We start from the raw sequence: 113,099 nt of genomic DNA on the forward strand, positions 1-113,099 counted from the left end.
CCGGGTGGGCGACGTGATCGTCGCGACGATCAAGGACGCCACTCCGCACGGGAATGTGAAGAAGGGCGAGGTGGTCCGCGCGGTCGTCGTGCGAACGGCCAAGGAGAGCCGCCGGCGCGACGGCAGCTACATCCGCTTCGATGAGAACGCGGCGGTGATCATCAACGACGCCGGAGAACCGACCGCGACGCGGATCTTCGGACCGGTCGCGCGCGAACTCCGCGAAAAGAAGTTCATGAAGATCGTGTCGCTCGCCCCCGAAGTGATCTGACGTCGAGGATCTGAACCGAAGATGACAAAGAAGAAACTGAACATGAGAACCGGGGATACGGTTCGGGTGATCGCGGGCAACTATGTCGGCGCTCAGGGCCAGATTCTCCGCACGATCCCGTCACGGGGACTCGTCGTGGTGCAGGACGTGAACGTGCGCAAGCACCACAAGCGTCCCGTAGCCAACGCGAAGGGCGGAATCACCGAAGGCGGCATCGTCACCTACGAAGAGCCCATCAGCGCTTCGAACGTGATGCTCGTGTGTCCCCAATGCGACGAGCCGGCGCGGGTGCGCCGACGGCGCGATGCGGACGGCACGATCGAGCGGATCTGCAAGCGCTGTGACAACCCCATCCCGACTGCGGGCTAGAAGATGAGTTCGGAAAACGGAAAGCCACGGCTGCGGAAGCACTACGAGGACACGGTCCGGGCAAAGCTCGCCGACGCGTTCGGCTTCACGAACCCGCACCAGATCCCGAGACTCGAGAAGATCGTGATCAACGCGGGGCTCGGCGAGGGGAAGGACAATCCCAGGCTGATCGAGTCGGCTTCGAACGAGATCGCCGTGATCAGCGGCCAGCGACCTGTCGTTACGCGGGCGCGGAACTCGATCTCGAACTTCGGTCTGCGCGAAGGCATGCCGATCGGGACGATGGTCACGCTTCGCAACACGCGCATGTACGAGTTCCTCGACCGGTTCATCAGCACGGCCGTGCCCCGCATTCGGGACTTCCGGGGCTTCCGGAGCCGGGCGTTCGATGGACGCGGAAATTACACGGTGGGGATCCGGGAGCAGATGGTCTTCGCCGAAGTCGACTACGACGAAATCGTGAAGATCCACGGTCTCAACATCACGTTTGTCACGACGACCAACCGGGACGATGAGGCGCTCGTCCTGCTTCGCGAGATGGGGATGCCGTTTCGCGATGAGGTCCCGGTCGTCATCTGAGCGGGAAAGGCTGAATGGCAAAGACGGCATTGATTCAGAAGGCGAACCGGAAGCCGAAGTTCAGTTCGCGCACGGTGCGACGCTGCAATCGCTGCGGCCGACCCCGCGCCTACATGAGGAAGTTCGGTCTGTGCAGGATCTGCTTCCGTGAGCAGGCGCTCCGCGGAGAGATCCCGGGCGTTCGGAAAGCGAGTTGGTGAGATGAGCATGACCGACCCGATCGCGGACATGCTGACGCGCATCCGCAACGCCGGCCGTGCCGGGCACAGGCGCGTCGACATCCCGCTCTCGAAGATAAAGATCGAGATCGCCAGGATCCTGGCGGAGAACCACTTCGTTCGCGGCTACAAGGTGCTGGACGACAATCGGCACGGCCGCCTGCGCGTTTATCTGAAGTACACGTCGGACGACCGGCCTGTGATTCGGCTGCTCGAACGCGTGTCGAAACCAGGGCTCAGGAAGTACGTCGACGCGAACTCGATCCCGAAGGTGCGCGCCGGGATGGGGATCGCGATCATGTCGACCTCGAGCGGATTGATGACGGACCGCGACGCCCGCCGGCACCACGTCGGCGGGGAAGTCATCGCGAGAATCTACTAGCGGGACTATCCGGCGCCGTTGCCGGGAGCCACCCCGCGTAGGGAGCAGATAGCGTGTCGAGAATCGGAAAGCTGCCAATCCCCGTGCCGGACGGCGTCGAGGTGAGGATCAATGGTGCGCATGTGAAGGTGAAGGGTCCAAGGGGCGACCTCGAGCGGTCGTTCGACCCCGATATGGACATCGCGCAGTCCGAGGGCGTCGTGTCCGTCAAGCGTGCCTCGGATGAGGCACGGCAGCGGGCGCTACACGGGCTTACGCGATCCCTGATCGCCAACATGGTCATCGGCGTTTCGCAGGGGTACGAGAAACGCCTGGAGATCCACGGCGTCGGATATCGGGCGGAACAGAAGGGCGACAGCGTCGTGTTCAGCGTCGGATACAGCCACACGGTCACGGTCGAACCGCCCGAGGGCATCACGTTGGGCGTCGAGTCGCCGACGCTGATAAAGGTCGTGGGGAACGACAAGGAGAAGGTCGGGCAGATGGCGGCGGAGATCCGCGCGATCCGCCCCCCCGAGCCGTACAAGGGGAAGGGCATCCGCTACGTGGGTGAGCATGTGCGGCGCAAGGCGGGCAAGGCGACGGCCACGGCCTGATCCGCGACGAAACAGAGAGAAGACGATGGATACAAGGGGTCGGACGAAACAGAGGCATCGACTGCGGATACGTCGGCACGCCCGGATCAAGAAGAAGATCCGGGGGACGGCGGAGCGGCCGCGCCTCGTCGTGTTCCGAAGCCTCCGACATCTCGAGGGTCAACTCGTCGACGACGATCGTGGCGTTACGTTGCTCGGCGTCTCGACTCTTACCGGTCCGGACGGCGACGCGGGCGCGCGCTCGGGCAAGGTCGCCGAAGCGTACCTTGCGGGCAGGATGCTTGCGGAAAGGGCGGTCGCGGCCGATGTGGGCGTCATCGTGTTCGACCGCGGCGGATATCCCTACCACGGCCGCGTGCGTGCGTTCGCCGAGGGTGCCCGCGACGGCGGTCTCCGCTTCTAACGAGAGGGCTTCATGGCAAGAGGGAGAAAACGGCGCGACGACGGTGACAACTTCAAGGAGAATGTCATCTTCATCAATCGCGTCTCGAAGGTCGTTAAGGGCGGCCGCCGCTTTTCGTTCACCGCGCTTGTCGCGGTCGGCGATGGGCAGGGTCGGGTCGGAATGGCTCTCGGCAAGGCGAACGAAGTCGCCGAGGCGATTCGCAAGGGATTCGAACAGGCGCGTCAGGCCATGGTCGTCGTACCGATCGTGAACGGGACCATTCCTCACGAGATCCTCGGGCGCCACGGCGCGGGCCGCGTCCTGCTGAAGCCCGCCGGGCCGGGAACCGGCGTCATCGCCGGCGGCCCCGTGCGAGCGGTGCTGGAGTGCGCCGGCGTACAGGACATCCTCACGAAGAGCCTGGGTACGAACAATCCTCTCAATATCGTCCGCGCGACGATGAGCGGACTGCAGGATCTGGTCACGCCGGAACAGGTGGCGGCGGAGCGAGGCGTGGATGTCGCTACGATTCGGGAGGCCATGCGTGGCTGAGCAACTCAAGATCCGCCAGGTGAAGAGCGGCCTCGGCGCCCAGCGCAGGCAGCGCGCTACGCTGCGTGCTCTCGGCCTCAAGCACCATCAGGATGAAGTCGTACAGCCGGACAACGGCGCGATACGCGGGATGATCCACGCCGTGGCGCATCTCGTCGAAGTAGAGGAGGTCGGTAAGGATGGCTGAACGCGAGCGCATCGGGCTCGACAATCTCTCTCCGCCGCCCGGATCGAAGTCGTCCGCGAAGCGCCGCGGCCGCGGTCACGGATCGGGCTCGGGGAAGACATCGGGTCGCGGGCACAAGGGCCAGAAGTCGCGGAGCGGCGCGTCCATTCCGGCGTGGTTCGAGGGTGGTCAGATGCCCCTCTACCGGCGGACGCCCAAGCGGGGCTTCAAGCCGCATCGGCGGACCGAGTGGCACATCGTGAATCTCTCGGACCTGGACCGCGTGGAGGGAAGCGGAATCGATCCCCGGACGCTGCGCGCGAGCGGTGTCATCCGGGGCACGGACCGCCCGGTGAAGATCCTTGGACGCGGGGACGTCGGGCGGGCAGTCGACGTGCGCGCGCATGCTTTCAGTGCCTCCGCCCGCGAAAAGATCGAGGCGGCCGGCGGTACCGCCCGGGTGATCGAGTAAGGGATGGCGAACGGCCAGAACGCGGCGGCTGCCGCGGCGAACATCTTCAAGGTGCCGGAGCTGAAGGCGAAGATCCTCTTCACCCTGCTCTGTCTCGCCCTGTACCGGCTCGGCTCCCACATCACGACGCCGGGTGTGAACGTGGTGGCCCTGCAGGCCCTCGCCGGACAGTTCCAGGGCACGATATTCGGCATCTACGACCTCTTCGTGGGGGGTGGGCTGCAGCGCGCGACCGTCTTCGCGCTCGGCATCATGCCCTACATCTCGGCGAGCATCCTCTTCCAGCTCCTCGCCGCCGTCATGCCCGCGATCGAGAAGCTGCAGAAGGAGGGCGAGGAAGGACGCCGCAAGCTCACGCAGTGGACCCGGTATACCACCGTCGTGTTGTGCATCGGGCAGTCCTACACGTACGCGCTGTTCCTGGAGGCACAACCGGGCGCGGTCCTCGATCCCGGTTTGAGTTTCCGCCTCCTGACGGTGCTGATGCTGACGACCGGGGGCGTGTTCGTGATGTGGCTCGGCGAGCAGATCACCGAGCGCGGGGTCGGCAACGGCATGTCCCTGCTCATCTTCTTCTCGATTCTGCAGGGCTTCCCGGGAGCAGTCCTCAACACCTTCGAACTGTACCAGGCCGGCGGCATCTCGCTCATCAAGCTCGCCGCCCTCGCGGCGACTCTGGTGGCCGTCATGGCCGCGGTGGTCGCGTTGACGATGGCCCAGCGCAAGATCCCGGTGCAGATCCCGCGGAAGGTCGTGGGCCGAGGGCGCATCCGGGAAGGGCAACGATCGTTCATCCCGTTGCGGATCAACTCCGCCGGCGTGATGCCGATCATCTTCGCGCAGTCGATCATCATCATTCCGGGTACTCTCGCCGCGTTCATGGGGAACCCCGGACCGGGCAGCTCCGGCGCCCGGCGTTTCATCTACGAGATGAGTCAGGCGCTGCAGGTGGGGACGACCTGGTACTACGTGCTGTACGTCGTCCTCATCGTCTACTTCACCTACTTCTACACCTCGATTATCTTCAACCCGGCGGATCTGGCGGAGAACCTCAAGCGCCAGGGCGGGTTCATCCCCGGCGTCAAGCCCGGTGCGAAGACGGCGGACTATATCGATCACGTGCTGACGCGCATCACGCTTCCCGGGTCGGTCTACCTCGCGCTGATCGCCGTACTGCCCTACCTGATCTTTTCGATCTTCGATCTTCAGACCTTCTTCTTCGGCGGCACCTCACTGCTCATCGTGGTGGGCGTCGCGCTCGATACGATGCAGCAGTTGCAGCAACACCTCCTGCTGCGACAGTACGAGGGATTCATGAAGAAGGGGCGGGTCAAGTATCGCGGCAGACAGCGCTACATGTGATGGGTGTGCGGCTGATCATCATGGGTCCTCCCGGAGTCGGGAAGGGCACCCAGGGCGAGCTTCTGGCTGAGCGGTTCGGCGTTCCACGCCTCTCTACCGGTGACATGATCCGGGCCGCCCTCAAGGCCGGGACGCCACTCGGCGAGCGGGTTCGCGTCTACTACGAAGCGGGCGAACTCGTGCCGGATGAGGTGGTGCTCGGACTCATCGCCGAGGCGTTCGACGGTCCGCAAGCGAGCGGAGGGTTTGTGCTCGACGGATTCCCGCGCACGGTGCCGCAGGCCGATGGGCTCGGCGAATTGCTGGTCGGCCGGGGCATCGAACTCGACGCGGTGCTTTCCCTCGAGGCGCCGGAAGAGGAACTCGTCGCCCGCATTTCCGGACGGCGGGTGTGCGGAGCATGCGGCCACGTGACGCATGTGCGGGTTGCGGGAGAAGACGCCGCCTGCCCGGACTGCGGAGCTTCTCTCGTGCAGCGTTCGGACGATCGAGCCGAGACGGTTCGCAATCGGCTCGCAGTCTACCGCGCCCAGACCGAACCTCTGCTCGCCTACTACGCGCAGTCCGAGACGGGATTGACCGCGGTGGATGGCACCGGGACGCTGGAGGCGGTGCGGGATCGTCTGCTCGAGACGCTACGCCTGGCGGAGATGGTCGGTTGATCCGGCTGAAGTCGCCCGCGCAGATCGAGGCCATCGCGGCGGCAGGGGCCATCGTCGCGGGGGTTCTCGAGATGGCTGCGGAGCAGGCCATCCCCGGACGGACAACCGGCGAACTGGACGGCATGGCGGAGGCCATGATCCGCGACAACCCCGGTGCGACGCCCGCCTTCAAGGGACTGTACGGGTTTCCGTCCACGCTGTGCACGAGCATCAACGAGGAGGTCGTGCATGGCATTCCGTCGTCGCGACGCGAGTTGAAGTCGGGCGACATCGTGAGCGTGGACGTCGGCGTCAAGCTCGACGGCCTGTTCGCGGACGCGGCAGTTACGATTCCCGTGGGAGAGGTGGCGCCGGAGACGGAACGCCTCCTGGGTGTGACCCGCACGGCGCTCGATGTGGGCATCGAGGCGGCGCGCCCCGAGGCGCAGCTCGGAGATCTCGGGTGGGCGGTACAGACGCACGTCGAGGCCGAGGGCTTCAGCGTCATTCGGGAGCTCGTCGGACACGGCGTCGGAGAAGCGCCTCACGAGGAACCGCAGGTTCCGAACTACGGCGTGCGCAATCGCGGATTCCGGATGCAGCCGGGGCTCGTCATCGCCATCGAGCCGATGGTGAACGCAGGCGGGCCGGAGATCCGGACGCTCGACGATGAATGGACCGTGGTGACTGCGGACGGACGGCTCTCGGCGCATTTCGAGCACACCGTGGCGGTGACGTCGGAGGGCCCGCGCGTGTTGACGCGTGTCGCGAGTCCGGCGCGAGCAGCAGGGGAGGCCTGAGTTGGCGAAGGAAGAACCGATCCAGATGACGGGGGAGGTCGCCGAGGCGCTTCCCAACGCGATGTTCCGCGTGGAGTTGGAGAACGGGCATCAGATCGTGTGCCACGTCTCCGGCAAGATTCGCATGAACTACATCCGCATCCTGCCGGGAGACCGGGTCGCGGTCGAGCTTTCGCCCTACGATCTGACGAGGGGACGGATTACGTACCGGTACAAGTGAACCGGCGGGGAATCGCCGGTGATGGCGATCGAGTTTGTTCGGAGCGGTTCAAGCTGGTATTTTAAAAGGCTGCCATCGAACCGCCAAAGGGGACGGAACAATGAAGGTTCGTTCGAGCGTCAGGCGAATTTGCGAACACTGCAAGGTCATCCGCAGGCGCGGCGTCGTCCGGGTGATCTGCAGTCGAGATCCGAAGCACAAGCAGCGCCAGGGATAGGCAGGGATACATGGCACGCATAGCCGGAGTCGATCTCCCGCGGAACAAGCGGATCGAGGTGGGCCTCACGTACATCTTCGGAATCGGCCACTCGACGGCACGCAACATCCTGGCCGAGACGGGCGTGGATGGGGACGTACGCGTTTATCAGCTGTCGGATGACGACGTCAACAAGCTGCGCCGGGTCATCGAGAGCCACTACAAGGTCGAGGGTTCGCTGCGCACCGAGACCTCGATGAACGTGAAGCGATTGATGGACATCGGATGCTATCGCGGGATGCGGCACAGGCGGAATCTGCCCGTGCGCGGCCAGCGAACACACACGAACGCCCGGACCCGCAAGGGGCCGCGGCGCGCCGTGGCCGGGAAGAAGAAGGCGCCCCGGAAGTAGGCGCGGCAATCACGTCGGTCCAAACAGAGGACGCGTAGGGAATGGCGAAGCGGGTAAGAAAGAAGAAGCGCCAGGTCGACGCCGAGGGCGTCGCCCACATCAAGGCGACCTTCAACAATACGATCATCACGATCACGACGCTGACGGGCGACACCGTCGCCTGGGCCAGTGCCGGCAAGGCGGGATTCAAGGGTTCCAAGAAGTCCACGCCCTTCGCCGCCACGATCGCGGCCGAGACGGTGGGACGCGAGGCCGCCGGCATGGGAATGCGGCGGGTTCACGTGGAGGTCCAGGGCCCCGGATCGGGCCGCGAGTCGGCGATTCAGGCGCTGCAGGCGGCCGGACTCGCGATCCGCTCGATCAAGGACGTGACGCCGATTCCGCACAACGGGTGCCGTCCGCCCAAGAAGCGGAGGGTATAGATGGCTCGCTATACGGGACCTGTTTGCCGGTTGTGCCGTCGCGAAGGGGAGAAGCTCTTTCTCAAGGGCAAGCGCTGCTTCACGGAGAAGTGCGCGATCGAGCGCCGTGCCTTCCCGCCGGGTGAGCATGGTGGTGGCCGGCGTCGCCGTCGCCAGTCCGAATACGCCGTACAGTTGCGCGAGAAGCAGAAGGTGAAGCGGATCTACGGACTCGCGGAGAAGCAGTTCCGCTCTCTCTTCACGAAGGCTTCACGCGTTCCCGGCGTTACCGGCGAGAACCTGCTCGTCGCGCTCGAGAGCCGACTCGACAATATCGTCTACCGCCTCGGCTTCGCGCCCTCGAGGAAGGCGGCGCGGCAACTCATCCGGCACCGCCACGTGCGGATCGAAGGGGCCACTGTCGACGTGCCGAGCTATTCCGTGGGACCCGGTGCGGAAGTGTCCGTAGCGCCGCGGGCCAGGAAGTTGCCGGTCGTGATCGAGGCGATCGAGGATCGCCGGTCACGCGATCAGCTGTCGTGGCTGAGCGTCGACTATGATGCGGCGAGCGGACGCATGCTCGAGCGTCCATCGCGGTCCGATATACCACTCGCCGTCGAAGAACAGTTGATCGTAGAACTCTACAGCAAGTAGAACCCGCGCGGCCCGGGGGCCCCGTTGCACCCGGCCTGCGGAGTCGCTGAGCGAAAACAGGGAGTGAAGTGCATATGACGGTGTCCGTAGATCTGGCCGGTCTCGTGCTTCCGGAAGCGATGGAGGAACTGAAGCGATCCTCCGGTGGGGCGCACGCATCGTTTCTCCTCCAGCCGCTGGAGCGCGGGTTCGGTCACACGATCGGCAACTCGATCCGGCGGATCATGTTGTCATCGCTGCCCGGCGTAGCGGTGTGGGCCTTCCGGGCGGACGGTGTTCAGCATGAGCACCAGACGGTCGACGGTGTCGCGGAGGACGTGCATCAGATCATTCAGAACCTGAAGCGCCTGGTTCTGGTGATGGACGAGGACGAGGACGAGGCGAAGCTCTCGCTGACGGCGCACAAAGCCGGTCCGGTAACGGCGAAGGAGATCGTAAAGCACCCGTCGGTACAGGTCGTGAACCCCGACCTCGTACTCTTCACGCTGCAGGAGGACCTGCCCAAGAGCCGGCCTCTCAGCGTCGACATGTGGGTGAATCGCGGTCGCGGCTTCGTCATGGCGGAGCAGCACGCGGCTCCGGAGGAGACCGAGGCGCAGCGTGACTTCCCGGTCGGTACAATCCGGATCGACGCCGTGTACAATCCCGTGACACGCGCGAATTTCAATGTGCGGGAGACCCGCGTCGGGCAACGCACGGACTTCGACCGTCTCGAGGTGGACGTAGAAACCAACGGGGCCCTGAATCCGGCGGAGGCGGTTTCGCAGGCTGCGGAGATTGCCCGGCTGCACCTGTCGTACTTCAGTCAGATGGGGACTGTGCCCACGCTCCCGGAGGCCACCGAGGCGGTCGAGGAAGAAGGGGGCGGGGAGCCGCTCGACTCGGGGCTCGTGGAACTGCTCGAACAGTCGCTTGACGAATTCAGCGAGATCTCGGCTCGTTCAAGGAATACGCTCGAGCGGCAGGACATCACGACCCTGGGCGACATCGTCACGCGATCCCGGGATGAGATCCTGCGCCTGGAGAATTTCGGCGAGAAATCTCTGGAGGAACTCGCTGAGGTCCTCGGTCAGCACGGACTTCGGTTCGGCATGTCGTTCGTACGGGATGAAGACGGTAACCTCTACCTGCGGGACGAGCTGGCGGAAAACGGGGCTCGGAGCGACGATGAGACATAGAAAGAAGGGGCGGGAACTCAGCCGGACGCGCAGCCATCGGAAGGCGATGCTGCGTAACATGGCGACGAGTCTCATCCTGCACGAGCGAATCCGGACAACCGAGGCGAAGGCGAAGGAGTTGCGGCCGTTCGCCGAAAAGCTCATCACTTTGGCAAAGAGAGGCGATCTGCACAGCAGGCAACTGGCCAGGCGACAGATCGCGGACCGCGCGGCACTGCGCAAGCTCTTCGACAAGATCGGCCCGCGGTTCGAACATCGTCCGGGCGGATACACGAGGATTCTGAAGTTGGGCGCACGGAAGGGCGACGGAGCGGAGTTGGCGCTCATCGAATTCACCGATCGCGAGGCGTGAGGGAACCGGGAGAAGAGACATGTCCAACAAAGGTGAAGGTGGGCTCGGCGTCATCCTGAGCATCGTCGCGCTGGCGGCCATCGGAGGTTTCATGTACTGGCTGAACCTCCAGTCCCAGGATATCGAACAGGCGCGGGCGGACGCCGAAGCGGCCGAGGTCGAGGCGGCCCGCGACCTGGACGCCTCCGACCTCCTGTCCGATCCGGCGGCCGCGATCAGCCGTTACGTCGTGATTGCAGGTATCCGCGTCGCGACCAGGCTAGGGGAGGGTGTCATTGCCCTCCAGCTTACGGACGAAGTTGCCTATCCCGTGCTGCTCGAGTCGGATCCGATCCAGATCCTCAGGATGACCGAGACGACGATCTACGGCGGTGACAGCGTCTTCGTGCGGGGGCAGGTCTACACATTCAACGATTCGATCGCAGGCGTGTGGATCGAGTCCGGAGCGGTACTGGAGACGATGGGCGAACTTATCCCATCGTCCCCGACCTTCCTTCTGGCCGACTCCGTGTTCGTGCACTGAGCGGGGTACAGAGCGAATCATGGCGAATTTCTGTTACGTATGCGGCAAGGGACCCGGCGTCGGGAACCACGTCAGCAACGCGAACAACAAGCGCAAGCGGCGCTTCATGCCGAACCTCCAGCGCGTGAGAATCGTGGAGGATTCGGGTCGTCGTCGTGTACGAGTCTGCACGCGGTGCATCAAGGCGGGGAAAGTCGTCAAGGCGTCCTGAGGACGCGTCCCGGCGACGTTTCGGCCGCTGACCGGCGACCGGCCGCGGGCGTTCCCGCGGCCGGTCGTCTCGCATCGGCGGCCCGGTGATTCCCCCCCCGCTCGCGGGCCAGCATGTCCTGGTCACGCGGCCGGCCGCCCAGGCCGAGCGCTTCCGCACCCTGTTGGCAGCCGCGGGGGCCACCGTGACGACGGCGCCCACCATCCGCTTGACTCCCCCATCCGACCCGCAAGCGCTGGAGCGGGCGGCCGCGCATCCGGCCGACTACGACTGGATCGTGTTCACGAGCGTCAATGCGGTCCGTCACCTGGCCGAAGCGGCGCGAAGGGCGGACTCGGTGAGTGCGCTGACCGCGGCCCGGCTCGCGGCCGTGGGCCCCTCGACGGCCGACGCAGTGCGGGCCCTCGGAGTGGCCGAGTGCCTCGTGCCGCCGGTCTATCGCGGCGAAGCTCTCGCCGATGAGATCGTGGCGGCGACGGACAGGGGAAGGATCCCGGACGCACGGATCCTCCTCGTGCAGGCTGAAGGAGCGCGGCCGGTGTTGAGAGAGCGGCTGGTCGCGGCCGGGGCGGAGGTCGACGTTGCCCCGGCCTACGGCGTCGAGATCAACCACGACGTGCGGGACACCCTGCGGGAGTTCATCGAGCTGGGTCGCGGAGATTGGCTGACGTTCACGGCCTCGTCCGCCGCGCGTGCCTTCGTGCGACTCGTGGGCGCACAGACCGGCGGTGCTCTCGTGGCCGCCATCAGCCCCGTGACCGCGTCTACGCTCTCGAGGCTCGGTCTGCCGGTGCACGTCGTGGCGGCGACACACTCGATGCCGGGACTCGTGGGCGCCCTGGTGGCGGCCGCCGCGCGCCCCGGCCGTTTGGCCGGGACTCACGGCCAGGTCTGACGTGTCGTTTCCCGCCTCGCGGCCACGCCGTCTGCGTCGCACCGCCTCGCTGCGCGAGTTGGTGCGGGAGACCCGGGTTGAAGCGTCGGACCTCATCTACCCGATGTTCATCGATGACCGGGGACCGGCGCGCCAGCCGATCGCCTCCATGCCCGGAATCGACCGCCTCAGCGTCGAGGCGGCCATCGACGAGGCGCGAGCGGCGTTCGATGAGGGGATACGCGCCGTCCTGCTGTTCGGCCTGCCCGCGAGCAAGGACGACCGCGGTTCGCGCGCGGACCGGCCGGACGGCGTGATCCAGCGCTCGCTGCGGGCGCTTCGCGGGGCGCTCCCGGATCTGGTCCTGATCACCGACGTCTGCCTGTGCGAATATACGGACCACGGCCACTGCGGGATCCTCGACGGCGACCGCGTCGCGAACGATCCGACGCTGGAGCGGCTCGCCGCCCAGGCCGTGAGTCACGGGACTGCGGGGGCGGATATCGTCGCCCCGTCGGACATGATGGACGGTCGGGTCGGAGTGATTCGCACCGCGCTCGACGAAGCGCGCCTCGAGGACGTCGCCATCCTGTCGTACGCCGCGAAATACGCGAGCGCCTTCTATGGGCCCTTCCGTGACGCGGCGGATTCCGCCCCCGCGTTCGGGGATCGGCGCGGGTATCAGATGGATGTGCGGAACGCGGACGAGGCGATCCGCGAGGTACGTTTGGACATTGCCGAAGGCGCGGATCTGGTCATGGTGAAACCGGCGCTGCCGAATCTCGACATCCTCAGGCGGGTCAAGGACGAGTTCCGGATGCCCACCGCCGCGTATCAGGTGAGTGGGGAATACGCGATGATCGAGGCCGCCGGCGCGCAGGGTTGGCTCGACGCGGAAGCGGCCAGTCTCGAAGCGGTGCGCACCATCCGGCGGGCTGGAGCGGACCTGGTCGTGACCTACGCCGCGCGGCGCCTCGCGCGTGCCCTGTGAAGGTCCTCGTGACAGGTGGCGACGGGTTCATCGGGCAGCATCTGGTCGAGCTTCTTCTCGGCCGCGGCTACGAGGTGACGGCAACGATGCTCGGGGAAGCCCCCGCGCAGGGGACCCTTTCGCCGGCCGCACGCGCGGCGGCCGAATGGAAGCGACTGGATGTGCGAGACGCCGACGCGGTGGCTTCGGTCGTGGATGCCACCCGGCCGTGTCGCATCTTCCACCTCGCCGGCTTCTCGTCGGGAGCCGAGGCGAGCACGCGGTCCCGCGACGCCCTCGCGGTGAACGGCGCGGGCACGCTGAGCCTCGTCGAAGCCGCCGCGCGGGCCCCGGCGGACGTGCAGGCCGTGGTCGTGGCGGGTTCCGCCGACGCGTACGGCCGCGGGGGCGATGGACCGTTGGGAGAGCGCACGCCCCTTCGGCCGGTAAGCGTGTACGGCGCCACAAAGGCTGCCCAGGACGTTCTCGCCCGGGGAGCCGGCGCGGCCCTCGGGGTACGCGTCGTCGTTGCGCGGATCTTCCCGCTCGCCGGCCCCGGACAGGGCCCCGCGTTCGTGCTGCCGAGCTTCTGCCGCCGCGCCCTTGCGATTCGGCAAGGGACCGCCGAGCCGCGCCTCGCCGTGGGCAATCTGGATGTCGCGCGCGACTTCACGGACGTTCGCGACGGCGTCCGGGCGCTGGCGGACATCGCCGGCCTCGACGGGACGCCCCACATGGCCTACAACGTGTGCTCCGGGGTCGCGACGAAGATCCGCCGCCTGCTCGAGTGGGTGCTCGAGAGGGCGGAGATCCAGCCCGAGGTCGTCCGCGATCCGGCCCTGTTACGGACCGGAGAACCTGAAATCGTAGTCGGAGACCCCGCGCGGCTGCGGGCGGCCACCGGGTGGCGCGCGGAGCGCGATCTGCGGGCCTGCGCATGCGCCACCATGGACTGGTTCGCGCGGTCGGGCGCCGCCTGAAGCCGGAGCAGCGGCCCCTCCCCCTGAAACTGAAGAAAGAAGAACCCATGGAAGCTACCGTGATCGGCACCGGATATGTGGGACTCGTGGTGGGCACGTGTCTGGCCGGTGCCGGGAACCGCGTAACTTGCGCGGATGTCGACGAAACGAAAATCCGGCGTCTGAACGCAGGGGATGTGCCGATCTACGAGCCCGGCATCGAGCGCCTGATCTCGGAAAACCTCGCCGCCGGCCGGCTTCGATTCACGACGGACGCGGCAGAGGGGATCCGGACGGCAGACGTCATCTTCGTGGCCGTAGGTACGCCGCCCGGCGAGGACGGGCTGGCGGACCTCGACTACGTGCGGAACGCGGCGCGCGTGATCGGAGACAATCTTCGTCCCGACACCGTCGTCGTGATGAAGAGCACCGTACCCGTTGGGACGTGCGAGAGAGTGCGGGCCGAGATCGCCCGGCGGACCGACGTCCCCTTCCACATGTGCGCCAACCCGGAGTTTCTCAAGGAAGGGGACGCCGTGGGTGATTTCCTGTACCCCGACCGGGTCGTCTGCGGCGTCGACTCGGAGCACGCCCGCCAGTGCATGGAGGGACTGTACGAGCCCTTCATCCGCTCCGGGAACCCACTGATCTTTATGGACATCGCCTCGGCGGAGCTGACCAAATACGCGGCGAACGCGATGCTGGCCGCCCGTATCGGCCTGATGAACCAGTTCGCCGAACTCTGCGAGCACACCGGAGCCGACATCGAACGGGTCCGCCGTGGCGTGGGTTCGGATCCTCGCATCGGGTCGGCCTTCCTCTACGCCGGCACCGGGTACGGCGGTAGTTGCCTCCCCAAGGACGTGTGGGCGATCATCCGCTCCGCCGAAAAGCAGGGGGTCGACCTCGGCATTCTGCGGTCGGTGGCCGAGGCGAACGATCGCCAGACCACGGTCCTCGTCCGAAAAATCGTGCGACGCTTCGGCGACGATCTGACGGGCCTGCGCTTCGCGCTCTGGGGGCTCGCGTTCAAGCCGCGCACGGATGACATGCGCGCGGCGCCCTCCCGGGCGATTGCGGAGGCGCTGCGTGAACGGGGCGCGGCGGTCGTCGCGCACGACCCCGCCGCCATGGAACAGGCGCGCGAGTTCTATCTGGGAGATGCGGTGGAATATGCCGCGAACGAGTACGAGGCGCTCGACGGGGCTGACGCGCTCGTCGTCGTGACGGAATGGCTCCAGTATCGGCGTCCCGACTGGTCCGAGGTCGCCAAACGCATGCCCCGCCCCATCGTGTTCGACGGGCGCAACGTGTTCGACCCGGACCGCATGGCGTCGCGGGGGTACGAGCACTACCCGATCGGCCGAAGGCAGGTCGGTCCGGATGAGATCCCATGAGGCTCGTAGTCACCGGCGCCGCCGGCTTCCTCGGTTCGCACCTCACCGACCGCCTCCTCGCCGAGGGGCACGGGGTTGTCGGCATCGACAGCCTCATCACGGGAACCCGCCGGAATCTGGCTCATCTCCGGGAGGAGTCGAGGTTCACGTTTCTGGAGCAGGACGTATCGGAGCCCATCGAGATCGAGGGCGAGGTCGACGGGGTTCTCCACTTCGCCTCGCCGGCCAGCCCGGTCGACTATCTTCGCTTCCCGATCCAGACCCTGGAAGCCGGGGCCCTGGGCACGCGCAACGCCCTGGGTCTGGCCCGGGCACGCGGCGCCCGGTTGCTGCTCGCATCCACATCGGAGGTCTACGGCGACCCGCTCGTACATCCTCAGTCCGAGTCGTACTGGGGCAACGTGAACCCGATCGGTCCGCGCTCCGTGTACGACGAGGCGAAGCGCTTCGCCGAGGCCATCACCATGGCCTACCACCGCGAGTTCGGCGTGGACACGCGCATCGTGCGCATCTTCAACACCTACGGTCCGCGGATGCGCCCGGACGATGGCCGCGTGGTCTCGAATTTCATCGTCCAGGCACTGCGCGGAGAACCGCTCACCGTCTACGGAGACGGCTCACAGTCTCGGAGTTTCTGTTTTGTGTCCGATCTCGTGGAGGGGATCTGGCGTCTCTTCAACGCCGACATCCACGAGCCGGTGAACCTGGGCAATCCCGGCGAGTACACCATCAGGGAGTTGTCCGATCTCGTGCTGGCGGCTACCGGTTCCGCGTCCGCGGTCGAGGAGCGTCCGCTGCCCACCGACGACCCGAGAGTACGCTGTCCGGACATCTCGCAGGCCGCCGCGCGGCTGGACTGGGCTCCCCGGATTCCGCTCGAGGACGGTCTGAGGCGGACGGTGGAGTACTTTCGGGAGAACCGCCCGTCCGCCCGTCCGGGGGCAGCGCCGGGATGATCGCGCAGGGGGGAGGCATGGAGGAGATGGGGTCGGCCCGGGTCTCCGTGGTCATGCCCGTATACAACGAGGAGGCGACACTCGAGGCCATCGTCCGGCGGGTCAAGGAGGTCGCCCCGGACGTGGAACTAGTCGCCGTCGACGACGGCTCGGCCGACGCGTCCGCGTCGATCCTGGACCGGCTGAGCGCGGAAGGGCTCGTGGACAGGGTCTTCATTCACGAGCGGAACCGGGGGAAGGGCGCCGCCCTCTCGACCGGGTTTCGGGGCGTGAGCGGCGACATCGTCATCATCCAGGATGCCGATCTCGAGTACGATCCCGCCGACTACTCGCGCCTCCTGGAGCCGATCCTCGCCGGCCAGGCCGATGTCGTCTACGGGTCACGCTTCATGGGCGGACAGCCGCACCGGGTGCTCTATTACTGGCACTACATGGGGAACCAGTGGCTGACTCGGCTGTCGAACATGGTGACGAACCTCAACCTGACGGACATGGAGACGTGCTATAAGTGCTTCCGCCGGGAAGTGATCGAGCAGCTCACGATCGAGGAGCGGGCCTTCGGCGTGGAGCCGGAAGTCACGGCGAAGATCGCCATGGGCGGCTGGCGCGTGTACGAGGTGGGGATCTCGTACGCCGGACGGACGTATGCGGAGGGCAAGAAAATCGGGTGGCGCGATGGCCTCTCCGCGCTGCGCTGTATCTTTCTTTACGGCGTCGTGCGGCGCTGGACGCGCAAGGGCGTAAAGCACGTTACGCGCGAGGCAACGCGCACCGCCGGTGGCGACGTCGAAAGCGGGGAGAGTTGATACGGGCTGACAAGGGGGGACGAAGGCTGGCAGTGGCACCCATGATGACCGTCCGAGAGTGGATCGTTCGGGGGATCGCCGGGATTCTGGCGGCGGTCGCGCTGGCGGCGTGCGAGGATCCGGTGGACCGGTCCATCGTGCGGGGGGATCGATACCTGGCGGTCGGGGACACGGACAAGGCGATCGCCGAGTACCTCCTCGCGCGGCGCGTCAGCGGCGACACGGACAACCTCCTCCTCCGGCTCGGACATGCCTACGCCGCGAGGGGCGATGTCGACGAGGCGCTCACCGTGTACGAGACGCTCACCGAGCGCGAACCCGGGCTGCGGCACCAGGCGGCGGCCTCGCTCGCCGGACTCGCGTGGTCCGCGCGGGAACGCGGCGCGACCGAGAACATGTCGCGCGCGCTGCAACCCCTCGTCGACTGGGGACTGGGCTATCTTCCCGCCGATCTGCAGCGCTCGCTGGCCGCCTACCACGCGGCCGAGGGTGACCACACCCGCGCCCTCTCGCTGCGCCTCGCGCTCCTCGCCGGGGACGGGGATCCGGATCCGGCGGTGCTGTACGATGTCGGTCTCGCCTATGAGCAGCTCGGCGCGTGCACTCGCGCGCTACCCTTCTATCGCGACTTTCTCGAGGCGATGGAGGACAGCCGCTCGAGCCTCGAGGACGCCCGTTACCACTACGGGAACTGCCTCTATGTGTCCGCCGATGAAGACCGGGCGGAGGGCCGTCCCGCCGCCGCCCTCGAGAAGCTTAGCGAAATGGTCGAACTCGGCGTACCCCGGACGCACATGGTCGAGGCGCACTTCCTCGTCGGCGAACTCCATCTCGCGCTCGGCGAGACCGACGAGGCGCTGGCCAACTACGCCCGCGTGCTGGAATTGAACCCGACGCGGACACACGCTCTGGTCCGGCGTGCGGAGGAGCGGATCCGCCAGATCCGTTTCGGCTTCGAATGAGGCTCCCGGCGCCGTCGCCGCTTCGTGCGGCGCTACGGGTGGCGATCTCCGCGACGGTCCTCACGCTCGCGGCCTGTGCGGGTTCCGGGCCTCCGAGCGATCTCGAGCCAGCGGATCTCTTCCAGTGGGCGCAGGATCGGTTCGACGCGGAGGAATACCGCAATGCGGCCCAGGGCTTCCTCGCGTTCATGCTCCGCGATCCTCTGAATCCCCTCGTCGACAGCGCCCAGTATCTCGCGGCCGAGGGCCAACTCCGGGCGGGGAACGAACTCGATGCGGTGGAGGAGTTCCGGCGCATGGCCACGAACCGGCCCAACAGTCCCCTCGCGGACGAGGCGCAGTTCGGGCTGTGCCGGGCGTACCTTGCGGCCTCGCCCGGGGTCACCCTGTCTCAGGAGTTCACCCGGCGGGCCCTCGAGGAGTGCGAGCGGTTGCTGCAGTTCTTCCCCACGACGCCCCTGCGAGAGCAGGCCGAGAGTCTCATGGCCGATGCGCGGGCCAAGCTCGCCGAGAAGAGCTACGAGATCGGGAAGTACTACCAGGATCGCCTGCGACTGCCGGAGGCCGCGATCGTCTACTTCGAAAAAGCGCTGGCCGAGGAGCCGACCGAGCAGTTCCTGCCGGACCTCCTGTGGCGATTGTATCGCGGTTACCGCCGCGTGGGGTTCGAAACCGAGGCCGGTACCATACGGGAGCGGCTGCTGTCGGAGTTTCCCGACTCGGAGGAAGCCGGGTTGCTGGTGGCGGAAGAAGGCCCCGTGGCGGAGGACGGTCCGGTGGCGGGGGAAAACCCGGCGGGGAATGTACCCCCCACCCGCTGAAGTCCCGGCGCGCGGTCGCCGGACGGGCATCTTCGGCGGAAGCTTCGATCCCCCGCACCTGGGTCATGTCTCCGTGGCGCGGGATCTCATCGGCGCGTTGCACCTCGACCGGCTGCTCGTGATTCCGGCCGGCGATCCGCCGCACCGCGAGGTGATGCTGCCGGCGGAGGTTCGTCTCGACCTCACGCGCCGCGCCTTCGCGGACGCGCCCGGGATCGAGGTCAGTTCCATGGAAGTCGAACGCCTCGGTCCCTCCTACACGGTGGACACGCTGGAAGCCCTCGCGCGACACTTTCCCGCGGATCGACGCGTCCTCGTGATGGGGGCGGACCAGTTCGCGCAGATCCACCGCTGGGAACGCTGGCGGCGGCTCGCCGAGCTGGCCCGCATCGCGGTAATGCCACGGGGAGGCCGAGAGCCCTCACCCTCCCCGGAATCGATGCCGATCGAGTATGTTGTCGTGCACGTCACGCGAGTGGATATCTCGGCGAGCCGGATCCGGCGGCGCCTCGAGCAGGGGCGTTCGGTCCACCTCCTCGTTCCGGAAACCATCCGACACGATGTCGAGCGCGCCTGGGCCGGACGCCGGGCGCGCCACGCAGCCCAGTGAGCCCCCGATGTTGAAGAACGTCGTAACGCAGGTCTTCGGAACGCGCTTCGCGCGCGAGATGAAGCGCATGCGGCCCATCATCGAACAGATCAAGGAACACGAGTCGCGGCTCGCCGAAGCCTCGGAAGAGGAACTCAGGGCACAGACCGCGAAGTTCCGGGCGGTCATCGCGGAGCGGACCGCCGAGGTCGAGGAGGCGGTGGAGGCGCTGCGGGAGAAGCGCCGTTTCACCGAGAACCCGGCTCGACGGGCCGACCTGACCGAGCGCATCGCGACGACGGAAGGAGACCTCAACGAGGCCCTGCAGGCCGTCCTCGACGAGATTCTGCCCGAGGCGTTCGCGACCGTACGGGAAGCCTGCCGACGCGTCCTCGGGGCGACGATCGAGGTCACGGGGAACGAGATGATGTGGGACATGGTCCCCTACGATGTGCAGCTCATCGGGGGGATCGTGCTCCACCAGGGGAAGATTGCCGAGATGGCGACGGGCGAGGGCAAGACGCTCGTGGCCACGATGCCGCTGTATCTTAATTCCCTCCCGGGCCGGGGTGCCCACCTCGTCACCGTCAACGACTATCTCGCCCGGCGCGACGCGCAGTGGATGGGCACCGTCTACAACTACCTCGGACTCACCGTGGGCGTGCTCGAGGACACGGAGCCGGGGAGCGCGGAACGACGGGCCGCCTATCAGGCCGACATCACCTACGGGACGAACAACGAGTTCGGGTTCGACTACCTGCGCGACAACATGGTGATCGAACTCAAGCACCGCGTGCAGCGCGGGCATGCGTACGCGATCATCGACGAAGTCGACTCGGTGCTCATCGACGAGGCCCGCACCCCGCTCATCATCTCAGGACCCGCGGGCCGCGACGAGCGTGACGTGTACCAGAAGCACAACGCGCAGGTGGCCGGGATCGCCCGCAAGCAGACGCGAATCGTCAACCGGCTCGTGGCCGAGGGCACGAAGATGCTCGAAGAGGCCGAGGCAGAGGAGGATTCGGAGCAGCGCTGGGAAGCGGGTCTGAAGCTGCTCGCCGCGCAACGCGGCGGGCCGAAGAACAAGCGGCTGCTCAAGCTGAAGACGCGCTCCGGCGTGAAACAGCTCATCCAGCGCACCGAGGCCGACCTCATGCGGGAGAAGCGGCTCCCCGAGATCGACGAGATGCTCCTCTTTTCGATGGACGAGAAGGGACAGACGATCCAGATCTCCGAGCAGGGTCTCGACGTTCTCTCGCCCGACGACCCCGAGATGTTCGTCGTTCCGGACATCTCCGAGGATGTCCAGCACGTGGCGGACGACGACGCGCTGAACACGGACGAGAAACGCGCCGAGATCGAACGGCTCGAGCGCGAGTATGCGGAGAAGTCGGAGAAGATCCACGTCATCCACCAACTCGTGAAAGCGTACTCCCTGTACGAGAAAGACGTGGAGTATGTGGTGGAGAACGGTGATGTCCTGATCGTCGACGAACACACCGGCCGCAAGATGCACGGAAGGCGCTGGTCGGACGGACTCCACCAGGCGGTCGAGGCGAAGGAGAGGGTCAAGGTGCGGGGCGAGACGCAGACGCTCGCCACGATCACGATCCAGAACTACTTCCGCATGTACGACAAACTGTCCGGGATGACGGGAACCGCCGAGACGGAGGAGGGCGAGTTCCACGCCATCTACAGCCTCGAGGTCGTGGTCATTCCGACCAACCGGCCGGTCCGGCGCCTGGATCACGACGACGTCATCTTTCAGACGAAGAAGGAGAAGTACGCCGCCCTCATCGACGAGATCGAACGGATCAACGGGGAGGGGCTTCCGATCCTCGTCGGGACGACGAGCGTGGAAGTGTCGGAGGTCATCGCCCGCATGCTCAAGCGGCGGGGCCTCGCCCACGAGGTGCTGAACGCCAAGCAACACGCGCGGGAAGCGGAGATCGTGCGCAACGCGGGGCAGCCGGGCGCGATCACGATCGCGACGAACATGGCCGGGCGCGGCACCGACATCAAACTCGCCTCCCCGTGTGTGCAGTGCGATGTGTGCGGGATCCGCTCCGAGACCCCGGCGTTCGGCCGCACCGACGAGGAACCGGACCTGTCGCGCGCCGAGATCAAGGAGCGCGGATGCGAGGAAGAGCCGCCCTGCGGACTCCAGATCCTTGGCACTGAGCGCCACCAGTCGCGCCGCATCGACCGCCAGCTCCGTGGCCGCTCCGGACGCCAGGGGGATCCCGGGGCCAGCCTCTTCTTCCTGTCGCTCGAAGACGACCTGATGCGGCTCTTCATGCACGAGCGCGTGGCGAAGGTCATGGATCGCCTGGGCGTGCAGGAGGCCGAAGTCATCAGCCACCCGTGGATCACGAAGTCCGTCGAGCGCGCGCAGAAGCGGGTCGAGACGCAGAACTTCGATGCTCGCAAGCGACTGCTGGATTACGACGACGTGATGAACCAGCAGCGGGAGGTCGTCTACGACCTGCGACTCTATGCGCTCGAGGGCGGCGAAGACCTCAAGGGCGAGACATGGGAGATGGTCGAGGAGGCGATCCGCGAGGAGATGGACGCCTATGTGCCCGAGGAGAGTTCGCACGACCGGTGGAACCTGTCGGGGCTGCGCGAGCATCTCCTGATCGAGTACTTCCTGCACAACGAGTTCCTCCCCAGGGTCGGGGCGGACGGAGAGGGAACGCCCGAGACGGGGAAGGACGCGAGCGCCGATAACTGGGCGGGGACCGACGAGCTGCACGAGGCCGTGGTCGAGAGTGCCCACGAGCAGTTCCGCGCCAAGCTCGAGAGCTTCGGGGACCTGTGGGAGCAGGTCCTGCGCTTCATCGTGCTGTCGGTGCTGGATGAGAAGTGGAAGGACCACCTCTACGATCTCGACCATCTGCGCTCCTCGATCCAGTTCCGGTCGTGGGGACAGAAGGATCCGCTGGTCGAGTACAAGAAGGATGCGTACGAGATGTTCGTGAGTCTGATCACGGACATCCGGAAGACGGTGGCCAATCGCTTTTTCCGCGCGCGGGTCGAGATGCGGCCTCCGGGTCGACCGCCGGCGCCGCAGATCACCGGCATGAGCGGTCCCGTGGAGCCGGGCGGCGGCGCCGCGGGCGGGGTGGCCGCCGGCCGGGGAGCGGGGCCTGCTCCGCGCGGCGCGTCCGGCGAGCCCGCAGCGGCCGAACCGGCGTTCTCGGCCACCGGCGTCGCGGCCTCCGCCGCGGTGAGGGATCTGACCCCCGATGACACCGCGGCCCGTGCAGCCCTCCGCGCCGGCCAGGAGCGCCGGCAGACGAGCGCTCCGGCGACGGCCACGAAGACCCCCGGCCGGAACGAGCCGTGTCACTGCGGCAGCGGCCGGAAGTACAAGAAGTGCCACGGCCGCCCCGGCTGAGACCGCTGACAGCGAGGCGGACCGTGCTACCGGCCGCGCGTCGTCGCGCCATGCCCATCGCCGCCGCGGTCCTCGCGCTCGGCTGCGGCGGAGAAGGGGAGCCCGCGGACGCGGCCTCCACCCGGGCCCGCGCGGCTGCCGCCGCGGAAGCGGCCGATTCCGCCTCGGATCCCGATCTGTCGGCCGTGTATGCGGCCGATGCCGTCGACGTGGCCCTGCTGGAATACGCAATCGGCATGCCGTCCCGGCTGCCGGCCGGCCCCACGGTGCTCCGCCTCAGCAACCAGGGCTTCGAGATGCACAACCTCAAGCTCGTGGACCCGGCGAGCGGAGAGGTGCTCTGGGAGACGGAGACGGATGTGAATACCGGGGAGGTTCGCCTCGTCGAACTCGACCTTTCTCCCGGGAGCTACACCGTGGTGTGCGATGTCGCCGGCCACGACAGCCGCGGGATGCTGATGACTCTCACCGTGGAGGCATCCGCGGCTCCCTGACCGCGCCCGGCCATCCCCTGGTACGGGCTGCCAACCCGAAGGAGCGACCGGTTTGTACCTGAGATACGTACCCCCAATGGGGATCTACGAGACCCTGTTACGCCTTCCTGGGGGCGTTCGGCACCTACATGGGCGAGCCCGGCACGAACCCGTGGAGCCAGGGGTTCCCACGGACGGCCGCCCTGCCGGACGGCCCGGAACTTCCCTCGACCGTGACGGTGACCTCCGAGCACCGCAAGTATCCCAAGGCGTGGGGGCTACCCGCGCTGAGGGAAGCGATCGCGGCCTACTACCGGCAGTCGTACAACGTCGAGATCACGGCGGAGAACGTGATGGTGTTCGCGGGCGGGCGTCCCGCAATCGTGGCGCTTCTCCTCTTCCTCGAACCCGATATCGAGGTCCGCCTGGCGTCGACGGAATACACTCCGTACTACGACGTCCTCGAGCGGCTGCGCCGCCCCTACCACCTCGTGCCCAGCGGCGTGGACAACGGGTTCCGGCCCCCGGTCTCGGCCTACACGGCTCCGCGAGACGGGCGTACCCTGATGCTGCTCAGCAACCCGTGCAATCCGACCGGAGTGACCCGGACCGGAGAGGAACTCGGGGCGCTGGTGGCGGCGAGCCAGGAGGACGGCCTGGGGCTCCTCGTCGATGAGGCCTACGAGCTTCTGCACGACGAGCCGGTGAGCGCCCTCGCGCACGTCGACGACATCGAGCGCGGCAACCTGTTCGTCGTCGGCGCCGCCACGAAGGGCCTGCAGGCGCCCGGGATCCGCATCGGGTGGGCCGTGGCGGCGAAGCGGCACATCGAAGTGCTCTCGAATTTCTCCTCGTTCGGCATGGGCGGCGTGTCCCATCCGTCGCAGTGCTACGCGGTCGAACTCCTGGACCCCGAGCGCATGCTCCACGTCCGGCAGGCCGTCCCCGCCTTCTATGCCATGCAGCGCGAGCGTTACGGCCGGGCGTTCGAGGATCTCGGCCTCGAACTCTTCTCGGGCGACGGCGGCTTCTACCACTGGTGCCGGCTCCCGAACGGCTGGACCGCCCAGCAGCTGAACGAGCGCCTCTTCACGCGCGGGGCCGCGATCCTCAAGGGGACCGACTGCGACATGGAGCGGCTCGGCGACGACTCGCCGCTGTCGGGCTTCTTCCGCTTCTCCTTCGGCCCCCTCGCCCCGGAATCCTTCGAGGCGGACATCGCCCTCCTTGGCGAGACGCTGCGCGAGATGCGATCCTGAGAGCGCAGCGGCACACCCTGCCTGCGCGGCGAGAGCTCGCGGGTCCCGCGTGGTCCCGCGACCGGAACCAGGAGGACGTTCGATGGCAATGACGCGACGTGAATTCGCGGGGACTTCGCTCGCGGCGGCGGGGGCGGCGACGCTCCCGGCCGTGGGAGCCGCGGGATGCGCGGGGGAGACCCGACCCTCGACGGATTCGGAAAGCACAGCCGGCGACGGTGCGGCCCGCCCCGGGCGGCTGCTCATCCTGGGGGGCACCGGCTTCATCGGCCCTCACATGGTGCGCCACGCCCTCGCGCGGGGACACGAGGTGACCCTCTTCAACCGGGGGCGCACGAACCCTGATCTCTTTCCCGGCGTCGAGACCCTCATCGGGGACCGCGACGGGGCGCTCGACGCGCTACGGGGAAAGGAATGGGACTACGTCGTCGACAACAGCGGCTACGTCCCGCGTCTGGTGCGCGACTCGGGCACCCTCCTGCGCGATGCCGTCGGCCGGTATCTGTTCACCTCCACCGGCTCCGTGTACGACTTCGACCAGGACGAACTGCCGGAGGATGCCCGGCTGCTCGAGGTGACCGATCCCGAGAGCGAAGACGTGGGACAGTACTACGGAGAACTGAAGGTGATGTGCGAGGAGGCGGTGCAGGAGATCTACGGCGACCGCGGCACGGTCACCCGCCTGCACGTCGTCGCGGGTCCCGGAGATCCCACCGACCGCTTCACGTACTGGCCCGTCCGGATCCATCACGGCGGCGAGGTGATTGCGCCGGGCGAGGCGGACAACCCGGTGCAGTTCATCGACGTGCGGGACCTGGCCGAGTTCTGCATGCACCTGCTGGAGGAAGACACCGGCGGCATCTTCAACGTGGCCGGGCCGACGCTCGACGAGACGCGGATGGACGAGTTCCTGTACGGGATCCGCGCGGTCACCACGTCGCGGGTGTCGTTCACGTGGGTGGACGAGGACTTCCTCGCGAACCGCGAGCCGCCCGCGCGCTTCCCCCTCTGGTACTCGGTGAACGGCGGCGCGAGGGCGCTGGCGCGCGTCAGGTCGCACCGGGGCGTCGAGGCGGGCCTGCGCTTTCGCCCGCTCGCGGTCACGGCGCGGGAAACCCTCGACTGGTTCCTGAGCGAATCCGAGGAACGCCGCGCCGAGCTTCAGTTGAACCTCGACCGTGATGCGCAGATCCTGGCGGACTGGAAAGGCCGATAAATGCGAGCGGGGAATTCGATGGCAATGACGGGAGCGGGACGGCCAACGAGCGTCGATCAGTCGGACCGGATCGTCCCCATCAACCTGCGCCAGAGTGGGCGGACACCGGTCGAGATGCTCATCTCGACCCGGATCCGGAAATCGCCGTACTGGCACCTCTCGCACGAGGCGGGCTGCTGGAGGGCGACCGTCTACAACCGCATCTACCACCCCCGTGGCTACGCGCGGCCCGAGGAGGGAGGCGCGGCGGTCGAACACGAGGCGCTCACGCACCGTGTCACGATGTGGAACGTCGCCGTGGAGCGGCAGGTCCGCGTCAGGGGACCGGATGCGGAGGCGTTCACCGACTACGTGATCACGCGCGACGCGACCCTCATCGAACCGATGCGCGCGAGGTACGTCATCCTCTGCAACGAGCGGGGAGGCATCCTCAACGACCCGGTGCTTCTGCGGCTCTCCGAGGACGAGTTCTGGTTCTCGCTCGCCGACTCCGACCTCCTGTTCTGGCTGCAAGGGGTGAACGTCGGTCTCGGGATGCGGGTGGAGATCGACGAGATCGACGTCTGTCCGCTGCAGATCCAGGGGCCGAGGTCGCTCGATCTCATGGTCGATCTCGTGGGGGAGGCCGTCCGGGACATGCCCTACTACGGGCTCATGGAAGCGGAGATCGCCGGCTGTTCCGTCGTGATCTCACAGACCGGATTCTCGGGGGAGAAGGGCTACGAGATCTACCTGCGGGACGCGACCCTGCACGCGGAGGCGCTGTGGCGGGCGGTGCTGGACGCGGGGGAGGCGCACGGGCTCATGGTCACGGCCCCCGGCCATCAGCGCCGCATCCAGGCCGGAATCATGTCGTGGGGACAGGATATTGATCACGAGACGAGCCCGTTCCAGTGCAACCTCGCCTACCAGGTGCCGCGCGAGAAACCGGGCGACTACATCGGGCGGGCGGCGCTGGAAGGTCAGCGGGCCGAGATCGAGGCGGGCCGGTCTCCGTTCGCCCTCGTGATGGCGGGGATGAAGCTGGGCGGCCGGCCGATCGACGACTACGCGCCCGACTTCTGGCTCGTGTCGCGCGCAGACGGCGGGGATCCGGTGGGTTACATCACCTCACCGTGGCATGCCCCGGAACTGGGCAGCAACATCGCGCTCGGATACGTGCCCCCCGCGGACGCCACCATCGGGACGGAACTCGCGGTGTGGCTCCCGGACGAGTACGCGAGCGAGCCGGGCAAGCCCGATTCCGCCCGCGTATGCGAGGTCCCGTTCAGGCCCTCCGCGAACCCGAGCACTCGCGAGGTAGCCCGGGCCCAGGGGCGCGACACCGCCCGCTAGCCCGTGTCCCTCGCGACAGGGCAGCGCCGGGATCGCGTGGGGCGCGTCAGGCTCGCGTAGGGATCGCCTCAGGACCTCATGCGGGCGCCGGTCGGGTCGAAGAGCGCGGTATCGGCCGCCACGGTAACCGGGAAGGCCTCGTTCATGTAGAGGACCCGGAGCCGCGTTCCGGGGGCGGCGAATCCTGGCGGCAGGTACGCCATGAGAAGGTACTTCCCGACGGACGGGCCCATCCCCGCCGACGTGACGCGGGACTCCCTTCCATGGACGTCGACGATGCGCTCCCCATCCGGCCCCAGAAGCGGCTCGTTGCCTCCGGTCGGGAAGCGCGCGAGCCCGGAGGCGTCGGCGTGGTCGTCCATGGTAAGGGTGCGGAGCACCGCATCGGGGCCCGCATCCCGAGCCTTCAGGTACGCGGTTCGGCCGATGAAGTCCGCCCGCTTCACGCGGGGCCGCGCCAGGCCCGCCTCCACCGGCGAGTACTCCGAAGTGAGTTCGGCCCCCATCAAGGCATAGCCCTTCTCCATGCGGCCCGTCGTGCCGTACACGCCACCGCCCACCGGCCGCAGGTCAAAGGCCCGGCCCGCCTCCCACACGGCGTCCCACACCCGCGGCGCGAGGTCGCCCTCCGCGTAGATCTCCCACCCGCTCTCCCCCACATACGAGATCCGGCACATTGTGAAGGGGATCCCGCCCACCGTGACATCGCGCACAGTGGCGTAGGGGAAAGCGGACGGCGAGAGCTTCGCACCGGAGATCGTCGTCAGCAGCGCCTCCGCCCGGGGCCCCCAAACGCCGAGCGTGGAGACCTGCGCCGACCGATCCTCGAATTGGACGGAGCCATCCTCCGGCAGGTGTTTGCGGAACCAGGCCGCGTCCCGCGCGCCGTCGAAGGCGCCGGTCACAACGCGGAAACGGTCCGCCGCCAGCCGCTGGATCGTCAGGTCGGCCCGAAAGCCCCCGTCCGGCGTCAGCAGCGGGGTGTAGATGGACGTGCCGGGGGGGCGGTCGCAGGCGTTGGCCGCCATCCTCTCCAGGTACGCGAGCGCCCCGGGGCCCGTCACATCGAAGATCTGGAACGCGCCCAGATCGACGACACCGACCTTCTCGCGCAGGTGCAGGTGCTCGGCCTCGATGATGGGAGACCACCAGCGGCGGTCCCACTCGTGCGGCCGGTCCGGGACGCCGTATCGGGCGACGAGGTCGGCGTTCGACGCGTACCACTGCGGGCGCTCCCATCCGCGGGCCTCGTAGTACTCGGCTCCGAGCGCCTCGGTGCGCGCGTGGAGCGCCGAGCGGAGTGCGCCGCGGCGGGACGCCCACTGCTCGCGCGGATTCACGATCCCGTATGTCTTGTTGAAGTGCTCGCGTGCCCGGGCCCGCACGTGCGAGCCGGACCGCTCGTGCGGCTGGAAGCGGGTCACATCGGACTCGTGCGGGTCGCACAGGCGGGGGTGGCCGTGCGTGATCCACTCGGCCATGAGGCGCGCCGCCCCGGGACCTTCCTTGATCCAGACCGCCGCCGCCGACCACAGGTTGCCGACCTCGGCGGTCTCCCCCAGCACCGGGTGCGCGTCGGGGGTGAGGGAGAGGAGGCCGTTGATCGCGTATCCCCTCCCGGTCCCCTCGAACAACGGTCCCATGATCTCGCGCGCCTGCGCCAGTTGTGGCGCGAAGTCGTCCTCCGTGAACGGCATCTCGGTGGGGGAGCGTTCCGACGCCTCGCGCGAAGGGATATCCCCGGGACGCACGAGGATGGGGCGGTGCGCGTAGGATCCGACCTCCATCGCGTCGTACTTCTGGCGCTCGTACATGAACGTGTCCATGTCGCGCACGATGGGGTAGCCGATCTCGTTGCCGGTCGCGCTCAGGAGGTCGATGGGGCCGAAGTCCGCCATCTGGTGGACGGCCGGCGTGAGCGGAATCGAGGCACCGGCCATTGCCGCGATGAGAGGGCTCCACACGCCGCACGCGATGACCGCGTGCTCGACCTCGATGCGGCCGCGCGCGGTGAGGACGGCCCGCAGACGGGGACGCCCAGAGGGCCGGGAGGCGACCTCGAATCCGGTGACCTCGGTGTTGTCCAAGACCGTGAGCGCGCCGCGGGACAGGGCCCGCTCGCGCATGAGGGTCCCCGCTCGCACCGAGTCGACGACCGAGACGGAAGACATCCAGAAGCCGCCCAGTATGACGTCGGGGTTCACGAACGGGATCCGCTCGGCCACCTCCCCCGGCGCGAGCAGTTCGGCGTTGATGCCCCACGCGCGCGCCGAAGTCATGCGGCGCCGCAGTTCCTCCATGCGGGCCTCGGTGCGGGCGACCTCGGCGCCGCCGCACGTCGTTCGCACGCCGAGCGCCTCGTACTGACGCAGGCTCTCCAGCGTCAGCATCGCGACCTCGCGGTTGTGGTCGGTGGGGAAGATGAAGTTGGAGGCGTGGCCGGTGGAGCCGCCGGGGTCGGGGAGCGGTCCCTTCTCGATGAGGACGAGGTCGTCCCAGCCCCGCCGCGCGAGATGCTCGACGAGGCAGCTGCCGACGATGCCGCCCCCGATGACGGCGATGCTCGCCGCGGCCGGCTGTGGCGCGCGTTCGGTCAAGGTCCCGGATCCTCGCACATGCCGGACGCCTCGCGCGGCGCCGGCGGCGGGCCGCCGCGTGACGGCCCGCCGTTCCCTCTTCTCAGCGCCGTGGCGGGATGCGGATCGGGTCGCCCAGATCCGGCATCACGCCCAGGTCGCCCAGCAGCGCTTCGAGCGCCGGCATGCGTCCGGTCAGGAGCGCGTTGATGCTCTCAACGACTGGCGGCAGCGCCTCCCAGGCCGCATCGATCCGGTACAGCTGATCCGCCGTGGGCTCGCCGGACCACCCTTCCATCTGCCCGATTCCGGTGCCTCCGGCGGCCTCGCCCAGGTCGTCGCCGATCTCCTCCAGTTCGCCGGAAATCTCCTCGGCCATGGCCTCGATCCGCTCGCGGTCCGCGTCGTCCATCTCCGCGTCGTCCACCAGCGCCCGGATCTCGTCCAGCCGGCCGTCCATGGCGCCGATCCGCTGCCGGGCGTCGCGCACCGGACCGGCGAGCGCGTGGGCTCGCATCATCGCGTCCTGTCGCGCGACGAGCGCCGCCCGACTGGCCTCGCGCCGCGGGTCGAGGCGTACGCCCACCTCGGTCTCCTGGCTCTCGCCACCGATCGTGAGGCGCACCGTGTAGGTGCCCGGCAACACGCGCGGCCCCGCGCCCGCGGCCGGTCCACGCGAGAAGCCGCCGCCCCCGCCGTCAGCCGCAAAGGCGGGATCCACGCGAAAGTCCCACAGCACCTCGTTGAGACCCGCGCTGCCGTCAGCGTCCATCGTGCGCACGACGTCGCCGCCATCGAGGATCTCGAGGCTCGCCCCGTCCGAGTCGACCCCGTCGCCCAGGTAGTAGCGGAGCGGAATCCCGGCCGGCGGGTTGGGGGCGATGAATGTTGCCGGATGGAAGGGCCAATCCATGCCCATCGACCACATCGTGCCGCGCCGCGCCCCGAACAGCTGGAAGTCGGTGGCGAACACGTCAGCGGACATCTCCTCGAGCGGGGTGATGTCGTCGAGGATCCAGATGCTGCGCCCGTGCGTCCCCACGACGAGGTCGTTCTCCCGCGGGTGGATGGCGATGTCGTCCACCGGGACGATCGGGAGGTTGTTCACCATGCGCGCCCACGACTCGCCCCGATCGATCGACATGTAGACGCCGATCTCGTTCCCGAGGAAGAGGAGGTTCGCGTTCCGCGGGTGCTCCCGGATCACGTTCACCGACCACCCGTCGGGGAGGCCGGCCGTGATCTGCCGCCAGCTCGAGCCGTGGTCCTCGCTCACGTAGGCGTAGGGCGCGTAGTCGTCATTGCGGTGGCCGTCGAACGTCACGTAGACGCGTCCGTCGACCCCGTGCGACGTCTCGAGACGGCTCACGTAGGTGCGCGGAGGGACGCCGGGGACCTGGTCGATGACGTTGGTCCACGTGGCCCCGCCGTCGAGCGTCACCTGAAGGTTCCCGTCATCGGTTCCCACGTAGAGCGCGTCGGACGAGTGCTTCGATTCGGCGAACGCGGTGATGTTGCCGTAGGAGGCGATGCCGTCGTTGTCCGACAGCGTTTCGTCCGTCACCACGCGTCCCATGATCTCAAGCGTGTCGCGGTCGATCTGCTTCGTGAGGTCGGGGCTCGCCTCCTCCCAGTTCAACCCCCGGTCCCGCGACCGGAAGAGGTGGTTCCCGCCCAGGTAGATCGTCGCCCGGTCGTGGCGCGAGATCGCGAACGGCGAGTCCCAGTTGAAGCGGTAGCGGCGCGGCTCGTCGTCCTCGGCTTCATCTCCCGTCGGGCGCGGGAAAGGCCGGATCGACTGTCCCTCGCGCGTGGCCACATCGATGCGCGCCATGTTTCCGCCCTGCGACTCCGAGAACATGATGTTCGGGTCCTCGGGATCGGAGTGGTTGTGGAACCCGTCCCCGAACCACATGTGCGTCCATTCGCGGTTGCGCACGCCCCATGTGGACTGCGTCCGGTGCGGAGCGCACCAGTTCCCGTTGTCCTGCAGCCCGCCGCACACGTTGTACGGGTCGCTCATGTCGACATCGATCTCGTAGAACTGGCCGATCGCCATGTTCCGGATGGAACGCCACGTGACGGAGCCGTCGCGCGAGAAGGCGAGGCCGCCGTCGTTCCCGTTGATGAGATGGTTCGAGTTGTCCGGATTGATCCACAGCGCGTGGTGGTCGGAGTGGATCTGGTCCGTCGCGTTCCCGGGCCACCACGTCCGGCCCCCGTCGTCAGAGGCCGATGACTGGACGCCGCCCAGGTAGATCCGCTCGGGATTGTTGGGGTCGATCCGGATGAGGGAGAAGTACATCGGGCGCGGGTTGCGGTCGCTCATGAACTCCCACGTCTCGCCGCGGTCGGTGGAGCGGTACACGCCCTGGCCCTCGTGCGCCTCCACGATCGCGTACACGAGATTGCCGTCCCGACGATAGACGTCGAGCCCGATGCGGCCCAGTTCGCCCTCGGGGAGGCCTTCCTCGAGGCGGGTCCAGTTCTGCCCGCCGTCCGTCGTGCGCCAGATCCCGGACCCGCCGCCGCCCGCCGCGAAGCCGAAGCCCGTGCGCTGCCGCTGGTACGTCGCCGCGAACAGCGTGTTCGGGTCGTTGTGGTCCATGACGAGGTCGATGATCCCGGTATGCTCGTCGATGTAGAGGATGTTCTCCCACGTCTCCCCGCCGTCCGTCGTCTTGAACAGGCCGCGCTCCTCGTTCGGGCCCCACAGGTGGCCCACCGCGCCCACATAGACGACGTCGGGATCGCGCGGATCGATCCTGATCTTGCTGATGTGGCGCGTGTCCTCGAGCCCGACGTGCGCCCACGTACCTCCGGCGTCCGTCGACTTGAAGACGCCGACGCCCCACGGAGAACTCTGGCGGTTCGCCGGTTCGCCCGTGCCGACCCAGACGTGGTTGGGGTTGGAGGGCGCCACGCTCACGGCCCCGACCGAAGCCGTGGGCTGGTCATCGAACACCGGGTCCCAAGTCATGCCGTCGGTCGTCGTCTTCCACACGCCGCCGGCGCCGAGGCCGACGTAGAAGATGCGCGGGTCGCTCTCGACCACCGCGAGGTCGGAGACGCGACCGCCCATGATGGCCGGCCCCAGTTCCCGGAAGTCCAGGACCGAGGCCGCGTCGGCAGCCCCTTCGGAAGCCGTCTGCGCGGTCGCCGCCTCGGGCCGGGCGGCGCCCAGCGCGAGGGAAAGAGAAACAAAGAGCGTGACGAGAAGGCGATAGGATCGCTCGATCCTGAGTTGGAGCGCCATCGGAACCTCCGGGGTGACGGCGAGAAACCGCGGAAAACAGAACATCTGAACAGTGATTCCCGCCAAGCCCGCCGCGCAAGACAACACCGCGATGCACCGCGCTCCACTTGTTTCGCCGGGAGGGGGCGGCTTACTTGGCCGGCATGTGTTTCGGGACAATACGAAAGCCGTCGGAACGGCAACGCTGGGAGCCGCTTCGCCGCGCACTTGCAGTCGCCTTCCTTGCGGCCTTCTTCGCCGCGCCTGTCTTCGCGGTAGCCCCGACCGCCCCGACCGCCGATCCGGACTCCGTTCTGCGCATCACGTTTCTCGATGTGGGGCAGGCGGATGCCGTCCTCATCCAGGCGCCCGGTGGCCGGACCGCACTCGTCGACGCGGGACGAGGCGACATCGTTTCGCTCCTGCGCCGGTTCGGCGTGACCGAGATCGATCTGCTCGTCGCGACGCATCCCCACGCTGATCACATCGGCGGCATGGCCGGGGTGATCGAGACGTTCCCGGTCCGCTTCTACATGGACAACGGCCAGCCGCACACGACGCAGACCTACCGGCGGCTGCTCGCCGCCCTCGACGCGCGTCCGGAGATCACCTACCTGGAGGCCTCGCCGCGGACGCTCACGCTCGGGGAGGTCGAGGTCGAGGTGCTGCCGCTCCTGCCGCGAGGGAGCACGGAACACAACGATCGCTCGGTCGCCCTGGTTGTTCGCTACGGAAGCTTCACGGCGTTCCTGAGCGGCGACTCGGAGGTAAGGCAGCTCTCGTATCTCGTTGGGCAGGGTGTCGTACCCGAGGCGACCCTGCTCAAGGCGCCGCACCACGGCAGCGACAACGGCTTCACGTGGGATTTCCTCGCCGCGGCGAAGCCCCGGGTGGTGGTCATCTCGGCGGGCCGGAACAACCAGTACGGCCACCCGAGACCCGCGGCGCTGAACGCCTTCCACGCTTCGGGCGCCGCGGTGTTCCGGACGGATCAGCACGGGCATGTCTCGGTGGAGGGTCGCGAGAGCGGAGACTACGAGGTCGCGTACGGCGGACAGGTTGCGCTCCAGGGAGGCGCTGCACGTGCGGAGGCGGGTCCGCCGTCCGCACGCCGCGTCTCGGCGCTGACGGCCGGTGCGGGGGGCGCTCTCTCCCCCGGAGCGTCGGGAGCCGTCGGGATCCGGATCCGGGTGCATGCCGACGCCCCGGGCAACGACCACCAGAACCCGAACGGCGAGTACGCGGTCCTCGAGAGCCTTTCGTCCGAGGACCGGGCGGTCGGCGGCTGGGCGCTGTGTGACCTGGCGAACCACTGCTTCCGTTTCCCGGCGGGCGCCGTGCTGAAGGCTGGCGAACAGCTCGTCGTGCACACCGGTGCCGGGCGCGCCGACGGCGCCCGCTACTACATGGGCCGACGACAGGCCGTGTGGAACAACAGCGGCGACACCGCGACGCTTTACGACGACACAGGAGCCGTCGTCGTCGTGTTCAACTATTGAGCGGGCAAGCGGAGTACCTCTGGGTCGTCGACCGCTTGGAGGGCTCCAGCGCTGTTCTTGTCCGCGACGGGGACGAGCGCACCGAGGACGTGCCGCTCGAGACGCTTCCCGCCGGGAGCCGGGAGGGAGCCGTGCTGCGCGTGCCGGAGGTGGGCGGGCGGCCCGACTGGACGGCCGCCGTGCTGGACGAGGAGGCGCGCCGCGCCCGGTTGCGGGAGGCGGAAGAGGTACTGGAACGCCTGAAACGCCGCGATCCCGGCGGCGACATCAAGCTCTAAGTGCCTTGAACGATGGGGCGGCCCCCATCTAGGATCGAAGTCTGCGATCCCCCTGCCAGGAGCCGTCCGATGAAACGCCGAGACTTTCTCGTCACCTCCGCCGCGGCCGCCGCCGGATCGAGCCTCGTCGCCTGCCGTCCCCCCGAGACCGCCGCCGCGCCGCCCGTCACCTCCGGGCAGTGGGGCTCCGGAGACTACTCGCATGTACCGGGCCTGGCCGGGCCCGCGCACGGGACCGTGTGGGGCCGGACGGGCGTGACGGCCTGCTCCGACTACTACGCGTCGCTCGCCGGCACGAAGACGATGATGGAGGGAGGGAACGCCATCGACGCCATGGTCGCCGCCTGCGCCACGCTGAACGTGTCCGACCCGTACATGTCCGGCATCGGGGGATTCGGCGGCTACATGCTCATCTACCTGGCCGAGGAGAACCGCGTCGTCGGTCTCGACGCGCTCGGCAAGTCGCCCGCCGCCTCGTCGCCCGAGACGATGACGCTCGACGACTTCGCCATGGGGTACAAGGCGCCGATCGTGCCCGGCGCCTTCAAGGGCTGGGCCGCAGCGCTCGAGCGCTACGGCACGATGAGTCTCGGCGACCTGTTCGAGCCCGCGATCCAGCTCGCCGAGGACGGCTTCGTGATCTCGAAGTTCGACGAGCGCTACACGGCGTCGAGCGCGGACAAGCTGCGCCGCTTCCCGTCGACGACGCGCGTGTTCTTCCCCAAAGGGCGCCCTCCCCGCATGGGCGAGGTCATCCGGCAACCCGAACTCGCCGCGAGCATGCGGCACCTCGCCCGCGTGGGGCCCGACGACCTCTACCAGGGCGAGCTCGCCGACCGCATCGTCGCCTTCCTGGCCGAGAACGGCGGCCACCTGACGAAGGCGGACCTCGAATCGTACGAGGTCCAGTGGAGAGAGCCGATCACGACGACCTTCCAGGGATACGACCTGCACGCCATGCCGCCGGGTTCGTGCGGGATGTCGATGTTCCAGGCACTCAACATCATGGACGGGTTCGACCTCGCCAACATGGACCTCTACGGGTCGGAGTTCGTGCACCTGTGGCTGGAGGCGTTCAAGCTCGCGCTCGCCGACGACGACCGGTACAACACCGGGAAGGAAGACGTGGACATCCCCGTCGACATGATCATCTCCCGTGAGTACGCGGACGAACAGCGCGCGAAGATCGATCCGATGCGTGTCGCCTCCTTCTCCGGCGCCCCGCTTCCGTTCTTCGGGACGACGAGTCTCTCCACCGTCGACCGCTGGGGGAACGCGGTCGCCTTCACGCAGTCGCTCGTCAACGCGTACGGGAGCGGCGTGATCGCCGGCGACACCGGGATCTTCCTCAACAACGGCCACATGTTCGGTTTCGTGCTCGAGGAGGGTCACGTGAACCACCTCGAGGGCGGCAAGCGGGCGAAGGGCGTGATGACGCCGTGCATGATGATGAAAGACGGCGACCTCTTCGCGGCCGTCGGGGCCCAAGGCGGCTACACGATCCCGCAGACCGTGGGCCAGGTGATCACGAAGCTCGCGGTGGCCGGGATGGACATGCAGTTGGCGATCGCCTCGCCGCGCATGTGCGTCAACCGGGGCGGGGGCCGGACGCCGATCCCGGAGGACTCCGTCACCTATGTGGAGGCCGGGTTCCCGCCCGAGGTCTACGAGGAGTTGGCGGACCGCGGCCACTACCTCGCGGAGCCCGGGAATCTGGGCGGCGTGCAGGCGGTGCATCGCGACGCGGGGACAGGCGCCCTCTCCGGCGGGTCGGACCCGAGACGCGACGGCCACGCCATCGCCTGGTAGTCCTCTACGTCCTCGCCGGATCCGGATCCATGACCACCTCGAAGTCTTCCTCGTAGCCTACCCGGGTGTGGGAGGCGAGGTAACGGAGCACAGTAGCCTAAGATCACGGCAAGGAATCATGTAACTTCAATGGGGACTGCACGATCTGCCGTCCTTGCCGTAGATCTGGTATCAGACTCCACCGTACCGAACGGGTGGAAAAACCGCTTCAATTTCCGGGAAGTTGCCGGAGTGGGAGACCATCCCTGAGCGATCGCGTCCGAGCACGAGCGCACATGCCCGCCTACGCGACGACGTTCCCCTGAGCCGCCCGGGCGCGGAGGAGTGACGAGGGCTGGAAGACCGGCGCGACGCAGGGGCCGGAACCTCGACCGGCTTGCCTGTTCTGGGATTGCGGGCAGTGCGGGCTCTACGGTGCCGCACCTTGAAGGTGCCGAAGTCCCGGATCTCAATGTGGTCGCCGCGCGCCAGCGTGTCCTTCGCGGCATCGAGGAAGGCGTGGACCACGAGCCCGCAATCCCTCTTGGTGACCTGTGTGCCGACCACATCGGCGACCGGCTCAACGAGATCAGCTTGGTCATGTCCTACTCGTCGTCCGGGAGTGTGGATGAGTCTTGCCCCTATGTAGCAACAACTTACAGGTGCGCTGGGTCGCCTCGTCAAGCCCGAGCCCGCCCCGTCCTCGCGGGGTTGTCGTCCGGCGGGCACCCGCCGTTGGATGATGGTATCCATCCGACCGCCGGGGGATGAAGGCAATATCCGAGAGGGCCGGACCGGAGGATCGTGAGGCTGCAGCAGATGGCGGTCTGCGAGTTGCGGCAAGTCCGCAGCCGTGTCGAGGAGATTGCAGTCGAGCCGGTTAGTGGACGGCTGGGCTGCCCAACGAACAGCATGATTCGGGGTGGCCGAGCAGTCGGCAGAGGGGAGCCCCATGAACACCTCGCAGCAACTGCCAATGAAGCCACCGGAGCTGTACGCTTCGGTGCGGGAACACTGCGCTTGGAGCTATGGGCGACTGGCGATGTCCCATGCGGCCGTCGATCAGGGCAAGACTCGCTATGAAGCGGTGCACTTCATGATCCGGGCACGCTTCCGCAACGGATACTTGGCTGGTGACGTGAAGATGCGGTCCCTGCTGTACGACGAGAAGACGAAGATCGTCCACGGCACGACATGCTGCTACTGCGGATGCGAAGGTAGGCTCTCCCTGGACCACATGATCCCTCGCCTGAAGGGTGGCCCGGACGCCGCCGACAACATTGTCTACGCTTGCCGCAGTTGTAACTCGTCCAAGGGATCGAAGGACATGGTCATGTGGCTCGCATCGAAGGGCGAGTTTCCGGCGCTGCTGGTGTTTCGCCGATATCTCAAGCTTGGTGCCCAATGGTGTGAGAAGGACGATCTGATGGATCCCGCATGGGCCAACCTTCCCGATGCCGCCATCCCGTTCGACAAGCGATCTCTCCGAGTTCGATGGCCGAGTTTGTCCGAGCTTCGCCTATGGCCCGACTCAGCCGCCAGAGGGGTTGGCCAGAAGCTTGGGTGAGCGACTCGTCCCACCGCCCCACCGTGCTGAGCGGCTTTGACCACGTGACCACGTGCTCGACTCGCATGGGATCAGCACCCAACGGCAGCTGTCCTCCGCGAGCTTGGAGGTGCTGTGGACGACACGAGCCGCGACAAGTTGCCTCGGGAATTGTCGGCCCGGTGGCGTTGCGCTTGGACCGACCGATGAGGCTACCCGGCGCGGAAAAGGTGATTGGGCGGGGTGCTCGACGATATCGACATTACGATGTAACCTCATGTACAACATATCCTTATGACCTAAGCGATGACCCCTGAGGAGTCATCCAATCTGCGGAGGACAGGTGGCTATCGAGCTTTGGAGCTGTCCCGCTTTCACGGACGGTTAGTTTCTGTGGTTGATCGTCTCGGGTTCTTCTCCTTTCGGCCTCTCTCAGGCGCTCGGGAGAGGACGTCCGTGCGCGCCGCCGGTGCGCCTCAGGCCGCATGGTTCCTCTCGTAGTCTGCCGGCGACTCGTAGCCGAGTGCGGAGTGCAGCCGCCGGGTGTTGTAGAAGCCCTCGATGAAGCCGAAGACCTCCCGTCGCGCCTCGTCCGCCGTGCGGAAGGAGCGCTTCCAGATCAGCTCGCACTCGAGCGTCGCGAAGAACGACTCGCACATGGCGTTGTCGTACGCATCGCCCGCCGAGCCCATGGACTGGGCGATGCCCGACTCGCGACAGCGCTCCCCGAAGGCGAGCGAGGTGTACTGCGAACCCCTGTCGGAGTGATGGACGATGCGCCCCCGGGGACGACGGCGCGCGAGGGCCATCGACAGCGCGGCCTCGACGAGTTCGGTCCGCATGTGCGTCGCCATGGCCCAGCCGACGACGCGACGGCTCCAGACGTCGAGCACAACGGCCAGGTACAGCCAGCCCGCCCAAGTGGGCACATACGTGATGTCGGCCACCCACAGCTCGTCGGGCCCGGAGGCCGAGAAGTCCCGCCTCACCAGGTCCGGCGCGGGCCGGGCCTCGGTGTCCCTCTTCGTCGTCGCCGTCTTGAAACGCCGCCTGGTCGCGCCCTCGATCCCCAAGCCCCTCATCAGCCGCCCCACGCGCTTCTGGCCCACCCGCTCGCCCTCGGCCCTGAGCGTCGCGTGGATCCGCGGACGGCCGTACGTCTCGCCGCTCCCGGTCCAGATCGCCCCGATCCGCGCCTCGAGTTGCGCGTCCCGCCGCGCGCGGTCCGAGGCAGGACGCTTGAGCCAGTCGTAGTAGCCGCTGGGGGAGAGACCCAGCACCCGGCACATGGCCCGAAGCGGAAACTCGGCCCGGTGCGCCTTCATGAACGCGTACCCCCGCCGGGGATCGATCCGCTCTCCTGCGCGGGGCACCGCCGCGCAGCGGTGGTCAGGCCGCGGCTTTTTTTAGGATGTCCCGCTCCATCCTGAGCCGCTTGTTCTCACGCTCCAGGCGCCGCAGTTCGTTGCGCGCCTCCGTCGTCAGCCCGTCGCTACGGAACCCCTCGTCCACGTCCGCCCGCCGGACCCAGTTCCGGATCGTCTGCTCCGACGGATCGAACTCCCGGGCGAGTGACGCGGCGCTACGCCCGCTCCTCGCCAGTTCCACCAGCCGCTCCCTGTACTCGGACGGATACCGCCCCTGCCGGCCCGCCATAGGACACCTCCTTGCTTGACCCCAATGGATAGGTGTCCGTCAAAGCGGGGCAACTCCACTTTGAGGTGCTTCGTAGCGTCTCAAGCTCAACAAAGGGACTAACGGTATTGCACGGTCCGTTGGCGAGAGGCCTGACTTGACCGGCAGAGGCCAAGGTAGCTATTGTGGCCACATGAGAGAAATAACTGCCAAAGAGGCCAAGAACCGGTTCGGCCAACTTCTTCGGTTCGCCCAGCAGGGACCTGTGCGTGTCACGCGGAACGGCACGCCGGTAGGCGTGATGCTGTCGGTGGAGCAGTTCAAGCGACTGCGCGGAACCGCTTGGGACCGGTTGGCGACCGCGATGGACGCCATGAGCAAGGAGGCAGCCGCCAACGGCCTTACGCCAGCGGCGTTGGAGTCCCTGCTCTCCGATGATAGCTGACAGGGTAGTACTCGACACCAATGTTCTGATCAGCGCCGTCCTCACCCAGACAGGGCCACCTCGCAGGGCGGTCGATCTGGTCAGAGCGGACAACGGGATCGTTCTCTTCAGCGACGAGACGTTCGCAGAGCTTCGCCATCGGATCCTCGGCTCGAAGTTCGACCCCTATGTAGGTAGGGATTCTCGAGCAGCTTTCGTCGCGCTGCTGGCCGCGGTTGCGGAATGGGTGCCGATCGCCGGTGCCAAGCTCGGCTGCCGAGACCCCTCCGACGACAAGATCCTGGAGACTGCCCTGATGGGGCGCGCCGACCATCTGGTGACGGGCGACGGCGACCTGCTCGCCATGTCTCCGTTCCATGGGATACTGATCATCACACCGGCCCGCTTTCTGGCGCACCATGGGCAAACCAGTGCGGCCGCACACGACCTTCACGAGCGTGACTCTGCCACCTGAGGCAGGACCGTACATTCCTCCATGGCTCGACAACCACACCCGGCAGATGGTCAACAAGGCGTGGAGCTTCGCGCACCTGTTAGCGCGACGACGGCCTCTCGTCCAGGGCCTAGACGGAAGCAGATCACCTTCCTGCTGCTCTTGAAGATGGCGCACCAAGCGGACGGGAGATAGCCAGAATCGGGGCAGGGAATCGTAAACTACATACAGATCTACACGGTCTCTCAGCCCGGCCGGATCTTTGAACTCGAGGGTTACGCGGAACCGGTCCCGCTGGACCTGGGGAACGACGCCTACCGCCGCCGGTTCGAACGGGAGGCGTCCGCGTTCGGCGCTTCGGCGGCCTTCGCGGCTCTCGGCGCCGACTGGGCCCTGTACGGCCTTCGCGAGAGCGCCTTCGAAGGCCAGTTCGTGAGATTCCTCGTGAGCGATCCTCCCAGCGACACATGGGACGCCGATGGCTGGACGTTCGGGATCGCCGGCCAGTGGGCGTTCCAGGGTCCCGGCAGCGGCGAATGGCTCGTGACCGCTGACGGCGAGTACCGCACGCTCGAAGGCGAAGCGTTTCAGGAGGCGATCGGGGGCGTGATCTTCACGGCCGACGAGAGTCAGATCGATCTCGGTCTGGACGCACGCGCCCGGTTCGTCGGCGGGTGGCTGCTGGGCGGCCGGGCGGAAATCAAGCGGAGCCGCCGGGACCGCCGCGACCTGTTCGCCGAAGCGACATCGGATATCCGGGGCATCGAAGGGGGCGGCGCCATCGAACTCGGCCGCGTCTTCGGTCAACGGTTCGGCGTCTCCGCGGGGCTGCAGGTCGCGAGCTACGGACCCTCCGGCACGATGCCCCACCCGGGCCGCCTGGGCCCCGAATACCGGCGCTTCGTGGGTCCCGCCCTCGCGCTCGGACTCAACCAGGCGCTCGTCACCGGCGGCGTGCTGACGCTGCGCTGGCAGACCGGACAGGCGACCGGCCTCTGGCTGCGCGGCGCGTTCAACTCACTTAGTCCGAGCGACGGTCGACTCCCGCTGACGCCGACGGGCCACCGGCGGGCCTGGGGTGTGACCGCCGGCGTCGTTCTCGGCGAAGACCTGCTGCCGTGATCGCCTCCTCGAGGGAACGGCGGCTCGCTCGCAGGGCGGCGGAGGGTGACCGCGACGCCCTGCAGGAACTGTACGAGGAGTACTCAGAGGATTTGTTCGCCGTCGCGTATCGCCTCACCGAGTCCTCGCCCTCTCTGCCAACCTCGGTGAGGCATTCGCTACCTTGGAGATTACTGAAGGAGGGCGAAGGGTGGAGAACGATGGACGGAGAGAGGAATGGGATGACATCGTCGAAGATGGAGGAGGTGACCCCGGGACGCGAGGAGCGTAGCGACGAGCGGCACGGGGTCACGGCCGCGGCCCGCCCGCCGGCGCCGGATCCGGAGTTGCGGCGAAGGCGACGAGGCGGCGCTTCACCGCGGCGTACAAGCTGTCGATCGTTGAGGAGGCGGACGCCTGCGAGACGCCGGGGGAGATTGGAGCGTTGCTGCGGCGCGAGGGACTGTACAGTTCGCACCTCTCGATGTGGAGGAAGGCGGCGCGGGAGGGGTCGCTGCGGGGGCTGGCGAAGAGACGCGGACCGAAGCCCTCGGGCGGGAAGCGGGAGGCGAGGAAGGTGCAGACGCTGGAGCGGGAGGTTGCGCGGTTGCGCGAGGAACTCCGCAAGGCGCGCATCATCATCGATGTCCAGGGAAAAGTTGCGGGGCTGCTGGGCGTGAGCCCCGGGGACGGGAAGCGCTCTTGAGCGCGGCCGGAGGCTTGGCCGGGCACGTGGGCGTACGCGCGGCGTGCGAGGCCCTCGGGGTCGCGCGCGCCACGTTCTACCGTCGCCGGAGGCCGAAGACCGGGCAGCGGCAGCCCCGGCCGGCTCCTGCCCGGGCCCTGGACGCGACGGAGCGGGCGGAGGTCTTCCGTGTGCTGTGCTCGCCGCGCTTCGCCGACCGCGCGCCGGCGGAAGTGTACGCGACGCTGCTGGACGAGGGCGTCTATCTGTGTTCGGAGCGGACGATGTACCGGATCCTGGCCGGGAAGGAGGCGGTTCGGGAGCGGCGGGCGCAGCGCAGCCATCCCAACCACCCGAAGCCCGAGGTGGTGGCCAGGGCACCCAACGAGGTGTGGTCCTGGGACATCACCCGGCTGCTGGGGCCGGAGAAGTGGCGGTACTTCCATCTGTACGTGATCCTGGACATCTACAGCCGCTACGCCACCGGATGGATGGTGGCGGAGCGGGAGACCGCGGGGCTGGCCGGACACTTGATCGGGGAGACGTGTCTCAAGCACGGTGTGCGGGGAGTGTGCTGATTTCTGTGTAAATGGCCATGGAGTAGACTCTGGAAGCGGGAGGAGACCATGGCGAGGAAGAAGGATGCGACGGAGCGGGAGGTAGACGAGCTTCTCGACAGCCTGCTGGAGGGCCGCAGCCCGGAAGAGATCATGGGCGGAGGCGGTCTTCTGGAGGCGCTGACGAAGCGGGTGGTGGAGCGGGCGCTGGAGGGAGAGCTCACCGACCACCTGGGCTACGAGAAGCACGCGAGAGAGGGCCGCAACGGCGGCAACTCGCGCAACGGCCGTACGCGGAAGCGAGTGAAGACGGACACGTCGGAGTTCGAGATCGAGGTGCCTCGGGACCGTGATTCGACGTTCGACCCGAAGTTCGTCAGGAAGGGCCAGCGTCGGCTGGGCGGGTTCGACGAGAAGGTGATCGCGCTGTACGCGCGGGGCATGACGACGCGGGAGATCCAGGGTCACCTGAAGGAGCTGTACAAGGTGGAGGTCTCACCGTCGCTGATCTCGGCGGTGACCGACGCGGTCCTGGAGGACGTGAAGGCGTGGCAGGGCCGGCCGTTGGATACGGTGTACCCGATCGTGTATCTGGACGCGATCCACGTGAAGGTGCGTTCCCGGGGCCACGTCCGGACGCACGCGGTCTACCTTGCCCTGGCCCTGACGCTCGAGGGCAACAAGGAGCTGTTGGGGCTGTGGGTGGGCGAAGCGGAGGGGGCGAAGTTCTGGCTCTCGGTCCTCACCGAACTCAAGAACCGGGGGGTCGAGGACATCCTGATCGCAGCGATCGACGGCCTCAAGGGCTTTCCCGAGGCGATCGAGTCGGTGTTCCCGAAGACGCAGGTCCAGCTCTGCATCGTGCATCTGGTGCGCGGCTCGCTCCGGTTCGTCGCCTGGAAGGAGCGCAAGGCGGTCGCCAGGGACTTGCGGGCCATCTACAGGGCTCCGAGCCTGGAGGCGGCCGAGACGGCGCTGGAGGCCTTTTCTCAGCGCTGGGACGAGCGCTTCCCCATGATCAGCCGGAAGTGGCGGGCGAACTGGGCGAACCTGACCCCGTTCTTCGATTATCCGCCCGAGATCCGCAAGGTCATGTACACGACGAACGCGATCGAGGCCCTGAACGCGCAGCTCACGAAGGTGACGAGGAAGCGCGGCGCGTTCCCAACCCCGGAGGCGGTCAGGAAAGTGCTGTACCTTGCGATCGAGAGGGCGTCACAGCGCTGGACCCGGCCCGTTCAGGACTGGACCGGCGCCCTGAACCACCTGTCGATCGTGTTCGAGGGCCGAGTGCCCGTATGAGTGCGAGGGCCATTTACACAGAAAATCTGACAGTCCCGTCGCTGAGTCGTCCCCGGGTCTCGAACGACAATCCCTACTCGGAAGCGCAGTTCAAGACCGTAAAGTACCACCCGGGCTTCCCGGGCCGGTTCGCCGACATCGAGGAGGCGAAGGACTTTTGCCGCACCTTCTTCCAATGGTACAACACCGAACACCGCCACGGCGGCATCGGCCTGCTCACGCCCCGGCAAGTCCACCTCGGCCGCGCCCCCGAGGTGATCGCGCACCGGCAGAACGTGCTGGCCGCGGCCTACGCCGCCCGCCCCGACCGCTTCGTGGGAGGCCCGCCGAGGGCCGCCGAACTCCCGGACGAAGTCTGGATCAACCGCGCACTCCCCATCACGTCGGCCAACGCCGCAGGACCGGCCGCCGGCGGGGAAATGGAGGGCTCACTAAACTGAATCGGCAAGTGTCTCACAATCGTTGGCAGGTTCCGTCGGCCGATGCCCGCGACGTGTTGCACGACGTTTTTCTTCGTCTTCCGACGGCTCTCAAGCGATTTAATCGCAGGCGCTCACTCGGGCCGTGGCTTCGCGCCGTTGCCACCCGGGCGGCCCTCATGCGACTCCGCTCACAACGGAGACGCCGCGAAGTGAGTGTCCGGGACGAGAGCGCATTCGGCGGCCGGCGAGCCCCCTCGATCATCGACTCCATCGCGTTCGAGCGTGCGCTGTCATCGCTCCCCGAAAGACTGCGAACCGTGATCGTTCTCAAGGAACTGCACGGTTATTCGCACAAGGAGATCGGTGATCTCCTCGGCATCCCGCCGTCCACATCGAGGAGCCGGTTGCACAGTGCACGCGCGGCGCTTCACGACGCGCTCCGCGAACGGTAGGGAACAGGAATGAAGTCAGGTAGCCACGATTCGCACATCGACTATGCTACGCTGAACGACTTCGCGGACGGCGATCTGGCCGGGCGTGCGTCCGAGACCGTTCGGGCACACCTTCGAGAATGTGCGGCCTGCCGGGAGGCGGTCCAGTTCATCCGTGCAGCCGGCGAGACGATCCGCACGCTTCCGGCTCCAAAGCCGCCCGACGCACTCCTCGCCGACCTGTTCCGCGAGGGCTCGCGCCATGCAACGGTTCTTCCGCTCGTCGGCGCACAGGCGAAACCGGCGCTTCCGTCGCGATCCTTGTGGCTCCCTTCGATCGGCGTGGGCGTCCTGGGGCTGATCGCGACCATCATCCTGCTGACCCTCGGCTCCGGGCAGGCCATGGCAGGTGCGAGCACACTCAGCTTCGAACCGACCCGTGACGGGACACTGGCCCTCCGCTACGAAACCGTCTCCGTACTGGCGGGGGAACCGAGCCTGCGCGCACGGATTCGATACTGGGTCCCGGACTCGCTTCGATATATGCAGACCACGCCGGGATTCAGTGCGATCGAACTGTCTCGCGAGAGGCTCGGGGAGTTCGAGGGCGTCGCCAGCCTTCCACCGGGCACTGCCTACGCCGTCGTCACGATCGAGGACCCCGGCGCAGACTACATCGACAACAGCCCGGATGGACCGTGGGAGTACTTTGAGACAGACGCACAGGGTCGCCCCACTCTGTGGGCCCGACGCTACCAGATGCTCGCAACTCTCAATTCCAACCCCACCGGGATCAGACCACTCGCCGCGCAGGCGGCCTCCGAATTCCCCGGCCAGCCGGAGTTCTGGGTATGGGGTTTCCTGTTCTCGGATGATCATTGGCCGGCATCGCCGCCGGACACGCTGCTGCTGCGTCACGCAGAGCGTCTCACTGCGCTCGACCGGGCCGCCCGGGCGGGCGATCCGGGACCCGTGGAGATGGATGCGCTCTGGCGGTACTCCCGATTCTTGGAACGCACGGACCTGGCCGACCATTGGGCGAACGAACTGGTCGCGCGCTACCCGCGACACGGCCTGTCTACGGTGGTCACTCTGCGGTCGATCATCACGTCCTCGGGCACGGATGAAGAGAAGCTGGCCGCCGTCGAGGAAACCTGGGCCCTCACCGAGGCTCCGGCTGCAGCCCAGGTGGGGTTGCAGATTTCCTACGCCTTCGCCGATCCCGACCTCACCGAGAAATGGCTCGTCCGGCAGGTCGCCGCTCCGATCCCCATGAGCCTGGACTATGACATCCGAGTGGCGGGAGCCGTGATGGAAATACCCGTCCTGTGGCCGGTGGCCGAACGTTGGATTCTCCGCCGCCTCGCGGACAGCCGGGACTGGGCGGGCCCCGCCCGGCGCCTTGGCCAGTCACGCCGCAGCTTCGAAGCGGAAGCCCGCCAGGGTCGCGCGCTTCTCTACCTCCACCTTTCCCGCATCCGCCTGGCTCGGAGCGACCCGTACGCTGCGACCGATGCGGTGGAACGGGCCGTGGCGGAGTCGTGGAACCCGGGGGTCTTCGTGCAGGCGGCCGATTTTCACCGCGCTGCGGGTTCGGAGGCGCGCGCCGCCGAGCTGATTGCGCTCGCACGGGTAGACCCCGTAACGCCGCTGGAGCCGTACCTCTCCGCCGCCGCCGACTCGGCCTGGCCCGAGTCGACCGAAACTCAACTGGCCGCGGCCCGGATCACTCTGCTCGAACGAATCGAAGTGGAGCTCCTGGACGAACACGTCGACCTGGACGCGCGCATCCGATCCGAAACCGGCGAAGAGGTGACGCTCCGGCGGGCGGCCGCTCCACAGGGCGTGACGGTGGTTCTCTACACCAGCGAGCCGGACCGGATACCCGTCGAGGCGTCGACGCTTCTCGACGTGAACGCCGGGCCCTTGAGGGGGGCCGGTGTGCGCACTGTGGTCGTCACACAACGACCGGGTCCGTTGCCGGAAGGACGTTCCGGACCATACGGCTCCTTCTATCAGGACTCGAAGCAGGAAGTCCGGGAGGTACTCCGCGCATCCGGGAATCCGGAATACTTCGTGCTTGATGGCACCGGAAGACTCCGCCATCGCGGGGAGAACCTGGAAACCGCCCTGCGCATCGCCCTTGTACTCTCCACTTGAAGATGTGAAGAGGTGTAGGGAGCAGCCGCTTCCGGACCTCCGCATCCACGACCAACTACACCTACGGTGCCGGGGCCTCCGAAAACGCGGGCCTGTCCCTCAACGATTTCGTCCTGCCCGGCGAGATCGCCGGCGTGGAGATCTACAGAGGTCTCGCGAGTCTCCCCGCCGAGTTCGGGGGATACACCAACCGCTGCGGCGTGGTCGCCGTCTGGACGAAGTAGCCCCTTCTCGTACTTATAATCGATTGCCTTGACACATGTTGCGCGCTAGGTACCAGCCGGCCCTCCGGCAACGGCGCGCCGGCTTGGCCGATCACTTCATGTAAGGTTTCGTCCCCTCTCGGCATCTAAGAGAAAAAGGTGTCTGTGCGGGCTGCGCCGAGGGTCCTGAGGGCACGGTCAGCTGCGAGCAAGATCGAGACGCAAATCGGGGTCGTTCGGGGTGGTGGGAATCGAGCCGCAAGTCCTGGGGGAAACTGGCGATGGTTGGTTTCGAGGTGGGTGAGGCTCGGCGTCGCGACCGGGCCGATCAGTGATCGAGGCGAATCAGGAGGGACGACTCGTCCGGCGGGCCGCCGATGGGGACCGCGAGGCTCTTCACGTCCTGTACGAGGAGCACTCGGACATGGTATACGCCGTGGCGTACCGTCTGACCGAGTCTTCGCCCGATGCACGCGACGTGATGCAGGATGTCTTCGTCCATCTCCCGGGCGCCCTCAAGACGTTCGATCAGAGGAGTTCGCTCGGAACCTGGCTGCGGGTCGTGGCCACGCGCAGGGCGCTGCAACTGGTCCGCAAGCGCCGCCGCCGCCGCGAGACGCCGATCGGCGATGACCTGCCGAGCCGTCCCCCTCGCGCGCTGGACACGATCGCACTCGAGCGCGCGCTGGCCACACTCCCGGACACCCTCAGGGCGGTGATCATTCTGAAGGAAATCGAAGGCTACTCCCACAACGAAATAGGCGAATTCCTCGAGATTACGCCCTCCGCGTCGATGGCCCGGCTCTCGCGAGCCCGGGCTTCGCTGAGAGCCTCTCTCGGAGAGAGATGGACATGCATATCGACTATCCGACGCTCAGCGCGTTCGCTGACGGGGACCTGACCCCCGAGTCCCGGACGGCGGTAAGCGCACACCTTCGCACGTGTGACAGGTGCCGCGGGGAGGTCCAGTTCATTCGGACGCTCGGTGATGGACTCCGTGCGCTGCCGACTCCATCGGCGCCCCGCAACCTGATCGGAGAGATCTGGCCCGTCGACCGGGAACCCACCCCGACCCCCGAGTTGCGAACCTCGGGGCGGGAGCCCGTGCAGCGAGGCTGGGTGCTCGCCCTGGCCGCGGGCTTAGTGGGGGTCGTGGCGGCCGCCATCGTCCTGACCTTCGGCGCCGAGCGGATGGCGGCGGGGGCCAGCACGCTCACGCTCGAGCGGGCCACCAGCGGAGCGATGAGGCTCTCCTATGAGACGATCTCTCCGCTTGCGGCGGAGACCCGCGTGCGCGCGCGCATCCGGTACTGGATCCCCGACTCGCTTCGCTTCGTGCAGAACGAGGGGGGCTTCCGCGACATCGAACTCTCGCGGGAAGCTCCCGGGATGTTCGAGGGCGTTGCGGACCTGCCGTCCGGCACGGTCTACGCGGCCGCCACCGTCGAAGACCTCGATGGGACCTATGTCGAGAGTGACTTCGGTCGGTTCTGGGAGTACCTCGAGACGGATGCCGAGGGCCGGCCGACGCTTGAAGCACGCCGCTACCAGATCCTGGCGGCCCTCGAGTTCAACGCCCCCAGAGCCGCCGAGTTGGCCGAACGGGCCACCTCGGAGTTCCCCGGGCAGCCCGAATTCTGGTTCTGGCGCCTTTCGTTCGAACTCACCGCCCTGCCGGAGGCGTCGATCGAGACGCTGCGATCGACCCACGCGGCGCAACTCGGCGAGCTCGATCGGGTGGCCCGGAACGGCAATCCGGGACCGGTGGAGATCGACGCGCTCAGCCGGTACGCCAGCCTGCTCGGACGCGGCGAGCTTGCGGACTATTGGCAGGGCGAACTCCGCACGCGCTATCCGCGCCACGGTGCGGCCGCCCTGGTCAACCTTCAGGAAACTCTGGTTTCCGCAGCTCCCGCCGAGGAGAAGCTGAACGCCCTGGAGGAGGACTGGGCGGATCTCGACGCTCCGGCCACGGCGCAGGTCGGGCTGAGGTATTCGTACGAGTTCGCCGACCCGATCCTCACGGAGAGGTGGCTCGACAGGTACGAGGCCAGTTTGGCAGGCCGGACGCTGAGCTCCGACACGGAAGTGGCGCGAAACCTGATGGCCGTGCCGGCCCTGTGGCCGCTGGCGGAAGGTTGGATCCTCGACCGCCTCTCCTACAGCGACGATTGGGTCGGCCGCGCCCGCCGGCTCGATCAGTCGCGCCGGAACTTCGAGGTGGAGACGCACCAGAATCGAGCGAACCTGTACCTGCATCTGGCCCGCATACGCTTGGGTCGAGGCGACTCGGCGGGAGGGATCGACGCACTCGAACGATCAGTCGACGAGATCTGGGATCCGCACGTTTTCTTGCGCGCCGCCGAGATCCATCGCGCGCTCGGTTCCGATGTTCGCGCCGCCGAGCTGATCTCGCTGGCGCAGGCGGATCCGGTAGTGCCCTTGGCGCCGTATCTCTCAGTCGAGGAAGATGTTGCGCGGCTATGGCCAATGGAGGCCCCACAGGGTGAGGCGCAGGCCGCCATGCGTGAACGAATTCTGGAAGGACTTCTGGACGAGTACGTCCGTCTCGACGTGTCTCTGCGCACCCAAGCCGGAGACCGGACGACGCTCGAACAGGCAGCTGGATCCCCGCGCGGCGTAACGCTGGTCGTCCACGCGATTCGCGCGGACCTCGTTCCTGATGAAGCAACCTCGCTCCTCAGGCTGAATGCCGAACGGCTGAATTCAGTGGGAGTGCGAACCGTCTGCGTACGCGAACAGCCGGACCCTTCGCCGGTCGAGTGCCCGGGCACGGATTCCAGCTTCCACCACGACCCCGACCACGAGGTGTGGATGGAGCTTCGGGCATGGCGCGAGTTGCAATACTTCGTCCTGGATCGGGGTGGCAGGCTTCGTCACCGCGGTGAGGATCTTGAAACCGCACTACGCATTTCAATCGCGCTCGCCATGTGACCTGTCACGCCTTCAAACCTCCTACGAGAACGGAAAGGAAACGAGAGATGATCCGAAGACGCTTGCTCTTGGCGACTATGACCGCGCTTGCCGTGTCGATCATGCCGGTCACACGCGATGCCGAGGCGCCCCTCGGTGTGGGACTGGCCACAGCGGCGTGTGCGGAGGGAGGTTGCGGCTACTGGAATCCGATGATCGACTGCTTCTGCCCGGACCTGCAGATTCCCCAGTACTGGCCGCGCTGTGCTGAGTCCCTTGGGCCCTGAGCGCACCGTGGCGCGTGGCTGGGCGATCTGGCCGCTTGCCGTCGCATCGCTCTACGGCTGCGCCCCCGCGGACGGGGCAAGCCTCGCAGGTGAGGGGCCAAACGTCACGATCGCCGCGGAGACCGTGGTCTCCGACGATGCCCTCGGGTGGGTCGTGGATCTCGCGCTCGTCGGCGATCGGATCGTGGGGCTCGACGCCATGCTTGACCCGAGCGTCCATGTGTTCGATCTCGAGACTCTGCGTCACCTCGCCTCCTACGGCCGCGACGGCGATGGGCCGGGAGAGTTCAAGGATCCCGAGCAGATCGTGGTGGGGGCCTCCGATTCCCGCGACGAGGTGTGGATTCTGGACGGTGTCCACCAGCGCCTGACCCGGGTGTCCCTCGAAGCGATGGAAGCGGGAGCCGAGATCGTGCCGGAGACGCTTCCCATGGACGGTCCCAACGCGGGGTCGCTCGTGCGCGTGCCGGATGGCCGCTGGTTCGCGGGAGGCTGGATCACGGAGGGCCGCGTCGGACGCTTCCACGCCGACCGCAGCTACGACCGCACCATCGTGGGATTCCCGCCCGAGGTGGAGGCGCCCGGCATGACGCTCCTGCAGGCCTACGAGAGCCGCGTCGTGGCCGACCCCGCCGGTGGCCGGCTGGCCGCGGCGACGATCCTCGGAGGATTGCTGGAGATCTTCGATTATGAAGGTGTGCTCATCGCGCGCGCGGCGGTGCCCCATCCCTTCCACCCCGCGTTCGTCCAGGGGCGGTCCCGGGCCGACAAGGCGGTGATGTCGGTGGGTTCGGAGACCCGGTACGGCTTCACGGATCTGGCGGCGACGCGTCGCCATCTCTACGCCCTCTTCTCCGGGGGGAAAGTGATGGAGGAGGGGACGCCCTGGGCCACGAACGAGGTGCAGGTCTACACGTGGGACGGCGAGTACGTGAAGTCCCTGTATCTGGACAGGACCGTGCACGCGGTCACCGTGGATGCCTCCGATACGTGGCTGTACGCGAGCGGAGCGGAGCCCGGCCCGTGGGTCGGCCGTTTCCGGCTGCCCTAGCATCCTGTCGGGCTCCATCTGCTTGCGAGCATGGAAGCGGGCTGATGCCATGCGGACGGTCCGAGGAGAGCTCAGCTTTATCTTGTAGTTCGATAAGCATATGGCTTGACAACAGTTACATATCTACCTACCCTTCAGAGCCAATCGGTTTGCGCTCGCCGCCGCGAGCGAAGCGTCCCTCGCAAGACCACAGAGAAAAGGACGTGGCGCTTCTTTCACGCCACAAGCGGGATGTCTGGATCCTAGCGCGCCCGCCCGCCCGATTGTCTCTTGGTGCGTGTTCGGGGCGTTCGTGCTTCGGCAATCCCCGCAGCGAAGGTCCCGGAAGGTGTGGAGGGCATGAGCCGACGTCGTTCGCGAGAGAAGAGAGAAGGCGGCCAGGTGGATGAGGCCGCGGAGTCGAAGCGCAAGCGTCCGCCGCCGCCGGAGCGTTTCAGCCGGGCATGGTATCTGGACTGGCTGCGCACGCTGGCCGTGGCGGCCGTCATCTTCATCTTCTTCCGGACGTTTCTGCTGGCCACGTTCGTCATCGATTCCGGCTCGATGGAGGACACGTTGCTCGTGGGCGACTTCGTGCTCGTGAACCGAGTGTCGTTGGGCGCGCCGATCCCCTTCACGAGCGGGCGCGTGCCCGGGTACCGCGAGCCGAAGCACGGCGACATCGTCGTGTTCCGGGCGGATCACTCGCCGGGGCTCGACATCGTCAAGCGCGCGGTGGGCCTCCCCGGCGACACGCTCTACATGGAAGACGGCGTCCTGTACCGGAACGGGGTCGCGGTCGACGAACCCTACGTGCGGCGGAACCCCCGCAACCCGGACTCGCCGGACCCGCAGATGCGGTGGCAGACCAACTATCTGGTGCCCGACACGCCACACGAGGAGTACCAGCCCACGCGCGACAACTGGGGTCCGATCGTGATCCCGGAAGAGCGGTACTTCATGATGGGCGACAACCGCGACGACAGCTTCGACTCGCGCTCGTGGGGCTTCGTGGAACGCGGGAAGATGCAGGGCACCCCGCTCTTCATCTACTATTCGTACGACAGGGGCGCCCTCAAGCCCGTGCCCTTCCTGACGGCCATGAGACCGGGACGGATCGGGCCCCCGCCGCGCTAGCGTAGCCGCCGTCGCCGCCGTCCGCGCTGGATCCGTCCATCGCGGTCCCCCCCTGAACACGGCAGGCGCCCCCCCCTTCCCGTTCGGGGCGTGTCGCCGGCCCCTCCCGAAGGGCCTGAGGCCGAGCTCTCTCAGCCGGATCTCGAGCTGGCAGCCCCCCCTCCGAGAACCACGAAACGCCGGTTCCCGGCGACGTGATGTAAGATTTTGCAGGCCAGCGGCATATGTCTATCAGAAGCGCAGGTTTTCCGTGCGCTTTCTTGGTGGCGACCACAAGCCCAAGGAGAGAGACATGCGACGCAACCACGGCCGCGGTGTCATCCGTATCTAGACACGCGCGAACGAGGGCTCCCCTGGCGGAGCCATGTCAGGCTTACGGCCAGCCTGTCCCGGGCCCCTGGGGCAGGCTCGCCGTTGCCTCGTGCAGCCAGTCGCTCGAACCAGCGTCTCGCCGGGTCCGAGCGCAATGCTAGAGTCGGGCAGGGAGACGGAACTGGCCCGGAGGGCGGCAGGCAGCGAGCGAGAGGCGCTTCGGCACCTGTACGAGCACTATTCCGACGAACTCTTCGCGGTCGCGCACCGCCTGACGGATTCCGTGGCCGACGCACGCGATGTTCTCCACGACGTCTTCTCCGGGCTGCCAGTAAGCCTGCAGACCTTCAAGTACGATCAGCCCGTGGGACCCTGGTTGCGAGCGGTGACCACACGCACGGCCCTCATGCTGCTCCGCAAGAAGGCCCGCCGTCGTGAAGTCTCGATCCTTCACGAGGATGTACCGAGCCGCCCAATCGGCGTCCTGGATGCCATAGCGCTGGAGCGGGCGCTGGCCTCGCTCCCGGAGAAGCTCAGAACCGTTCTCATCCTCAAGGAAGTTGAAGGCTACTCGCACAAGGAAATAGGCGAACTCCTCAACATCGACCCCTCGGCGTCCGCGGTCCGGCTCTTTCGAGCACGGGAAAGACTGCGAGCCGTGCTGGTCGAGAGGTAGCGGAATCATGCATTTGGAGTATCGGACCCTGAGCGCCTTTGTCGATGGCGAAGTGGGTGAATCGTCGCTCGCCGCAGTCCGCGCGCACCTTGGTACGTGCTCGACGTGTCGTGACGAGATCCGCTTCATTCGGAAGCTCGGCGCAGCCTTGAGAAAACTGCCGAGTCCGGCTGCACCTCAGGGTTTCATAGACGAGATCTTTCCGAAGGAACCCGGTCAGGGAGACGTGGTGCCCCTGTTCGATCGCGCCCCTCGGATCTCCGGCGCTTCCCGGAGCAGGTGGGCGTTGACGCTGGTCGCTTGCCTGTCGGGACTCCTGGTGGGGTTCCTGGCCCTCACCCTGGGTCCGGATCGAGTCATGGCGGGTTCCAGCACGATGACCCTCGAGCGCGCCGGCGCGGGGACCCTGACAGTGCGCTACGAGACCGTCTCGTCGCTATCCGCGGAACCAGCGCTTCGAGCCCGGATCCGCTATTGGATTCCGGATTCGCTCCGATTCACGCAGACCAAAGAGGGTTTCGTTTCCGTCGAACTCGAGCGCGAGGACGCCGGAAGGTTCGAGGGGGCCGCCAGCCTGCCGCCCGGTACGGTCTACGCGATGGCCACCGTAGAGGATGAGCGAGGAGACCGGATCGACACCAACCGCGGCCGCTTCTGGGAATACATCGAGCGAGACGAGCAGGGTCAGCCAACACTCCAGGGCCGTCTCTACCAAATGCTCGCGGCTTCCGAGATCAGCGTATCGCGTGTGATACAGGTTGCGGGACGGGCGGCCGCCGAGTTTCCGGAGCGGCCCGAGTTCTGGGCCAAACTTCTGCTCTTCACGCCGGACACGCCGCCCGTGGCAGCGACTGGCGGGGTCGCGGCAACCGGGGCTGGGCGCCTTGAACTCCTCGATGCGGCGGCGCGGCAAGGGGACCCTGGACCGCACGAGATGTATGCGCTAAGGAGCTATTCGGGGCTGCTCGGTCGAAGAGACGTAGAGGAGTACTGGGACGCAGCGCTTGTTTCCCGGTATCCTCTACATGAGTACTCGTCACAGATCCGATTGCGGAAGATAGTACTTTCGTCCGAATCAAGTCGGCGCAAGCTTGACGCCCTGGATCAGAATTGGCAGCTCTCCCCAACCCCTGCGTTGGCCCAAGTCGGGCTGCAGTATTCGTATGAGTTTGCTGACTCTGCCCTAACGCGAGCTTGGCTCGACCGTTACGCCAGCGAGTCTGCGTTGCGTGACTTGCAGTTGGATGTGGAGACGGCCGAACGGATGATCGAAGTCCCGGCCCTCCGACCCTTGGCCGAGGAGTGGATCCTCGACCGGCTCGACCACACTCGGGATTGGCGCGGCGCGGCCCGTCCCCTCGACCAAACGCGAGGCGATTTCGACAGGGAGGCCGCCGAGATACGGGCGCGCTTGAATCTCGGCCTCGGCCGGATTCTCCTCTACCGTGAAGATACGGCAGAGGCGTTCGAAGCGGTGGCACGGGCTGCCGCGCAGAGTTGGACTCCCGACGTGTTCTTCCAGTTGGCCAAGCTTCACCGAACCGCCGGATCTCTCGGTCGTGCTTCAGAACTTCTCTTGCTCGCGCTTGCAGATCCGGTCACGCCTATCACGGCATCTCCGTCCCTCGAGGAGGAGAAGGACGCGCTGTCGGCGACCGAAGCTCAACTCTTGGCTGCCCGCACCGCTTGGCGCGAGCACCTCGGCCCGACGTTGCTTGACCAACCACTGAATCGGGATGCGAGCCTTCGGGATCTTCAGGGTGAGAGGATCACACTGCGTGAAGCGACGGAAGACAGGTTGACGCTTGTACTTCAAGGTTTCTGGCTGAGCCATGCTCTCGCGGACCGACTCGATCTCCTTCGCGTGAACGCCAAGAATCTCGAAGCCGCCGATGCAGGAACCCTATTCGTTGCAGCGGCTCCCGTGGGTAGACCTGGGGTCGAAGACGCCGGTGCCGACCGCTCCCGCGGCTTCCCGCCGGTTTACCACGATGATCGATTCGAAGTCTGGGACGCCCTCGGGGCGTCTCGGCAGATCCAGTACTTCGTCTTGGATCGGAGCGGCAGTCTTAGGCATCGTGGCGAGGACCTTGCAACCGCCATTCGTATCACGCTCGTGCTGGGAGGCGACTCCGTCACTGCAGCAGGACAATCAAAGACCAAGAAAGGAGTGAAACCATGAGAATGAAACGTTTCGCATTAGCCGGAACCCTGGCGGTACTCACTACCGTCGTCCCCATCTCACGTCGCGCCGAAGCCCCCGTCGGGATCGGCTTGTCCACAGCCTCATGCGCGGAGGGGGGGTGCGGCCAGGTATCAAAGTGGGACTGCATGTGTCCGGATTATCAAGAGAAGTATCGGGAGCCCAGGTGTTTCGACTAGTCAGTTCGCAAGGACTCCTATCGCGCCGACTAACCGTGGGCGCCCTGACTGCCGTCATGAGCGTGGCCTGTTGGCGCAATGTCGCTGACCACGAGATCGCTGGCACGTCGTCCGCACTGGAGCCGGATTTCGTCTTCGCGGACGACTCGCTTGGGTGGATCATGGACATCGCGTTGGTCGGCGACCGGCTGGTCGCGCTCGACGCGATGCTCGCGCCCGCCATCCATGTATTTGACCTCGCCAGTCCGCGCCGGCTCGGATCCTACGGGCAAGCGGGAGATGGGCCGGGAGAGTTCGATGATCTCGAACAGGCGGTACCCGGGGCCCCGGAATCTGTCGACGCCGTTTGGATCCTCGACGGTGGGCATATGCGCCTGACCCGACTCTCACTGGCGGACATTGAACAGAATCGCGACTTCGACGTGGAGACGTACCCCCTAGCTGGTCTCAACGCCGAATCGCTCGCGCGCGCACCGGATGGTCCATGGTTCGCCGGAGGTCGGATCACTGGCGGCCGAGTCGCTCGCTATCGGGCGGACCGCAGCTACGATCGCACAATTGTCGGCCTTCCGCCCGAAGCCCCCGAGGCACCGGGCTTGACGCTCCCGCAAGCCTATGAGAGCTGGGTCGTGGTGCACCCGGCGGGTGGGCGCCTGGCGGCGGCGACGCTGCTGGGGGGATTGCTGGAGATCTTCGACTACGATGGAGGTCTCATCGCAAGGGCGGCGGTTCCCGATCCGTTCCAGCCGGCTTGGACACAGGGGCGATCCGTAAGCGGAAAGGCTGTAATGGCGGTGAGTCCAGAGACGCGCTACGGCTTCACGGACCTGGCGGTGACCGGCCGGTACCTCTACGGCGTATTCTCCGGGCGATTGTTGGACGAGGACCCGCCCGCTTGGCTGTCGCGAGAGGTGCAGGTCTACACATGGGATGGCGAGTATGTGAAGACCCTGCATCTGGACCGGCGGGTGGAGGCTATTGCCATCGACGACTCCGATATCTGGCTCTACGCCGCTGGACTCGAACCCAGTCCATGGGTGGGCCGCTTCCGCCTGCCGGAGCCCGACGTGTTACGATAGATCGCGCTCGTCGTAGGTGGTGCCTGGGGCCGCAGGGAGGTGCATTGATGATACGTGCCGCGACAACGCTTCTTTCGCTGCTCTGGGCAGGTTCCGTTGCCGCCCAAACCAGCGAGTTGCGCCTGGTGGAGGAATTGCGTCTCGGACGGGTCGATGGGTCGGGACCCGACGTGTTCGCTGAGATCCATGATCTGGCGCTCGATTCATCCGGTCGCATCTACGTGCTCGACCCCGGATGGAGAGATGTACGCCTCTTCGACCGCGACGGCCGCTTCATCCGCAGGCTCGCACCGGAGGGGGAAGGCCCAGGCGAGAGGCGGCACAGGCCCCAATTCCCCGCTCGGGTGACCTGGGACGACCATCGTGCTCGGCTATGGATTGACGACAGGAGATTTCTCTCGGTGCTGGATTCGCTTGGCGTGGAGCATGCGCGGGATACGTACATGCCGGATTTTCCCCGCGATCGGGGTCATCCGACCGGTGTGGTGGTGGCTGTCGACAGGGAAGGTCGTGTGTACGAACAGCAGTACAGATCTACCGGCGATACCGTCTACAGCTACGCGGCACGTGGACAGGCCACGCCGGGTCGTGAGATATCCGGTGACACGCTCCATATCGATACGCGTGCCCTCGTTCAAAGAGGCTCGCCGCAGACCAGCCGGTCAGAGGGCGGAACCATGAGGGTCACCTTCTTCGCGCCCGAGCGCGACCACATCGCCTGGTCGATCTCACCCGAGGGTACGGTCTGGCTGGCCGACCTCGATGAGCCCCGGCTACATGAGCTGACCATGGTCGGCGACACGCTGAGCACGCTCGATATCCTGCGGAAGGATCTGTCCGAACTCGATGTCTCACCCGAAGGCTGGTTCTGGGCCAGACGCATGGCCGATTCCGACGAATCGGTCTGGGATGTGCTGGACAACTGCGGTGTGCACGTCGGTTCCGCGTCCGTACCCTACACCGTGACGGTGACCGAGGTCGGCTCCGCCGGCGTCATTCACGTGGTGGCGTCCGATCAACTGGATATCAACTCCGTGGTGCGTCTGCGGCTCGATGCCGAGGTGTTCCGCAGAAGCTGCTGACCCGGGGATCGTTCCGAACTCCGCCACCCATCGCCTGCCTCGGGGGCCACGGCTCCTCGTACGGGTCGCCAATCCAAGAACCGGAGGGACGTTACGTGACAGAGCCCGACGACATGCTGACAATCACGGTACAGCTCGGGCCGGACGGCAGGCTGGTAGACGCTACGTTCCCCGACCCATTTCCGGAAAACCCATCCTACCCCATTCGAGCTATTACGAAGGATGCGTCCGGGAGAGCCATTTCGGATGAGCGCCTGGAGGAACCGCCGACGCTCCCTCCGCGAAAGCCCTGGAGCGATGAACAACTCGAAGGGATCCGAACTGTTCTCGACGAGGCTCCGGCAACAGATGACCCGAATAAGCTCGCCATGCGAGCGACGTTCGAGAAGTTGCTCGAGCGAGAGCAGGAGCTGCGCCGCTAAGGGGGGCGGGTTTTCTCCTGTCCGCGCTCTCGAGCAGTGGGGGCCGGGGTGATCTCTTCCGCGGTCCCCTGGTTCTCAAGCCTATGCCGGCGGAAGTTCCGGAGCTGATGCCTCGCCGCCCTCTGCGTCCCGTGAACCCACCGCCCGCTGCAGCACCTCCTGAAGGTCCAGCCCCAGCACCGACGCGAGCCGCTCCATCGTCCCGTAGGCGCCGCGCACCCGCTGGTTGAGCGCGTTGGACACGCCCTCGCCCTGGCCCCCGTCCATCACGACCACGCGGTCGATGTCCACGCCCACGGCGATCTCGAGCAGTTCGCGGAGTCTCTCGGCCGTGAACACGGCGAACGCTGCATCGCCTCCGGTCTGGACTTCCGCGTACCTGGGGTCCGTGTCGGTGCGCCACGTGGAGGCCGTGACGAGATCGACTCCGCAGGCGTCTTCGATGCGGTGGGTTCCGATCACTTCTTTATTGAGTACGCCCCCGCCGGCGCACCACAGCGCGCTGTAGACTGGTACGAGCTGACCGAAACCCCGCTTGGCACCGAAACGCGGGCCTCGAGCTTGCGAGGACACATGAGTCCGGCGAAACGGCGGGAACGTGCTCACAGGGGAGAGCGGAATGTCTAATCTGCGACGGCGGTGGGCGCGGCGAGTCTTCACCTTGGCCATCCTGCTTGGAGCCAGCTCTGGCCCGCTGGCCGCACAGCAGGCGTACTGCGGCGACCGGGCCTCTCTTCTCGTCACGGTGCTGGACGAGTCCGGGAGCATCGTGCTGCCCGGGGCCACCGTGGTCCTTCGCTGGACCGACGCGGAACGCATGCCGGTGCGCGAGGCGACGGACGCCGACGGCCGCGTTCGCGTCTGCGTTCCGCGGGACGCGACCCAGGCGGTCGTGTGGGCGGAGTTCGGTGACCACTCGAGCGGACAGGCCGCACCCGAAGCACTGGCATCAGGGGAGGAGCGTGAGGTCCGGCTCCGCATACTGAGTTCGGTGCGGTCCGGACGTCTGATCGGGCGCGTGGTCGATCGGGAGACCGGTCGCCCCGTGGCGACGGCCGCAGTGAGTGTCCTCGGCCGGCCGACGGAGGCCGCAAGCGACAGACAGGGCCTGTTTCGGCTAACCGGCGTGCCGGTTGGACAGCACGAACTACGGGTCCGCCGCCTCGGCTATGCGCCGCTTCTCCACACGGTCGACGTGACCACCGGTCACACGACGGAGTTGGAGATCGGCCTTGTACGGGAGCCGGTGGAGCTCGAGCCGCTGGTGGTGTCGACCACGCGGTCGCGCCGACTTGAGATCAAGGGCTTTTTCGAGCGGAAGCACTGGGGGGAGTTGCTTGGCCTCGGCACCTTCTACACGGTCCAAGACATCGAGCGCCGGAGGCCGTTACGAATCTCGCAAATGATCGAAGAGCTCCCGAGCATTCGTATGGGGCTCCTCAACGCCCGCAGTGGCTGTCGCTTAAGCGTTTATCTCGACAATGTGAGTGTCGGTGCCAAGAACATCGATAAGCTTGTGCTTCCGATCGAAGTGGCCGGAGTAGAGGTTTATAGAGGGGCGGCGTCGCTGCCGGCCGAGTTCGGGGGATCCGATTCGCGCTGCGGCGTGGCAGTCGTCTGGACCAAGTAGCTTGAGTTTGCCCGCACGCGCTGGTTGAGCGCGTTGGACACGCCCTCGCCCTGGCCTCCGTCCATCACCACCACGCGGTCGATGTCCACGCCCTCCACCGCGCCCACGGCGATCTCGAGCAGTTCGGGGAGCTTCTCGGCCATGAACACGGCGAACGCGGCCTCTCCTCCGGTCTGGACCTCCGCGCACCTGGGGTCCGTGTCGGTGCGCCACGTGGAGGCGGTGACGAGATCGGCTCCGCAGGCGTCTGCCATGTGGTGGCGTCCGATCATTTCGACAGCGAGTATGACCCCGCCGGTGGACCACTGCGGCATGATCACAGGAGAGAGCGCAATGTCCAGTCTGCGACGGCGGTGGGTGGGACGGGCCGTGACCTTTGTCACCCTGCTTGGAGCCAGCTTCGGTGAGGCCGCGGGACAGCAGCCGGAATGCGGTGGTCGGGCCTCGCTCCTGATCACGGTGTCGGACGAATCCGGGACGATCGCGCTGCCCGGGGCCACGGTGGTCCTGCGCTGGACCGACGTGGAACGAAGGCCGGTGCGAGACGTCGCCGACACCGACGGCAGCTACTCTCTCTGTGCCCCGCGCGATGCGCGAGCAGCGACCGTATGGGCGGAGTTCGGGGACGGGTCGAGCGTACAGTCGGTGGTCGCCTTCGAGCCTGGAGATCGCCGTGAGGTCGCGTTGCGCGTACTCACCGGGCGCGTGCGTTCGGGGAGGTTGATCGGCCGCCTGTACGACGGCGTGTCGGGAGACCCCGTGGCCACCGCGGCGATAACCGTCATTGGCCGAACCGGTCTGGCGGAGAGCAACCGCAGGGGCCGGTTCATCCTGAGCGGCATCCCCGCCGGAGAACACGAACTCGAGGTGCGCCGCCTCGGCTACGCGCCGCTCCGTCACGCGGTGACGGTGACCCGCGGTCTCACCACGGAGGTGGAGATCGGGCTGGTACCGACGCCGGCGGAGATGGAGCCGATCGTGGCGACGGTGACCAGGCCTCGCCGGCTGGAGATCAAGGGGTTCTACGAGCGCAAGCTGTGGGGCGAGCTGGTGAGCGGGGGAACGTTCTTCACCGCCGCCGACATCGAACGCCGCAATCCGGTGCAGATCGCTCACATGATTGCCGACATGTCCGGAATCAGACTGGGATCGGGAGGGAGGCTGTTCAATATGAGAATGTCGGCTGGATTCTCCAACCAGGGATGCACCATCAAGACGTACCTTGACAACGTCGATGTCAGCGACGTTCCGCTCCGGACTCTCGTGAGACCGGTCGAGGTAGCGGGCGTGGAGATATACAAGGGCCCGGCCTCGCTGCCCGCCGAGTTCGGAGGTTCCGATTCCCGCTGCGGGGTCGTCGTAATCTGGACCAAGTAAGCCGAGGTCCCATATGAGGATCGAACGGAGCCGGAAGACACCGGATGAGTCCCTGGGGGAGCCCATTGTGCGGGCAGAAGCGGGGCTAGCGGGATCACGCGTCGGCCGACGGTCGGAGAGACCATCAAAGGGCCCGGTGCATGCGGCACGAGGCGCCACGGCGCGGCTGCGGCTCTAGGCGAACGGAGGCATGTGCGTGGGAGCGCCGAGACGACTTTCCGGGGGTGCCTTCGTTGCGACCATGGTGCTCGCCTGCGCCGCCCCGGCGCCGGACGAGGGGATCGGCGAGGTACCGGAGTGGACCCTGCAGCGGGGTCTCGCCATCGGAAGCCCGGATGATCCGGTGTACGGACTCTGGGCCGTGGGCGGGGTGCTGGCCGACGAGGACCGTGTGTACGTCGTTTTGGCACGGGACGGCACGATCCGGATCTTCACTCGTGACGGCGAGTTCGTCCGCGACCTCGGCGGCCGCGGGTCGGGCCCCGGCGAGCTGACACTCCCGACGACGCTGGGTTGGAGCGAACCGGGGATTCTATCGATCGGCGACTCGGAACTGCGGCGCTTCACCTTCTATGAGGTCGCCACCGGTGAGGCGAGGACCATTCCTTACCACGCGTACTCGCCGCAGGCGCACGGAGCGGCACCATTTATTCCGGTCGTCGTACTGCCAGATTTGCGCGCGGCAGCCGCGCCGCGCCCCTCCGAGGCGGCCCCCGAGCATGGGATCCTCACGACCGTACCCATGGTGGTGTTGGACACGGCGGGCGCGCTGCTCGACACGCTCGCGCTGCTATCGGTGCAGATTTCCCGCAACGTCACAGCTGGCGTGGTGGCGGATGGCAGGGTGCGCTTGGGACACCCCGTTCGGCAAGGGGACAAGTGGCGATTCGCGCCTGACAGGTCGAGCATCGTGGTCGTCGACGTCGAGGGCGGGACGTGGGCGGGGGAGGGCCCTGCCGAGTTCGGCGTGACAATGGTGGATTCCAACGGCGACACCCTGTTCCACCGTCGCATCGCCTATGTACCGCGCCCCGTGCCGGACGGCTACTACGATGACGAGATCGAGAAGATCGGGGGCTATCGCGACGCGGATGAATTCATAGCTGACCAGCGTGCGTTCACGAACGCCGTACGCGAATTCTACGAGCAAACCCGCTATTTTCCTCCCGTTACCAACGTAGTAGTGGGCAGCGACGGCACCGCATGGATCGCGGGACTCGACGAGGACGGCGAGCGCGAGTGGCTCGTGCTCGATGCTTCGGGAGCGTCCATCGGCCGCTTTCGGCTACCCACCGGGTGGCATGTGGGCTACGGGAACCGGAACGAAGCCTGGGTAGTGGAGCGGGATGCGCTCGACATCCCGTACGTCGTGCGCTACGAGATCGTACGCTAAGGAAGTCGCGTCGGTTGCGCCGAGGCAAGACCGAGGGGCCGGTCATTCCCGTGTACGAATGTCCGGCCCCCGGTTCTTGCGGTCAGCCCGGCGGTAGCGGTCATTTCGACATGGTCTCGTGCTTCTACCTCGGTGGTGGGTACTATCAGGTTCGCGTGGAGGCGTCGTGCGTGTACTGAGTTCGGCATCTCTAGCGTTTGGTTCGCTGATCTGGGCGGCGTCGGTTACTGCCGCCCAGGCCGGCGGCCTCCGCTTGGTCGAGGAACTCCACTTGGGTCGTATCGAGGGGTTGGAGTCCGACCTGTTCAGCGATATCCACGACCTCGCTGTCGACGGCGATGGCCGGATCTATGTGGTCGATCCGGGCATGCAAAACGTGCGGATCTTCGATCGAGATGGACAAGTCGTCCGTGAGATGGCGCCCGAGGGTGAGGGCCCCGGCGAACGTCGTCATCGCCGCATGGCGTACCTCGGTCCCACCAGCGTGACGTGGGAACCGGATCGTGCGCGGCTCTGGATTGATGACGGTTTTCAGCGGCAGGTGCTGGATTCGATCGGGGTGGAGTACCGGCGAGACATGCGCACCGGCAACTTCTATACCAACCCGGATATTCCAGCTGGCAAGATCGTGCAGTTCGATACGCAGGGCCATATCTATGAGTACCAGCGCCTACCCATCGGAGACACCACTGTCTCATACATCGCCCGTGGCGTCCCGACGGCGCAGTACGATGTCGTGTTCAGCGACACGCTTACAATCGATTCTCGGGCCCTCAAGAGCGGTGAGACTCGAACGACCGAGAGGACGATCGGCGCTGCCCGAGTCAGCATTGCCGTCTCCGACAAACGGCCCGAGCGCGATGAACACGTTTGGACCGTCTCGACAGCGCGTGGCACGGTCTGGATATCCGTCAGCGAGAGACGCCAGCTACACGAGGTAGCGTTCACGGGCGACACGCTCCGCACGTTCGATCTGGAAACGGCACCGAACGAATTGGATGTTTCACCCGAGGGTTGGATCTGGATTCGCCACAGCGGCGCCAACGCCGAGACGACCTGGGACCTGCTGGACAACTGCGGAGAGCGCCGGGGTTCCGTCTCGCTTCCCGTTCCCGTCTCGTTGACGCACGTCGGTCGCGACGGTGTAGTACATGTGGTGTGGTCGGATGATCTCGACATCGAGTACATCATGCGCCTGCGGCTGGAAGGTGATGTAGACCGCCGGATGTGCCAGGGGTGAGTCGTGTGAGGTGGGTCCCGTCCGGTGTGCGCGTCGCGTCACGGATTTCTGCCGTGCTCACATGCCTCGTGGGTATCGCGTGTATGGGTCGGCGACGTCAACGAACGACACTTGTGGAATCTGTCGTTCAGGGCTGACACGCTACGCACGATCACGCCGGGAGACGTAGTCGGGGAGTCCGTGTGGGCGGAACTGGACATCTCGCCGGAGGGTTGGTTCTGGCTCAGACGCGAGCCGGACTCCGATGAATCCAGCACCTGGGATCTGCTGGACAACTGCGGTGCACACCGTGGCCTCGCGTCGCTGCCGCACCGCGTGTCTCTGACCAGCGTCAGTCCCGCCGGTCGCAACGTGTCGTGGCGTCCGGAGCCCTGGATGTCCCATTCATCTTGCGGCTGCGGGTCGACGTAGACGTGGCCCGCCGAACGCGGCGATCGTCTCTGCGGCCCCCTCTCTTTCTTGCGTCCGGCCTAGGCCGGCGGAAGCTCAGGGGCTGACGCCTCGCCGCCCTCTGCGTCCCGTGAACCCACCGCTCGCTGCAGCACCTCCTGGATGTCGAGGCCCAGCACCGACGCGAGCCCTTCCATCGTCCCGTAGGCGCCGCGCACCCTCTGGTTGAGCGCGTTGGACACGCCCTCGCCCTGGCCGCCGTCCATCACGACCACGCGGTCGATGTCCACGCCCTCCACCGCGCCCACGGCGATCTCGAGCAGTTCCGGGAGCTTCTCGGCCATGAACACGGCGAAGGCCGTCTCGCCTCCGGTCTGGACCTCGGCGTAGAGCCGCTTCAGGACCTCGACCTGGGCCTTCCCGCGCTCCAGGATCGGCGCCGCCTCGCCCTCGGCCCGCGCAAACGCGGCCATCTTCTCGGCCTTGGCGGGCTCGATCACGTCCGCCCGCAGGCGCTGTTCCTCGCGCTCGACGCGCTTCATCTCGAGCACCTTCTCGGCCTCGACCTCGGCCTCCTGCGCCTTCACGCGCGCGATCTTCTCGGCCGTGTCTCCCTCGCGGTGCAGTTCGGCCTTGCGCACGCGGAGTTCGTTCTGGGCCTCGGCCACCTTGATCGAAGCGGCGGCCTCCCGCACCTCGGCGCGCCGCCTCGCCTCGGCCTGGGCCTCGCGCGTGTCGGCTTCGGCCTGGGCCTCGGCGATCTCCGCGGCCCGGATCGCCTCGGCCGACTTCTCCCGCCCGATCGCCTCGAGGTAGCCGCGCTCGTCGCTCACGTTCTGGATCTTGAGCACGTCGAGGTGGAAACCGAGCGACGCCAAGTCCTCCCCCGCGTCCTCCGACAGCGCCTTGGCGAACCCCAGCCGGTCCTCGTTCACGGCCTCCGGCGTGAGCGTGGCGAGGACGCCGCGCAGGTTCCCGGTGAGCGTGTCCTGGGCCAGTTCACGGACTTCCGTCTCCGTCTTCCCCAGCAGGCGCTCCACGGCGTTGTTGAACACCCACTCGGGCTCCGAGGCGATCTTCACGTTCGCGATCGCCTCCACGTTGAGCGGGATGTTCCCCTTCGAGAAGGCGTTGGTGACGAAGACCTCGATGGGGATGGTCTCGAGGTTCATGTGCTGGACCGTCTCGATGATCGGGATCCGGAGCGTGCGCCCGCCCGAGATGGAGCGGTAGCCGACGGCCTGGCCATCGGTGAGCATGCGGTTCCGGCCCGTGATCACGGCGGCGCGGTTGGGGGGGACGATCACGATCAGGTTCTTGATCGTGACGATCGCCACCAGTACGACGACGATGAAGACGGCCGCCATCGTGACGGGCGCGGCCAGAAGATTCAGCAAATCCTGCATTTCGACCTCATTCCTCGAGCAGTTTCATGTCCATGGGCACGACGTTCGCGATGCCGTCCTTCATGTCGACGACGACGACCGACTGTCCGGCGCGCAGCGGCAGGCCGTCCGGGCAGGTCGAGTCGATGCGGGCCCGCACGCTGTAGCGGCGGTCGCCGCGCGATACCTTCACCGTACCCGCGCTGTCCGGCGCTATTTCCATCGTCACCTCGCCGGTCAGCCCGGCCAGCGACCGCTCGCCGAGCGCGGTGCCGGCGCCCGAACGCTTGATGTAGCGGAAGGCGGCGCTGATGAAGGCCCCGGAGGCCAGCCCCGTGACGCCGGCGACGACCCCTGTGACCGCGGGGCCCGCGAACCAGTGCAGGATGGCCCCGGTCGCGCCGAAGCCGAACAGTGCGTAGACGATCGTCCGCAGCGAAAGAAGCCTTGCCACATCGGCCCCGCCCCCCGCGTCCAGCTCCCCGTCGACATCCACATCGATGTCCATGCCGTCCAGGAAGTCGCCGAACACGGACAGCGCGAGGAACCCGCCCCCTACCAGGAGACAGAAGACGTATATCGTGAACATGGCCGATCTCCTTCCTGCGGACCTCGGGGGACTCGAAACCTACCGGCCCGTGGGAAGGCGGGAAAACCGCCGTCCGCCGTTGTCTCCCGCTACACCCCGGCGGACGGCTTCATGCGTCGCCGCCGGTCCAGGCCGCGACGGTCTCGGCCACGAAGTCGTCGAACACGCGCGGTGCGTGGCCCAGCACATGGCTCATGGTCGCGAAGTCCTCTTCCGTGGCGATGAGTCCGTCGGAGAGGAAGTGCTCGGACATGACCCGCAGATCCCCCACCAGCCAGTCCGGCAGGTGCCGGCCGGCGCGCGCCTCCCACTGGTCGAGGTCGTCGCCCACGTACTCGATCTCGCGGCCGAGGTGTTCGCTCCACGTGCGGACGACATCCTCACTCGTCAGTAGTTGGGGTCCGATGATCGGATTGCGTATGCCTTCGTGGCCGTCGTCGAGGAGTGCGTTCACGGTGGCGTCGGCGATGTCGCGGACGTCGACGCGGTGCAGTCCCACGCCCCCGAGCGGCGCCGGGTAGACGCCGGCCTCGAGCGACCGCCTCAGCCACAGGTCGTTCTGGAAGTAATGGTTCGGTTCGATCGTCACCCACGGGACGCCCGACGCCTCGAGCGCGGCGAGGATCTCCATCTTGCTCGCGAAGTGGGGGATGTGAGGCGCCGCGTGCGCGCGGTGGGCGGAGTGGAAGACGATCCGCTCGACGCCGGCCTCCACGGCCGCAGCGATCGCCGCGGCGCCGAGTTGCGCCTCGTGCGGGTGGAGCGCCGTGAGCAGGTGCACCCGCGACACGCCCTCGAGCGCCGGCCCCAGTGTGTCGGGGCGCTCCAGGTCGCCCTGCACGAACTCGACCTGTCCATCCCCGCCTTCCCCGTCGCCGACCTCCGCGTCCGGGGGTGTAGTCCGGGTCGCCGAGCGCGTCAGACACCGGACGGACACGCCGCGGGCCGTCAGGCCCTCCACGACCCGGCTTCCCACCGTCCCCGTCCCGCCGACGCAAAGCACATACGCCATCCATGCCTCCTGTCTTCCGTGGTTCCGGCCCCCCTCGCGCGGGTCCGTGAGGTTCCGACGATACATGGCATCCGGAGAGCAGGCGAGTGCCGTCGAGAGCCGCCTCTGCGCTGCCCTGTCGCGCGCATGTCGCCGCGCGAGTTGATGCCCCGTTGATGGCTGGCCGCACCCTTGAGAGTGAACCGCGGAAGGCCTGGGACGGAGGGTCCGTCCCGAAGGGTGGCGGCGGGCTGCGGCGGGGGCCGCGGCGACCGCGATCCCGGCCTCCCGACGACTTGGGAAGGGGAGGGGATGATGAACAAGGGACGCTGGATACTGCTCGGCTTCAACCTCGTGCTGGCCACGACGATCCTAGCGCAACCCGGCCAGGCGGCGCCCGCGCAAAGCGGCGACTGCGTGCGCGAGTGCATGCTGGAATGGACGGAGTGCGTTCCTGGACGGTGACTGGGACTGCTACTGGAGGATCAGTGATTGTCTGCTCGAGAAGTGCTTTCCCACATGGGGCCCGTTTTGAGGTCTGCCCCGAACAGGCCCTGGGAGCGATGACATGATCCTCGGCGCGAGGGGGGGCGAACGCTGGGCTGACGAGACCGAAGCCATCGGAGTGGTGCGGGATGAACTCGAAATAGCGCACGTCCTCATCGTGCCGCTCCCGCCGGCCGCCGGCCCGACGGACTCATGAAGCGGCCCGGGGTCCAGGACACCGGCCTGGCGGTGTGCTTCCTACTCCTCGCGGTCATCGCGTTCCGGCCATCGGGGGTGGTGGGCGGCCGCATCCGGGAGTGGAACGCCGAGCGACAGGTGCTCGCGCTGTATCGCGAGGAAGGGAAGAAGGCCGCGGCGACCCGGAAGAGCGTACTCGGAAGCGGCGATGCCGGGCACGTGATCTTCGAGTTCAGCGACTACCGGTGTCCCTTCTGCCGCTTGTCTCACGAGACCGTGAACGAGTGGGCGGCCGGCGACAGCGTGAAGGTCGTCCTGGTTCACGTTCCCCTCTCCGACCGTACGCGAGAGGCAGCGCGGGCGGCGATCTGCGCGGAAAAAAGCGGGGCGTTCCAGCGCCTGCACGATTACCTCATGACGAACGACGACTGGGAGTCCACGGAGGTGGCCTGGGAGTCCGTTGCCGCAGCGGCCGGCGTTCCCGCGGGAACGTGGTTCGTCCGCTGCCTGGAGTCGGCGGCGACGACCGAGCGCCTCGCCCGCGACGCCGCGCTCGCCGCCCGCTGGCGGGTGGCCGGCACCCCGACCTTCGTGTCCGAACACGCCCGGATCGTCGGAGCCGTGTCGGAGGCCGACTTCGCCAAGCTCCTCGGCCGGTAGCCGGCGCACGAACTCGTCACACACGAACACGCGGCCGAGTTGAGACCGCGTTGACGCCCGAGGCCAAGTATGGGGTGGACCTCGGGAGCAAGGGACGGAGGGACCGTCTCGAGGGTCGGGCCGCGGGAACAGGGGCCAGCCCGGCGCGCCCGAACGTGAGATGGGAGGACGATGATGAAGCGACGATGGGCACTCCTGACTTTCAATCTCGTGCTGGCCACGGCCATCCTCGTACAGCCCGGCAGGGCTGCGTCGACATGCGACTTCAACGACTGCACCTGCGTATGCCTGGAATTATGGGACAACTGCTTCACGGACTGGGACGAGGTACGGAAGTGCGACTGGTTGTACGGGATCTGCATGTGGTTGACGTGGTGCCAGGCGGAGCCAACAAGGCTCTGATGGTCGGCCCGTCAAGCACCGGTGCGAGGAGGATCGCAGCCATCGTGATGATGACCGCGATCCTCTGCGCACTCGCGGGCTGCGGCGAGCCGCCGATCGAGTGGCCGGAGTCGAGTCCGTTTCCCACCCGGTCCATTCACCTGGGCATGACGCATAGCGAATTGATGAGGGCACGTACCACGCTCTACGTCAACGAGGAGGGCAGGATCGAGGAAGCCGTCGTCCGAGGTTGGATGCACTACGGCTTCACATCGTCGCGCATTGGACCGCCAGACGCGGGCTCCAGACTCGCCTACGTCGATATGGAGGAAAACGAGACGAATCGCCCGCGGGCAGAGACTCGATGGGCCGCACTCGTGGCCGACTTGGCAGAAGATCTCGGCGTGGAGCCCGAGTGCATGGAACTGAAGTACGGGCGGCTCGACCTTCGGCGCGCGATGCTGCTCCCGCGCGATTCGACGCTCGCAGCGGCCGTCGAGGTCCACATCGAGTCGGACGCTCCCGGGTCCGAAGTGGCCGGGGTGACCACCCGCATGTGGCTCCCGGAACACCCGTCGTCGCTCGCCGACGGCACACGTCTCCCGGGCGCGGCACTACTCGATTGGCGACCTTGCGAGGCGTCGCCGTTATCCCGTTCGACAGGAGCACCACCATGATTTCCATGTCACGTCGTTTGAGCCTCGTTGCCCTCCTCGCCGTGCCGGCGCTCGTGCAGGCGCAGCAGGTCGTGCCGATTTCCACCGATCTTCCGCAGTGCTCCGTCAAACTTGAAGAGTTGCTGAGCCTCGGGGAGATCGACGATCCCGGCACGATCGGGCTCCCTACCTGGATCACGCGGCTTGGGTCCGGTGATTTCGTCGTCGCCACCCCCGGAAACGGGGCGGAGATGATGGTCTACGACGCCAAGGGACGTTACCGGGAGAGCTTCGGCAGTAGCGGAGAGGGTCCCGGTGAGTTCCTCGCCCCGGGCATGGGCAGGCTTCGCCCCTCGCCCGACGGAGGCGTGGTGATTCTGGATCCCATGACCCGGCGGATCACAAGCCTGTCGGCCACCCGGGAATTGCTGGGGGCGACACAGATCGGCGGCATGATGGGGATGAACTTTCTCCCCGCGGTTTCCGGTTCGGGCTTCATCGTCGGGGGATGGGGCGGCGCGGCCGACGGGAATCCGGGTGGCGTCACGAGGATGATCGACACCGAGGGCGCGACGCTCGCCGAGGCTGGCGCGGTGCCCCGGGAGCGATGGCTGCAGCAGTTCTTCTTCTTCCCCATGACGACCGACTCGGAAGGCAGAGTGTGGCGGGCGCAGCCGACCGAGTACGTCGTCGAAGCGTGGGATCCCGAGGATTCGGCCGTGGACATCCGGCTGGAGGGGTCGCCCGACTGGTTCGTACCCGGCCCGCCGCAGCCGGGCTACCCGCTCGAGGCGCCCGGCCCTTCGACCATCATGGACCTGTGGTACGAGGATGGCCTGCTATGGATCGCGACCACGGTGGCTGACCGCGAATGGATGGAGGTCGCCGATGCGTTCGTGGTGGGCGAAGCCCTCGAGCAGGGCCAAACCCTCGATGGCAACAGGCTCATGGACATGGTCATCGAGGTGATCGACCCGACGACGGGCGCCCTGGTAGCGCGGACCGTGCACGACGAGTTCCTCTGGCGCACGGGCGACGGCGCCTTCCTGCACAGCCTCCGCCAGGATGGCCTGGTGCCACAGGCCGTTCTCTACTCTCCCTCCTTCGAGGGCGAGAACTGTCCGCAGCCGGGCACCCTGCCCGGTTAGCGCACTCCTGTCGGACGAGTCGCCCCGGGCCTCGCCCAGGCGGCGTCTCCCGCGGCGATGCGGGCCAGCGCGTGGTCGAGGTCGGCCATGTACCGGTCCACGTCGGCCTCGGCGATCGGGGGGCCGTGAATGGGCGCGATCCAGGCCGGAGGATGCCGTTTGAGCATGGTGCGTAGCGCGCCCATGACGCGCTCGGGGTCCGCGTAGCGCAGCCAGGGCAGGGTTTGCGCGTGGAATTCGTGCACGCCTTCCGCGCGTCCGTCCTCCGGGATCCGTCCCCAGTCGATGTCGCACGCGCCGGGGGCGTGCAGCGTGCCGAAGCCGTCCGCCACGAAGAGCGTGCGGGAGGCCTCGTCGTAGACCCAGGTCGTGTGGTTTCGGTCGGCGAGTGGGGGGTCGAGGACGATGAAGCGCCGGCCCAACACCTCGGTCACGTCCCCGATCTTCGTGCGGCGCGCGTACGGGAGTCCCTGCAGGTCGGGGTCCCCGCAGGAGGCGATGATCTCGAAGTCGCCCCAGTCCCGGCGGAAGGCGGGGATGTTGCCCGAGTGGGGATAGTCCGAATGAGACAGGACGATGGCGCCGATCCCGCGCCCCGCGGTGGCGTCGCTGATCCGGTCCGAGAGGCGCTGCCGGTGGTGGAAGGAGCCGGAGTCCATGAGGATCGCTCCCTCGGGCGCTTCGACCAGATAGACGGATACGTGGATGTGGCCGTCCGGCTCCGGAAAGCACTCGTGAACCCACGAGACCCCGCCGCTGAGGTCGATCACGCTCACGGAAGCCCTCCGTTCACAGGACGCCCCCGCTCACAGGACGCCCCCGCGCCCGCCCGCCGCCACGCGCCGCACGACCTCGTTCAGGAGTTCGTAGTACGGGGACGCGTCCGCACCCGGGATCGGGAGTCCGTGCGACGGTGCAAACCCGTAGCCATCGAACTGGGCCGCCAGGGCGTCCGTCGCCGCGATGACCTTCGACGGAACCACGTACTGGAACCAGAACATGACGCGGCTGTGGAACTCCTCGAGACGCCCCGTGTCCACCGCGGTGTCGATCTCGTCCGTGCGCCGCAGGCACTCGCCGCTCTGGTGCGGGAATCCCATCCAGTCGACGGTGAAGAGCGTGCGGGTCGTTTCCTCGCTCATCCAGGTGTGGATGGCGGCGTCGAGGAAGGTCGCCTCCGGGAACCGCACCCGCAGCCCGCCGAGATCTATCTCGTCCCCGGGACCCACCTTCATCGCGTCGTCGAGGTGGTAGAGGGCGTGCGTCTCTCCGGTCGCCGGGGCCACGAGCCGGCACTCCGGATAGCGCCGCAGGACCTGCATGGTGTTCCCGGCGTGTGGCACGTCGGGGTGTGAGATCGCAAGGTAGTCGAGCCGCCGGTCCCCCAGCAGTTCCTCCAGCGCCGGGAGCAGCACATCGCCCGAGGCCGGGGAGAGGGTGTCCCAGAGGAGCATTCTCTCGCCCGTCAGCAGGTACGCGTTCTGCGGGATGTGAAGCTCGTTCGCCGGCGAGTACCAGTCCGCGCCGCTCGCCTCCACGGCGCGCGCGATCCCGGCCCGGTGCCCGCCGCACTCCTGAATCCAGTGGATACCGGGCCACACGTCGCGCCGCCAGCCGCGGTCTGTCGCCACGGTCATCGTCTCGCCTGCGGGTTCGCTCATGAGGGGCAGTCTACGGAACGCCCGCCCGACGCCACCAGCCCGCGAGATCCGCTCCCGCCGGTCCTACTCGAGCCGGAAGTTCAACGCCGCCGCAACCTCCGCCTGTCGTTCGTCGAGCGTGATGAACGAGATGGCCGAAGGCCTCCCCGCCACATGCAGGGCGCACGCCACGTGCCAGAGATCCGCGCCCCGCAAATAGCCGGCTTCGAACGCGGTTCGCATCTCTCGCGACAGAGGCCGGTTCGGCTGAATCCAACTGAACCCGGAGACCAGGTCTTCCGGGAAGGGCTTTTCCTCTCTGGCGCAGACGGATCGCAGTTCCGCTTCCAGCAGGTTGGATGACATCAGGTCCCGGAACCCCCGCAATCGGCGGACGATCTCGTCCGCGCCCGCCTCGACGAAAGCGACGGAGACGATCGCGGACGTGTCCACGTAGGCGGCGCTCATTCTCCTCGGTCGGCCAGGAAGCGTTCCAGGGCGCCGGGTACCGGCGTGCCGGGCTCGATGGGCTTCCGGTGCTTCGGACGGGGCGTGAGGATCCCTCGCCGCTCCAGATCCGCCAGCCGTTCCTCGAGATCCGTGGTCTCGCGCCGAAGCGGTCGGATCTCGGCCACCGGCTCGCCCCGGTAGGAAATGGTCACGGTTCGGCCCTCCCGCACGTGGCGTAGTACTTCGGAGAAACGGGCCTTCGCCTCGTAGGTCGAGTAGAGCAGTTGCATCGGCCCAGCATAACTAGTCAGACTAGTCCTATCAATTCGCTCCGGGCTCCCCGTGGCCTGTCCTCGACGAAGACATCACATTCCCTCCATGAATGTCAGAGGATGGTCCAGGCCATCATCCGCACGTCAACTCGCGTTGGCCGCCGCGGCCTTCGCGGCAGCCGGCTGTGCGCAATCCGGAGGCGAGGCGGCGTTCCCGAGCCGTCCCATCGAGATCGTGTCGTGGGCGACGCCGGGCGGACCGACCGACCTCCTTTCGCGGGCCTTGGCCGAGGCCGCGCCGCAGCACTTCGACGGCGAGCGCGTGACCGTCATGACGCGACAGGGCGGGGCGGGCGCCGCGGGCATGCAGTACCTGCAGGGGCGGGAGGGCGACCCGCACGTGCTCGGCGTCTTCACGGCGAGCGGGACCGTGAACATGGCGACGGGGCGCATCCCGTTCTCCCCGGAAGACTTCACGCCCATCCTCCGCATCCAGATCGACCCCTTCCTGATCGCGGTGCGGGAGGACAGCCCGTTTCGCACGCTGGGTGACCTGTTCGAGGCTGCCCATGCCCGGCCGGGCGAGGTCTCGATGGCGGGATTCGGGGCGGCGTCGGCCCACTTCCTCGGCTTCGCCCGCCTGAGGGCCGCGGCGGGAGATCCGGATATCCGCTGGATCGCCTATGAGGGGTCGGCGGACGCGGTGGTGGCGGCGCTCGGCGGGCACACGGACGCGGCGCACACGAACTACAACATCGTGCGCGAGCACCTGAGGGCGGGGACGATGCGGGTGCTGGGCGTCGCGCTTCCCGTCGAGGCGCTGCCGGAGACGTCGAGCTACGCGGAGCAGGGGTACGATCTCCAGCCCGTCCACTGGCGTGGGGTCGTAGGACCGCCGGGGTTGAATCCGGGAGTGCGCGCAGATCTGCGCGCGCGCTTGATGGCCGCGATCGAGGACCCGGGGTTCCGCGAATACATGGAACGCGCCGCGCTGGATTACGCGACGATGGAGAACGCGGACGCGTTCGGCGCCTGGATGGCCGAGGAGGTGGCGACGAGCCGGGACATGCTGAGGCGGCTGGGCATCCTGGATGAGTAGCCCTGCCGCATCCCCGCGCGGGGACGCGCCGATGCGCAGCCTCGCGGAGGCCGGGCTGCTGGCGGTCGTGGCGGCTGGGGTGTTGCTGGACTCTCGCTCCTACCCCGGATCGCTGGCCGAAGGGGCGCCGGGCCCGGCCTTCTTCCCGCGCCTGCTCGCCGTGCTGATCCTGGGCTGTGCCGTCTGGCTCGCGGTCCGCGCTCGCCCGTGGTCCGCTCGGCCGGAGGCGCCGCCCGACCCCGAGCCAGTCGCCGAGCCAGGCGCCAATACAGAGGCCGCTACAGAGGCCGCGGCGGACGCGAGACGTTCCCGCGGGAACGTCGTCCCGGGCGTCGGGGCCCGCCGGGGCGTCCGCCTGGGGCTGGGCGTGGCGTGGATCGCGGTCTTCCTCTTCGTTTGGCCGTGGCTCGGGACCGTCCTGTCGGTGCCGCTCCTCGTCGCCGGGCTCATGTGGCTGACGGGCGAGCGGTCGCGGGTGGCGCTCGTCGCCGTGCCGGTCGGCTTTGCCGGTTTTATCTACCTCGTGTTCATGGTCGCGCTCGGCGTGCCGCTCCCGACCGGGCTCTGACCCGCCGCCCGTGTCCGCCTTTTTCGACGGCCTCCTGACGGCGCTCCAGCCGGGAAACCTCGCGGCCCTCCTCGCGGGGAGCCTCCTCGGCGTGTTCGCGGGCGCCATGCCCGGGCTGAGTTCGACGGTGGGACTGGCGCTCGTCCTCCCCGTCACCTTCGCGCTCGACCCGACGCCGGCGCTCCTCATGATGGTCTCGATCTACATGGCGGCGGAGTACGGCGGCTCGATCACGGCGATCGCGATCGGCGTGCCCGGAAGTTCGCCCGCGCTCGCGACCACGTTCGACGGCTACGCCATGACGAGGCGCGGCGAGGCGGGGCGCGCCCTCGGGATCTCCCTCTTCTCCAGCATGAGCGGCGGCCTGCTGGGGACGGTGCTTCTCGTGCTGGCGCTCGGGCCGCTCTCGCGGGCGGCGATCGCCTTCGGACCGGCGGAGTACTTCGGACTCGGCGTGTTCGGGCTCTCGATCGTCGCGAACCTGGTTGGGAAGGACCCGTTCAAGGGGATCGTGAGCGCGCTGCTCGGACTCCTCTTCTTCATCGTCGGGCTCGACGTGCTCACGGGGGCGCCGCGGCTCACCCTCGGCACGAACGCGCTCATGGACGGTCTGGGGCTCGTGCCGATGCTGATCGGCTTCTTCGCGATCGCCGAGGCGCTGGAGGCGGTGACCGGCCGGCGCAGGACGACGCCCCCCGGAGGCGGCATCGCCGGCGCCCTCCCGAAGGCCCGCGAATTGTTCGGCCTGTGGCGCACGATTCTGCGAGGCTCTGCCATCGGGGGCATCATCGGAGCCATCCCCGGCGCCGGCGCGACGATCGCCTCCATCGTGGCGTGGAACGAGGAGCGGCGGGTCTCGAAGACGCCGGAGCGGTTCGGGACGGGCATCCCGGCGGGGATCGCGGCCCCGGAGGCGGCGAACAACTCCTGCGTGGGGGCGGCGATGATCCCGCTGCTCGCGCTCGGGATCCCAGGTTCCGCCAGCGCCGCGGTGCTGCTCGGCGGCCTCACGGTACAGGGGGTGGCGCCCGGCCCGCTGCTCATGACCGAGCGCTCCGAACTCGTCTACGCGCTGTACGCGGGATTCGTGGTGGCGGTGCTTCTCATGCTCGCCGTGGGACGCCTGGGGATCCCCCTCTGGACACGCGTCGTGCGGCTCCGTCCGTCGATCCTCATGCCGCTCGTCGTCGCCATCTCGCTCGTGGGCGTCTTCGCCCTGCGCGGCAACGCGGCGGACGCGTGGGCGGCCCTCTTCTTCGGGCTCGTCGGCTTCGCTATGCTGCGGGGCGGCTACCCGCTGGCGCCGGCGGTGCTCGGCCTCATCCTCGGTCCCATGATCGAAACGAACTATCGGCGGGCGTTGAGCCTGTCCTCGGGATCGCACTCGGTCTTCCTGGAGAGTCCGATCAGCCTCGTGCTGCTCCTGCTGGCGGTGGTGAGTTTCGCGGCCCCGGCAGTCCGCAGCCGTCTGATCTCCGCGAGGACGCGAGGGCCCGAGCCGGTGTCCGACACACACGACCACGAACCCGGGCAGGAGGAGCACGAGTGAGCGCGACGCGCGCGGTCATCGACTTCATACTCGAGACGACGATTGACGGTTTCCCGGCGCGGCTGCTGTCCGAGGGACGGCGCTGCGTCACCGACGGGACGGGCGTGATCCTCGCCGGGTCGACGGACGCCTGTGCCCGGATCGTCCAGGATCAGATCGCGGTGCAGGGCGGGAATGCGCAGGCGACGGTCCTGGGACCGCCGGACGTACGCGCCCCGGCCTCGCTCGCGGCGCGCGCCAACGGGACGGCGGGCCATGCGATGGACTTCGACGACACACAGCTCTCGAACGCGCCCGACCGGATCTTCGGACTCCTCACGCACCCTACCGTCGCGCCGCTCTCGGCGGGTTACGCGATGGCGGAGAGGGAAGGGGCGACGGGGGCGGAGTTCCTCGAGGCCTTCCTCATCGGCTTCGAGGTGGAGTGCAAGATCGCCGAGGCGATCGCCCCCCGGCACTACATGGAGGGCTTCCACTCGACGGCGACCATCGGCACGCTGGGCGCCTGCGCGACGGCGGCGAAGCTGGCCGGCCTGGAGGCGGACGACCTCGCCATGGCGCTCGGCATCGCCGCCAGCCTCTCGTCGGGGATCCGGCTCGGGTTCGGCACGATGACCAAGCCGCTGCACGCGGGGCGCGCCGCGGAGAACGGCATCCTGGCGGTCGACCTCGCCACCCGCGGCTTCACCGCGGGGCACGACGCGCTCGAGGCGCCGTGGGGCTTCTTCCGCGTCTTCGGCGGCGGCTTCGAGGCCGAGCGACTCGTCGGCACCCTCGGCTCGCCGTACACCCTGCTCGATCCCGGCGTCTCCGTGAAGCCGTTTCCGTCCGGGAGCCTCGGCCACCCCAGCATGGCTGCCATGCTCGAACTCGTCACCGAACACGACCTCGCGCCCGACGACATCGCGCACATCACCTTCCGCGCCGGGCACAACATCCTGAACCCGCTGCGGTATCCCCGCCCGAACAACGAACTCGAGGCGAAGTTCTGCATCCCCTTCGTCCTCTCGAGCATTGTCCTGCGCCGCCGGGCCGGCATCCGCGAGTTCCACGACGACTTCGTCCTCTCCGACGAGGCGGCGGAGATGATGAACCGGGTCACGGTCGAGTTCGACGAGGAGATCGACGCCCGCGGCTACGACCGCATGCGAAGCGCGATCGACGTCCGGCTCCGCGATGGCAGCGAGCTCCACACCGAGGCGGACACGTATCCCGGCGGGCCGGAGCGACCGCTCACGCGGGACGAACTGCACGGCAAGTTCCGCGACTGCGCGAGCCTCGTGATGGACGACGCGCAGATCAACACGGCGCTGGACCGGCTCGAACGCGTGGACGACCTGGGCCACATCGACGACCTGGTGGACGCGCTCTCGACGGCCCCGGCCGGAGTCCCGGCGTGAGGCGCGCTGGCGGTGCCCTCGCACTGCTGGGAGCGCTGTGCCTCACGGGCTGCGGCGATGCCTCCCGCTCCGAAGAAGCGCTGGAGGCGGGGCTCGACGCGGCGGCCGCGGCGGCGGGACGCGGCCCATACGACGCGCTCCAGGTCGAGACCGATCTCATGGTGGAGATGCGCGATGGCATCGGTCTCGCGACCGACGTCTACCGGCCCTCCCGCGAGTACGAGCCCATCGCTGAGCCGTTTCCCGTCCTCCTCCACCGGACCCCGTACGACAAGACCTCGCGCGGTCTCGTGGACCAGGCGCGCTGGTTCGCGACGCACGGCTACGTCGTCGTCGTGCAGGACACGCGCGGACTCTACGCCTCCGAGGGCACCTTCCAGAAGTACCACGAGTTCGACGCCCCCGACGGCTACGACACCATCGAGTGGATCACGGGGCTCGACTACGCGGAACCGTCCGTCGGCATGTGGGGCACCTCCTACGGCGCGCACACGCAGGCCGACGCCGCCAAACTGAACCCGCCGGGGCTCCGGACGCTCGTGCTCACGATGGGGGGCCTCTCCGACTCCTGGACGCACAAGGTGCGCAACCACGGCGCGCTAGAGCTCGGACAGCAGCTCGGCTGGGCCCACCTCCAGCTCGCGGCGGTGGCGGACGACCCGGAGATCCGCCTCCGGCTCGCCGAGGAGCCGCCGTCGGACTGGTTCCCGGACACGCCCTTCCAGAAGGGGGAAAACCCGCTCTCCGTCGCCCCGAATTTCGAGGACTACTACCTCACCATGCAGAACCACGGCGACTATGACGACTATTTCCGCGGCATAGGCCGCAACTGGGTCGAGTACTACGACGAGACGTCGGATATTCCGATGCTGCATGTGGGCGGCTGGTACGACTCCTACGCGCCGGGCACGATCCAGAGCTTCGTCGAACTGTCGCAGAGAAAGTCCTCGCCCATGACGCTCCTCATGGGCCCGTGGACGCACGGCGGGAACAGCCGCTCCCATGCCGGGGACATCGAGTTCGGGGCGGAGGCCGCGGTCGAGGATTTCTCGCGCGAGTTCCACCTGCGCTGGTTCGACCGGCACCTCCGGGGGCAGAGCGCGAACGACCTGTTCGAGGATGACGGCACGCTGGCGGGGGAGGCCGCCGGTCCGGTCACGATCTTCGTCATGGGGGGCGGCGACGGCCGCCGGGACGAGAACGGACGCCTCTTCCACGGTGGCGAGTGGCGCACCGCGGACGCGTGGCCGCTCGAGGATACAGAAGCGACGCCCTTCTACCTCCGTCCGGGCGGCACACTGACGCGCGAGGCACCCGCCGCGGACGAGGGATCGACGGCCTACACCTACGATCCCGAGCACCCCGTGCCCACGATCGGGGGCGCCTTTTCCGGCGCGCTCAAGCGGGGTGGCTACGACCAGCGCGAGCGCACGTTCAGGTCACTCGAGGGCGGTTCCGAGAACGGCTTCTTCGCTTCCGAGGTGGACGGCCGCCGCACCGCCGACCGTCCCGACGTGCTCGTGTTCGAGACCGAACCCCTGGCCGAGGCTGTGGAGGTTATCGGCCCGGTCACCGTCAGGCTGTGGGCCTCGTCGAGCGCTCCGGACACCGACTTCACCGCCAAGCTCGTCGACGTCTATCCCCCGAATGAGGACTATCTGGAGGGATTCGACCTCAACATCACCGATGGGATCCTCCGCGCCCGCTACCGGGACTCGCGGGAGGCCGAGACGCTGATGACGCCCGGGGATGTCCATGAAATGGAGATCCGGCTCTTCCCGACGGCCAACGTCTTCCAGGCCGGCCACCGAATCCGGCTCGAAATCTCAAGTTCAAACTATCCGCGCTTCGACGTGAACCCGAATACGGGCGAACCGCTCGGCCGCCACACGCGCATGGTCGCGGCCGAGAACACGATCCACCACGCCGCCGCCCGCCCGTCGGCTGTCCACCTTCCGCTTCAAAGGAGATAGACCGTGCACGACGTCAACTGGCTTGCCGTCCTCGTCGCCGGAATCATTCCGCTGGTCGTCGGCTTCCTGTGGTACGGTCCGATCTTCGGCAAACAGTGGCTCTCGCTCATGGAGACCACCGCCGAGGAGATCCAGAAGGACTTCAATCCGGTGAAGACGCACGGGGGGAGCTTCGTCCTCTCGCTCGTCACCGCCTACGTCCTGGCGCAGCTTCTCGCCGTGATGGGCGGCTCCGGCGCCATGATCGGGGTCCACGTGGGCCTTCTGGTCACGATCGGGTTTGTTCTCAACGTCGGATACCAGGGCGTGGCCTACGAGCAGCGGAAGCCGGGGATTTTCTTCCTGAGCCTGGGCTACAACGCCGTCGCCCTCATCGCGCAGGCGGTGCTCCTCGCTGTCTGGCGCTGATCCTGTCCGGGGCACCACAACCGGTCCGGTGCACCCCAACCGTCGGCGTTCCTACGTCAGATCGTCCCCGGCTGACTCGGGCTTGGATGACTTCCGGGGCTTCAGGACGAAGCGGTAGATGAGGTAGCCGGCGACGCCAAGCACGAGGACCGTCGGAATCCAGCCCAGGAAGCTGAAGATCGTCCCCGCGAGGACGGCGGCCGCGACTCCCTCGATCCGGCCGACGAGGCGGTATCGGCGGCGGGCCTTGTCCAGTTCCTGCCGGGAATAGAGTTCCGGCAGGAGATCCGAATCCACCTTCTTCATCAGGCATTCCTCCGGTCCAGGGCTGGAAGATCCTACGATGCCGGGCCGGGGGCCGTTTCCGCCATTCCCCCTCCGGCTTCACTCTACTCCGCATCCGCGCCGCCCGGGCCCTCTCCCGCGCGCGAGTGGATTCGGTAAGTTCAGACCGTTCCACATTCCAACGGAGATTCGAGATGCGCGTTTCGACACCACGCTCCTTAGGCTCCCGGGTGCAGCCGGCCGGTCTCCTCCTCGTGCTGGCCGCGGCCCTTTGTCCGTCGCAGGCCACGGCCCAGTCGGCCATGCCGCCGCACGGCGGGTTCGCGGACGCCCAGCGCACGGACGGGGCGATGCCCGTCATCCTGCCCCTGCGCGAGCGGGCCGCCGTCATCGACCGCTGGCTGGAGCGGCGCCTCGAGACCGTCGTTCCGGAGATCATGCGGCGCGAGGGCGTCGACCTCTGGATCGTCGCCGCGCGCGAGTACAACGAGGATCCCGTCATCGAGACGATGCTGCCCTCCACGTACATGGCCGCCCGCCGCCGCACCGTCCTCATCCTCCACGACCGGGGGCCGGGGCAGCCGCTCGAACGGCTCGCGGTGGCCCGGTACGACATCGGCCCCTTTCCCCGCGCGTGGGACCCGGAAAGCGAGCCGGACCAGTGGGGGCGCGTGGCCGAGGTCATCGCGGAGCGCGATCCGCAGCGGATCTCCGTAAATCGCTCCAATACGTTCGCCCTCGCGGACGGGCTCACGGGCACCGAGTACGACGGCTTCATGGAGGCGCTCCCCGCCAAGTACCGCGAGCGGGTCGTCCCGGCCGAGAGGCTCGCTATCGGATGGCTCGAGACGAGGACGCCGGAGGAGATGGAGGTCTATCCGCAGATCGTGCGGATCGCGCACCGGATCATCGCCGAAGGCTTCAGCGCGAAGGTGATTCAGCCGGGCGTCACGACGACCGAGGATGTCGTGTGGTGGTACCGCGAGCGGATCCTCGAACTCAAGCTCGCGACCTGGTTCCAGCCCAGCGTCTCCGTGCAGCGCCATGAGAAGTCGGGCGGCGCGAGGGAAGGGGAGGGGGATTTCTCCGCCCGTCCGGACGAAAACGTGATCCGCCCGGGCGATCTGCTGCACGTGGACTTCGGGATCAAGTACCTGCGGCTGAACACTGACACGCAGCAGCATGCCTACGTGCTGCTGCCGGGAGAGGACGCCGCGCCCCCGGGCCTGGTTCGCGCGCTGGCGGCCGGGAACCGTCTACAGGACATCCTCACCGAGAACTTCGCGGCAGGGCGCTCCGGGAACGAGATTCTGGCCGGCGCGCTCGCGCAGGCCGAGGCCGAGGGCATCGACGCGACGATCTACACGCATCCGATCGGCTTCCACGGGCACGGGGCCGGACCCACGATCGGGCTGTGGGACAACCAGGGCGGGGTGCCGGGGCGCGGCGACTATCCGCTCTTCCCGAACACAGCGCACTCGATCGAACTCAACGCGGCCGTCCCGATCCCGGAGTGGGGGGGACAGACGGTCCGCATCATGCTCGAGGAGGACGCGTTCTTCGACGGTGAGCGCACGTGGTACATCGACGGCCGCCAGACCGACCTCTGGCTGATCCCGCGATGAAGGCAACCCGCGGTCCGGCCGCGGCCGCGGCCCTCGCGCTGGCGGCGCTCGCGAGTGCGCCCGGGAGCGAACTCGCCGCGCAGACGCCCGACGCGTGGGTTCTCGTCGGACAGGACATCGACGACTACCGCCTCAGGCTCGACGCGGAGGTCGCCCATTCCGGGGCGTCCAGCATGCGGATCGAGGCGCGGGGGAACCGGCGACGCAGCCAATGGGTCGCGAGCGTCCAGCTTGTCGATGCCACCTCCTACCGCGGCAAGCGCATGCGCCTTCGTGGGTATCTGCGTGCCGACGACGTCGATTCCGGCGGCCTCTGGGTGCGGGTGGACGGCATCCTGGAGGGCAAGTACGCAATGCTCGCCCTCGACAACAGCGAGGACCGCCGCATCGAGGACACGCGGGAGTGGGAGACGCGCGAGATCGTCGTGGACATCCCGCCCGAGGGGGTTACGATCCTCATGGGGGCGATGCTCACGGGCGACGGTGAACTGTGGGTGGACGATCTTTCCTTCGAGGAGGTCGCCGACGACGTGCCGCTCACGACGGAGCCGGAGGTCGTCATCACGGACCAGCCGTACTCCCGGCCGCCAGGCGTCTTCCCCGTGCCCACGAACCTGGATTTTGAACGCGAAATGGTGGATCCGATGGAGTCAGAGCGATGAGAATGAAGCTGGTGGCGCTCGCGGTCGTGACGCTCGTCGCGGGGTGCGGTGAAGGTGGCGACGAGCCGGCTTCGTACCGTCCACTCCCGCCGCTCGAGGTGACGCACCTCGACGGACAGCCGGCGGACCTCGGCCAGTTCCACGGCCAGGTCGTCGTGCTCAACCTGTGGGCGACCTGGTGCATCCCCTGCCGCGACGAGATGCCGGAACTTCAGCAGCTGCACGCGAAGTACGCCGCCGACCCCTTCTCGGTGGTCGGGATCTCCATCGATGAAGGGGACGTTGCGCTCGTCGAAGGGTTCCTCGAGGAGTTCGACATCACGTATCCGAACTTCCTCGGCGATGGCGCCGGACTCACCGAAACGCTCGACCTCTACCCCGGCGTGCCGCACACGCTGCTGGTGGACGCGGAGGGCCTGATCCGGGCGTACTGGGGCGGCCGCTTCCACCCCTTCGAGCCGGAAACCGCGGCGCTCGTCGAGAGGGTTCTCTCGGAAGCCCAATAGCACCGGAGCAGGGAAGAATGGCGATCGAGATCCGCTCGCTCCGTCCCGAAGACTGGGGGCCGGTGCGAAGGATCTACGAGGAGGGGATCGCAACCGGTGATGCGACCTTCGAGACGGAAGCGCCCGGCTGGGAGACGTGGGACGCGAGTCACCTCGACGCCTGTCGTCTCGTGGCCGAGGTGGAGGGGCGGATCGTGGGGTGGGCGGCGCTGGCTCCGGTCTCCGGGCGCTGCGTGTACGGCGGCGTGGCGGAGGTGAGCGTGTACGTGGGGGGGGATGCCCGAGGGGGCGGGCTCGGTCTCAGGCTCCTGACCGCGCTCGTCGAATCCTCCGAGCGGGCCGGGCTCTGGACTCTGCAGGCGGGGATCTTCCCGGAGAACGTGGCGAGTCTCCGCATCCACGAGCGAGCCGGCTTCCGCCGCGTGGGGCGTCGCGAGCGGCTGGGGAGGCTCGACGGCCGGTGGCGCGACGTGCTTCTGCTCGAGCGGCGCAGCCTCCGCGTGGGGACCGAAGAGGACCGCGATGGGTCCGCCCCTTGACGTTTTGCGGTCGAAAGGCGATCATTGCGCGCGTCCGGACGGGCCCGGCGGTGCCAGGTACGGTCGGATTGAGATGGCAGGATCGCAGGATCGGGGGGGCCTCTCAACAACGGGTCGCCCCTTTTTCTTTGTTTTTTTTCTGCGTGGCGGGTGCCACGACCCTGGCGCGGGGGAGACCGCGTCGAACAGGTCAGCGGTCGGCAGCTACGGGTTTACCGAACTCCGACATGACTAACGAAGGAGTAGGAAATGCGTACGAGAGGTACCGTGAAGTGGTTCAACGACCAGAAGGGCTTCGGGTTCATTACCCCGGAAGAGGGTGGTAAGGACTGCTTCGTACACCACACGGCGATTCAGGCGGATGGCTTTCGCACTCTGAAGGAGGGCGAGGCTGTGGAGTTCGACGTTACGGACGGGACAAAGGGCCCGGCTGCGGAGAACGTGACCCGCGTCGCGTGATTTGCCGACCGCCACTAGGCGTAAGGTGAGTTCAGAAAGGGCCGCCCGGCGACGGGCGGCCCTTTTTTTCTTAACCCAGTCGAAGGCGGCTCAGCGTGATCGGTGCGTTGATCCCTCCGATGGTGACGGTGACCGGCCCGCTTTGCGGGGACTGTCAGAATTTCTGTGTAAATGGCCCTCGCACTCATACGGGCACTCGGCCCTCGAACACGATCGACAGGTGGTTCAGGGCGCCGGTCCAGTCCTGAACGGGCCGGGTCCAGCGCTGTGACGCCCTCTCGATCGCAAGGTACAGCACTTTCCTGACCGCCTCCGGGGTTGGGAACGCGCCGCGCTTCCTCGTCACCTTCGTGAGCTGCGCGTTCAGGGCCTCGATCGCGTTCGTCGTGTACATGACCTTGCGGATCTCGGGCGGATAATCGAAGAACGGGGTCAGGTTCGCCCAGTTCGCCCGCCACTTCCGGCTGATCATGGGGAAGCGCTCGTCCCAGCGCTGAGAAAAGGCCTCCAGCGCCGTCTCGGCCGCCTCCAGGCTCGGAGCCCTGTAGATGGCCCGCAAGTCCCTGGCGACCGCCTTGCGCTCCTTCCAGGCGACGAACCGGAGCGAGCCGCGCACCAGATGCACGATGCAGAGCTGGACCTGCGTCTTCGGGAACACCGACTCGATCGCCTCGGGAAAGCCCTTGAGGCCGTCGATCGCTGCGATCAGGATGTCCTCGACCCCCCGGTTCTTGAGTTCGGTGAGGACCGAGAGCCAGAACTTCGCCCCCTCCGCTTCGCCCACCCACAGCCCCAACAGCTCCTTGTTGCCCTCGAGCGTCAGGGCCAGGGCAAGGTAGACCGCGTGCGTCCGGACGTGGCCCCGGGAACGCACCTTCACGTGGATCGCGTCCAGATACACGATCGGGTACACCGTATCCAACGGCCGGCCCTGCCACGCCTTCACGTCCTCCAGGACCGCGTCGGTCACCGCCGAGATCAGCGACGGTGAGACCTCCACCTTGTACAGCTCCTTCAGGTGACCCTGGATCTCCCGCGTCGTCATGCCCCGCGCGTACAGCGCGATCACCTTCTCGTCGAACCCGCCCAGCCGACGCTGGCCCTTCCTGACGAACTTCGGGTCGAACGTCGAATCACGGTCCCGAGGCACCTCGATCTCGAACTCCGACGTGTCCGTCTTCACTCGCTTCCGCGTACGGCCGTTGCGCGAGTTGCCGCCGTTGCGGCCCTCTCTCGCGTGCTTCTCGTAGCCCAGGTGGTCGGTGAGCTCTCCCTCCAGCGCCCGCTCCACCACCCGCTTCGTCAGCGCCTCCAGAAGACCGCCTCCGCCCATGATCTCTTCCGGGCTGCGGCCCTCCAGCAGGCTGTCGAGAAGCTCGTCTACCTCCCGCTCCGTCGCATCCTTCTTCCTCGCCATGGTCTCCTCCCGCTTCCAGAGTCTACTCCATGGCCATTTACACAGAAATCAGCACACTCCCGCTTTGCGTTTCGAGGACTCCTTCAGCTTCGGTGCAGACGATCTGACCTCTGATCCAGATCCCGTTATCCCCTGCGCTTCCTTCAATCGTACAGTCCGAAACGAGATTGCCGCCGGAAGCGTCCTGTAGTTGGGCCGACCAGCGGAGGAACACGTCGGGATGATGATGATCGCCATCCCGTATCTGACCCGTTACGGAGAACCCGATGTTGACCGTCATGCTGAATTGGCCGGTCACGATTCCGGAATCCCGTTCGCGTAGCTGGAGCGCCAGCCGTCCTGTGGGCAGTACCGCGTTCCACGTGCCCGTGAGCGACGGTTGGTCCGGATCCACCTGAGTGACTCCATCGCCGCTGTCACCGCATGCGGCCAGGCTGAGAAGCATGACTCCGATGCACCACTGTCGACGGGCTGTCACGTACACGGCGTTTCTCCTTTTCGTGCAAGGTCGTGCATGGCGGCGACGCCCGCGAATCTACCTCGAAAGACGGCTCGAACCGGTATCCAGTCACATCCGGCGCTGGGGTGACTGCTGTTCCAGTCCATCCCCTTCTGCCTATGATCCGCAGGTGTCAACGCACCCCGCATCCCAGCCACGGAGAGCGTCCGATGACCGCCCCGCTCAGCAGTGCCCGAATCTCCCTCCTGTTTCTCGCTGCCGCCGCCCTCCTGTGCCTCGCCGTGCCGGCGGCGGGGCAGGCCGGGGCCGAGTCCGGCCCGCTTCGCATGGAGGACATTTTCGAAGTCGAGATCGCGGGCGACCCGCAGATCTCGCCCGACGGCCGCTGGGTCGTCTACGTCCGGCAACGCGCCGACGTCATGACGGACAGTCGGTTCTCGAACCTGTGGATCGTGGACTCCGACGGCTCGGGCCATCGACCGCTGACGTCGGGTGACTTTTCGGAGAGTTCGCCACGCTGGTCGCCCGACGGTACGCGGCTCGCCTTTATCTCGAACCGAGAGGGGGACGCGCAGATCCATGTACGCTGGATGGATTCGGGGGAGACCTCTGCGATCACGAACGTGACCGAGCCGCCCCGGTCCTTCGAGTGGTCCCCGGACGGAACCCGGATTGCGTTCGGGAAGCTGGTACCGGCGCCGGCGCCGACGATCAGCGGGATGCCGACACCGCCCGAGGGCGCAGAGTGGGCCGAGCCCGCGCAGGTTGTCGAGCGGCTTGTGTACCGCTTCGACCAGTTGGGCGATCTTCCACACGGGTTCGTACACGTCTTCGTGGTCCCCGCCGAGGGGGGGACGCCGCGGCAGATCACGAGCGGCGACAGCCACTGGGCCGGGAACGGGATCGGCGGTACACACTTCTCGTGGACGCCGGACGGCGAGAGCCTCGTCATGTCCCGCGACCCACGCGGGGGGGACACCGAAAGCGTGTTCGTGGCGGACACGGAGGTGTTCGAGGTCTCCGTCGCGGACGGGAGCGCCACGCAGCTCACGGATCGCCGGGGTCCGGACGACGGGCCGATCGTCTCCCCGGACGGGCGTCACATCGCCTACTTCGGCATGGACGATCGCTTCCAGGGCTACCAGCTGACCCGGCTCTACGTCATGAACCGCGACGGGAGCGATCCGCGCTCCATTTCAGGCGGGCTCGACCGCGAGGTCTACGGCGCGAGGTGGGCGCCCGACGGGTCAGGGGTGTACGCGTTGTACGACGACGAGGGGATGACGAAGCTCGCGCTCTTCCGCCTCGACGACGACGGGAGCGGCCACCAGGTGCTGACCGAGAATGTCGGCGGGATGGGGCGGGCGTATGCCGGCGCCACCTTCTCGGTCGCGTCGGACGGCGGCTTCGCGATGAACTACACGACACTCGCCGTCCTCTCCGAGGTTGCGACGGGCCGTCACGGCGACGACGTCCGGGTACTCACGGGCATCAACGACGACCTGATGGCCAAGCGCGAGATCGGCGAGGTCGAGGAGATCTGGTACGAGTCCTCGCACGATGGCCGGCCCATTCAGGGATGGATCATCAAGCCGCCCGGCTTCGATCCGTCCCGCGAGTATCCGCTCATCCTCGAGATCCACGGCGGTCCGTTCTCGAACTACGGCGCCCGCTTCGACCTCGAGAAGCAGCTCATGGCGGCGCAGGGGTACGTCGTCCTTTACACGAACCCGCGCGGCAGCACGAGCTACGGAGAGGAGTTCGGGAATCTGATCCACCACGCGTATCCGGGGGACGACTTCTACGACCTCGTCTCCGGGGTGGACGCCGTCATCGACCAGGGTTACGTGGATGAGGAACAGCTCTACGTCGTGGGAGGGAGCGGAGGCGGCGTCCTCACGGCGTGGCTCGTGGGCCGGACGGACCGGTTCCGGGCGGCGGTCTCGTGGTACCCCGTCATCAACTGGTACAGCTTCGTGCTCACGGCGGACATGGCCGCCTACGGCGTCAACTACTGGTTCCCGGGTCTCCCCTGGGACCACGTCGAACACTACGAGTCGCGTTCGCTCCTGAGTGTGGTGGAGAACGTGACGACGCCGACGCGGATCGTGACGGGCGAGGAGGACTGGCGCACGCCGATGTCGGAGTCCGAGCAGTACTTCAAGGCGCTCAAGCTGCTCGGCGTGGAGACGTCGCTCGTGCGCTTCCCGGGCGAGCCGCACGGCATCCGGCGGCGCCCGAGCCACCACATCGGGAAGATGCTGTCCACGCTGGAGTGGTTCCGCCGCTACTCTGCCACGACGTCGTGACGCGGGGTCTCGGAAGTCGTCGGGCCGAAAGGTTGTTGAATATCGCACCGCTGGGTGTCCGATATTCAACAACCTCCCTGCTTCAGGGAAAGGTCAGCGGGCCACCGTGAAGGAGGCTGTCGCGACCTGGTCGTCCCACCAGATCGTGAACACGCCGCCCTCCTGCGTCATGTCCATGAAGGAGATCGTGAGCTGATCGGCCGACATCATGATCGCGTCCACATCCATCGTGGTGCGCAGCACGTCGCGGTCGGGCGTGTAGCCGTAGGAGCCCCACAGCGCGTCGGGATTCTCCTCGCGGAAGTTGTCCTTGGCTCCCCAGCTCGAGAAGACGAGCGTCCACTCGCTCTCGGAGAGTTCGGCGAACACGCTGTACTCGCCGGCCGGCAGGCGCTCGCCGCCGAACATGAGGTCGGTCTCGGTCATGAAGCGCGTGGACTGGTTGGCGCCGACCCGCCACAGCGGCGCCCCGCGCAGGAACTGCTGCCCGTACTCGTCACCGGATCCGAAGAGATCCCTGCCGCGCAGGATCGGGCGGCCATAGTCCACGACGATCCAGGAGCCGCCCTCGTACGCTCCGTCCGCGTTGAAGGAGCCACCGACCTGGGTCGAGGCCTCGCCACGCGGACTCATGGGGCGATCCTGGGCCTCCGCGCTGACGGCGAATGCGAGCGTCAAGCCCGCGACAAGACCGATGACCGGTCGAACCATCCTGTTCATGCATACCTCCGACAAGTTTCAAGGGAAGTGCGCGGGCCCCTTGCATCGTCACGAGAGGCCCTGCTGCAATGCGCCCGGCATCCTACCGCGGCGCGCGCAAACCCGAAAGCGGGACGCGTCGCCGTCCCACGCGGGCTCCGATACAATACGGCGCATGCAGAAACCGTTGCAGTTGATCGTCGTGGTGGGCGGCCTGTTCGCGTCAGCGGCGTGTGGGGGCACGGAGTCCGGCGTGGGAGCGACCGGCGAGCCCGCCGACGCCGCTTCGGTGCGCGCGGAGATCGAGCGCGTGACCCGGCGCTGGGAAGCTTCGCTCATTGCCGGGGCGCCGGATGAGGCGGTGGCTGACGTCTTCACGCCGGACGCGGTGCGCCTCCCCTCCGGAGAGCCGGTCGTCCGGGGGCACGATGCCATCGTGCGCGCGCTGGCCGGTTCCGCGCCGCTTAGCGAGGCCCGGTTCACGATCGAGGACCTCGAGGTGGACGGGGACCTGGCGTTCGCGAACGGGACGTACCGGGTGCGCGGTCCCGACGATGTCGAGCTGAGCGGCAAGTTTCTCGAGGTGTGGAAGCGGACCGAAACCGGGTGGCGTATTCACCGCGTCATGTGGGATTAGCGGGGGAGGACGAATTGGCCCGGACGTTCCCGCGGGAATGTCTCGAAGCCCCCGGCCGCGTGAACGGACAACTTTGCGGGAGATTCTGACTCGATGAAGAACACGGGAAGAGCACCTTCTACCGACGCAGTTCATGCGGGGGAGCAGCAACCGAGGCCGGAAGGGGCGGTCGTCACGCCGATCTACCAGACGGCCAACTATGAGTTGCGGGGCGAGGACTACCACGACATCGGGTATATCCGGCTCAGCACGACGCCGAACCATCGCGTTCTGGGGGAGCGCATCGCGGCGCTCGAGGGGGCGGAGTCGGCGCTCGTCCTCGGCAGCGGGATGGCGGCGATTTCGGGGGCGCTGCTCACGGTGCTGTCGTCGGGGGACCACGTGCTCGTGCAGGACACGCTGTACGGCGGTACGGCGGCCTTCCTGCAGCAGGACCTGCCGCGCTTCCGGATCGAGCACTCCGTCATCGACCCGCAGGATCCATCGAGCTGGGCGGCCCAGTTGAGACCGACCACGCGCGCCATGTACGTGGAGACGCTCACGAACCCGCTCGTGCAGGTGGCGGACCTCGAGGCGGTAGCGGCGTTCGCGCGCACGCACGGGCTCGTGACGATGATCGACAACACGTTCGCGAGCCCGATCAACTTCCGGCCGGCGGAGATCGGCTTCGATCTCGTGCTTGAGAGCTGCACGAAGTACATGAACGGGCACAGCGACATCGTGGCCGGGAGCGTGGCCGGGCCGGCCGACCTGGTGCGCCGCGTGAAGGTGATGCAGGACCACCTCGGTGGCTCTCTCGACCCGCACGCGGCGTTTCTGCTGGAGCGCGGACTGAAGACGCTGAGCGTACGCGTCCGTGCGCAGAACGAATCGGCCGGGCGTCTCGCCGCGCTGCTCGAAACCGACCCCGCGGTGTCGGTCGTCCACTATCCGGGGCTCGAGAGCCACGCCCAGCACGAGCGGGCCGCGCGCCTGTTCGATGGCTTCGGCGGAATGATGTCGTTCGAACTCGAGGGCGGCGTCGAGGCGGCCGAGGCCTTCGTTTCCGCGCTGGAGATTCCGATGGTCGCGGCCAGTCTCGGGGGCCCGGAGTCGCTCGTCGTCCGGCCCGCCGCCGCCGTTCATGCAGGCATGTCCGCCGAGGAGCGGGCCAGGGCCGGGATCCGGGATGCCCTCATCCGCTTCTCCACGGGGCTGGAGGACACCGAGGACCTGGCGGCCGACCTCACCGGGGCGCTGGCGAGCCTGCCGCGGGCGGTGGCGGGTCTCTCCGCGTGAGACCCCCCGGCCTGCCGGAAATCGAGGCGGCCCGCGAGCGGGTCTACGCGGCGGCGCTGCGCACGCCATTGGTCCGCCTCGGGGTCGAAGAGGGCCCCGAAATCTGGCTCAAACTGGAGAACCTGCAGCCGATCGGCTCGTTCAAGATCCGGGGCTCGGCCAACGCGATCGGTCTGATTCCACCCGAGGAGCTGGCGGCAGGGGTATGGACGGCGAGCGCGGGCAACATGGCGCAGGGTGTGGCCTGGAACGCGCGGCGGCTCGGCGTCCCGTGCTCGGTCGTCGTTCCGGAGACGGCGCCGCGACTCAAGCTGGACGCGATCGACCGCCTCGGCGCGACTGCCGTGAAGACCTCCGTCGCCTCGTGGTTCGAGGTCTTCCGTACACAGCGCTTCGACGGAATGGGAGGGCGGTTCGTCCACGCGTTCATGGACCGCGACGTGATGGCCGGGAACGGCACGATCGCCCTGGAACTGATCGAGGACCTTCCCGACGTGGACGCCGTCGTCGTCCCCTTCGGTGGCGGCGGGCTGGCGTGCGGGATCGCGGCCGGGATGCGCGCCCTCGCACCGGACGTTCCCGTGTTCGCGTCCGAGGTCACCGGGCAGGCTCCGTTCGCCGAGTCGCTGCGCGCCGGCCGCGCCGTCTCGATCCCGTACACCCCCTCGTTCGTCGACGGGATCGGAGGGCCGCACGTCGAGCCGGACATGTGGGAGCTGTCCGAGGATCTCCTCGCAGGCTCCGTGGAGATCACCCTCGAGGACACCGCTCGGGCGGTCCGGCGGCTTGTGACCCGGAACCGCATCGTGGCCGAGGGGGCCGGATCTTCCTCTGTCGCGGCCGCTCTGTCGGGCGCTGTCCAGGGGGAGAAAATTGTCTGCATCGTGTCCGGCGGGAATCTGGATCCGTCCAGACTGGCGACGATCCTCGAGGGCGGCGTGCCATGAGGCCCTCGAGGCTCCGCCGGGTTCCCGCCGAAGTCCTGAAGGACCTTGAAGGGGCGTGACGCATGACTGATCCACCGGCCTCCGGTCCACCGATGAGGCTCTCCGCCGCCCAGGTCTCGTTCGTCCTCAAACGCGCGGCCGAGATCGACGCCCGCGGCGACTCGCTGAGCGTCGACGAGTTGGAGCGCATCGCGAGCGAAGCGGGGATCGACCCGAAGGCCACGAGAACCGCGATCGCCGAATTGATCGAGGGCGAGATGCCCGTCCCCGGCCCGGCCCCGGAGCCCCGACCTCCGGTCGTCTCTCCAGCCCGCGCCGGCAACCCGGCCTCTCCCTCTCCCGGCCGCATCCTCGTGGGCGGGGCGGTCGGTACGGCCTTCGGGTTCCTCTTTGCGACTTCGCTGCCGGGCGCCATCGCGGGGTCCGGGGCCACGCTGATCTACCTCATGCTTCGGGTCGTGCAGGGCATGAAGCGGGGCAGCCAGCTCGACTTCCAGCTCCAGAACTTTACCCTCTGGTTCGTGTCGACGCTGATCGTCTCGGCGTGGCACGGGGTCGACGGGCTCATATTGACCTTGCTCTGCTGGTTCGTCACCTCGGTCGCCGGTGGACTCCTCGTCCGCTTCGGGCCCCGCGAAGAGGAGCCGGAGGACGAGACCCCGCGGATCGAAGCTGGAGGTCGCTGAAGTGTGGATGGGGACCATTCGCCGCTTCCACCACGCCGTGCTGCGAAACGGGTCCGTACCGATGATCATGCTGGAGGGAAAGGTCGACGCGTGGATCGACGCGGGAGGAGTTGGGAGATGACGACGTTGAGGATGCGGAGGACGCCGGGGCGATGCTCACGGCGCGCGCGTACGACGGCCGTGGCTGCAGTCCTGGGTCTGGGAGCCGGGACGACGGGTACCGGAGCCGAGGCCCAGACGCCGGGATCGATTCCGACGCCAGAGTCCGTCCTCGGACACGCCGTGGGCGCGGACTTCCATCTCGCCACCTACGAGACGTCGATCGAGTACTTCCAGCGGCTGGACGCCGCGAGCGACCGTCTCGAACTGCGGGAGGTGGGGCGTTCGTCGTTCGGACGGCCCGTGTACCTGGCCCTCGTCTCGAGCGCCGAAAATCTTGCGAATCTGGACCGGCACAGGGAGACCGCGCAGCGCCTGGCGCATCCGCGCGGGCTGACCGACGAGGAAGCGCGACGGCTTGCCGCCGAAGGGAGGGCGCTGGTCTGGATCGACGGAGGCCTGCACGCCTCGGAGGTGGCCCACGCGCAGCACACGATTCAGCTCGCCTATGACCTGGTGACGGGGGACGAGGACCCCGAGATCGCGGCGATCCTGGACAACGTCATCCTCCTGCTCTGGCCCTCCATCAACCCGGATGGGCAGACGCTCATCGCGGACTGGTACCACTCGAACGTGGGCACGCCGTACGAGGTCGCGCCCGCCCCCTTCCTCTACCAGAAGTACATCGGGCACGACAACAACCGGGACGGCTACATGATCAACCAGATCGAATCCCGGTACACCACCCGCGTGGCGCGCGAGTGGGAACCCCACATCCTCTACAACCACCACCAGAGTTCGCCCTTCCCGACGCGGATCTGGATCCCGCCCTTCGCCGAGCCGATCTCGCCGCACGTGCACCCGCTCATGTGGCGCATGGTGAACCTGATCGGAATGGCGATGTCGCAGGCGCTCGAGGAGCGGGGACAGCGCGGCGCGACGCACATGGGCACCGGGTTCGACAACTGGTATCCGGGCTTCATGGATCACGCGCACAACTTCCACAACGTCGTGTCGTTCCTGACGGAGACGGCGCTCTACAGGTACGCGACGCCGGGGTTCTACACGATCGGGGACTTTCCGCCCTCGGATCGGGACCTGCGGCCGGAGTCGCTCTACTCGAGTCCGTGGGAGGGCGGGTGGTGGCGGCTGCGCGACGCCGTGGACTACATGCTCACCGCCTCGATCTCGGTGCTCGACGTGGCGGCCAAGTACCGGACCGACCTCCTCTACAACCGCTACCAGGCGGGCCGGGACATCATCGCCGAGTACGAAGAAGGGCCGCCGTACGCCTACTTCGTGCCGCAGGATCAGCGGGACCCCGTAGCGGCCGTCGAGTTGCTGCGCCGGCTGGCCTTCAACGGGATCGAGATCGACCGGCTTCAGCAGGCGGTGAACCACCAGGGGCTGGATCACCCGGCGGGGACGTGGGTCATCCGCATGGACCAGGAATTCGCCCACTTCGTGCGCCAGCTGTTCGTCATCCAGGACTATCCCGACCTGCGCGAATACCCGGAGGGACCGCCGGACCAGCCGTACGACGTGTCCGGGTGGACGCTGCCGCTGCAGATGGGCGTGCGGGTGGTCGAGGCGACCGCCCCGCTCGCCACGGAGGTGCGTGAGGCGCTCGAGCCCCTTCTGGGAGAGCCGCTCGCGTGGGATGCGGAGGTAGAGGATGCCTCGCCGTTCGATTCGCCGTTCGGCGTCGGGTTCGATTCGCATCCGGTGGCGGCGGCGATCGTGCCGCCTCCCGGGCGAGTCACCGGCGGGGGATCAGCGCTCGTCGTCGACCCGGCCCAGAACAACGCCTTCAAGGCGGTGAACCGGGCGTGGGCGGCGGGGGCGCGCGTCTCCTGGGTGCCGGGGGCGCCCGGCGCGGATGGCGAACCGGGGACCGGCGCCCGGTACGCGATCTCCGGGCTCTCGGGCGAGGCGCAACTCGTCCGCGACCTGGGGCTGCAGGCGACCCGCGGCTCGGGCGCCGTCAACCTGCGTGCGCCGAGGATCGGTCTCTATCGCCCCTGGAACGCGAGCATGGATGAGGGATGGACGCGCTGGCTGCTCGAGCGCTACGGGTTCGACTTCACGAGCCTCTACAACGCCGATGTCCTCGCCGGTGGCCTTTCCGGCCGTTACGACGTGATCATCGTGGCGGACATGTCGGGGGGGCAGATCCTGAACGGGTTCGCGAAAGGCTCGGTGCCGCCGCGGTATGAGGGCGGAATCGGGGCGGAGGGCGTGCGTGAACTTGACGCGTTCGTGCGGGACGGGGGCACGCTCGTCACGCTCAACCGCAGTTCGCTGTTCGCGATCGACGAACTGCACCTGCCCGTGCGCAACGTGGTCGGCGGCCTGGACCGGGCGGAGTACTTCCAGAGCGGCTCGATCCTGGAGATGATCGTCGACCCGTCGCATCCCGTGATGGCGGGGATGCCGGAGCGGGCAGCCGTCGTCGCCGGGCAGAGCCCGGTGTTCACGACGGAGGAAGGGTTCGAGGGACGCGTGATGGCGAAATATTCGGAAGAGGGGTCGCCGCTATTGTCCGGATACCTGCTGGGAGCGGAGCATCTGGCGGGGTACGCGGCGGCGGTCGACGTGGCGCACGGGGACGGACGGGTTGTGCTCCTGGGCATGCGGCCACAGTGGCGCGGGCAGCCGTTCGGGAACTTCCGCATCCTGTTCAACGCCGCCCTCTACGGCCGTGAACTCGCCGCCGCCGCGCCGGAGTCTCCCGAGTTCTGGACCGCCCCCGAGGAGGACGACGACGAGAGCGACGGGAGCGGGTCCGGGGGTGACGGATCGTAGCGCTGCCGCGATCGCGTCCCGGCTGGACGGGCTGGATGCTCCTCATTTTCCTTGCGGCTGCGGCCCTGCTCGCAGCGTGGGCGTTCTGGTGGGAGCCCGGCCGGCTCGTCCTCAACCGGACGGACCTCTAGGTGCCGGGGTGGCCGGAGGGGGAGGAGACCCGCATCGCGCTCATCGCCGACCTGCACGTGGGCTCGCCCCGAAACGGGCGGGACAACCTGCGTCGCGTGGTGCGGCGAGTGAACGAAACGCGCCCGGACCTCGTCCTCATCGCCGGGGATCTGACGATCGACAACGTCATGGGCGGCCGTTTCGTGCCCCCGGAGGAGATCGCCGAGGACCTCGCCGCCCTCGACGCGCGCCATGGCGTGTTCGCGGTGCTCGGCAACCACGACCGCTGGCTGTCGGCCGAGCGCGTGGAAGAAGCGCTCTCCGGCGTCGGGATCACCGTACTCGACAACCGGGGCCAGCGGGCACGGGTGCGGGGAAACGACATCTGGATCGCGGGAGTGGCGGACTTCTGGACGGGCCACCCCTCGGTCGCGGACGCGCTCGATGGGGTGCGCCCCGGGGAGCCCGTGATCGTCGTCACGCACAACCCGGACATCTTCCCCGAAGTCCCGCCGCGCGCCTCCCTGACGCTGGCCGGGCATACGCACGGCGGTCAGGTAATCATCCCCTTCGTCGGCCCCGGGATCACGCCCTCGCGTTTCGGGGACCGGTACGCGGCGGGGCACGTGGTGGAGGACGGACGGCACCTCTTCGTGACGACCGGCGTGGGGACGAGCCGGCTCGGCGTGCGCTTCCTCGTGCCGCCGGAAGTCGTCTCGCTCCAGCTCACGCGCTGCGAGTCCTGCGAGTCGCCGCCGGAGTGACTATCATGCCGCCGACGCGGGCTGGAGTCCGGGTCGAGACCTGAAGCCGGCCCGAAGCCGAACCTGAAACCGGAGTGAAACAGAACATGCCGTCTCAGTCGAAGCCACGCCGCCGAGAGGGGCGCCGCGCCGGCGCCGCCGGGTTCGTGGCGCTCGCCGGCCTGGGGCTGTCGTTTGGCGCCCCCGCGGCCGCCGCCGGACAAGAGGACAAGCTGCCGCCCCCCGAGGGCTGGCTCGCCCGCACCGACCACGGAGGCGATGGCGTGGAGGCCCTCCAGGAGATGCCGCCCGGCTGGCACGTCACCACGGGCCCGGCGGGCATCTTCTACCATCCCGAGACCCGGGCGGAAGGCGATTTTCGCGTCGAGTCCACGGTCTTCCTGTTCGATCCCGAGGGACGGAACGAAGGGTTCGGCGTCTTCATCGGGGGCGCGGATCTCCAGGGCGCTGGCCAGGCGTACACGTACCTGCTCGTGCGGGCGGACGGGCGCGTGATCGTGAAGCGCCGCGACGGGGCCGGGACGTCCACGCTCCTCAACTGGACCAGGCACGAGGCGGTGGTCACCTGGGCGGCGCGCGGCGAGGGCGCGGCGACCGCGAAGAATGTCCTCTTCGTGGAGGCTGCGGGCGATGAGGTGATCTTCGGGGTCAACGAGCAGGAAGTGTTTCGCACGGCGCGAGAGGACAGCATGTGGACGGCGTCGTGGGACTGAGGGTCAACCACGGCCTCAACCTGCACTTTTCCTCGCTGGAGGTGACCGATGGCTGAGTCCACCGCGGGAGCCAATGCCGGCTCCGGACCGGCGCGGCTCGAGGGGATCTGGCTCAAGTCGGCGCGGCAGGGCCCCATGGAGCCCGTTTCGGAAGCCACGCTCGTGGCGGGAAAGGGGCTCGAGGGGAACGCCGACCGAGGCGGCTACCGGCAGGTGACGCTCCTCGACGTCGAGGGGTGGGAGGCGGCGACGCGCGAGATCGGCGTCGATGTGAACCCGGATGCCCGCCGGGCCAATCTCCTGGTGCGGGGCGTCAACTTCTGCGAGACGGCGGGCCGGGTACTGCGGATCGCGGGCTGTCGCATCCGCATTCGCGGCGAGACGCTCCCCTGCGAACGAATGGAGGAGGCGGCGCCCGGACTGCAGGCGGCGCTGGCGCCCGACTGGCGCGCGGGCGCGTACGGGATGGTGCTCGAGGGCGGCCGGCTCGCGCCCGGTGACGCGGTGGCCTGGGAATCCTGACGGCCGGCCCGGCAGCACGGTGAACCATCGGGGCCCCTGCGTCCTCGCCGTCCTGGCGGTCCTCATGGCCGGGTGCGACGCGCCGGCCTCCGAAGCGGGTCCGCCGACACGTGCGGGATCGCTCTCCGTGTTCGAGGCGGAACTCTTCTACCAGACGGTCGGGGTCGGAGAACCCGTTGTCGTCATGCACGGAGGGCCGGGCCTCGACCACTCCTACCTTCGTCCGTGGTTCGGGCCGCTGGCGGAGACGAACCAGGTCATCTTCTACGACCAGCGTGGCCTCGGCGGTTCGCGGGCCGTGGTGAACGCGGCGAGCGTCTCGATGGAGCGCTACCTCACGGACATCGACCGGATCCGCGAACATGTCGCGCAGCGCGAAAAGATCACGCTGCTTGCGCACTCGTGGGGGGCGATTCCGGCCCTCCTCTACGCGCTGGAGCGACCGGAGCGGCTGACGGCGCTCATCCTCGTCGCGCCGGTCGAGCCGGGCAGCCGGTTTCGTGAGCAGACCGACGCCAACCAGCTCGCGAGGCGGGATTCGGCCGACCTCGCGGCGATCGACTCGATTCGGGGCACGCCGGAATTCGCGGCGCGCGAAGCGGAAGCCATCAGCCAAGTGTTCTTCCACGTCTTCCGCGGAACGTTCGCGGACGCGAGCGTGGCGGACAGCCTGCTTCGCGTCGCCCTGCACGAGAGGACCGCGAACCAGGGTCAGCTCGTCGCGAGCCTGCTCATGGCGCCGCTCCAGGGGCTCGACTTCTGGGATCGCCTCGGCGAAATAGAGGTCCCGGTTCTCATCGTGTACGGCGCCCGGGACCCGATCCCGAGCGAGATGGTACGGGAGATGAACGAGGCCCTGCCGGACAGTCGCCTGATCCGCGTCGACGGATCGGGGCATTTTCCGTTCATGGAGAAACCGGTCCTGTTCTGGGCCGGCGTGCAGGCGTTCCTGCAACAGCGGCAACGGGAAGGGCCGTGACCGCGGGCGGCCCGTCGCCGGGCCCGATCCGCGACCCGGCCCTCCTGCGCGGCGCCCTCTCCCGGCTCAACGACGCGCGGCTGGCGCCCGAGAACAGTTCCGTCCGACTCGGCAGCCTGCTGTCGGGCTTCGAGGAACTGGTCGTCGCCCTGCCGGGAGAGGACCGCGGCTCGGGCGCGGTGGGCGCGCTCGCGGAACTCGAAGCGCTCCTGGGAGAATCGGGCGCGGAAACCGGCGCCCCGGCGCTGCGCGGATACCTCGAACCGATCCTCGAGCGGCTGATCGAGGCCCTGCTCGACCACCCGGAGCGGCGTCTGGCCGCGTACGGGTCTCTCCTCCCCGGCGAGAACAACCATCACCACATGGCAGAACTCGCCGGGCGCTGGGTCGAGGGGACGGTCGAGGGCACGCTTCACGATCGCGGTTGGGCGGCGCGGCAGGGCTATCCCGGGTTCGTCCCGGGAAGTTCCGGCGACCGCGTGGTGGTGAAGGTGTTCGAGAGTCTTTCGCTTCCCGACGCCTGGGAGCGGCTGGATACCTTCGAGGGCGCGGCGTACCGGCGGATCCTCGCGCCCGTGGAGATGAAGGTTGAGGCGAAGACGAAAACCGGGGCCGGAAGCGAGACCGCGTGGCAGGTCTGCAACATCTATGAACTGACGGACCTTCCGCCCCGGTCGGGCCGCGCGTCGGAGAGCGCCCCCGCCTGAGCGGCGGCAAGCCGGGCCGCTATTCGTCGGCCTTTACGTCCTCCCACACCGCGTCGAGAGTCGCGAGATCCGCGTTCTTCCACTCGAGGCCGCGGCTCTCCGCCAGTTCGATCATGCGCCGGCAGCGGCGCTCGAACTTCTCGACCGCGCCGAGAAGCGCGTTGGCCGGGTGAACGCCGGCCCACCGCGAGGCGTTCACCACCGCGAAGAGAAGGTCCCCCACCTCCTCGACGACATCCGTGCCTGCATCCCCCATCCGGCGCAGCGCGGACGAGGCGGGAGACTCGGGCTCATCTGCGGCGGCGGCGCACTCGAGTTCCGCCGTCTCCTCACGCACCTTCTCCATGGGCCCCGCGAGATCGGGCCAGTCGAACCCGAACCCGGCCATTCGCTCCTGGACGCGCGCGGCGCGGCTGAGCGGATCGAGCCCGCCCGACACCCCGTGGAAGGGATCGTCCCGAGCCTCTCTCTCCGCCGCCTTCAGCGACTCCCAGTCGGGCGGCGCCTCCGCATCGCCGTACACGTGTGGATGGCGGGCCTCCATCTTCGCCTCCAGCGCTTCGACGACATCGGCGGTGGCGAAGGCGCCACGCTCTTCGGCGAGCACGATCTGGAAAGCGACGTTGAGGAGCAGGTCGCCCAGTTCGTCGGAGAGTTCTCCGTCGTCTCCGGCCCGGATCGCGTCCGCGACCTCGTGCGCTTCCTCGAGGAGGTACGGGCGGAGCGTCTGTGGCGTCTGCTTCGCGTCCCAGGGACAGCGGACGCGCAGGAAACGGACGAGCGCGAGGGCGCGGGCGAGGGTCTCGTCCCCTTCGCGCACCTCGTCGGCGTGGAGATTCTCAAGGTCGGTGGTGGCGGTTGGCTTCTGCATGGCCGCGAAGGTATCACCCGGTGGCAGGACGCCGCTGCATGCGACAGGTTGGGCACCTCCGGGCCGGCCCCGCAGGCGGGCCGGCAGGAACCGTCCCCCGAGCCCCCGGCGACGCTTGACCCGCAGCCGCGAACCCCCGTACCGAGCGTGGCTCGAGGTCGATCTGGGCGCGCTGTCGCGGAACGCCCGGCGCGTGGCGGAGCACGTGGCCCCGGCCCGTTTCGTCCCCATGGTCAAGGCGGACGCCTACGGCCTCGGCGCGATCGAGGTCGCCCGCGTCCTGGACCGGCTGGAACCCTACGCCCTCGGGGTCGCGACGCCGCCGGAAGGCGCCGAACTCCGGCGGGGCGGGATCGAACGCCGCATCGTCGTCTTCGCCCCCTCGGCCGCAGCCGAGATCTCCCAGCTGCTCGAGGCGCGGCTCGAGTGCGCCGCGCTGAGTCTCGCATCGCTCGCGAAGCTCGAGGCCGGCGCGCGGGCGGGGTGCACCCGGATGGCGGTCCATCTCGAGGTCGACACGGGCATGGGACGCGCGGGTCTTCCGGTGGCCGACGCCGGGGCGTGGTCGCCCGAGGTCGCGTCGATCCTCTCGCGAGGCGGGGCATCGCTGGCGAGCGTCTTCACCCATTTCCATTCGGCGGGGACGGATCCGGCCGCGACACGCCTTCAGTTGGCCCGCTTGCGCCGGGCCGCATCGACCCTCGAGGAGGCCGGCGTCGAGGTCCCCTTCCTGCATGCGGCGAACAGCGATGCGGTGATGGCGGATCCGCAGTATCATCTGGGGCTCGTCAGACCGGGGATCTACCTGTACGGGGGACGGCGGGGGACGGGCGCCGGGGGTGCGTTGGCGGACCCGGAGAGTGTGGCGCGGGTACGCGCGAGGGTGCTGGAAGTTCGTGACCTGGCGCCGGGTTCGACCGTCAGCTACGGGGCCACCTATACGACAGGGGATGTCGAACGTCTCGCCACGCTGGGCATCGGGTACGCGGACGGGTTGCCCTGGCGTCTCTCGAACCGGGGACAGGCGCTGATTCACGGGGTCCGGGTACCGATCCGGGGCGGCGTGTGCATGGACGTGACGTCGGTAGACGTTTCGGGCGTGTCAGGTGTCGAAGCTGCGGACGTGGCCACGCTCCTGGGCCGTGACGGAAGGGAAGAGGTCGCGCTGGCGGACTTCGCGGAGACCGCCGGGACGATCGAATACGAAGTGCTGACGGCGATCGGACGCCGCCTGCCCCGACACTACGTGGGCGGGCCGGCCGACGCCGCGGATGGGAGTCGATGACGGAGACCCGAATGACAGCCGGAGAGCCGCTCTCGTGGGAAGATCTCGCCGCCAGTGCGACGGTCGCCCGCGAACGCGCGTATGCGCCGTATTCCCGTTTCCTCGTCGGCGCGGCGCTGGAGGCGGATGACGGCCGGGTCTTCGCCGGCTGCAATGTGGAGAACGCTTCATATCCCGTGGGGACGTGCGCCGAACGGGTCGCGCTGGGGCACGCGGTCGTATCGGGTGCGCGCGCCTTCACTCGCATCGCCATCGTGACCAGCGGCGCGATCCCGGCCCCGCCGTGCGGTATGTGTCGGCAGGCGCTCGCCGAGTTCGGCCGGGATCTCGAGGTCATGAGCATCGGGACGAATGGGGAATCCGTCGCCTGGCGCATGCGAGATCTGTTGCCGGCGCACTTCTCGCTGGAACGGATGGCCGCCCCGGCGGAGAGCGGCCCGTGAGCGGACGTGGATTCGCCGGGCTCGTCACGCTGAGTCTGGTCGTGGCGGTCGCATGCAGCGAAGACCCGTTGTCGCTGGGTTCCGAACAGGTGCCGGGCGCCGGCACCGAGACGCGGGACGTCACCATCTCCGTTTCCGCACTCACGTCCTGGCGGGATACGACGCTGACCGGCTTTGCCCGGCCCTCCACCGCGCGGTTCGTGTACATCTCGACCGAAGCGGAGGTGTCGAGTCGCGGGTTGGTGCGCTTCAACGTCCCCGACACGATCCGGACCTTCGTCGACACGCTGCCGGTCGCGACCTTCGAAGAAGTGGAGTTCACGCTTCACTTCGACACGATCCGCTCGGAATTCACAACGTTCCCCGTCACGGTGAAGCTCGTCGACCTCGGGGAGCGGTTCGAGCCGCACGACGCGACATGGCAGGAGGCGGCCGCCGGCGTCCCGTGGACGGTGCCCGGGGGCGACCTCGGCGTCGAGATCGCGTCGGCGGTGCTGGACTCGGTCTCGGATAACCTGCTGATGACGCCGGCAGTGGCCGAGGACTCGCTGATGAAGGCGTGGCAGAGGACGGACGGAGGGAACGGTTTCGCCCTCGTGCTGGAAGGCCCTGAAACGAAACTCCGCGTCACGCAGATGGACCTCAGGTACGACCCGATCCTGGTCGGGCGGAGTCTGCCGGTTCCGCAGGTCCAGTTCTGGGAAGAACGCGCCTTCATCCTGGATCCGCCGCAGCCTCCGACGGGCACGGCGCTTCGTGTCGGCGGCCTCCCCGCCTCGCGCATCTATTTCGAGTTCGTGCCACCCGGTGACCTCGGAGAAACGGGGCTTGCGGGCGCCACCGTGAGTCAGGCCGAAATCATCCTGTACCCCCTGCCGGAGCCCGAACTGTATGCGGCGGAGCGTACGATCGAGGCCCGAAAGATCAGCCTGCTGGGCGATCCGTTCGAGACCGGTGCGAAGACGCCGATCGGGAGCGGCGACCGAGTTACGACAACGCTCGATCCCGCCAGACTCCGCGAAGGCGAGCCGGTGCGGCTCGATATCACGCGGCTCGTGGCGCGGGCCGTCCAGGATTCGCTGAGCCGGGTCCGGCTCGGCTTCCGGGCCGATCCGGATGCGCAGGCGCTGGGCTACTGGGAGTTCGGTTCCGCCGAATCGCCGCTGGAACTCCAGCCACGAGTGCGCATCGTGTTCAGTTCGGCGCCTCGCTTCACGGTGCCATGATGCGGGCCTTCGACGGATTCCGGGGATGGTGCCACGCGGCGCTCACGCTTGCGGGGCTGGCGGCCTCGCCCGGTGCCCTCTTCGCCCAGACGCCGCTCACCGCGGTCGGGCTCGGGTATCCCATCGCGCCCGTGGATGGCCGTTCGGCGGCGCTCGGCGGGTCGGGCTCCGGTCTGCTCGGCGGATCGTACAGCCTCACGAACCCGGCGGACCTTCTCCTTCACACGGAACCCGGCTTCTCCGTCTCGCTGTCCAACGAGGGCGTGACTCTGGAGGGCGAGAACGGGTCGTTCGACACTGGGCGGGGGCGCTTCACGACGATCCGCGCGCTCGTTCCCTCGAATGGCTGGGCCTTCAGCCTGGCCTTCGGCGGCGAGTTCGACCAGGACTGGTCCAACATCCTGCAGGACACGCTGCGGCTGAACGATGGCTCGGTGCCGTACGAGGAGACGCGGGAGCACAACGGCGGGATCAGTACGATCGATGCGTCGGTCGCGCGCCGGTTCGGGCCGCTTGGCGTCGGGCTCTCCGCGCAGCGGCTGACCGGTTCGCTCCGGCAGTCGTTCTTCCGTCAGTTCGACGACCCGCTCGACGGGGCGCCGACGCTGGGCGGCATCGTGGGGGCGAGGGAGCTGTCGTGGCGGGCCTGGCGCTTCAAGGCGGGCGGGTCGATCCAGCTGGGCGACCGCGTCGTCGCGGGCGCCGCCTTCGGGACGGGTGGGACGCTGTACGCGACGCCCGAAGGCGCCGAACAGCCCGAGGCGGAGTTCGACCTGCCGACATCGATCGAACTCGGCGGCAGCGTGCGCGTGACGGACCAGATCCTCGTCACGGCCGGTGGTGGCCGGGCCGGGTGGTCGGCCGTGGGCTCGCGCGACGAGGCTGCGGGCTCCGCCTTCCGGTCTCACGACATCGTGTGGTTGGGTGGAGGCGTCGAATACGGCGCGCTCACCTTGCTCGGCGGCAGACTGCCAGTGCGCGTCGGCTGGCGGAGCACCGGACTCCCCTTCAGTCAGGGCGCGGAGGCCCTGGAAGAGTCCGCCTTCACGGGCGGCTTCGGGTGGGAGTTCCAGCAAGGGCTGGCCGTGTTCGACCTCGCCTTCGAGAGCGGATCGCGCGGGGATGTCGCGACGGCCGGCTTCGCCGAGGGATTCCGGCGTGTCACGCTCTCCTTTTCCCTCCGTCAGCGCTGAGCCAACCGTGACGAATACGAAGCTCGTCACGCTGAAGACGCCGGGCGGGGATCGGGCCGCGGGCCGCCCCGGCGACGGCCCTCGCGCTGCCGCCGACCGTGGCGCGGACGGCCCGCGCCCGCTCGGAGGTCGGGTCTACATCGAGACCTACGGGTGTCAGATGAACATCAACGACACCGAATTGATGGAGGGGCTGCTCGTCGACGAAGGTTTCGTGAGCGTGGACGCGCCCGAGCGCGCCGACGTGATCCTCGTGAACACCTGCGCGATTCGCGAACACGCGGAGCGGCGCGTTCGAGGCCGGATCGGCGAGTTGCAGCGCCACCGGAAGAGGCGTCCCGAACTCGTACTGGGGGTGACGGGGTGCATGGCGCAGCGGCTGGGCCCGCGGCTCATCGAGGAGGCGGCGGGCGTGGATCTGGTAGCAGGGCCGGATGCCTACCGTGGGCTCCCGGAGCTGATCGGTTCGATCCGGGCGAGCGCGATCGAGCGCGGACAGACGCTGCTCGCGCTCGACTCTGAAGAGAACTACGAGGGCGTGGCCAGCGTGAGGCGGGAGGGCGTGAGCGCCTGGATCACGGTCCAGCGCGGCTGCGATCATCGCTGCACCTTCTGCATCGTTCCCTACGTGAGGGGACCCGAGAAGAACCGGACGCCCCAGGCGATCCTGGCAGAGGCCCGGCGCGCCGTGGAGGACGGGTTCACGGAAGTCGTGCTCCTCGGACAGACCGTGAACTCCTACGAGTCCGGGGACTGGGACTTCGCGACGCTGCTCCGGGCCGTGGGCCGTGTGGACGGCATCCGCCGCGTGCGCTTCACCTCGCCCCATCCCAACGACGTGACGCCGCAACTGCTCGAGGTGATGGCCGGCGAGCCGACGGTCTGCCGTCAGCTCCACCTGCCGGTGCAGTCGGGTTCGGACCGCATCCTCAAGCGCATGGTGCGGCGCTACACGAGCGAGGCGTTTCGCGAGAAGGTCGAGGTCGCGCGCCGGGAAGTCCCCGGGATCGCGCTCTCCACCGATGTGATCGTCGGCTTCCCCGGCGAGACGGAGGCGGATTACGAGGCCACGCTGGGACTGATGCGCGACGTGCGATTCGACGATGCCTATCTGTACAAGTATTCGATGCGCGAGGGGACGCCGGCGACCCGCTTCCCGGCCGGAGACTTCATTGCGGATGAGGTGGGTTCGGAGCGGCTGGAGCGCCTGATCGGCGAGCACCGCGCCATCCAGCACGAGATCAACGAGTCCGAGGTGGGTTCGGAGCGCGAGGTCCTCATTGAGCGGTCGGCGCGCTCACCGGGCGATGTGCTCGGAAGGACGGAGCAGAACAAGGTCGTCGCTTTCCCCGGGGACCCGTGCCGGATCGGAACGTACGCGGAGGTGCGGCTCACGGGGACGACGGGCGCGACCTTCATGGGGCAGCCCTGCTGATGCGTTTCGTGATGCGGCTGCTCGTCTTCGTGGTCCTCATACTGGCGGCGTTCTGGTTTACGGCGAGGAACGCCGGCGAACTCGTGAACGTCGTGCTGCCCTTCGTCCGCATTCGCGCGTCGCTCCCCCTGATCGTGTTCGCCTGCATCCTTGGAGGGATGGGCCTCTCGGCCGCGCTTGCGTGGCGGACCGAGCGCCGTGCCCGGCGTCTGGCGGACCGGGCCGCGTCGGCCCGCCTCGCGCAGGGACGAACGCCGGCAGTTGAGTCCCGGGCCTCGCCGGAGCCCCCGGTGACACCGGAGCCTGCGGCGGCAACGGAGCCCGCGGTCGCGCCGGCCCCGCCGGAGTCGGCGGAACCATCGGAGCCGAGCCCCCTGCTTTGACAGACGGTTGACGATCTCCCCGAGCATGGGGGTGTACCCCGCGCTCGGAGGCTGACCGACGCCCTTCTCTCCATCCCCTCTGCTCCTTGCTGCCCTGGCCCTCGCCGCCGGGGACGTGGCCGGCCTCGCGCTCGCCCGCGCGGATCCCGTGGCCCTCCATGCCCCCGCGGCGATCGCGGCAGGGCTCCTCTGCGTCTTCTGCGGCCGGGCCTCGCGGCAGGCCGCCGGCCGGGCTCACCGCGGCAGAGGCAGCGGCGGTGCGACGCGCGTAACGGCAGGTCTCATGGTGGCGCTCGCCGCTCTGGCCGGGTTGCTGGCGGGGCTGCCGAGCGGTACCGCGGCGCTCGGAGCGTGCGTCACTGCGTTCGAGTCGGGCGCGCCGGTCGCGGCGGCCGGCACGGTCGGAGACGCGGTGCCGGAGCGGGAGGCAGGCCCGGATGCCGGCCTGGTCCGGGTGTCGATCCGCGACGCCTACATCGTTTCGGGCGGGCGGATCTGCCACCTGGGTGCGGTGCGAGCCTTCGTGCGGCCCGGAGCGGGCCACGAGGCCGGCGCGGCGGTGTTCGCCCGGGGCACATGGCGCACGGCGGACGGGATGAACCCCGCAGCGGAACGACCTTGGCTGCCCCGTCCGGCCGAGACGCTGGGCTGGATCAGCGGCGCGATGCTGGAGGGGCTGGATGTCCCGGCGAACGCCGTGGGCCCGCGGGGTCTCGGCCGTTGGATCATCGAATGGCGCGCGGGCCTGCTCGCCCGCCTCGACGCGCGGCTCGCCCCCGAACACCGCGCGATCGGAAAGGCTCTGCTGCTGGCGGACCGCACCACGCTGGACCCCGCCACGAGGGAGGCGTTCGTCGGGGCCGGGATCATCCACCTGCTGGCGATCTCAGGGCTCCATGTCGGCCTGATCGGGGCATCGCTCGCCTGGCTCATCGGTCTTCGTGTACGCGGTCCGCGCCGGCTGCTCTACGCCGCCGCCTGTACGAGCGCGTACGTGCTGCTCATCGGGGCGCCCCCGTCGGCGGTGCGGGCGGCGCTGATGTTCTGGGGGTGGGCGCTCGCATTCCGCCGCGCGCGTCCCGCCCGCATCAGCGATCTCGCGGCGCTCGCGGCGACGCTCGCCATACTGGCCGACCCGCTCATCGTGACGAATGTGGGCTTTCAGCTCTCGTTCGCCGGCTTCGCGGGCGTCGTGCTCGGCGGGCGCGCGCCGCTGCCGCGCTGGCTCTCGTCGCGCCGCCTCAGGGGGATCGGACGCGCGCTCGCCGTGAGTTGCAGCGCTTTCCTCGTCACCGCTCCGATCGCGGCCTTCCACTTCGAGCGCATCGTCATCGCATCGATCCCGGCCAGCGTCGTGGCGGGTGCGGTGGTGAGCCTCGCGCTTCCCTCCCTCGCGCTCACGCTCATCCTGCCGTGGGGCCTGTGGATCCTGTTCGCGGGCGCCGCGGACGTGGCGCTCGCCTGCCTCGCGGCCATCGCGTCGTTCTTCGCGGGGCTCCCGCTGAGCTGGGCGGGTCCCGGACTCGGACCCTGGGCGTGGGCGGTCGCCGGCGCGCTCGTCGCCCTCGTTCTCGACCGGAGGCGCGCGCGACGCGGCCTCGGCGTCCTCTCGATCGGCGCCGTGCTGGCAGTCACGGTCGCCTGGCCTCTCCTCCGGGCCGGCCTCCACCGGGGCACGGCGCTCGTCTGCACCCTCGCCGTGGGGCAGGGCGACGGCGCCGTGGTGCGGACCGGCGCCGGCCGATGGCTCGTCTTCGACGCGGGCCCGGGGTCGGCCTTCCACACGGCCGGCGCATCCGGTCCGCCGCCGATGGCCGACGCGGGAAGCCGCGTCGTCGTGCCCTTCCTGCGTGCCATGGGCGCCGGGACCGTGGAACTGCTGGCCATCTCCCACCCCCACCTCGACCACTACGGCGGCGCCGCGGCGGTGTTCGACGCCCTGCGGGTCCGCCGGGTGCTCGATCCCGGCGTCCCGGAGCCCAGTTCCTCATACCTCGCCTTCCTCGAACGGCTTCAGGAGGAAGGCGCCTCCTGGCACGCCCCCCGCGCCGGAGACCGCCTCCGCATCGATGATGTCGAACTCGAGATCCTGTGGCCCGAGGGCCCGGCCGGCTCGGACGCGAACGAAGGCTCCCTCTCCTTCCGCCTCACGGTCGGTGATTTCCGCTACGTGAACACGGGCGACGCCGGAGTCGAGGTCGAACGCGAGATCCTGGCCCACCTCGCGCCGCTGCGCCCCGAGACCGACCTGCTGAAACTCGGCCATCACGGCAGCCGGACCTCCAGTTCCGTCGAGTGGCTGGAGGCGACCCAGCCGGACATCGCGGTGATCTCGGCGGGAACGAGAAACCGCTACGGGCACCCGCACGCCATCACGCTGGCGCGACTCGACTCCGCGCGGGTGCCGCGGGTGTGGCGGACGGATCTCGAAGGCCGCCTGTGCGTCGAGATCGACGCCAACGGGTGGCGTATCACGGACGCGCCTTGACGCGAAAAACCGCCTTTCCGTAACCTCTCACCCCACCCCCTGCCTACGCGGAGCCATCTTGAGCGGATCCATCGTCACCGTCGAACACTTCATCGCCGAGCAGGAGCGCGAGTATCCCAAGGCCACGGGCGCGTTCACCGACATCCTGCTCCAGATCAGCCTCGCCGCGAAGGTCATCTCCGCGGCCGTGAATCGCGCGGGTCTCATCGACATTCTCGGCGTGATCGGGAGCACGAACGTGCACGGCGAGGAAGTGCAGAAGCTGGACGATTATGCGAACGATGTCCTCCTGAACCTGCTGAGACGCTGCGGCAGCCTCAGCGGCATGGTGTCCGAGGAAGAGGAGGGGTTCGTTCATGTTCCCGAGAGCCGCGACGCCGGACCGTACATCATCGCCTTCGACCCGCTCGACGGGAGTTCGAACATCGATGTGAACATCTCCGTGGGGACGATCTTCTCCGTCTACCGCAAGCGGAGCGAGGGACGCAAGGTGCGGAAGCACGACCTGCTTCAGCCGGGATCCGAACAGGTCGCGGCGGGATACGTCCTGTACGGCTCTTCCACCATGCTCGTCTTCACGACCGGGGCGGGCGTCCACGGCTTCACGCTCGACCCGGGGATCGGGGAGTTCCTCCTCTCGTACCGCAACCTGCGCATCCCCTCGCCCGGCAAGAACATCTACAGCATCAACGAAGCCTACTTCGACAGGTGGGCGCCGGGTCAGCAGCGGCTCGTGGAGCGATTCCGGCAGCCTCCCCGCGACGCGCCGTCGTCTTCCGCGCGCTACGTCGGGTCCATGGTCGCGGACTTTCACCGCACCCTCCTCCGCGGCGGGATCTTCATGTACCCGGGCACCGTCGCAAAGCCGGAGGGGAAGCTGCGCCTGCTGTACGAGGTGGCCCCCATGGCCATGATCTGCGAGCAGGCGGGCGGGTCCGCCACCGACGGCCGGCGGCGCATCCTCGACATCGAGCCCGAGGGGCTGCACCACCGCGTGCCGACCTTCTTGGGCAGCACGGAACTCGTGGAGATGGCGGGACGCTACCTGGCCGACGACTGACCGGGATGGCGGTCGGCCCCGCCGGCAGCTTGCCGGCGAGGCCGATTGTCTCTGCGGATCCCGTTCTCGGAAATCCGCCCGAACCGGTCCCGACAATCCCGCCGGGACCCCGGATCACGCCGTTAGAAGTTGAACTGGAACCCCACGTTCAAGCTGCGCGGATAGCCCAGGAAGACCTCGGCCGAGTCCGCATCGTGAAGATCGCCGTCTTCGAAGTAGTTGTTGAACTGGGAGGCGTCCGTGGCATCCTGGATGTAGGTCGTGTCGAAGATGTTGTACACGTTGGCAAAGACGCGCACGCTACCTCCGGCCACCGGGATGATGTTGCCGAGCGAATGCGAGAGATGCACATCAAAGACCGAATAACCCGGCGGTTGCCAGGACTGGATTCCCCTCTCGCCCGGATCGCTGCGGTTCAGGTGATTGAACGCCGCATAGTGGTTACCGAAGAACTTGCCTACCAACGACACGTTGGCACCGTCCGCCGGAAAGACCGACGCGCTGATCGCCATCTGCCGCTGAGGCGCATCTGCCACCTTGAGACCTTGAATGTAGAAGTCCAGGAACACTGACTCGGTGAATCGGTCGTCGGGGCGATAGAAACCGGAGGCGTCCTCCAGATACTTCCAGTTGCCGATCGAGACCGCCCCGTCGAAGCGCACGAAGTTGCTCGGCTGATAGGCCGCCTGGGCTTCGATGCCCATGTGTCGCGCGTCCACCCCCAGCAGGGTGACCAGCCCATCCACGCCCTCGACCCCGCCCAAGTCTTGGACGAAGCCTCTCTCCGTCCGATCCCTCCAGGTGGTATGGTAGAGGTTGACGTCCAGCGACAGCGCCCGGCTGCTGGAGCGAAACTGCGTCCCCACCTCGAACGAGAGGAATTTCTCGTTCTTCGGATCGTCGTGAAGCGTGCCGCTGTTGTCGTCAATCACGCCGTCGAAGATCGGCACCTTGGAGACGATTCCCGCGTTCCCGAACACGGACCACTCGTTGTTGAGATTGCGAACGGCGCCCCCCTTGATCTGATAGCCGGAGAGATTACCGCTTTCGAGTTCGAGGTTACCCCCGCCGTCGGGGCTGGACTTGAAGAAATCCACGAACGTGTAGGAGTTCTGGGCCCATCCGGCCATACCGTAGAGCGATCCTCCGGTGGTGGTCTTCTCGGCCTGCACGTAGCCGCCCAGCCAGTCGACCGTGTTCTCGTTGTCATAGTGGATCTTGTCGCCGAGATTGCGGTTGTGCTCGGCTTCGGTCCAGAACTCGGAGGGGGTGCAGCGGTTTCTGCTCGAGCACTCGTAGTAGGCGCCACCCAGCAGGTCGCGCACCTCCCGGTAGTGCGAGATATTGGCCGTGCGCCAATCGACGCCGACCTCGGCGGTGACGCCCCCGTCGAAGCTCTTCCGCAGCTTGGAGATGGCGCCCCAGGTCTGCTGGTTGTTCACCGAGTTGCGAAGGATACCCCGGGATCCGGCCGTTTCATCCCGATTCCTCGCGATGGTGGCGTCCCAATCCGGGAAGCGCTGGCTGTAATCGTAGTTCCAGCTCACCGATCCGATGGTGCCCGTACCTCCTCCCGCGCCGCCGGAGAAGTAGCCCACGGTTGTCAGGCTCAGACCGTCACCGAAGTAGGAATACCAGTTCAGGTTGACCTGCGGCTTGTGGAAGTAGTTCTCACGCTCGTTGAGAAAGCCGTTGTTGAAGCGGCTTCTCCGCCCCGAGTCCGGGCCCGTGCTGTTGTACTGGTTTCCGCTATAGCTGGTGCTCACCGGGGCCACGTTGGGGCTCCGGCCCCTGCCCACCTCGGGGAACTTCTCGAACGCTCCGGCGTCGAATCCGTCCAGCGAGCGCGCGAAGTCCGCGTCGAGACTCGCCAGGTTGAGCTTGTAGATGTTCTGGCCGTGTCGCTGCGGAGCGCCAACCGCGTAGGCCTCGAGCCGGTTGTTGGGGCTCAATTGGAACGACGTGGCAAGGTAGTACGCCCAGGCGTCGGTCCACGTGGCGTTGCCTCCCGCGAAGCCCGTGTACATGCCGTCCCCGGTCTTGCGCACGACGGAACCCGTGGCGGCGAACCTGCCCATGGGACCCGTGTTCACCACCACCGTCTCCTTCAGCAGGTTGCTGCCGAGCCCCCAGCCGCCGTTCTCGTCCAGGCTGCCGAGTCCGAACTCCTGCTTGTACATAAGGCCTGCGCCCTCCGCCGCGGGGTCGGTGATGACGTTGATCGTGCCACCGATCGACGGCGTGGCCAGGTTGACCGCCGAAAGGCCGCGCTGGAGCTGGATGCTGGTTGCGGCATCGCCCAAGCCGTCCCAGTTGGACCAGTAGACCCACCCGTTCTCCATGTCGTTGACGGGCACACCGTTGATCATCACGGCGGTGTTGCGCTGGTTGAAGCCGCGCACGTTGATGCGCGCGTCGCCGGCGCCGCCCCCCTGCTGGGTCGCGTAGACGCTGGGGGTAACGTTCAGCACCATGGGAAGATCCCTGGAGCCCAGCTGGTTCTGGATCTGCGTCTTGCTCACGTTGGTGAACGCCACCGGGGTCTGCCGGTCCTGTGCCCGAGTGGCGAAGACCTCGAGGGCATTCATGGCGACCGCCTCCTGGCTCAAGCTGAAGTCCAGCGCCAGCGACTGGCCGTCCTCCAGCGAGACGTCGGTCTCGGACTCGCGTCCGTATCCGATCAGGACCACCGTGACGGTGTAAGGCCCACCGGGACGAACGCCCTCCACCCGATAGGCGCCATCGCTCCCCGACAGCGCTCCCGCCTGGACCCCGGTCAACTCGTGCGTGACCACCACCTGCGCACCGGCGACGCCAGCGCCCAGGTCATCGGTCACCCGACCCGTAACGGTCGCAGTCTCCTGTGCGACCAGATCGGCGGTGGAGAGGATGAAGAGCGCGGCCCAGAGCGCATTCAGACGAATTTTTCGTGACATCGGTTATCCTCCGGTCCATGGATTCTTTCTGTGACTCGCGGCTAGCCTGCGGCGCGAGCGCCCGACATATCGCTGCCAACCGAACCTCCTGCG

115 protein-coding genes and 3 pseudogenes (1 of these 118 running past the window's edge) are annotated in these 113,099 nt (G+C 67.7%); 99 read left to right on the plus strand and 19 right to left on the minus strand.

What is annotated here, in order from left to right:
• From rplN to ACOOGH_RS02580, 36 genes are all read left to right on the plus strand, one after another.
• A protein-coding gene (gene rplN, locus ACOOGH_RS02405) for a 50S ribosomal protein L14 (RefSeq protein ID WP_420447400.1) crosses the window boundary here: on the plus strand, positions 1-271 show its 3' portion. Its footprint begins 98 nt before the window's first position; the window shows 271 of its 369 coding nt (coding positions 99-369); the start codon falls outside the window, past its left edge; the stop codon is at positions 269-271.
• A gap of 21 nt (positions 272-292) precedes the next feature.
• A complete protein-coding gene (gene rplX / locus ACOOGH_RS02410) occupies positions 293-640 on the plus strand; it encodes a 50S ribosomal protein L24 (protein ID WP_420447401.1) in 348 nt (115 codons plus the stop codon).
• Positions 641-643: 3 nt separating this feature from the next.
• A complete protein-coding gene (gene rplE, locus ACOOGH_RS02415) occupies positions 644-1,219 on the plus strand; it encodes a 50S ribosomal protein L5 (protein WP_420447402.1) in 576 nt (191 codons plus the stop codon).
• A 14-nt stretch (positions 1,220-1,233) separates the two neighbouring features.
• Positions 1,234-1,419 (plus strand): type Z 30S ribosomal protein S14, encoded by a 186-nt coding sequence (locus ACOOGH_RS02420; RefSeq protein WP_420447403.1) that lies wholly within the window; start codon positions 1,234-1,236, stop codon positions 1,417-1,419.
• A gap of 1 nt (position 1,420) precedes the next feature.
• Positions 1,421-1,819: a 30S ribosomal protein S8 gene (gene rpsH, locus ACOOGH_RS02425; RefSeq protein WP_420447404.1), complete on the plus strand. Its 399-nt coding sequence runs from the start codon at positions 1,421-1,423 to the stop codon at positions 1,817-1,819.
• A gap of 53 nt (positions 1,820-1,872) precedes the next feature.
• Positions 1,873-2,415 (plus strand): 50S ribosomal protein L6, encoded by a 543-nt coding sequence (gene rplF, locus ACOOGH_RS02430; protein ID WP_420447405.1) that lies wholly within the window; start codon positions 1,873-1,875, stop codon positions 2,413-2,415.
• Between the two features lie 25 nt (positions 2,416-2,440).
• Entirely contained in the window at positions 2,441-2,818 is a 378-nt protein-coding gene (gene rplR, locus ACOOGH_RS02435; protein WP_420447406.1) for a 50S ribosomal protein L18, read from the plus strand.
• 12 nt (positions 2,819-2,830) lie between these two features.
• Complete coding sequence (rpsE, locus tag ACOOGH_RS02440; protein WP_420447407.1) at positions 2,831-3,352, plus strand: 30S ribosomal protein S5; 522 nt, start codon at positions 2,831-2,833, stop codon at positions 3,350-3,352.
• Positions 3,345-3,539 carry a 50S ribosomal protein L30 gene (gene rpmD, locus ACOOGH_RS02445; RefSeq protein ID WP_420447408.1) on the plus strand — a complete coding sequence of 65 codons (195 nt, stop codon included), beginning with the start codon at positions 3,345-3,347 and terminating at the stop codon, positions 3,537-3,539. Before rpsE ends, rpmD begins: the two co-directional genes overlap by 8 nt.
• Before the next feature lie 10 nt (positions 3,540-3,549).
• Positions 3,550-3,990 carry a 50S ribosomal protein L15 gene (gene rplO / locus ACOOGH_RS02450; RefSeq protein WP_420450045.1) on the plus strand — a complete coding sequence of 147 codons (441 nt, stop codon included), beginning with the start codon at positions 3,550-3,552 and terminating at the stop codon, positions 3,988-3,990.
• Positions 3,991-3,993: 3 nt separating this feature from the next.
• Positions 3,994-5,352 carry a preprotein translocase subunit SecY gene (gene secY / locus ACOOGH_RS02455; RefSeq protein WP_420447409.1) on the plus strand — a complete coding sequence of 453 codons (1,359 nt, stop codon included), beginning with the start codon at positions 3,994-3,996 and terminating at the stop codon, positions 5,350-5,352.
• Positions 5,353-5,357: 5 nt separating this feature from the next.
• A complete protein-coding gene (locus tag ACOOGH_RS02460; protein WP_420450046.1) occupies positions 5,358-6,014 on the plus strand; it encodes an adenylate kinase in 657 nt (218 codons plus the stop codon).
• A complete protein-coding gene (map, locus tag ACOOGH_RS02465; protein WP_420447410.1) occupies positions 6,011-6,793 on the plus strand; it encodes a type I methionyl aminopeptidase in 783 nt (260 codons plus the stop codon). Before ACOOGH_RS02460 ends, map begins: the two co-directional genes overlap by 4 nt.
• A gap of 1 nt (position 6,794) precedes the next feature.
• Complete coding sequence (infA, locus tag ACOOGH_RS02470; protein ID WP_310756603.1) at positions 6,795-7,013, plus strand: translation initiation factor IF-1; 219 nt, start codon at positions 6,795-6,797, stop codon at positions 7,011-7,013.
• A 100-nt stretch (positions 7,014-7,113) separates the two neighbouring features.
• Positions 7,114-7,230 carry a 50S ribosomal protein L36 gene (rpmJ, locus tag ACOOGH_RS02475; RefSeq protein WP_310756605.1) on the plus strand — a complete coding sequence of 39 codons (117 nt, stop codon included), beginning with the start codon at positions 7,114-7,116 and terminating at the stop codon, positions 7,228-7,230.
• A 10-nt stretch (positions 7,231-7,240) separates the two neighbouring features.
• On the plus strand, positions 7,241-7,621 hold the full coding sequence (gene rpsM, locus ACOOGH_RS02480) for a 30S ribosomal protein S13 (RefSeq protein WP_420447411.1): 381 nt from the start codon (positions 7,241-7,243) through the stop codon (positions 7,619-7,621).
• A 41-nt stretch (positions 7,622-7,662) separates the two neighbouring features.
• Positions 7,663-8,043 carry a 30S ribosomal protein S11 gene (gene rpsK / locus ACOOGH_RS02485; protein WP_310756609.1) on the plus strand — a complete coding sequence of 127 codons (381 nt, stop codon included), beginning with the start codon at positions 7,663-7,665 and terminating at the stop codon, positions 8,041-8,043.
• Positions 8,044-8,676, plus strand: a complete 633-nt coding sequence (gene rpsD, locus ACOOGH_RS02490) for a 30S ribosomal protein S4 (RefSeq protein ID WP_420447412.1) — start codon at positions 8,044-8,046, stop codon at positions 8,674-8,676. It begins immediately after the preceding gene.
• 74 nt (positions 8,677-8,750) lie between these two features.
• Positions 8,751-9,854, plus strand: a complete 1,104-nt coding sequence (locus ACOOGH_RS02495) for a DNA-directed RNA polymerase subunit alpha (RefSeq protein WP_420447413.1) — start codon at positions 8,751-8,753, stop codon at positions 9,852-9,854.
• Entirely contained in the window at positions 9,844-10,206 is a 363-nt protein-coding gene (rplQ, locus tag ACOOGH_RS02500) for a 50S ribosomal protein L17 (protein ID WP_420447414.1), read from the plus strand. The genes ACOOGH_RS02495 and rplQ overlap by 11 nt, the downstream gene beginning before the upstream one ends.
• Positions 10,207-10,225: 19 nt before the next feature.
• Positions 10,226-10,729: a hypothetical protein gene (locus tag ACOOGH_RS02505; protein WP_420447415.1), complete on the plus strand. Its 504-nt coding sequence runs from the start codon at positions 10,226-10,228 to the stop codon at positions 10,727-10,729.
• Between the two features lie 19 nt (positions 10,730-10,748).
• Positions 10,749-10,940: a 50S ribosomal protein L28 gene (rpmB, locus tag ACOOGH_RS02510; protein WP_420447416.1), complete on the plus strand. Its 192-nt coding sequence runs from the start codon at positions 10,749-10,751 to the stop codon at positions 10,938-10,940.
• 85 nt (positions 10,941-11,025) lie between these two features.
• On the plus strand, positions 11,026-11,835 hold the full coding sequence (locus ACOOGH_RS02515) for a uroporphyrinogen-III synthase (RefSeq protein WP_420447417.1): 810 nt from the start codon (positions 11,026-11,028) through the stop codon (positions 11,833-11,835).
• Position 11,836: 1 nt separating this feature from the next.
• On the plus strand, positions 11,837-12,805 hold the full coding sequence (hemB, locus tag ACOOGH_RS02520; protein WP_420447418.1) for a porphobilinogen synthase: 969 nt from the start codon (positions 11,837-11,839) through the stop codon (positions 12,803-12,805).
• A gap of 8 nt (positions 12,806-12,813) precedes the next feature.
• Positions 12,814-13,764, plus strand: a complete 951-nt coding sequence (locus tag ACOOGH_RS02525; protein ID WP_420447419.1) for a GDP-mannose 4,6-dehydratase — start codon at positions 12,814-12,816, stop codon at positions 13,762-13,764.
• A 47-nt stretch (positions 13,765-13,811) separates the two neighbouring features.
• The gene (locus ACOOGH_RS02530) at positions 13,812-15,140 is read left to right on the plus strand and encodes a UDP-glucose dehydrogenase family protein (RefSeq protein ID WP_420447420.1); all 1,329 of its coding nucleotides are present in this window, start codon (positions 13,812-13,814) and stop codon (positions 15,138-15,140) included.
• Positions 15,137-16,096, plus strand: coding sequence for a UDP-glucuronic acid decarboxylase family protein (locus tag ACOOGH_RS02535; RefSeq protein WP_420447421.1), 960 nt, complete (start codon positions 15,137-15,139; stop codon positions 16,094-16,096). Before ACOOGH_RS02530 ends, ACOOGH_RS02535 begins: the two co-directional genes overlap by 4 nt.
• Positions 16,093-16,902, plus strand: coding sequence for a glycosyltransferase family 2 protein (locus tag ACOOGH_RS02540; protein WP_420447422.1), 810 nt, complete (start codon positions 16,093-16,095; stop codon positions 16,900-16,902). The genes ACOOGH_RS02535 and ACOOGH_RS02540 overlap by 4 nt, the downstream gene beginning before the upstream one ends.
• A 41-nt stretch (positions 16,903-16,943) precedes the next feature.
• Positions 16,944-17,864, plus strand: coding sequence for a tetratricopeptide repeat protein (locus tag ACOOGH_RS02545; RefSeq protein WP_420447423.1), 921 nt, complete (start codon positions 16,944-16,946; stop codon positions 17,862-17,864).
• Between the two features lie 38 nt (positions 17,865-17,902).
• Complete coding sequence (locus ACOOGH_RS02550) at positions 17,903-18,685, plus strand: outer membrane protein assembly factor BamD (RefSeq protein ID WP_420447424.1); 783 nt, start codon at positions 17,903-17,905, stop codon at positions 18,683-18,685.
• Positions 18,666-19,295, plus strand: a complete 630-nt coding sequence (gene nadD / locus ACOOGH_RS02555) for a nicotinate (nicotinamide) nucleotide adenylyltransferase (protein ID WP_420447425.1) — start codon at positions 18,666-18,668, stop codon at positions 19,293-19,295. Before ACOOGH_RS02550 ends, nadD begins: the two co-directional genes overlap by 20 nt.
• 7 nt (positions 19,296-19,302) lie before the next feature.
• Positions 19,303-22,674, plus strand: a complete 3,372-nt coding sequence (gene secA / locus ACOOGH_RS02560; RefSeq protein WP_420447426.1) for a preprotein translocase subunit SecA — start codon at positions 19,303-19,305, stop codon at positions 22,672-22,674.
• Between the two features lie 23 nt (positions 22,675-22,697).
• Positions 22,698-23,168, plus strand: coding sequence for a hypothetical protein (locus ACOOGH_RS02565; RefSeq protein ID WP_420447427.1), 471 nt, complete (start codon positions 22,698-22,700; stop codon positions 23,166-23,168).
• A 128-nt stretch (positions 23,169-23,296) separates the two neighbouring features.
• On the plus strand, positions 23,297-24,406 hold the full coding sequence (locus ACOOGH_RS02570) for a pyridoxal phosphate-dependent aminotransferase (RefSeq protein WP_420447428.1): 1,110 nt from the start codon (positions 23,297-23,299) through the stop codon (positions 24,404-24,406).
• Positions 24,407-24,488: 82 nt separating this feature from the next.
• Positions 24,489-25,622, plus strand: a complete 1,134-nt coding sequence (locus tag ACOOGH_RS02575; protein ID WP_420447429.1) for an NAD-dependent epimerase/dehydratase family protein — start codon at positions 24,489-24,491, stop codon at positions 25,620-25,622.
• 24 nt (positions 25,623-25,646) lie between these two features.
• Entirely contained in the window at positions 25,647-26,957 is a 1,311-nt protein-coding gene (locus ACOOGH_RS02580; protein ID WP_420450047.1) for a glycine cleavage T C-terminal barrel domain-containing protein, read from the plus strand.
• A 68-nt stretch (positions 26,958-27,025) separates the two neighbouring features.
• Here ACOOGH_RS02580 and ACOOGH_RS02585 read toward each other — a convergent pair whose 3' ends face one another.
• Complete coding sequence (locus ACOOGH_RS02585; RefSeq protein ID WP_420447430.1) at positions 27,026-29,554, minus strand: GcvT family protein; 2,529 nt, start codon at positions 29,552-29,554, stop codon at positions 27,026-27,028.
• 82 nt (positions 29,555-29,636) lie between these two features.
• The gene (locus tag ACOOGH_RS02590; protein WP_420447431.1) at positions 29,637-32,789 is read right to left on the minus strand and encodes a VPS10 domain-containing protein; all 3,153 of its coding nucleotides are present in this window, start codon (positions 32,787-32,789) and stop codon (positions 29,637-29,639) included.
• Between the two features lie 143 nt (positions 32,790-32,932).
• On the opposite strand from ACOOGH_RS02590, the gene ACOOGH_RS02595 reads away from it, so the two are divergent.
• The 3 genes from ACOOGH_RS02595 to ggt all read left to right on the plus strand — a co-directional run bounded on the left by ACOOGH_RS02595 (position 32,933) and on the right by ggt (position 36,354).
• Positions 32,933-34,267 carry an MBL fold metallo-hydrolase gene (locus tag ACOOGH_RS02595; RefSeq protein WP_420450048.1) on the plus strand — a complete coding sequence of 445 codons (1,335 nt, stop codon included), beginning with the start codon at positions 32,933-32,935 and terminating at the stop codon, positions 34,265-34,267.
• Positions 34,264-34,545: a DUF3006 domain-containing protein gene (locus ACOOGH_RS02600; protein WP_420447432.1), complete on the plus strand. Its 282-nt coding sequence runs from the start codon at positions 34,264-34,266 to the stop codon at positions 34,543-34,545. The genes ACOOGH_RS02595 and ACOOGH_RS02600 overlap by 4 nt, the downstream gene beginning before the upstream one ends.
• A gap of 69 nt (positions 34,546-34,614) precedes the next feature.
• Positions 34,615-36,354, plus strand: a complete 1,740-nt coding sequence (ggt, locus tag ACOOGH_RS02605; RefSeq protein ID WP_420447433.1) for a gamma-glutamyltransferase — start codon at positions 34,615-34,617, stop codon at positions 36,352-36,354.
• A 171-nt stretch (positions 36,355-36,525) separates the two neighbouring features.
• On the opposite strand, the gene ACOOGH_RS02610 is transcribed toward ggt, so the two are convergent.
• The gene (locus ACOOGH_RS02610) at positions 36,526-37,287 is read right to left on the minus strand and encodes an HU family DNA-binding protein (protein ID WP_420450049.1); all 762 of its coding nucleotides are present in this window, start codon (positions 37,285-37,287) and stop codon (positions 36,526-36,528) included.
• Here ACOOGH_RS02610 and ACOOGH_RS02615 point away from each other — a divergent pair.
• The gene (locus ACOOGH_RS02615) at positions 37,286-37,900 is read left to right on the plus strand and encodes an HNH endonuclease (RefSeq protein WP_420447434.1); all 615 of its coding nucleotides are present in this window, start codon (positions 37,286-37,288) and stop codon (positions 37,898-37,900) included. The two genes, ACOOGH_RS02610 and ACOOGH_RS02615, sit on opposite strands and share 2 nt — an antisense overlap.
• A 455-nt stretch (positions 37,901-38,355) precedes the next feature.
• Here ACOOGH_RS02615 and ACOOGH_RS02620 read toward each other — a convergent pair.
• Positions 38,356-39,535: pseudogene (locus tag ACOOGH_RS02620) on the minus strand (IS3 family transposase).
• A gap of 172 nt (positions 39,536-39,707) precedes the next feature.
• Between ACOOGH_RS02620 and ACOOGH_RS02625 the strand changes: the two are divergent.
• The 19 genes and pseudogenes from ACOOGH_RS02625 to ACOOGH_RS02715 all read left to right on the plus strand — a co-directional run bounded on the left by ACOOGH_RS02625 (position 39,708) and on the right by ACOOGH_RS02715 (position 58,594).
• Positions 39,708-39,959, plus strand: a complete 252-nt coding sequence (locus ACOOGH_RS02625) for a type II toxin-antitoxin system Phd/YefM family antitoxin (protein ID WP_420450050.1) — start codon at positions 39,708-39,710, stop codon at positions 39,957-39,959.
• Entirely contained in the window at positions 39,949-40,413 is a 465-nt protein-coding gene (locus ACOOGH_RS02630; protein ID WP_420447435.1) for a putative toxin-antitoxin system toxin component, PIN family, read from the plus strand. The genes ACOOGH_RS02625 and ACOOGH_RS02630 overlap by 11 nt, the downstream gene beginning before the upstream one ends.
• Positions 40,414-40,836: 423 nt before the next feature.
• Positions 40,837-41,514, plus strand: a complete 678-nt coding sequence (locus tag ACOOGH_RS02635; protein ID WP_420447436.1) for a hypothetical protein — start codon at positions 40,837-40,839, stop codon at positions 41,512-41,514.
• Between the two features lie 349 nt (positions 41,515-41,863).
• Positions 41,864-42,199: pseudogene (locus ACOOGH_RS02640) on the plus strand (transposase); the annotation flags it as partial.
• Positions 42,196-42,756 (plus strand): DDE-type integrase/transposase/recombinase, encoded by a 561-nt coding sequence (locus ACOOGH_RS02645; RefSeq protein WP_420447246.1) that lies wholly within the window; start codon positions 42,196-42,198, stop codon positions 42,754-42,756. The pseudogene ACOOGH_RS02640 and the gene ACOOGH_RS02645, both read left to right, overlap by 4 nt.
• Before the next feature lie 48 nt (positions 42,757-42,804).
• Positions 42,805-44,037: an IS256 family transposase gene (locus ACOOGH_RS02650; RefSeq protein ID WP_420438216.1), complete on the plus strand. Its 1,233-nt coding sequence runs from the start codon at positions 42,805-42,807 to the stop codon at positions 44,035-44,037.
• Positions 44,034-44,477, plus strand: a complete 444-nt coding sequence (locus ACOOGH_RS02655; RefSeq protein WP_420447437.1) for an integrase core domain-containing protein — start codon at positions 44,034-44,036, stop codon at positions 44,475-44,477. The genes ACOOGH_RS02650 and ACOOGH_RS02655 overlap by 4 nt, the downstream gene beginning before the upstream one ends.
• 8 nt (positions 44,478-44,485) lie before the next feature.
• Positions 44,486-44,911 (plus strand): RNA polymerase sigma factor, encoded by a 426-nt coding sequence (locus ACOOGH_RS02660; protein ID WP_420447438.1) that lies wholly within the window; start codon positions 44,486-44,488, stop codon positions 44,909-44,911.
• A gap of 9 nt (positions 44,912-44,920) precedes the next feature.
• A complete protein-coding gene (locus tag ACOOGH_RS02665; protein WP_420447439.1) occupies positions 44,921-47,050 on the plus strand; it encodes a zf-HC2 domain-containing protein in 2,130 nt (709 codons plus the stop codon).
• Positions 47,051-47,584: 534 nt separating this feature from the next.
• A complete protein-coding gene (locus ACOOGH_RS02670; RefSeq protein WP_420447440.1) occupies positions 47,585-48,154 on the plus strand; it encodes an RNA polymerase sigma factor in 570 nt (189 codons plus the stop codon).
• Positions 48,100-50,208: an anti-sigma factor family protein gene (locus ACOOGH_RS02675; RefSeq protein WP_420447441.1), complete on the plus strand. Its 2,109-nt coding sequence runs from the start codon at positions 48,100-48,102 to the stop codon at positions 50,206-50,208. Before ACOOGH_RS02670 ends, ACOOGH_RS02675 begins: the two co-directional genes overlap by 55 nt.
• Positions 50,209-50,481: 273 nt before the next feature.
• Positions 50,482-51,525: a BF3164 family lipoprotein gene (locus tag ACOOGH_RS02680; RefSeq protein ID WP_420447442.1), complete on the plus strand. Its 1,044-nt coding sequence runs from the start codon at positions 50,482-50,484 to the stop codon at positions 51,523-51,525.
• 339 nt (positions 51,526-51,864) lie between these two features.
• On the plus strand, positions 51,865-52,641 hold the full coding sequence (lepB, locus tag ACOOGH_RS02685) for a signal peptidase I (RefSeq protein ID WP_420447443.1): 777 nt from the start codon (positions 51,865-51,867) through the stop codon (positions 52,639-52,641).
• A gap of 466 nt (positions 52,642-53,107) precedes the next feature.
• A complete protein-coding gene (locus ACOOGH_RS02690; RefSeq protein WP_420447444.1) occupies positions 53,108-53,629 on the plus strand; it encodes an RNA polymerase sigma factor in 522 nt (173 codons plus the stop codon).
• A 7-nt stretch (positions 53,630-53,636) separates the two neighbouring features.
• Positions 53,637-53,729, plus strand: a pseudogene (locus tag ACOOGH_RS02695) (zf-HC2 domain-containing protein); the annotation flags it as partial.
• Between the two features lie 276 nt (positions 53,730-54,005).
• Entirely contained in the window at positions 54,006-55,811 is a 1,806-nt protein-coding gene (locus ACOOGH_RS02700; RefSeq protein ID WP_420450158.1) for a hypothetical protein, read from the plus strand.
• Between the two features lie 256 nt (positions 55,812-56,067).
• The gene (locus tag ACOOGH_RS02705) at positions 56,068-57,090 is read left to right on the plus strand and encodes a BF3164 family lipoprotein (protein ID WP_420447445.1); all 1,023 of its coding nucleotides are present in this window, start codon (positions 56,068-56,070) and stop codon (positions 57,088-57,090) included.
• A gap of 47 nt (positions 57,091-57,137) precedes the next feature.
• Positions 57,138-58,172 carry a hypothetical protein gene (locus ACOOGH_RS02710; RefSeq protein ID WP_420447446.1) on the plus strand — a complete coding sequence of 345 codons (1,035 nt, stop codon included), beginning with the start codon at positions 57,138-57,140 and terminating at the stop codon, positions 58,170-58,172.
• Between the two features lie 95 nt (positions 58,173-58,267).
• On the plus strand, positions 58,268-58,594 hold the full coding sequence (locus ACOOGH_RS02715; RefSeq protein WP_420447447.1) for a hypothetical protein: 327 nt from the start codon (positions 58,268-58,270) through the stop codon (positions 58,592-58,594).
• A gap of 81 nt (positions 58,595-58,675) precedes the next feature.
• Here ACOOGH_RS02715 and ACOOGH_RS02720 read toward each other — a convergent pair whose 3' ends face one another.
• Positions 58,676-59,056 (minus strand): hypothetical protein, encoded by a 381-nt coding sequence (locus ACOOGH_RS02720; RefSeq protein ID WP_420447448.1) that lies wholly within the window; start codon positions 59,054-59,056, stop codon positions 58,676-58,678.
• Positions 59,057-59,213: 157 nt separating this feature from the next.
• Between ACOOGH_RS02720 and ACOOGH_RS02725 the strand changes: the two genes are divergently transcribed.
• Positions 59,214-60,224 carry a carboxypeptidase regulatory-like domain-containing protein gene (locus ACOOGH_RS02725; RefSeq protein WP_420447449.1) on the plus strand — a complete coding sequence of 337 codons (1,011 nt, stop codon included), beginning with the start codon at positions 59,214-59,216 and terminating at the stop codon, positions 60,222-60,224.
• On the opposite strand, the gene ACOOGH_RS02730 is transcribed toward ACOOGH_RS02725, so the two are convergent.
• Positions 60,143-60,478, minus strand: coding sequence for a hypothetical protein (locus ACOOGH_RS02730; protein WP_420447450.1), 336 nt, complete (start codon positions 60,476-60,478; stop codon positions 60,143-60,145). The genes ACOOGH_RS02725 and ACOOGH_RS02730 overlap by 82 nt on opposite strands.
• Positions 60,479-60,557: 79 nt before the next feature.
• Here ACOOGH_RS02730 and ACOOGH_RS02735 point away from each other — a divergent pair, with 79 nt between their 5' ends.
• The 3 genes from ACOOGH_RS02735 (at position 60,558) to ACOOGH_RS02745 (ending at position 64,234) form a co-directional block, all read left to right on the plus strand.
• Positions 60,558-61,601 (plus strand): carboxypeptidase regulatory-like domain-containing protein, encoded by a 1,044-nt coding sequence (locus ACOOGH_RS02735; RefSeq protein WP_420447451.1) that lies wholly within the window; start codon positions 60,558-60,560, stop codon positions 61,599-61,601.
• A 196-nt stretch (positions 61,602-61,797) separates the two neighbouring features.
• Positions 61,798-62,994 (plus strand): hypothetical protein, encoded by a 1,197-nt coding sequence (locus ACOOGH_RS02740; RefSeq protein ID WP_420447452.1) that lies wholly within the window; start codon positions 61,798-61,800, stop codon positions 62,992-62,994.
• 271 nt (positions 62,995-63,265) lie between these two features.
• Positions 63,266-64,234: a hypothetical protein gene (locus ACOOGH_RS02745; protein ID WP_420447453.1), complete on the plus strand. Its 969-nt coding sequence runs from the start codon at positions 63,266-63,268 to the stop codon at positions 64,232-64,234.
• Between the two features lie 470 nt (positions 64,235-64,704).
• Here ACOOGH_RS02745 and ACOOGH_RS02750 read toward each other — a convergent pair whose 3' ends face one another.
• The 3 genes from ACOOGH_RS02750 to ACOOGH_RS02760 form a co-directional block, all read right to left on the minus strand.
• Positions 64,705-66,030 (minus strand): flotillin family protein, encoded by a 1,326-nt coding sequence (locus tag ACOOGH_RS02750; RefSeq protein ID WP_420447454.1) that lies wholly within the window; start codon positions 66,028-66,030, stop codon positions 64,705-64,707.
• 7 nt (positions 66,031-66,037) lie between these two features.
• Positions 66,038-66,598 carry an NfeD family protein gene (locus ACOOGH_RS02755; protein ID WP_420447455.1) on the minus strand — a complete coding sequence of 187 codons (561 nt, stop codon included), beginning with the start codon at positions 66,596-66,598 and terminating at the stop codon, positions 66,038-66,040.
• 109 nt (positions 66,599-66,707) lie between these two features.
• A complete protein-coding gene (locus ACOOGH_RS02760) occupies positions 66,708-67,610 on the minus strand; it encodes an SDR family oxidoreductase (RefSeq protein WP_420447456.1) in 903 nt (300 codons plus the stop codon).
• 219 nt (positions 67,611-67,829) lie between these two features.
• Here ACOOGH_RS02760 and ACOOGH_RS02765 point away from each other — a divergent pair, with 219 nt between their 5' ends.
• From ACOOGH_RS02765 to ACOOGH_RS02790, 6 genes are all read left to right on the plus strand, one after another.
• Positions 67,830-68,054, plus strand: coding sequence for a hypothetical protein (locus ACOOGH_RS02765; RefSeq protein WP_420447457.1), 225 nt, complete (start codon positions 67,830-67,832; stop codon positions 68,052-68,054).
• A 103-nt stretch (positions 68,055-68,157) separates the two neighbouring features.
• Positions 68,158-68,292 (plus strand): hypothetical protein, encoded by a 135-nt coding sequence (locus ACOOGH_RS02770; protein WP_420447458.1) that lies wholly within the window; start codon positions 68,158-68,160, stop codon positions 68,290-68,292.
• The gene (locus tag ACOOGH_RS02775; protein ID WP_420447459.1) at positions 68,289-68,933 is read left to right on the plus strand and encodes a DsbA family protein; all 645 of its coding nucleotides are present in this window, start codon (positions 68,289-68,291) and stop codon (positions 68,931-68,933) included. Before ACOOGH_RS02770 ends, ACOOGH_RS02775 begins: the two co-directional genes overlap by 4 nt.
• Before the next feature lie 171 nt (positions 68,934-69,104).
• Positions 69,105-69,335 carry a hypothetical protein gene (locus ACOOGH_RS02780; RefSeq protein WP_420447460.1) on the plus strand — a complete coding sequence of 77 codons (231 nt, stop codon included), beginning with the start codon at positions 69,105-69,107 and terminating at the stop codon, positions 69,333-69,335.
• Positions 69,336-69,379: 44 nt separating this feature from the next.
• Positions 69,380-69,991 (plus strand): hypothetical protein, encoded by a 612-nt coding sequence (locus ACOOGH_RS02785; RefSeq protein ID WP_420447461.1) that lies wholly within the window; start codon positions 69,380-69,382, stop codon positions 69,989-69,991.
• Positions 69,988-71,118 carry a hypothetical protein gene (locus ACOOGH_RS02790; RefSeq protein ID WP_420447462.1) on the plus strand — a complete coding sequence of 377 codons (1,131 nt, stop codon included), beginning with the start codon at positions 69,988-69,990 and terminating at the stop codon, positions 71,116-71,118. Before ACOOGH_RS02785 ends, ACOOGH_RS02790 begins: the two co-directional genes overlap by 4 nt.
• On the opposite strand, the gene ACOOGH_RS02795 is transcribed toward ACOOGH_RS02790, so the two are convergent.
• The 4 genes from ACOOGH_RS02795 to ACOOGH_RS02810 form a co-directional block, all read right to left on the minus strand.
• A complete protein-coding gene (locus ACOOGH_RS02795) occupies positions 71,115-71,894 on the minus strand; it encodes an MBL fold metallo-hydrolase (protein WP_420447463.1) in 780 nt (259 codons plus the stop codon). The genes ACOOGH_RS02790 and ACOOGH_RS02795 overlap by 4 nt on opposite strands.
• Positions 71,895-71,924: 30 nt before the next feature.
• Positions 71,925-72,779 (minus strand): MBL fold metallo-hydrolase, encoded by an 855-nt coding sequence (locus ACOOGH_RS02800; RefSeq protein WP_420447464.1) that lies wholly within the window; start codon positions 72,777-72,779, stop codon positions 71,925-71,927.
• A gap of 63 nt (positions 72,780-72,842) precedes the next feature.
• Positions 72,843-73,226, minus strand: coding sequence for a PIN domain-containing protein (locus ACOOGH_RS02805; RefSeq protein WP_420447465.1), 384 nt, complete (start codon positions 73,224-73,226; stop codon positions 72,843-72,845).
• Positions 73,223-73,498 (minus strand): type II toxin-antitoxin system Phd/YefM family antitoxin, encoded by a 276-nt coding sequence (locus ACOOGH_RS02810; RefSeq protein ID WP_420447466.1) that lies wholly within the window; start codon positions 73,496-73,498, stop codon positions 73,223-73,225. The genes ACOOGH_RS02805 and ACOOGH_RS02810 overlap by 4 nt, the downstream gene beginning before the upstream one ends.
• Before the next feature lie 88 nt (positions 73,499-73,586).
• Between ACOOGH_RS02810 and ACOOGH_RS02815 the strand changes: the two genes are divergently transcribed.
• The 6 genes from ACOOGH_RS02815 to ACOOGH_RS02840 are packed head-to-tail and all read left to right on the plus strand — an operon-like array spanning position 73,587 to position 80,477.
• Positions 73,587-74,579, plus strand: a complete 993-nt coding sequence (locus ACOOGH_RS02815; RefSeq protein ID WP_420447467.1) for a Bug family tripartite tricarboxylate transporter substrate binding protein — start codon at positions 73,587-73,589, stop codon at positions 74,577-74,579.
• Between the two features lie 31 nt (positions 74,580-74,610).
• Positions 74,611-75,147 carry a tripartite tricarboxylate transporter TctB family protein gene (locus tag ACOOGH_RS02820; protein WP_420447468.1) on the plus strand — a complete coding sequence of 179 codons (537 nt, stop codon included), beginning with the start codon at positions 74,611-74,613 and terminating at the stop codon, positions 75,145-75,147.
• A 10-nt stretch (positions 75,148-75,157) separates the two neighbouring features.
• Positions 75,158-76,696, plus strand: a complete 1,539-nt coding sequence (locus ACOOGH_RS02825) for a tripartite tricarboxylate transporter permease (RefSeq protein WP_420447469.1) — start codon at positions 75,158-75,160, stop codon at positions 76,694-76,696.
• Positions 76,693-78,096: an MmgE/PrpD family protein gene (locus ACOOGH_RS02830; protein WP_420447470.1), complete on the plus strand. Its 1,404-nt coding sequence runs from the start codon at positions 76,693-76,695 to the stop codon at positions 78,094-78,096. Before ACOOGH_RS02825 ends, ACOOGH_RS02830 begins: the two co-directional genes overlap by 4 nt.
• The gene (locus tag ACOOGH_RS02835) at positions 78,093-80,069 is read left to right on the plus strand and encodes a CocE/NonD family hydrolase (RefSeq protein WP_420447471.1); all 1,977 of its coding nucleotides are present in this window, start codon (positions 78,093-78,095) and stop codon (positions 80,067-80,069) included. Before ACOOGH_RS02830 ends, ACOOGH_RS02835 begins: the two co-directional genes overlap by 4 nt.
• A 3-nt stretch (positions 80,070-80,072) precedes the next feature.
• Positions 80,073-80,477, plus strand: coding sequence for a DUF1761 domain-containing protein (locus ACOOGH_RS02840; RefSeq protein WP_420447472.1), 405 nt, complete (start codon positions 80,073-80,075; stop codon positions 80,475-80,477).
• Between the two features lie 51 nt (positions 80,478-80,528).
• On the opposite strand, the gene ACOOGH_RS02845 is transcribed toward ACOOGH_RS02840, so the two are convergent.
• Complete coding sequence (locus ACOOGH_RS02845; RefSeq protein WP_420447473.1) at positions 80,529-80,783, minus strand: hypothetical protein; 255 nt, start codon at positions 80,781-80,783, stop codon at positions 80,529-80,531.
• 173 nt (positions 80,784-80,956) lie between these two features.
• Here ACOOGH_RS02845 and ACOOGH_RS02850 point away from each other — a divergent pair, with 173 nt between their 5' ends.
• The 5 genes from ACOOGH_RS02850 to ACOOGH_RS02870 all read left to right on the plus strand — a co-directional run bounded on the left by ACOOGH_RS02850 (position 80,957) and on the right by ACOOGH_RS02870 (position 84,553).
• The gene (locus tag ACOOGH_RS02850) at positions 80,957-82,387 is read left to right on the plus strand and encodes a M24 family metallopeptidase (protein ID WP_420447474.1); all 1,431 of its coding nucleotides are present in this window, start codon (positions 80,957-80,959) and stop codon (positions 82,385-82,387) included.
• Complete coding sequence (locus tag ACOOGH_RS02855; RefSeq protein WP_420447475.1) at positions 82,384-83,049, plus strand: hypothetical protein; 666 nt, start codon at positions 82,384-82,386, stop codon at positions 83,047-83,049. The genes ACOOGH_RS02850 and ACOOGH_RS02855 overlap by 4 nt, the downstream gene beginning before the upstream one ends.
• Positions 83,046-83,555, plus strand: a complete 510-nt coding sequence (locus ACOOGH_RS02860) for a TlpA family protein disulfide reductase (RefSeq protein WP_420447476.1) — start codon at positions 83,046-83,048, stop codon at positions 83,553-83,555. The genes ACOOGH_RS02855 and ACOOGH_RS02860 overlap by 4 nt, the downstream gene beginning before the upstream one ends.
• Before the next feature lie 17 nt (positions 83,556-83,572).
• Complete coding sequence (locus tag ACOOGH_RS02865) at positions 83,573-84,094, plus strand: GNAT family N-acetyltransferase (RefSeq protein ID WP_420447477.1); 522 nt, start codon at positions 83,573-83,575, stop codon at positions 84,092-84,094.
• 249 nt (positions 84,095-84,343) lie between these two features.
• Positions 84,344-84,553, plus strand: coding sequence for a cold shock domain-containing protein (locus ACOOGH_RS02870; protein ID WP_310757173.1), 210 nt, complete (start codon positions 84,344-84,346; stop codon positions 84,551-84,553).
• 184 nt (positions 84,554-84,737) lie between these two features.
• Here the strand turns inward: ACOOGH_RS02870 and ACOOGH_RS02875 are convergent, their stop codons facing one another.
• Together ACOOGH_RS02875 and ACOOGH_RS02880 are read right to left on the minus strand one after the other, a co-directional pair.
• Positions 84,738-85,970, minus strand: coding sequence for an IS256 family transposase (locus ACOOGH_RS02875; protein WP_420438216.1), 1,233 nt, complete (start codon positions 85,968-85,970; stop codon positions 84,738-84,740).
• Positions 85,971-86,007: 37 nt separating this feature from the next.
• Complete coding sequence (locus tag ACOOGH_RS02880; RefSeq protein ID WP_420447478.1) at positions 86,008-86,448, minus strand: hypothetical protein; 441 nt, start codon at positions 86,446-86,448, stop codon at positions 86,008-86,010.
• Between the two features lie 191 nt (positions 86,449-86,639).
• On the opposite strand from ACOOGH_RS02880, the gene ACOOGH_RS02885 reads away from it, so the two are divergent.
• Positions 86,640-88,739 (plus strand): S9 family peptidase, encoded by a 2,100-nt coding sequence (locus ACOOGH_RS02885; RefSeq protein ID WP_420447479.1) that lies wholly within the window; start codon positions 86,640-86,642, stop codon positions 88,737-88,739.
• 93 nt (positions 88,740-88,832) lie between these two features.
• Here ACOOGH_RS02885 and ACOOGH_RS02890 read toward each other — a convergent pair whose 3' ends face one another.
• Positions 88,833-89,459 carry a DUF2911 domain-containing protein gene (locus tag ACOOGH_RS02890; RefSeq protein ID WP_420447480.1) on the minus strand — a complete coding sequence of 209 codons (627 nt, stop codon included), beginning with the start codon at positions 89,457-89,459 and terminating at the stop codon, positions 88,833-88,835.
• Positions 89,460-89,613: 154 nt separating this feature from the next.
• Between ACOOGH_RS02890 and ACOOGH_RS02895 the strand changes: the two genes are divergently transcribed.
• The 10 genes from ACOOGH_RS02895 to ACOOGH_RS02940 all read left to right on the plus strand — a co-directional run bounded on the left by ACOOGH_RS02895 (position 89,614) and on the right by ACOOGH_RS02940 (position 99,686).
• Complete coding sequence (locus ACOOGH_RS02895) at positions 89,614-90,075, plus strand: YybH family protein (protein WP_420447481.1); 462 nt, start codon at positions 89,614-89,616, stop codon at positions 90,073-90,075.
• Between the two features lie 93 nt (positions 90,076-90,168).
• Positions 90,169-91,353, plus strand: a complete 1,185-nt coding sequence (locus tag ACOOGH_RS02900) for a trans-sulfuration enzyme family protein (protein WP_420447482.1) — start codon at positions 90,169-90,171, stop codon at positions 91,351-91,353.
• Positions 91,350-92,300, plus strand: coding sequence for a threonine ammonia-lyase (locus ACOOGH_RS02905; RefSeq protein ID WP_420447483.1), 951 nt, complete (start codon positions 91,350-91,352; stop codon positions 92,298-92,300). Before ACOOGH_RS02900 ends, ACOOGH_RS02905 begins: the two co-directional genes overlap by 4 nt.
• Before the next feature lie 62 nt (positions 92,301-92,362).
• Complete coding sequence (locus tag ACOOGH_RS02910; protein ID WP_420447484.1) at positions 92,363-92,986, plus strand: hypothetical protein; 624 nt, start codon at positions 92,363-92,365, stop codon at positions 92,984-92,986.
• Between the two features lie 117 nt (positions 92,987-93,103).
• Positions 93,104-95,890, plus strand: coding sequence for a M14 family metallopeptidase (locus ACOOGH_RS02915; protein ID WP_420447485.1), 2,787 nt, complete (start codon positions 93,104-93,106; stop codon positions 95,888-95,890).
• 131 nt (positions 95,891-96,021) lie between these two features.
• Positions 96,022-96,765, plus strand: a complete 744-nt coding sequence (locus ACOOGH_RS02920) for a metallophosphoesterase (RefSeq protein ID WP_420447486.1) — start codon at positions 96,022-96,024, stop codon at positions 96,763-96,765.
• 74 nt (positions 96,766-96,839) lie between these two features.
• On the plus strand, positions 96,840-97,478 hold the full coding sequence (locus tag ACOOGH_RS02925; protein ID WP_420447487.1) for a hypothetical protein: 639 nt from the start codon (positions 96,840-96,842) through the stop codon (positions 97,476-97,478).
• A 48-nt stretch (positions 97,479-97,526) separates the two neighbouring features.
• Entirely contained in the window at positions 97,527-98,000 is a 474-nt protein-coding gene (locus ACOOGH_RS02930; protein WP_420447488.1) for an MOSC domain-containing protein, read from the plus strand.
• Positions 98,001-98,019: 19 nt separating this feature from the next.
• Positions 98,020-98,979, plus strand: a complete 960-nt coding sequence (locus ACOOGH_RS02935; protein ID WP_420447489.1) for an alpha/beta fold hydrolase — start codon at positions 98,020-98,022, stop codon at positions 98,977-98,979.
• The gene (locus ACOOGH_RS02940; RefSeq protein ID WP_420447490.1) at positions 98,976-99,686 is read left to right on the plus strand and encodes a gamma-glutamylcyclotransferase family protein; all 711 of its coding nucleotides are present in this window, start codon (positions 98,976-98,978) and stop codon (positions 99,684-99,686) included. The genes ACOOGH_RS02935 and ACOOGH_RS02940 overlap by 4 nt, the downstream gene beginning before the upstream one ends.
• 19 nt (positions 99,687-99,705) lie before the next feature.
• Here the strand turns inward: ACOOGH_RS02940 and mazG are convergent, their stop codons facing one another.
• Positions 99,706-100,557, minus strand: coding sequence for a nucleoside triphosphate pyrophosphohydrolase (mazG, locus tag ACOOGH_RS02945; RefSeq protein ID WP_420447491.1), 852 nt, complete (start codon positions 100,555-100,557; stop codon positions 99,706-99,708).
• A gap of 115 nt (positions 100,558-100,672) precedes the next feature.
• Between mazG and alr the strand changes: the two genes are divergently transcribed.
• The 8 genes from alr to fbp all read left to right on the plus strand — a co-directional run bounded on the left by alr (position 100,673) and on the right by fbp (position 110,070).
• Entirely contained in the window at positions 100,673-101,842 is a 1,170-nt protein-coding gene (alr, locus tag ACOOGH_RS02950) for an alanine racemase (protein ID WP_420447492.1), read from the plus strand.
• Positions 101,843-101,853: 11 nt separating this feature from the next.
• The gene (cdd, locus tag ACOOGH_RS02955) at positions 101,854-102,285 is read left to right on the plus strand and encodes a cytidine deaminase (RefSeq protein WP_420447493.1); all 432 of its coding nucleotides are present in this window, start codon (positions 101,854-101,856) and stop codon (positions 102,283-102,285) included.
• Positions 102,282-103,511, plus strand: coding sequence for a hypothetical protein (locus tag ACOOGH_RS02960; protein ID WP_420447494.1), 1,230 nt, complete (start codon positions 102,282-102,284; stop codon positions 103,509-103,511). Before cdd ends, ACOOGH_RS02960 begins: the two co-directional genes overlap by 4 nt.
• On the plus strand, positions 103,508-104,704 hold the full coding sequence (locus ACOOGH_RS02965) for a hypothetical protein (RefSeq protein ID WP_420447495.1): 1,197 nt from the start codon (positions 103,508-103,510) through the stop codon (positions 104,702-104,704). The genes ACOOGH_RS02960 and ACOOGH_RS02965 overlap by 4 nt, the downstream gene beginning before the upstream one ends.
• A gap of 7 nt (positions 104,705-104,711) precedes the next feature.
• Positions 104,712-106,139, plus strand: a complete 1,428-nt coding sequence (gene miaB / locus ACOOGH_RS02970; RefSeq protein ID WP_420447496.1) for a tRNA (N6-isopentenyl adenosine(37)-C2)-methylthiotransferase MiaB — start codon at positions 104,712-104,714, stop codon at positions 106,137-106,139.
• Positions 106,139-106,522, plus strand: coding sequence for a hypothetical protein (locus ACOOGH_RS02975; RefSeq protein ID WP_420447497.1), 384 nt, complete (start codon positions 106,139-106,141; stop codon positions 106,520-106,522). The genes miaB and ACOOGH_RS02975 overlap by 1 nt, the downstream gene beginning before the upstream one ends.
• Before the next feature lie 115 nt (positions 106,523-106,637).
• Positions 106,638-109,010, plus strand: coding sequence for a DNA internalization-related competence protein ComEC/Rec2 (locus ACOOGH_RS02980; protein ID WP_420447498.1), 2,373 nt, complete (start codon positions 106,638-106,640; stop codon positions 109,008-109,010).
• A gap of 58 nt (positions 109,011-109,068) precedes the next feature.
• On the plus strand, positions 109,069-110,070 hold the full coding sequence (fbp, locus tag ACOOGH_RS02985) for a class 1 fructose-bisphosphatase (RefSeq protein ID WP_420447499.1): 1,002 nt from the start codon (positions 109,069-109,071) through the stop codon (positions 110,068-110,070).
• Between the two features lie 122 nt (positions 110,071-110,192).
• On the opposite strand, the gene ACOOGH_RS02990 is transcribed toward fbp, so the two are convergent.
• Positions 110,193-113,006 (minus strand): TonB-dependent receptor, encoded by a 2,814-nt coding sequence (locus ACOOGH_RS02990; protein ID WP_420447500.1) that lies wholly within the window; start codon positions 113,004-113,006, stop codon positions 110,193-110,195.
• Positions 113,007-113,099 lie beyond the last annotated feature (93 nt).

Source organism: Candidatus Palauibacter sp., from assembly GCF_965213655.1.
GTDB lineage: Bacteria > Gemmatimonadota > Gemmatimonadetes > Palauibacterales > Palauibacteraceae > Palauibacter.

Excerpts from the sequence above, each read along its gene's own strand:
- rplX (WP_420447401.1), top strand. The coding sequence starts at position 293 with ATGACAAAGAAGAAACTGAACATGAGAACCGGGGATACGGTTCGGGTG.
- rplE (WP_420447402.1), top strand. The coding sequence starts at position 644 with ATGAGTTCGGAAAACGGAAAGCCACGGCTGCGGAAGCACTACGAGGAC.
- ACOOGH_RS02420 (WP_420447403.1), top strand. The coding sequence starts at position 1,234 with ATGGCAAAGACGGCATTGATTCAGAAGGCGAACCGGAAGCCGAAGTTC.
- rpsH (WP_420447404.1), top strand. The coding sequence starts at position 1,421 with ATGAGCATGACCGACCCGATCGCGGACATGCTGACGCGCATCCGCAAC.
- rplR (WP_420447406.1), top strand. The coding sequence starts at position 2,441 with ATGGATACAAGGGGTCGGACGAAACAGAGGCATCGACTGCGGATACGT.
- rpsE (WP_420447407.1), top strand. The coding sequence starts at position 2,831 with ATGGCAAGAGGGAGAAAACGGCGCGACGACGGTGACAACTTCAAGGAG.
- secY (WP_420447409.1), top strand. The coding sequence starts at position 3,994 with ATGGCGAACGGCCAGAACGCGGCGGCTGCCGCGGCGAACATCTTCAAG.
- rpmJ (WP_310756605.1), top strand. The coding sequence starts at position 7,114 with ATGAAGGTTCGTTCGAGCGTCAGGCGAATTTGCGAACACTGCAAGGTC.
- rpsM (WP_420447411.1), top strand. The coding sequence starts at position 7,241 with ATGGCACGCATAGCCGGAGTCGATCTCCCGCGGAACAAGCGGATCGAG.
- rpsK (WP_310756609.1), top strand. The coding sequence starts at position 7,663 with ATGGCGAAGCGGGTAAGAAAGAAGAAGCGCCAGGTCGACGCCGAGGGC.
- rpsD (WP_420447412.1), top strand. The coding sequence starts at position 8,044 with ATGGCTCGCTATACGGGACCTGTTTGCCGGTTGTGCCGTCGCGAAGGG.
- ACOOGH_RS02495 (WP_420447413.1), top strand. The coding sequence starts at position 8,751 with ATGACGGTGTCCGTAGATCTGGCCGGTCTCGTGCTTCCGGAAGCGATG.
- rplQ (WP_420447414.1), top strand. The coding sequence starts at position 9,844 with ATGAGACATAGAAAGAAGGGGCGGGAACTCAGCCGGACGCGCAGCCAT.
- ACOOGH_RS02505 (WP_420447415.1), top strand. The coding sequence starts at position 10,226 with ATGTCCAACAAAGGTGAAGGTGGGCTCGGCGTCATCCTGAGCATCGTC.
- rpmB (WP_420447416.1), top strand. The coding sequence starts at position 10,749 with ATGGCGAATTTCTGTTACGTATGCGGCAAGGGACCCGGCGTCGGGAAC.
- ACOOGH_RS02530 (WP_420447420.1), top strand. The coding sequence starts at position 13,812 with ATGGAAGCTACCGTGATCGGCACCGGATATGTGGGACTCGTGGTGGGC.
- ACOOGH_RS02535 (WP_420447421.1), top strand. The coding sequence starts at position 15,137 with ATGAGGCTCGTAGTCACCGGCGCCGCCGGCTTCCTCGGTTCGCACCTC.
- ACOOGH_RS02540 (WP_420447422.1), top strand. The coding sequence starts at position 16,093 with ATGATCGCGCAGGGGGGAGGCATGGAGGAGATGGGGTCGGCCCGGGTC.
- ACOOGH_RS02545 (WP_420447423.1), top strand. The coding sequence starts at position 16,944 with ATGATGACCGTCCGAGAGTGGATCGTTCGGGGGATCGCCGGGATTCTG.
- nadD (WP_420447425.1), top strand. The coding sequence starts at position 18,666 with ATGTACCCCCCACCCGCTGAAGTCCCGGCGCGCGGTCGCCGGACGGGC.
- secA (WP_420447426.1), top strand. The coding sequence starts at position 19,303 with ATGTTGAAGAACGTCGTAACGCAGGTCTTCGGAACGCGCTTCGCGCGC.
- ACOOGH_RS02570 (WP_420447428.1), top strand. The coding sequence starts at position 23,297 with ATGGGCGAGCCCGGCACGAACCCGTGGAGCCAGGGGTTCCCACGGACG.
- ACOOGH_RS02575 (WP_420447429.1), top strand. The coding sequence starts at position 24,489 with ATGGCAATGACGCGACGTGAATTCGCGGGGACTTCGCTCGCGGCGGCG.
- ACOOGH_RS02580 (WP_420450047.1), top strand. The coding sequence starts at position 25,647 with ATGACGGGAGCGGGACGGCCAACGAGCGTCGATCAGTCGGACCGGATC.
- ACOOGH_RS02590 (WP_420447431.1), bottom strand. The coding sequence starts at position 32,789 with ATGGCGCTCCAACTCAGGATCGAGCGATCCTATCGCCTTCTCGTCACG.
- ACOOGH_RS02595 (WP_420450048.1), top strand. The coding sequence starts at position 32,933 with ATGTGTTTCGGGACAATACGAAAGCCGTCGGAACGGCAACGCTGGGAG.
- ggt (WP_420447433.1), top strand. The coding sequence starts at position 34,615 with ATGAAACGCCGAGACTTTCTCGTCACCTCCGCCGCGGCCGCCGCCGGA.
- ACOOGH_RS02615 (WP_420447434.1), top strand. The coding sequence starts at position 37,286 with ATGAACACCTCGCAGCAACTGCCAATGAAGCCACCGGAGCTGTACGCT.
- ACOOGH_RS02610 (WP_420450049.1), bottom strand. The coding sequence starts at position 37,287 with ATGGGGCTCCCCTCTGCCGACTGCTCGGCCACCCCGAATCATGCTGTT.
- ACOOGH_RS02625 (WP_420450050.1), top strand. The coding sequence starts at position 39,708 with ATGAGAGAAATAACTGCCAAAGAGGCCAAGAACCGGTTCGGCCAACTT.
- ACOOGH_RS02630 (WP_420447435.1), top strand. The coding sequence starts at position 39,949 with ATGATAGCTGACAGGGTAGTACTCGACACCAATGTTCTGATCAGCGCC.
- ACOOGH_RS02650 (WP_420438216.1), top strand. The coding sequence starts at position 42,805 with ATGGCGAGGAAGAAGGATGCGACGGAGCGGGAGGTAGACGAGCTTCTC.
- ACOOGH_RS02655 (WP_420447437.1), top strand. The coding sequence starts at position 44,034 with ATGAGTGCGAGGGCCATTTACACAGAAAATCTGACAGTCCCGTCGCTG.
- ACOOGH_RS02665 (WP_420447439.1), top strand. The coding sequence starts at position 44,921 with ATGAAGTCAGGTAGCCACGATTCGCACATCGACTATGCTACGCTGAAC.
- ACOOGH_RS02675 (WP_420447441.1), top strand. The coding sequence starts at position 48,100 with ATGGACATGCATATCGACTATCCGACGCTCAGCGCGTTCGCTGACGGG.
- lepB (WP_420447443.1), top strand. The coding sequence starts at position 51,865 with ATGAGCCGACGTCGTTCGCGAGAGAAGAGAGAAGGCGGCCAGGTGGAT.
- ACOOGH_RS02690 (WP_420447444.1), top strand. The coding sequence starts at position 53,108 with ATGCTAGAGTCGGGCAGGGAGACGGAACTGGCCCGGAGGGCGGCAGGC.
- ACOOGH_RS02700 (WP_420450158.1), top strand. The coding sequence starts at position 54,006 with ATGACCCTCGAGCGCGCCGGCGCGGGGACCCTGACAGTGCGCTACGAG.
- ACOOGH_RS02705 (WP_420447445.1), top strand. The coding sequence starts at position 56,068 with ATGAGCGTGGCCTGTTGGCGCAATGTCGCTGACCACGAGATCGCTGGC.
- ACOOGH_RS02710 (WP_420447446.1), top strand. The coding sequence starts at position 57,138 with ATGATACGTGCCGCGACAACGCTTCTTTCGCTGCTCTGGGCAGGTTCC.
- ACOOGH_RS02725 (WP_420447449.1), top strand. The coding sequence starts at position 59,214 with ATGTCTAATCTGCGACGGCGGTGGGCGCGGCGAGTCTTCACCTTGGCC.
- ACOOGH_RS02730 (WP_420447450.1), bottom strand. The coding sequence starts at position 60,478 with ATGGCAGACGCCTGCGGAGCCGATCTCGTCACCGCCTCCACGTGGCGC.
- ACOOGH_RS02735 (WP_420447451.1), top strand. The coding sequence starts at position 60,558 with ATGTCCAGTCTGCGACGGCGGTGGGTGGGACGGGCCGTGACCTTTGTC.
- ACOOGH_RS02750 (WP_420447454.1), bottom strand. The coding sequence starts at position 66,030 with ATGCAGGATTTGCTGAATCTTCTGGCCGCGCCCGTCACGATGGCGGCC.
- ACOOGH_RS02755 (WP_420447455.1), bottom strand. The coding sequence starts at position 66,598 with ATGTTCACGATATACGTCTTCTGTCTCCTGGTAGGGGGCGGGTTCCTC.
- ACOOGH_RS02760 (WP_420447456.1), bottom strand. The coding sequence starts at position 67,610 with ATGGCGTATGTGCTTTGCGTCGGCGGGACGGGGACGGTGGGAAGCCGG.
- ACOOGH_RS02770 (WP_420447458.1), top strand. The coding sequence starts at position 68,158 with ATGATCCTCGGCGCGAGGGGGGGCGAACGCTGGGCTGACGAGACCGAA.
- ACOOGH_RS02775 (WP_420447459.1), top strand. The coding sequence starts at position 68,289 with ATGAAGCGGCCCGGGGTCCAGGACACCGGCCTGGCGGTGTGCTTCCTA.
- ACOOGH_RS02780 (WP_420447460.1), top strand. The coding sequence starts at position 69,105 with ATGATGAAGCGACGATGGGCACTCCTGACTTTCAATCTCGTGCTGGCC.
- ACOOGH_RS02790 (WP_420447462.1), top strand. The coding sequence starts at position 69,988 with ATGATTTCCATGTCACGTCGTTTGAGCCTCGTTGCCCTCCTCGCCGTG.
- ACOOGH_RS02800 (WP_420447464.1), bottom strand. The coding sequence starts at position 72,779 with ATGAGCGAACCCGCAGGCGAGACGATGACCGTGGCGACAGACCGCGGC.
- ACOOGH_RS02805 (WP_420447465.1), bottom strand. The coding sequence starts at position 73,226 with ATGAGCGCCGCCTACGTGGACACGTCCGCGATCGTCTCCGTCGCTTTC.
- ACOOGH_RS02810 (WP_420447466.1), bottom strand. The coding sequence starts at position 73,498 with ATGCAACTGCTCTACTCGACCTACGAGGCGAAGGCCCGTTTCTCCGAA.
- ACOOGH_RS02815 (WP_420447467.1), top strand. The coding sequence starts at position 73,587 with ATGAATGTCAGAGGATGGTCCAGGCCATCATCCGCACGTCAACTCGCG.
- ACOOGH_RS02820 (WP_420447468.1), top strand. The coding sequence starts at position 74,611 with ATGCGCAGCCTCGCGGAGGCCGGGCTGCTGGCGGTCGTGGCGGCTGGG.
- ACOOGH_RS02845 (WP_420447473.1), bottom strand. The coding sequence starts at position 80,783 with ATGAAGAAGGTGGATTCGGATCTCCTGCCGGAACTCTATTCCCGGCAG.
- ACOOGH_RS02850 (WP_420447474.1), top strand. The coding sequence starts at position 80,957 with ATGCGCGTTTCGACACCACGCTCCTTAGGCTCCCGGGTGCAGCCGGCC.
- ACOOGH_RS02855 (WP_420447475.1), top strand. The coding sequence starts at position 82,384 with ATGAAGGCAACCCGCGGTCCGGCCGCGGCCGCGGCCCTCGCGCTGGCG.
- ACOOGH_RS02860 (WP_420447476.1), top strand. The coding sequence starts at position 83,046 with ATGAGAATGAAGCTGGTGGCGCTCGCGGTCGTGACGCTCGTCGCGGGG.
- ACOOGH_RS02865 (WP_420447477.1), top strand. The coding sequence starts at position 83,573 with ATGGCGATCGAGATCCGCTCGCTCCGTCCCGAAGACTGGGGGCCGGTG.
- ACOOGH_RS02870 (WP_310757173.1), top strand. The coding sequence starts at position 84,344 with ATGCGTACGAGAGGTACCGTGAAGTGGTTCAACGACCAGAAGGGCTTC.
- ACOOGH_RS02875 (WP_420438216.1), bottom strand. The coding sequence starts at position 85,970 with ATGGCGAGGAAGAAGGATGCGACGGAGCGGGAGGTAGACGAGCTTCTC.
- ACOOGH_RS02885 (WP_420447479.1), top strand. The coding sequence starts at position 86,640 with ATGACCGCCCCGCTCAGCAGTGCCCGAATCTCCCTCCTGTTTCTCGCT.
- ACOOGH_RS02890 (WP_420447480.1), bottom strand. The coding sequence starts at position 89,459 with ATGAACAGGATGGTTCGACCGGTCATCGGTCTTGTCGCGGGCTTGACG.
- ACOOGH_RS02895 (WP_420447481.1), top strand. The coding sequence starts at position 89,614 with ATGCAGAAACCGTTGCAGTTGATCGTCGTGGTGGGCGGCCTGTTCGCG.
- ACOOGH_RS02900 (WP_420447482.1), top strand. The coding sequence starts at position 90,169 with ATGAAGAACACGGGAAGAGCACCTTCTACCGACGCAGTTCATGCGGGG.
- ACOOGH_RS02910 (WP_420447484.1), top strand. The coding sequence starts at position 92,363 with ATGACTGATCCACCGGCCTCCGGTCCACCGATGAGGCTCTCCGCCGCC.
- ACOOGH_RS02915 (WP_420447485.1), top strand. The coding sequence starts at position 93,104 with ATGACGACGTTGAGGATGCGGAGGACGCCGGGGCGATGCTCACGGCGC.
- ACOOGH_RS02930 (WP_420447488.1), top strand. The coding sequence starts at position 97,527 with ATGGCTGAGTCCACCGCGGGAGCCAATGCCGGCTCCGGACCGGCGCGG.
- mazG (WP_420447491.1), bottom strand. The coding sequence starts at position 100,557 with ATGCAGAAGCCAACCGCCACCACCGACCTTGAGAATCTCCACGCCGAC.
- cdd (WP_420447493.1), top strand. The coding sequence starts at position 101,854 with ATGACAGCCGGAGAGCCGCTCTCGTGGGAAGATCTCGCCGCCAGTGCG.
- ACOOGH_RS02965 (WP_420447495.1), top strand. The coding sequence starts at position 103,508 with ATGATGCGGGCCTTCGACGGATTCCGGGGATGGTGCCACGCGGCGCTC.
- ACOOGH_RS02975 (WP_420447497.1), top strand. The coding sequence starts at position 106,139 with ATGCGTTTCGTGATGCGGCTGCTCGTCTTCGTGGTCCTCATACTGGCG.
- ACOOGH_RS02990 (WP_420447500.1), bottom strand. The coding sequence starts at position 113,006 with ATGTCACGAAAAATTCGTCTGAATGCGCTCTGGGCCGCGCTCTTCATC.